General features: G+C 65.3%; 98 protein-coding genes, 1 tRNA gene and 2 pseudogenes (1 of these 101 running past the window's edge). 33 read left to right on the top strand and 68 right to left on the bottom strand.

What is annotated here, in order from left to right; genetic code table 11:
- From MTX23_RS00505 to MTX23_RS00480, 6 genes are all read right to left on the bottom strand, one after another.
- Positions 1-140 carry the 5' end (the start) of a sn-glycerol-3-phosphate import ATP-binding protein UgpC gene (locus tag MTX23_RS00505; protein ID WP_280974700.1) on the bottom strand. Its footprint begins 943 nt before the window's first position, so 140 of the gene's 1,083 nt are visible here — the first part of the coding sequence; the start codon lies at positions 138-140; the stop codon falls past the left edge of the window.
- Positions 141-144: 4 nt separating this feature from the next.
- On the bottom strand, positions 145-993 hold the full coding sequence (gene ugpE / locus MTX23_RS00500) for a sn-glycerol-3-phosphate ABC transporter permease UgpE (protein ID WP_280974699.1): 849 nt from the start codon (positions 991-993) through the stop codon (positions 145-147).
- 3 nt (positions 994-996) lie between these two features.
- Entirely contained in the window at positions 997-1,878 is an 882-nt protein-coding gene (gene ugpA, locus MTX23_RS00495; protein ID WP_280974698.1) for a sn-glycerol-3-phosphate ABC transporter permease UgpA, read from the bottom strand.
- Between the two features lie 69 nt (positions 1,879-1,947).
- On the bottom strand, positions 1,948-3,264 hold the full coding sequence (gene ugpB / locus MTX23_RS00490) for a sn-glycerol-3-phosphate ABC transporter substrate-binding protein UgpB (RefSeq protein WP_280974697.1): 1,317 nt from the start codon (positions 3,262-3,264) through the stop codon (positions 1,948-1,950).
- A 420-nt stretch (positions 3,265-3,684) separates the two neighbouring features.
- Complete coding sequence (locus tag MTX23_RS00485; RefSeq protein ID WP_280974696.1) at positions 3,685-4,890, bottom strand: CaiB/BaiF CoA-transferase family protein; 1,206 nt, start codon at positions 4,888-4,890, stop codon at positions 3,685-3,687.
- 196 nt (positions 4,891-5,086) lie between these two features.
- Positions 5,087-5,512: an organic hydroperoxide resistance protein gene (locus MTX23_RS00480; RefSeq protein ID WP_280974695.1), complete on the bottom strand. Its 426-nt coding sequence runs from the start codon at positions 5,510-5,512 to the stop codon at positions 5,087-5,089.
- 158 nt (positions 5,513-5,670) lie between these two features.
- Here MTX23_RS00480 and MTX23_RS00475 point away from each other — a divergent pair, with 158 nt between their 5' ends.
- The gene (locus tag MTX23_RS00475; RefSeq protein WP_280974694.1) at positions 5,671-6,141 is read left to right on the top strand and encodes a MarR family transcriptional regulator; all 471 of its coding nucleotides are present in this window, start codon (positions 5,671-5,673) and stop codon (positions 6,139-6,141) included.
- Here MTX23_RS00475 and MTX23_RS00470 read toward each other — a convergent pair.
- From MTX23_RS00470 to MTX23_RS00460, 3 genes are all read right to left on the bottom strand, one after another.
- Positions 6,138-6,377 (bottom strand): GIY-YIG nuclease family protein, encoded by a 240-nt coding sequence (locus tag MTX23_RS00470; protein WP_280974693.1) that lies wholly within the window; start codon positions 6,375-6,377, stop codon positions 6,138-6,140. The genes MTX23_RS00475 and MTX23_RS00470 overlap by 4 nt on opposite strands.
- A 133-nt stretch (positions 6,378-6,510) precedes the next feature.
- Positions 6,511-6,586, bottom strand: a tRNA-Ala gene (locus MTX23_RS00465).
- Between the two features lie 101 nt (positions 6,587-6,687).
- Positions 6,688-7,095: a TIGR02300 family protein gene (locus tag MTX23_RS00460; RefSeq protein WP_280974692.1), complete on the bottom strand. Its 408-nt coding sequence runs from the start codon at positions 7,093-7,095 to the stop codon at positions 6,688-6,690.
- A 146-nt stretch (positions 7,096-7,241) separates the two neighbouring features.
- Here MTX23_RS00460 and aroA point away from each other — a divergent pair, with 146 nt between their 5' ends.
- From aroA to MTX23_RS00405, 11 genes are all read left to right on the top strand, one after another.
- Positions 7,242-8,579 carry a 3-phosphoshikimate 1-carboxyvinyltransferase gene (aroA, locus tag MTX23_RS00455; protein WP_280974691.1) on the top strand — a complete coding sequence of 446 codons (1,338 nt, stop codon included), beginning with the start codon at positions 7,242-7,244 and terminating at the stop codon, positions 8,577-8,579.
- Entirely contained in the window at positions 8,576-9,205 is a 630-nt protein-coding gene (gene cmk, locus MTX23_RS00450; protein WP_280974690.1) for a (d)CMP kinase, read from the top strand. The genes aroA and cmk overlap by 4 nt, the downstream gene beginning before the upstream one ends.
- A gap of 377 nt (positions 9,206-9,582) precedes the next feature.
- Positions 9,583-11,292 (top strand): 30S ribosomal protein S1, encoded by a 1,710-nt coding sequence (gene rpsA, locus MTX23_RS00445; RefSeq protein WP_280974689.1) that lies wholly within the window; start codon positions 9,583-9,585, stop codon positions 11,290-11,292.
- A gap of 284 nt (positions 11,293-11,576) precedes the next feature.
- The gene (gene sppA / locus MTX23_RS00440) at positions 11,577-12,554 is read left to right on the top strand and encodes a signal peptide peptidase SppA (protein WP_280974688.1); all 978 of its coding nucleotides are present in this window, start codon (positions 11,577-11,579) and stop codon (positions 12,552-12,554) included.
- Positions 12,555-12,726: 172 nt separating this feature from the next.
- The gene (locus tag MTX23_RS00435; RefSeq protein ID WP_280974687.1) at positions 12,727-13,056 is read left to right on the top strand and encodes an integration host factor subunit beta; all 330 of its coding nucleotides are present in this window, start codon (positions 12,727-12,729) and stop codon (positions 13,054-13,056) included.
- Between the two features lie 69 nt (positions 13,057-13,125).
- The gene (locus MTX23_RS00430; RefSeq protein WP_280974686.1) at positions 13,126-13,512 is read left to right on the top strand and encodes a LapA family protein; all 387 of its coding nucleotides are present in this window, start codon (positions 13,126-13,128) and stop codon (positions 13,510-13,512) included.
- Positions 13,513-13,592: 80 nt separating this feature from the next.
- Complete coding sequence (locus MTX23_RS00425) at positions 13,593-14,252, top strand: phosphoribosylanthranilate isomerase (RefSeq protein ID WP_280978326.1); 660 nt, start codon at positions 13,593-13,595, stop codon at positions 14,250-14,252.
- A complete protein-coding gene (gene trpB / locus MTX23_RS00420; protein ID WP_280974685.1) occupies positions 14,249-15,466 on the top strand; it encodes a tryptophan synthase subunit beta in 1,218 nt (405 codons plus the stop codon). The genes MTX23_RS00425 and trpB overlap by 4 nt, the downstream gene beginning before the upstream one ends.
- Positions 15,463-16,299 carry a tryptophan synthase subunit alpha gene (trpA, locus tag MTX23_RS00415; RefSeq protein WP_280974684.1) on the top strand — a complete coding sequence of 279 codons (837 nt, stop codon included), beginning with the start codon at positions 15,463-15,465 and terminating at the stop codon, positions 16,297-16,299. The genes trpB and trpA overlap by 4 nt, the downstream gene beginning before the upstream one ends.
- A gap of 105 nt (positions 16,300-16,404) precedes the next feature.
- The gene (gene accD, locus MTX23_RS00410) at positions 16,405-17,346 is read left to right on the top strand and encodes an acetyl-CoA carboxylase, carboxyltransferase subunit beta (protein ID WP_280974683.1); all 942 of its coding nucleotides are present in this window, start codon (positions 16,405-16,407) and stop codon (positions 17,344-17,346) included.
- Between the two features lie 95 nt (positions 17,347-17,441).
- Positions 17,442-18,686, top strand: coding sequence for a folylpolyglutamate synthase/dihydrofolate synthase family protein (locus tag MTX23_RS00405; RefSeq protein ID WP_348637585.1), 1,245 nt, complete (start codon positions 17,442-17,444; stop codon positions 18,684-18,686).
- Positions 18,687-18,797: 111 nt separating this feature from the next.
- Here the strand turns inward: MTX23_RS00405 and trxA are convergent, their stop codons facing one another.
- The 3 genes from trxA to addB form a co-directional block, all read right to left on the bottom strand.
- Entirely contained in the window at positions 18,798-19,118 is a 321-nt protein-coding gene (gene trxA, locus MTX23_RS00400; RefSeq protein ID WP_171712798.1) for a thioredoxin, read from the bottom strand.
- A gap of 116 nt (positions 19,119-19,234) precedes the next feature.
- The gene (gene addA / locus MTX23_RS00395) at positions 19,235-22,714 is read right to left on the bottom strand and encodes a double-strand break repair helicase AddA (RefSeq protein WP_280974681.1); all 3,480 of its coding nucleotides are present in this window, start codon (positions 22,712-22,714) and stop codon (positions 19,235-19,237) included.
- On the bottom strand, positions 22,708-25,854 hold the full coding sequence (gene addB, locus MTX23_RS00390; protein WP_280974680.1) for a double-strand break repair protein AddB: 3,147 nt from the start codon (positions 25,852-25,854) through the stop codon (positions 22,708-22,710). Before addB ends, addA begins: the two co-directional genes overlap by 7 nt.
- 286 nt (positions 25,855-26,140) lie before the next feature.
- Between addB and MTX23_RS00385 the strand changes: the two genes are divergently transcribed.
- On the top strand, positions 26,141-27,166 hold the full coding sequence (locus MTX23_RS00385; protein WP_280974679.1) for a DUF2891 domain-containing protein: 1,026 nt from the start codon (positions 26,141-26,143) through the stop codon (positions 27,164-27,166).
- A gap of 64 nt (positions 27,167-27,230) precedes the next feature.
- On the opposite strand, the gene MTX23_RS00380 is transcribed toward MTX23_RS00385, so the two are convergent.
- The 8 genes from MTX23_RS00380 to ubiE form a co-directional block, all read right to left on the bottom strand.
- On the bottom strand, positions 27,231-27,953 hold the full coding sequence (locus tag MTX23_RS00380; RefSeq protein WP_280978325.1) for a nucleotidyltransferase family protein: 723 nt from the start codon (positions 27,951-27,953) through the stop codon (positions 27,231-27,233).
- A gap of 124 nt (positions 27,954-28,077) precedes the next feature.
- On the bottom strand, positions 28,078-28,398 hold the full coding sequence (locus MTX23_RS00375) for a PilZ domain-containing protein (protein ID WP_280974678.1): 321 nt from the start codon (positions 28,396-28,398) through the stop codon (positions 28,078-28,080).
- 88 nt (positions 28,399-28,486) lie between these two features.
- Complete coding sequence (gene tsaE / locus MTX23_RS00370; protein ID WP_280974677.1) at positions 28,487-30,010, bottom strand: tRNA (adenosine(37)-N6)-threonylcarbamoyltransferase complex ATPase subunit type 1 TsaE; 1,524 nt, start codon at positions 30,008-30,010, stop codon at positions 28,487-28,489.
- Positions 30,007-32,517 (bottom strand): PAS domain-containing sensor histidine kinase, encoded by a 2,511-nt coding sequence (locus MTX23_RS00365; RefSeq protein ID WP_280974676.1) that lies wholly within the window; start codon positions 32,515-32,517, stop codon positions 30,007-30,009. Before MTX23_RS00365 ends, tsaE begins: the two co-directional genes overlap by 4 nt.
- A 272-nt stretch (positions 32,518-32,789) precedes the next feature.
- The gene (dut, locus tag MTX23_RS00360) at positions 32,790-33,248 is read right to left on the bottom strand and encodes a dUTP diphosphatase (RefSeq protein ID WP_280974675.1); all 459 of its coding nucleotides are present in this window, start codon (positions 33,246-33,248) and stop codon (positions 32,790-32,792) included.
- Positions 33,245-34,672: a bifunctional phosphopantothenoylcysteine decarboxylase/phosphopantothenate--cysteine ligase CoaBC gene (coaBC, locus tag MTX23_RS00355; RefSeq protein WP_280974674.1), complete on the bottom strand. Its 1,428-nt coding sequence runs from the start codon at positions 34,670-34,672 to the stop codon at positions 33,245-33,247. Before coaBC ends, dut begins: the two co-directional genes overlap by 4 nt.
- A gap of 58 nt (positions 34,673-34,730) precedes the next feature.
- On the bottom strand, positions 34,731-36,299 hold the full coding sequence (gene ubiB, locus MTX23_RS00350) for a 2-polyprenylphenol 6-hydroxylase (RefSeq protein ID WP_280974673.1): 1,569 nt from the start codon (positions 36,297-36,299) through the stop codon (positions 34,731-34,733).
- Complete coding sequence (ubiE, locus tag MTX23_RS00345) at positions 36,296-37,057, bottom strand: bifunctional demethylmenaquinone methyltransferase/2-methoxy-6-polyprenyl-1,4-benzoquinol methylase UbiE (RefSeq protein WP_280974672.1); 762 nt, start codon at positions 37,055-37,057, stop codon at positions 36,296-36,298. The genes ubiB and ubiE overlap by 4 nt, the downstream gene beginning before the upstream one ends.
- Positions 37,058-37,138: 81 nt before the next feature.
- On the opposite strand from ubiE, the gene mutM reads away from it, so the two are divergent.
- Positions 37,139-38,020, top strand: a complete 882-nt coding sequence (mutM, locus tag MTX23_RS00340; protein WP_280974671.1) for a bifunctional DNA-formamidopyrimidine glycosylase/DNA-(apurinic or apyrimidinic site) lyase — start codon at positions 37,139-37,141, stop codon at positions 38,018-38,020.
- Positions 38,021-38,079: 59 nt separating this feature from the next.
- A complete protein-coding gene (ggt, locus tag MTX23_RS00335) occupies positions 38,080-39,759 on the top strand; it encodes a gamma-glutamyltransferase (protein ID WP_280974670.1) in 1,680 nt (559 codons plus the stop codon).
- Positions 39,760-40,038: 279 nt separating this feature from the next.
- Here ggt and MTX23_RS00330 read toward each other — a convergent pair.
- Positions 40,039-41,399 (bottom strand): annotated as a pseudogene (locus tag MTX23_RS00330) (serine protease).
- Between MTX23_RS00330 and MTX23_RS00325 the strand changes: the two are divergent.
- The gene (locus tag MTX23_RS00325) at positions 41,359-41,598 is read left to right on the top strand and encodes a hypothetical protein (protein WP_280978367.1); all 240 of its coding nucleotides are present in this window, start codon (positions 41,359-41,361) and stop codon (positions 41,596-41,598) included. The pseudogene MTX23_RS00330 and the gene MTX23_RS00325 sit on opposite strands and share 41 nt — an antisense overlap.
- Positions 41,599-41,629: 31 nt before the next feature.
- Positions 41,630-42,430: a molybdopterin-synthase adenylyltransferase MoeB gene (gene moeB, locus MTX23_RS00320; RefSeq protein WP_280974669.1), complete on the top strand. Its 801-nt coding sequence runs from the start codon at positions 41,630-41,632 to the stop codon at positions 42,428-42,430.
- A 3-nt stretch (positions 42,431-42,433) separates the two neighbouring features.
- On the opposite strand, the gene MTX23_RS00315 is transcribed toward moeB, so the two are convergent.
- Positions 42,434-43,441: an aldo/keto reductase gene (locus MTX23_RS00315; RefSeq protein ID WP_280974668.1), complete on the bottom strand. Its 1,008-nt coding sequence runs from the start codon at positions 43,439-43,441 to the stop codon at positions 42,434-42,436.
- Between the two features lie 122 nt (positions 43,442-43,563).
- Here MTX23_RS00315 and MTX23_RS00310 point away from each other — a divergent pair, with 122 nt between their 5' ends.
- Positions 43,564-44,475, top strand: coding sequence for a LysR family transcriptional regulator (locus tag MTX23_RS00310; RefSeq protein WP_280978324.1), 912 nt, complete (start codon positions 43,564-43,566; stop codon positions 44,473-44,475).
- A gap of 167 nt (positions 44,476-44,642) precedes the next feature.
- Positions 44,643-45,671, top strand: coding sequence for an IS110 family transposase (locus tag MTX23_RS00305; protein WP_280973967.1), 1,029 nt, complete (start codon positions 44,643-44,645; stop codon positions 45,669-45,671).
- Between the two features lie 11 nt (positions 45,672-45,682).
- On the opposite strand, the gene MTX23_RS00300 is transcribed toward MTX23_RS00305, so the two are convergent.
- Together MTX23_RS00300 and MTX23_RS00295 are read right to left on the bottom strand one after the other, a co-directional pair.
- Positions 45,683-46,749 (bottom strand): IS630 family transposase gene (locus MTX23_RS00300; RefSeq protein ID WP_280971795.1). Its coding sequence is split into 2 segments (ribosomal slippage): positions 45,683-46,263 and positions 46,263-46,749, totalling 1,068 coding nucleotides; the frame shifts between segments, so codons are not numbered across the junction.
- Positions 46,750-47,596: 847 nt separating this feature from the next.
- Positions 47,597-48,601, bottom strand: a complete 1,005-nt coding sequence (locus tag MTX23_RS00295; protein ID WP_280974667.1) for a D-glycerate dehydrogenase — start codon at positions 48,599-48,601, stop codon at positions 47,597-47,599.
- Positions 48,602-48,935: 334 nt separating this feature from the next.
- On the opposite strand from MTX23_RS00295, the gene MTX23_RS00290 reads away from it, so the two are divergent.
- On the top strand, positions 48,936-49,463 hold the full coding sequence (locus MTX23_RS00290; RefSeq protein WP_280974666.1) for an SH3 domain-containing protein: 528 nt from the start codon (positions 48,936-48,938) through the stop codon (positions 49,461-49,463).
- Between the two features lie 114 nt (positions 49,464-49,577).
- Here MTX23_RS00290 and irrA read toward each other — a convergent pair whose 3' ends face one another.
- Positions 49,578-50,069, bottom strand: a complete 492-nt coding sequence (irrA, locus tag MTX23_RS00285; RefSeq protein WP_280974665.1) for an iron response transcriptional regulator IrrA — start codon at positions 50,067-50,069, stop codon at positions 49,578-49,580.
- Positions 50,070-50,395: 326 nt separating this feature from the next.
- On the opposite strand from irrA, the gene fabA reads away from it, so the two are divergent.
- The 3 genes from fabA (at position 50,396) to fabV (ending at position 53,441) form a co-directional block, all read left to right on the top strand.
- Positions 50,396-50,917 carry a bifunctional 3-hydroxydecanoyl-ACP dehydratase/trans-2-decenoyl-ACP isomerase gene (gene fabA, locus MTX23_RS00280; RefSeq protein WP_280978323.1) on the top strand — a complete coding sequence of 174 codons (522 nt, stop codon included), beginning with the start codon at positions 50,396-50,398 and terminating at the stop codon, positions 50,915-50,917.
- Between the two features lie 43 nt (positions 50,918-50,960).
- Positions 50,961-52,184, top strand: a complete 1,224-nt coding sequence (gene fabB / locus MTX23_RS00275; RefSeq protein ID WP_280974664.1) for a beta-ketoacyl-ACP synthase I — start codon at positions 50,961-50,963, stop codon at positions 52,182-52,184.
- 84 nt (positions 52,185-52,268) lie between these two features.
- On the top strand, positions 52,269-53,441 hold the full coding sequence (gene fabV, locus MTX23_RS00270; RefSeq protein ID WP_280974663.1) for an enoyl-ACP reductase FabV: 1,173 nt from the start codon (positions 52,269-52,271) through the stop codon (positions 53,439-53,441).
- Between the two features lie 162 nt (positions 53,442-53,603).
- On the opposite strand, the gene MTX23_RS00265 is transcribed toward fabV, so the two are convergent.
- From MTX23_RS00265 to rimP, 11 genes are all read right to left on the bottom strand, one after another.
- Positions 53,604-54,200: a glutathione S-transferase family protein gene (locus tag MTX23_RS00265; RefSeq protein WP_280974662.1), complete on the bottom strand. Its 597-nt coding sequence runs from the start codon at positions 54,198-54,200 to the stop codon at positions 53,604-53,606.
- Between the two features lie 135 nt (positions 54,201-54,335).
- On the bottom strand, positions 54,336-54,794 hold the full coding sequence (locus MTX23_RS00260; protein ID WP_280974661.1) for a GNAT family N-acetyltransferase: 459 nt from the start codon (positions 54,792-54,794) through the stop codon (positions 54,336-54,338).
- A 95-nt stretch (positions 54,795-54,889) separates the two neighbouring features.
- On the bottom strand, positions 54,890-55,624 hold the full coding sequence (locus MTX23_RS00255; protein ID WP_280974660.1) for a superoxide dismutase: 735 nt from the start codon (positions 55,622-55,624) through the stop codon (positions 54,890-54,892).
- A 190-nt stretch (positions 55,625-55,814) separates the two neighbouring features.
- Positions 55,815-57,971: a polyribonucleotide nucleotidyltransferase gene (pnp, locus tag MTX23_RS00250; protein WP_280974659.1), complete on the bottom strand. Its 2,157-nt coding sequence runs from the start codon at positions 57,969-57,971 to the stop codon at positions 55,815-55,817.
- Between the two features lie 317 nt (positions 57,972-58,288).
- Positions 58,289-58,558, bottom strand: coding sequence for a 30S ribosomal protein S15 (rpsO, locus tag MTX23_RS00245; protein ID WP_280974658.1), 270 nt, complete (start codon positions 58,556-58,558; stop codon positions 58,289-58,291).
- A 2-nt stretch (positions 58,559-58,560) separates the two neighbouring features.
- On the bottom strand, positions 58,561-59,670 hold the full coding sequence (gene truB, locus MTX23_RS00240) for a tRNA pseudouridine(55) synthase TruB (RefSeq protein ID WP_280974657.1): 1,110 nt from the start codon (positions 59,668-59,670) through the stop codon (positions 58,561-58,563).
- Complete coding sequence (gene rbfA / locus MTX23_RS00235) at positions 59,670-60,080, bottom strand: 30S ribosome-binding factor RbfA (protein WP_280974655.1); 411 nt, start codon at positions 60,078-60,080, stop codon at positions 59,670-59,672. The genes truB and rbfA overlap by 1 nt, the downstream gene beginning before the upstream one ends.
- 154 nt (positions 60,081-60,234) lie before the next feature.
- Positions 60,235-62,907 carry a translation initiation factor IF-2 gene (gene infB, locus MTX23_RS00230; RefSeq protein WP_280974653.1) on the bottom strand — a complete coding sequence of 891 codons (2,673 nt, stop codon included), beginning with the start codon at positions 62,905-62,907 and terminating at the stop codon, positions 60,235-60,237.
- A 108-nt stretch (positions 62,908-63,015) separates the two neighbouring features.
- On the bottom strand, positions 63,016-63,702 hold the full coding sequence (locus MTX23_RS00225; RefSeq protein ID WP_280978322.1) for an RNA-binding protein: 687 nt from the start codon (positions 63,700-63,702) through the stop codon (positions 63,016-63,018).
- A gap of 15 nt (positions 63,703-63,717) precedes the next feature.
- Positions 63,718-65,328 (bottom strand): transcription termination factor NusA, encoded by a 1,611-nt coding sequence (gene nusA, locus MTX23_RS00220; protein ID WP_280974652.1) that lies wholly within the window; start codon positions 65,326-65,328, stop codon positions 63,718-63,720.
- 3 nt (positions 65,329-65,331) lie between these two features.
- Entirely contained in the window at positions 65,332-66,096 is a 765-nt protein-coding gene (rimP, locus tag MTX23_RS00215) for a ribosome maturation factor RimP (RefSeq protein WP_280974651.1), read from the bottom strand.
- Positions 66,097-66,415: 319 nt separating this feature from the next.
- Here rimP and MTX23_RS00210 point away from each other — a divergent pair, with 319 nt between their 5' ends.
- The gene (locus MTX23_RS00210; protein WP_280974650.1) at positions 66,416-67,489 is read left to right on the top strand and encodes a DUF2336 domain-containing protein; all 1,074 of its coding nucleotides are present in this window, start codon (positions 66,416-66,418) and stop codon (positions 67,487-67,489) included.
- 150 nt (positions 67,490-67,639) lie between these two features.
- Positions 67,640-68,479, top strand: a complete 840-nt coding sequence (locus tag MTX23_RS00205) for a phytanoyl-CoA dioxygenase family protein (protein ID WP_280974649.1) — start codon at positions 67,640-67,642, stop codon at positions 68,477-68,479.
- A 19-nt stretch (positions 68,480-68,498) separates the two neighbouring features.
- On the opposite strand, the gene trmB is transcribed toward MTX23_RS00205, so the two are convergent.
- The 16 genes from trmB to murJ all read right to left on the bottom strand — a co-directional run bounded on the left by trmB (position 68,499) and on the right by murJ (position 83,634).
- The gene (trmB, locus tag MTX23_RS00200) at positions 68,499-69,239 is read right to left on the bottom strand and encodes a tRNA (guanosine(46)-N7)-methyltransferase TrmB (RefSeq protein ID WP_280974648.1); all 741 of its coding nucleotides are present in this window, start codon (positions 69,237-69,239) and stop codon (positions 68,499-68,501) included.
- On the bottom strand, positions 69,236-70,360 hold the full coding sequence (locus MTX23_RS00195) for a M20 family metallopeptidase (protein WP_280974647.1): 1,125 nt from the start codon (positions 70,358-70,360) through the stop codon (positions 69,236-69,238). Before MTX23_RS00195 ends, trmB begins: the two co-directional genes overlap by 4 nt.
- A gap of 103 nt (positions 70,361-70,463) precedes the next feature.
- On the bottom strand, positions 70,464-70,880 hold the full coding sequence (locus tag MTX23_RS00190) for a helix-turn-helix transcriptional regulator (protein ID WP_280974646.1): 417 nt from the start codon (positions 70,878-70,880) through the stop codon (positions 70,464-70,466).
- 260 nt (positions 70,881-71,140) lie between these two features.
- On the bottom strand, positions 71,141-72,754 hold the full coding sequence (gene lnt / locus MTX23_RS00185) for an apolipoprotein N-acyltransferase (RefSeq protein WP_280974645.1): 1,614 nt from the start codon (positions 72,752-72,754) through the stop codon (positions 71,141-71,143).
- Entirely contained in the window at positions 72,751-73,863 is a 1,113-nt protein-coding gene (locus tag MTX23_RS00180) for a hemolysin family protein (protein WP_280974644.1), read from the bottom strand. The genes lnt and MTX23_RS00180 overlap by 4 nt, the downstream gene beginning before the upstream one ends.
- 1 nt (position 73,864) lies before the next feature.
- Positions 73,865-74,362 carry an rRNA maturation RNase YbeY gene (gene ybeY / locus MTX23_RS00175; protein WP_280974642.1) on the bottom strand — a complete coding sequence of 166 codons (498 nt, stop codon included), beginning with the start codon at positions 74,360-74,362 and terminating at the stop codon, positions 73,865-73,867.
- Positions 74,363-74,430: 68 nt separating this feature from the next.
- Complete coding sequence (locus tag MTX23_RS00170; RefSeq protein WP_280974641.1) at positions 74,431-75,486, bottom strand: PhoH family protein; 1,056 nt, start codon at positions 75,484-75,486, stop codon at positions 74,431-74,433.
- Between the two features lie 5 nt (positions 75,487-75,491).
- Entirely contained in the window at positions 75,492-76,886 is a 1,395-nt protein-coding gene (miaB, locus tag MTX23_RS00165) for a tRNA (N6-isopentenyl adenosine(37)-C2)-methylthiotransferase MiaB (protein WP_280974640.1), read from the bottom strand.
- Positions 76,887-76,944: 58 nt separating this feature from the next.
- The gene (locus MTX23_RS00160; RefSeq protein ID WP_280974638.1) at positions 76,945-77,643 is read right to left on the bottom strand and encodes an HAD family hydrolase; all 699 of its coding nucleotides are present in this window, start codon (positions 77,641-77,643) and stop codon (positions 76,945-76,947) included.
- Between the two features lie 4 nt (positions 77,644-77,647).
- Positions 77,648-78,100, bottom strand: coding sequence for a Fur family transcriptional regulator (locus MTX23_RS00155; RefSeq protein WP_280974637.1), 453 nt, complete (start codon positions 78,098-78,100; stop codon positions 77,648-77,650).
- Between the two features lie 54 nt (positions 78,101-78,154).
- Complete coding sequence (gene rimI, locus MTX23_RS00150) at positions 78,155-78,640, bottom strand: ribosomal protein S18-alanine N-acetyltransferase (protein WP_280974636.1); 486 nt, start codon at positions 78,638-78,640, stop codon at positions 78,155-78,157.
- Positions 78,637-79,335 carry a tRNA (adenosine(37)-N6)-threonylcarbamoyltransferase complex dimerization subunit type 1 TsaB gene (tsaB, locus tag MTX23_RS00145; protein WP_280974635.1) on the bottom strand — a complete coding sequence of 233 codons (699 nt, stop codon included), beginning with the start codon at positions 79,333-79,335 and terminating at the stop codon, positions 78,637-78,639. The genes rimI and tsaB overlap by 4 nt, the downstream gene beginning before the upstream one ends.
- Positions 79,336-79,494: 159 nt before the next feature.
- Entirely contained in the window at positions 79,495-80,064 is a 570-nt protein-coding gene (locus MTX23_RS00140; RefSeq protein ID WP_280974633.1) for a NifU family protein, read from the bottom strand.
- Positions 80,065-80,238: 174 nt separating this feature from the next.
- Positions 80,239-80,733 carry a universal stress protein gene (locus MTX23_RS00135; protein ID WP_280974632.1) on the bottom strand — a complete coding sequence of 165 codons (495 nt, stop codon included), beginning with the start codon at positions 80,731-80,733 and terminating at the stop codon, positions 80,239-80,241.
- Between the two features lie 144 nt (positions 80,734-80,877).
- On the bottom strand, positions 80,878-81,930 hold the full coding sequence (gene trpS, locus MTX23_RS00130) for a tryptophan--tRNA ligase (protein ID WP_280974631.1): 1,053 nt from the start codon (positions 81,928-81,930) through the stop codon (positions 80,878-80,880).
- 168 nt (positions 81,931-82,098) lie between these two features.
- Positions 82,099-83,634, bottom strand: a complete 1,536-nt coding sequence (gene murJ, locus MTX23_RS00125; protein ID WP_280974629.1) for a murein biosynthesis integral membrane protein MurJ — start codon at positions 83,632-83,634, stop codon at positions 82,099-82,101.
- A 261-nt stretch (positions 83,635-83,895) separates the two neighbouring features.
- Here murJ and MTX23_RS00120 point away from each other — a divergent pair, with 261 nt between their 5' ends.
- Positions 83,896-84,897 (top strand): adenosine kinase, encoded by a 1,002-nt coding sequence (locus MTX23_RS00120; RefSeq protein ID WP_280974627.1) that lies wholly within the window; start codon positions 83,896-83,898, stop codon positions 84,895-84,897.
- 146 nt (positions 84,898-85,043) lie between these two features.
- Here the strand turns inward: MTX23_RS00120 and MTX23_RS00115 are convergent, their stop codons facing one another.
- On the bottom strand, positions 85,044-86,738 hold the full coding sequence (locus tag MTX23_RS00115; protein ID WP_280974626.1) for an AMP-binding protein: 1,695 nt from the start codon (positions 86,736-86,738) through the stop codon (positions 85,044-85,046).
- Between the two features lie 355 nt (positions 86,739-87,093).
- Positions 87,094-88,287: a serine hydrolase domain-containing protein gene (locus tag MTX23_RS00110; RefSeq protein ID WP_280974624.1), complete on the bottom strand. Its 1,194-nt coding sequence runs from the start codon at positions 88,285-88,287 to the stop codon at positions 87,094-87,096.
- A 356-nt stretch (positions 88,288-88,643) separates the two neighbouring features.
- Here MTX23_RS00110 and MTX23_RS00105 point away from each other — a divergent pair, with 356 nt between their 5' ends.
- Positions 88,644-88,964 (top strand): hypothetical protein, encoded by a 321-nt coding sequence (locus MTX23_RS00105; RefSeq protein ID WP_280974623.1) that lies wholly within the window; start codon positions 88,644-88,646, stop codon positions 88,962-88,964.
- Between the two features lie 176 nt (positions 88,965-89,140).
- Entirely contained in the window at positions 89,141-90,634 is a 1,494-nt protein-coding gene (locus tag MTX23_RS00100) for an NAD-dependent succinate-semialdehyde dehydrogenase (RefSeq protein WP_280974622.1), read from the top strand.
- A gap of 239 nt (positions 90,635-90,873) precedes the next feature.
- Here the strand turns inward: MTX23_RS00100 and MTX23_RS00095 are convergent, their stop codons facing one another.
- The 4 genes from MTX23_RS00095 to MTX23_RS00080 form a co-directional block, all read right to left on the bottom strand.
- Entirely contained in the window at positions 90,874-93,072 is a 2,199-nt protein-coding gene (locus MTX23_RS00095; RefSeq protein ID WP_280974621.1) for a SulP family inorganic anion transporter, read from the bottom strand.
- A gap of 169 nt (positions 93,073-93,241) precedes the next feature.
- Positions 93,242-94,048, bottom strand: a complete 807-nt coding sequence (locus MTX23_RS00090; protein WP_280974620.1) for a crotonase/enoyl-CoA hydratase family protein — start codon at positions 94,046-94,048, stop codon at positions 93,242-93,244.
- A gap of 387 nt (positions 94,049-94,435) precedes the next feature.
- Positions 94,436-95,350, bottom strand: coding sequence for a phosphoribosylaminoimidazolesuccinocarboxamide synthase (locus tag MTX23_RS00085; protein ID WP_280974619.1), 915 nt, complete (start codon positions 95,348-95,350; stop codon positions 94,436-94,438).
- Between the two features lie 86 nt (positions 95,351-95,436).
- On the bottom strand, positions 95,437-96,354 hold the full coding sequence (locus MTX23_RS00080) for a pirin family protein (protein WP_280974618.1): 918 nt from the start codon (positions 96,352-96,354) through the stop codon (positions 95,437-95,439).
- A gap of 138 nt (positions 96,355-96,492) precedes the next feature.
- Between MTX23_RS00080 and MTX23_RS00075 the strand changes: the two genes are divergently transcribed.
- The 3 genes from MTX23_RS00075 to MTX23_RS00065 all read left to right on the top strand — a co-directional run bounded on the left by MTX23_RS00075 (position 96,493) and on the right by MTX23_RS00065 (position 99,819).
- Entirely contained in the window at positions 96,493-97,068 is a 576-nt protein-coding gene (locus MTX23_RS00075; RefSeq protein WP_280974617.1) for a GNAT family N-acetyltransferase, read from the top strand.
- A gap of 55 nt (positions 97,069-97,123) precedes the next feature.
- Complete coding sequence (locus MTX23_RS00070; protein WP_280974616.1) at positions 97,124-98,188, top strand: helix-turn-helix domain-containing protein; 1,065 nt, start codon at positions 97,124-97,126, stop codon at positions 98,186-98,188.
- Between the two features lie 203 nt (positions 98,189-98,391).
- Entirely contained in the window at positions 98,392-99,819 is a 1,428-nt protein-coding gene (locus MTX23_RS00065) for a serine hydrolase (protein ID WP_280974614.1), read from the top strand.
- A 203-nt stretch (positions 99,820-100,022) separates the two neighbouring features.
- Here the strand turns inward: MTX23_RS00065 and MTX23_RS00060 are convergent, their stop codons facing one another.
- Together MTX23_RS00060 and MTX23_RS00055 are read right to left on the bottom strand one after the other, a co-directional pair.
- Positions 100,023-100,991: an IS481 family transposase gene (locus tag MTX23_RS00060; protein WP_280972290.1), complete on the bottom strand. Its 969-nt coding sequence runs from the start codon at positions 100,989-100,991 to the stop codon at positions 100,023-100,025.
- A gap of 554 nt (positions 100,992-101,545) precedes the next feature.
- A complete protein-coding gene (locus MTX23_RS00055; RefSeq protein ID WP_280974613.1) occupies positions 101,546-102,916 on the bottom strand; it encodes an MmgE/PrpD family protein in 1,371 nt (456 codons plus the stop codon).
- 132 nt (positions 102,917-103,048) lie between these two features.
- Between MTX23_RS00055 and MTX23_RS00050 the strand changes: the two genes are divergently transcribed.
- Positions 103,049-104,164, top strand: a complete 1,116-nt coding sequence (locus MTX23_RS00050) for an FUSC family protein (RefSeq protein ID WP_280974612.1) — start codon at positions 103,049-103,051, stop codon at positions 104,162-104,164.
- A 14-nt stretch (positions 104,165-104,178) separates the two neighbouring features.
- Here MTX23_RS00050 and MTX23_RS00045 read toward each other — a convergent pair.
- The 6 genes and pseudogenes from MTX23_RS00045 to MTX23_RS00020 all read right to left on the bottom strand — a co-directional run.
- Positions 104,179-104,310, bottom strand: a pseudogene (locus MTX23_RS00045) (2-hydroxychromene-2-carboxylate isomerase); the annotation flags it as partial.
- Complete coding sequence (locus MTX23_RS00040; protein WP_280974611.1) at positions 104,307-105,716, bottom strand: MATE family efflux transporter; 1,410 nt, start codon at positions 105,714-105,716, stop codon at positions 104,307-104,309. The gene MTX23_RS00040 and the pseudogene MTX23_RS00045, both read right to left, overlap by 4 nt.
- A 57-nt stretch (positions 105,717-105,773) precedes the next feature.
- On the bottom strand, positions 105,774-107,066 hold the full coding sequence (gene murA, locus MTX23_RS00035; RefSeq protein ID WP_280974610.1) for a UDP-N-acetylglucosamine 1-carboxyvinyltransferase: 1,293 nt from the start codon (positions 107,064-107,066) through the stop codon (positions 105,774-105,776).
- Positions 107,067-107,081: 15 nt separating this feature from the next.
- Positions 107,082-109,517 carry a DNA topoisomerase (ATP-hydrolyzing) subunit B gene (gene gyrB, locus MTX23_RS00030; RefSeq protein ID WP_280974609.1) on the bottom strand — a complete coding sequence of 812 codons (2,436 nt, stop codon included), beginning with the start codon at positions 109,515-109,517 and terminating at the stop codon, positions 107,082-107,084.
- 229 nt (positions 109,518-109,746) lie between these two features.
- A complete protein-coding gene (recF, locus tag MTX23_RS00025; RefSeq protein WP_280974608.1) occupies positions 109,747-110,889 on the bottom strand; it encodes a DNA replication/repair protein RecF in 1,143 nt (380 codons plus the stop codon).
- Between the two features lie 46 nt (positions 110,890-110,935).
- Positions 110,936-111,223 carry a GIY-YIG nuclease family protein gene (locus MTX23_RS00020; protein WP_280974606.1) on the bottom strand — a complete coding sequence of 96 codons (288 nt, stop codon included), beginning with the start codon at positions 111,221-111,223 and terminating at the stop codon, positions 110,936-110,938.
- A gap of 132 nt (positions 111,224-111,355) precedes the next feature.
- On the opposite strand from MTX23_RS00020, the gene MTX23_RS00015 reads away from it, so the two are divergent.
- Positions 111,356-112,510 carry an IS4 family transposase gene (locus MTX23_RS00015; RefSeq protein ID WP_280972038.1) on the top strand — a complete coding sequence of 385 codons (1,155 nt, stop codon included), beginning with the start codon at positions 111,356-111,358 and terminating at the stop codon, positions 112,508-112,510.
- 43 nt (positions 112,511-112,553) lie between these two features.
- Here MTX23_RS00015 and dnaN read toward each other — a convergent pair whose 3' ends face one another.
- The gene (gene dnaN / locus MTX23_RS00010) at positions 112,554-113,672 is read right to left on the bottom strand and encodes a DNA polymerase III subunit beta (RefSeq protein ID WP_280974604.1); all 1,119 of its coding nucleotides are present in this window, start codon (positions 113,670-113,672) and stop codon (positions 112,554-112,556) included.
- 240 nt (positions 113,673-113,912) lie between these two features.
- On the bottom strand, positions 113,913-115,343 hold the full coding sequence (dnaA, locus tag MTX23_RS00005) for a chromosomal replication initiator protein DnaA (RefSeq protein WP_280974603.1): 1,431 nt from the start codon (positions 115,341-115,343) through the stop codon (positions 113,913-113,915).

Here is a 115,343-nt window from a genome sequence, read left to right as displayed (position 1 = left end):
AGCAGCGTCGATTTCCCACAGCCGGAGGGGCCGACCAGCACGCAGAACAGGCCGTCGGCAACGTCGACATTGACGCCTTTGATCGCCTCGAAGCCGTTGGGGTAGGCCTTGCGAACGTTGCGCAGCGTTACATTGGCCATCGGCCTACTTCTCCGTCTCGATCAGGCCTTTGACAAACAGACGCTGCATCAGCAGGACGACCGCCACCGGCGGCAGCATGGCGAGGACCGCGGTGGCCATCGCGACGGACCATTCGGTCAGGGCGTCGTGCACGTCGATGATCTTCTTGATGCCGATGACGATGGTCTGCATGTCGTCGCGCGTCGTGATCAGAAGCGGCCAGAGATACTGGTTCCAGCCGTAGATGAAGAGGATGACGAACAGCGCCGCAATGTTTGTCACCGACAGCGGCAACAGCGTGTCCCAGAAGAAGCGGATCGGACCGGCTCCATCTATCTTCGAGGCCTCCACCAATTCCTTCGGCACGGTCATGAAAAACTGGCGGAACAGCAGCGTTGCCGTCGCCGACGCGATCAAGGGCAGGATCAGGCCGGAATAGGAATCCAGCATGTGCAGGTCCGACGTGATCTTGTAGGTCGGAAAGATACGCACTTCGACCGGCAGCATCAGCGTGATGAAAATGGTCCAGAACGCCGCCATCCGGAACGGGAAATTGAAGAACACGATCGCGTAGGCCGAGATGATCGAGATGGCGATCTTCCCGGCGGCAATGCCCATCGCCATGATCAGGCTCGCCACCATCATGCTGCCGACTGGCTGGCGCGTGGTCCGTCCGGTGCCGGAGAAGATGGTGTTCCAATAGGTTTCCAGCGCATGAGTGCCGGGATAGAGCGGCATCTGTCCGTTGGCGATGATGGTGTTGTCGTGGGTGGATGCGATGATCGCGAGATAGACCGGGAAGGCGACGACGATCACGCCGGCCAGCAGCACGAGGTGGGGCAACAGATTTCCAAATCTCCGATGCTGGACCATTGGCTAGTAATGGACCTTCTTTTCGACATAACGAAACTGGATCGCGGTCAGCGCCACGACGATGATCATCAGGATGACCGATTGAGCCGCCGAGCCGCCGAGATCGGAGCCGACCTTGCCGTCTTGGAACACCTTGTAGACCAGCGTCTGCGTGGCGCCGTTCGGGCCGCCGCCGGTCGCCGTGTCGATGATGCCGAGCGTATTGAAGAACGCGTAGGTGATGTTGATGACGATCAGGAAGAAAGTCGTTGGCGACAGCAGCGGGAACACGATGGTCCAGAATCGCCGCGCGGGCCTCGCGCCGTCGATCGCGGCTGCCTCGATCACGCTTTTGGGGATCGACTGCAAGCCGGCAAGGAAGAACAGGAAATTGTAGCTGATCTGATTCCAGACCGCGACGATAACGATCAGGATCATCGCATGCGTGCCGTTCAGCACCGGATTCCAGTCAATTCCATAGCTCTGCAGGGCGCGCGCGATCATGCCGAGGCCTGGCTGGAACATGAAGATGAACAGAACGCTCGCCACTGCGGGCGCAACCGCATAGGGGATGATGAGGAATGTGCGATAGATCTGCACGCCCGCGATGTTGCGATTGGCCATGACCGCAAGCAGCAAACCGATGGCGAGCGAGAAGAACACCACCAGCAGCGAAAACACGAAGGTCGTACCGATCGCCTGGTAATATTCGGGCGTCTTCAGAAGGCTGGCGTAGTTCTCGAACCAGACGAACTCGGTCGAGAGTCCGAACGCGTCCTGCACGAGAAAGGATTGCCAGAGCGCCTGCGCTGCCGGCCAGTAGAAAAAGATCAGGGAGATCGCAAGCTGCGGCAAAACCAGGAGGCAGGCGAGCAGCTTGCCTGAGAAGATTGCCCGGTTCTCCATGAAGCTCCCGCCCCCTTTCGTGACATCGTGGCTGCGGTCGCTGATCCCGCAGCCACGATATGAGCGACCTTACTTGGCCGCGGTCCGCTCGAACTGGCGCAGCATCTGGTTGCCGCGCGAGACCGCAGCGTCAAGCGCCTCCTTGGCCGACTTCTTGCCGGCGAGCGCCGCTTCGATCTCTTCAGACCAGACGTCGCGCATCTGGACCATGCCGCCGAAGCGCAGGCCGCGGGAGTTTTCCGTCGGCGGCTTGTTGGTCAGCTCCTTCAGCGGCACTTCGAGGATCGGGTTCTTGTCGTAGAAGCCCGACGCCTTGGTCTTGTCGTAGGCCGCCTTCGTAATGGGCAGATAGCCGGAAACCTCGTGCAGGTAGACCTGGCGGTCGGTATCCGAGAGGAAGGTGAAGAATTTCGCAATTCCCTTGTACTCCTCGGCCGACTTGCCGGCCATCACCCACAGCGAAGCTCCGCCGATGATCGAGTTCTGCGGCGCTCCCTTCACCTCCGGGAAATACGGCATCGGCACCGCCGTATAGTTGAACTTCGCGTTCACCTTGACGTTCGGATAGAAGGCCGAGGACGTCATGTACAACGGACATTCGCCGGACGTGAATCGTCCCTCACCGGTATTGGTGCGGCCCGAATAGTCGTAGCTCTTGTCCTTCTGCAGCTCGACAAGGTTTTCGAGCAGCTTGATTTCCATCGGATTGTTGAATTCGAGCACCGTATCGAAGCCGTCGAGCCCGTTGGCCTTCGTGCCGATCGGCAGGTTGTGCCAGGCGGAGAACTGCTCGATCAGGCCCCACGTGATCCAGCTCGAGGAGAAGCCGCAGGTCGGGCTCGTCGCGTGCAGCTTCTTGGCGTCGGCGAAGACCTCAGGCCAGGTCGTCGGCGGCGCGTCGATGCCGGCCTTCTTCAGGGCGTCGAGATTGACCCACATCACCATGCTCGACGAGTTGAACGGGAACGACAGCATGTCGCCCTTGGAGGTCGAGTAATATCCCGTGATCGCCGGCAGGTAGGACTGCGGGTCGAACTTCTCGCCTTGCTCCTTCATCAGCTCGGAGACCGGCTTGATCGCGCCCTTCGCGGCCATCATGGTCGCGGTGCCGACCTCGAACACCTGCATGATGCCCGGTGCATTGCCGGCGCGAAACGCCGCGATGCCCGCGTTCAGCGTGTCGGCGTAGCTGCCCTTGAAGGTCGGGACGATCTTGTAGTCGTGCTGGGATGAATTGAAGTCGTTGGCAAGCTTGACCACGACGTCGTTGTTTGGGCCGGTCATAGCGTGCCACCACTGAATCTCGGTCACCGCAAGCGCAGGTGACGAGAACGCAAGCGTGGCAGTCGCCGCCACTGCAGCAGCACCGAATCGTCGAAAAAGCATCAAAACCCCTCCCGGTTGGACCGTCATCTTTCGTTACGCGCGTTAGCAGCGCCGGATGACGTTCAAATGACCGTATAAACGAAAGCCATCGTACGGGGGAAGCCAGCGCGAAGGGAAGCGGTAAAAAAGGCGGATGCCGCAGCCGTGCCCCTGCAGTGCAACGTCAGGCGTGACGTTGCACCGCATCCGGGGGGTTAGTGGTGTCTAGAACATGGTGAGATTTGGTTGAGTTGTCGCTGCAATGGCAGTGCAAACCTCTCCCATAGGGAGAGGTCGCGCCGAAGGCGCGGGTGAGGGGTTAAACTCTCTCGTGGGACCCGAACCCCTCACCCGATTTGCTACGCAAATCGACCCCTCCCCGCTGGGGAGAGGTGAAGAGCTCGCGGCTAGACCGATTCAAATCAGGGTCATCGGCGCTGGTTAGCGCTTGCGCTCGGGGCCGCAGACCACGCCCTTGTCGACCAGGGCGTTGATCTCGTCTTTTGAGTAGCCGAACTCACTCAGCACTTCCGCGGCGTGCTGGCTGAACTTCGGCGGCGTGCGCCGCAGGTTCGGCTTGGTGCGATCGAGCCGGATCGGAGAGCCGACGCCCTTGTACCAATCCTTCTCGATGATATCGCCGCGGTAGATCGTGTGCGGGTTGGTCAGTGCCTGGTCGATCTTCTGCACCGGCCCGGCCGGCAGGCCGGCGGCGAGCAGCCGGTTGCACAGCGGCTCGGCCTCGTGCTGGCTGAACACGGCGGCAAGCTCTTCGCGCAGCGCATCGCGGTTGGCGATGCGGTCCTTGTTGCGGGCAAAGCGCGGATCGGTGCCGAGCTCGGGCTTGCCGATCTCCCGGGCGAGCTTGCGGAACGTCCCGTCATTGCCGACGCCGATGAAGATGTTGTCGGTCTTGGTCGGGAAGATCGCGTAGGGCACGAGGTTTGGATGCTCGTTGCCGGTGAGCGACGGCGGCTTGCCATGCATGAAGTAGTTCGCGGTGTGCGGATGCATGATCGCAAGGCCGGTCTCGTACAGCGTGGTCTCGAGAAACTGGCCGAGGCCCGAGCGTTGCCGCTCCGACAGCGCCATCAGGATGCCGATCGCGGCATAGAGCCCGGTGGTGATGTCGACCAGCGGCACACCGATGCGCATCGGTCCGCTCTCGGGCGAGCCGGTGGCCGCGATCATGCCGGTCATCGCCTGGATGATCGCGTCATAGCCTGGATTGCCGCCGCGCGGGCCGTCGGCGCCGAAACCGCAGATCCGGCAATGCACGAGGCGCGGAAACTTCGCGCGCAGCACGTCGTTTCCGATGCCCCATTTGTCGAGCGTGCCCGGCTTGAAATTCTCGATCAGCACGTCGGCGGTCTCGAGCATCTTCATCAGCACCGCGCGCCCGCCCTCGGAGGCGAGGTCGAGGCCGATCGAGCGCTTGTTGCGGTTGATGCCGACAAAATAGGCCGCGTCCTCCTCGTGGAAGGGAGGGCCCCAGTCCCGGACTTCGTCGCCCGCCGGCGGCTCGACCTTGATCACGTCGGCGCCGTGGTCGGCAAGGATTTGCGTGCAATAGGGGCCGCCGAGCACGCGCGTCAGATCGATCACGCGCAGTCCGGTCATCGCGCCTGTTGGCGCAGGGGTATTCATGGAAGCAACCTTCGCTCAGGTGGGATCGGAAATAGGGTCCCAGAGCTAACGGTCTTCAGGCGAGGCAGCAATGCCCTCGCGCGCGCAGGCCCATGCAGCGGGCCGTTCTCATGTTCGCCAAGCGAACCGAAGCCTGCTTCGGGTAGGCGGGAAACGAATGGCCCGCCACGCGTGGCGGACCATTCGCGGAGACGAATTAGACGACCGTCAGCTTGACGTCGACATTGCCGCGGGTCGCGTTGGAATAGGGGCACACTTGATGCGCCTTCTCGACCAGCGCTTCGGCGTCCGCGCGCGGCACACCGGGCAGCGAGACCGCGAGGTCGACGGTGAGGCCGAAGCCGCCGGCCGAACGCGGGCCGATGCCAACCGTCGAGGTCACCGAGGCGTCGGCGGGAACCTTCGGGCCGCCCTGGGAGGCCACGAACTTCATGGCGCCGATGAAGCAGGCGGCATAGCCGGCCGCGAACAGCTGCTCAGGGTTGTTGCCGGCGCCACCGCCGCCACCGAGCTCTTTGGGGGTCGCGAGCTTGACGTCGAGCGCCCCGTCGAGGGTCGCCGCATGGCCGTCGCGGCCGCCGGTTGCCTTGGCGCTGGTCTTGTAGAGCACGTTCACAGACATCGTGGTCTCCCTTGGGTCTGAATTCGATCGTCAATAGGTTGCGTGAAATTAGATTGTGTGCAATATAAATTGTGCGGCCTCACATTTAATTGTTCGCAATTGAATCCCGGGTCACGTGGAGCCACAATGACCCCGGCATGACAAGTCTGACGGGATTCATGACCAGGAAACAGACGGCGGCCGATCAGGCGCTGCGGCTCGACAACCAGATCTGCTTTGCGGTCTATTCGACCGCGCACGCCTTCAACCGCGTCTACAAGCCGCTGCTCGACAAGCTTGGCCTGACCTATCCGCAATATCTCGTCATGCTGACCATGTGGGAGCGCGACGGCGTCCCGCTCAAGGATATCGGCCAGCGGCTGTTCCTGGACTCGGGCACGCTGACGCCGCTGCTCAAGCGGCTGGAGGCGGCGGAGCTGATCAAGCGGAGCCGCAGCACCGAAGACGAGCGCCAGGTGCTGATCGCGCTGACGCCCCAGGGGCACGCGCTGCGCGAAAAGGCCAAGTCGGTACCGCAATCGATCCTCGCGGCGTCGGCCTGCTCGGTCGGCGAATTGCTGGCGATGAAGGACCAGATTGTCGCGCTGCGCGACCGGCTGAATGCGGTGCTGGGGGAGAAGGGGAGCTAGAGGCGCTTCTTGGCGAAGGCACGGCCGGAGTGCAATTTGAGGTACTTCTCGAACGCGAGGGCTTTGTACTTGTCCGAAAATGCGCAGTACCAGACGAGCTGCCAGGGTCGGAATTTTGAGGTGTGTGCCGACTTGCCCGCGTTGTGCTCAGGGATACGGCGCTTCAGGTCTTCGGTGGCGCCAACGTATTCCTGATCGGGGAAATCGATGCTGCGGATGACGTAGACGTACCACATTGGCATCCACGGGCAGGCGCCACGAGCAGGGATTCCAGGCCGTCCGTCTACGCCCTTCGGGCTACGCCGGACACCACGCTTCGCCCTCTGGGCAACTCGTGGCTGCGCCACGCGTAGCCCGAAGGGCGAAGCGTGGTGGAGCCAGGCGGGATCGAACCGCCGACCTCTTGCATGCCATGCAAGCGCTCTCCCAGCTGAGCTATGGCCCCGTAAGTCTTCCAGTTTGGGCACGACCTTCCAGCCCTGCCCGGGCCCCCGAGTCCTAGGCGACTCGTGAGGCAGCACCCTTCACCACAGATTGGCGACGATCTCAAGTCTCTTCGTCACCTCCAACGTCACCAATGATGTCGGTGACGTCCTCATCGCCCTCTTCCTCGTCGGCGATGAAGGTCGAATCATCGTCGTCATCGTCCTCGAGGCTCTCATCAATCTCGATATCGTCCTCGGATTCGGGAACCTGAGCCTTGACCTTGCCGGTGTTCTCCTCGGCATCGGCCTCCTCGAGCGAGACCAACTCTTCGGTCTCGGCCGCCTCGGGCATTTCGGCTGCGGTGGTGGGCGAGCTCACATTGGCGCCGCGGCCCCGCGGCGGGGCCACCGGCGCGATCGGCACGACCTCGCCGGTGTAGGGCGAGATCACCGGATTCTTGTTGAGATCGTAGAACTTCTTGCCCGTGGTCGGGCAAATGCGCTTGGTTCCGAGATCGGACTTGGCCACTTGGTGATCCTGGGAATTTTCCTGAAAAACGGAGCTTCACTTGGCTAGTTGAGGGGCCGCTGTCAATAGCGGTTTGCGCGCATTTGACGGGCGCGTGACGTGGTGTTGCCTATGTGATACCTGCCGCGGCGCGAGAGGACACAATCTTGGCTCATTCCGACACCCCGACCCCGCTGGAAGCTCGTGCGAGCGGCCCCTTGGCCGGCAAAGTCCGCGTTCCCGGCGATAAATCGATTTCCCATCGCGCCCTGATCCTGGGGGCGCTTGCGGTCGGCGAAACCCGCATTTCCGGCCTCCTGGAAGGCGAGGACGTGCTCAATACCGCCAAATCCATGCGCGCGCTGGGCGCCAGGGTGGAACGGACCGGACCGTTTGCCTGGTCGGTCTCCGGCGTTGGGGTCGGAGGATTCGCCCAGCCCTCCGCAACGCTCGATTTTGGCAATTCCGGCACCGGCTGCCGGCTGGTGATGGGGGCGGTCGCCGGCTGTCCGATCGCGGCGGTATTCGACGGCGATGCCTCGCTGCGCTCGCGACCGATGCGCCGCATTCTCGATCCCCTGGAGCTGATGGGCGCCAGGACCAGCGATATCCGCGAAGGCGGCCGGCTGCCGCTGACGCTGCATGGGGCGCGCTATCCGGTGCCGATCGTCTACAAGACGCCGGTCGCCTCGGCCCAGATCAAGTCCGCGGTGCTGCTGGCGGGGCTGTCCGCCCCCGGCGTCACCACCGTGATCGAGCAGGAAGCGAGCCGCGACCATACCGAGCTGATGCTCAGGCATTTCGGCGCCGAGATCTCCTCGAAGAAGGAGGGCAGCCATGGCCGCAGGATCACGCTCGACGGCGAGCCCGAATTGCACGGCGCCGAGGTCGTGGTGCCGGCCGATCCGTCCTCGGCCGCGTTCCCGATCGTGGCGGCGCTGATCGTCGAAGGTTCCGATGTCATGTTCTCCGACGTGATGACCAATCCGCTGCGCACCGGCCTCCTCACCACGCTGCGCGAGATGGGCGCCTCCATCGAGGAGAGCGAGGTCCGCGGCGACGTCGGCGAACCAATGGCGCAGTTGCGCGTTCGTGCTTCGAAGCTGCGCGGCGTCGAGGTGCCGCCGGAACGTGCGCCGTCGATGATCGACGAATATCTGGTGCTGGCGGTCGCGGCGAGCTTTGCCGAGGGCACCACCATCATGCGCGGCCTGCAGGAGCTGCGGGTCAAGGAATCCGATCGGCTGGAAGCCACCGCCGACATGCTGCGCGTCAACGGCGTGAAGGTCGAGGTTTCCGGCGACGATCTGATCATCGAGGGCCGCGGCCATGTTCCCGGCGGGGGCCTTGTCGCGACCCATATGGATCATCGCATCGCAATGTCGGCGCTGGTGATGGGCTGCGCTTCCGACAAGCCGGTGAAGGTCGACGACATCACCTTCATCGCCACCAGCTTTCCGGATTTCATTCCAATGATGCGCTCGCTCGGAGCTGACTTCGCATGATCATCGCCATCGACGGTCCCGCCGCCTCAGGCAAGGGTACGCTCGGCAAGCGGCTCGCCCACCACTATGGCTATCGCCATCTCGACACCGGCGTGATCTACCGCGCGGTGGCCTATGAGATGATGGTGGTGGGCGCCGACCCCAACAATGAGGCGCTGGCAGTGGCCGCGGCGCTCGAGCTCGACCCCGAGAAATTCGGCAATCCGATCCTGAAGACGCAGAAGGTCGGTGAGGCCGCCTCCGTGGTCTCCGCCTTCCCCAAGGTGCGCGAGGTGCTGGTCAACTTCCAGCGCCAGTTCGCCGCCGATCCGCCCGGCGCGGTGCTCGACGGTCGCGACATCGGCACCGTGATCTGCCCTGACGCCGACGTGAAGATCTTCGTGGTCGCCGACCCGCGGGTGCGCGCGCGGCGGCGGACGCTGGAGGCCCGCGCCCGCGGCGAGGACGCCGACGAGGAAGCGGTGCTGGCCGACATCCTCAAGCGCGACGAGCGCGACAAGAATCGCGCCATTGCGCCGCTGCGTGCGGCCCCGGACGCGCATACCCTGGACAATTCCAATCTCGACATCGAAGCCGGCGTGCGCGCCGCCATCGCCATCGTCGAACAGGCGCGCGCCAAGCGCTGAACATAGGCCGGCAGCGACGCTCCGGGCCCGAAAACGCAGCAAAATGGGGCATTTCGCGCTTGCCGAGAGCACGCTGCGGGGCTATATCAGCGGCGTCCGGGCCACCATCGACCATGTCGAGGCTGTGTCTGAAGCGGGCCGGCGATGGGTTTGAGCCCTTGCCGCATCTGGAGGAACGCCCGCTCCCAGGTCTTGAAGTCGATATTCTCGTTTCGGGCTCCGGATCAATCAAACGTACCGAACGTGCAGTCCTGCTGCCGGCCCGCTGTTGTGCCTCCTGCAACGAGCGGTCGTCAGGGGTTGCGGAACCCCGACACTCCACGCGCGGTGCGCCCATCAACCCGAACGGCCGGCAATATTCCGCATCTGGAGAACAAATGGCTTCGAATACTGCGTCTTCCTATACTCCGACCCGCGACGATTTCGCGGCGATGCTTGATGAGTCCTTTGCCGGCGGCAATCTGCAGGAAAGCTCGGTCATCAAGGGCAAGGTGGTTGCAATTGAGAAGGACATGGCCGTCATCGACGTCGGCCTGAAGACCGAAGGCCGCGTCGCGCTGCGCGAATTCGCCGGCCCCGGTCGTGACAGCGATCTGAAGGTCGGCGACACCGTCGAGGTGTTCCTCGACCGTATCGAGAATGCGCTCGGCGAAGCCGTGCTGTCGCGCGACAAGGCGCGCCGCGAGGAGAGCTGGGGCAAGCTCGAGAAGGCGTTCCAGAACAACGAAAAGGTCAACGGCGTCATCTTCAATCAGGTCAAGGGCGGCTTCACCGTCGACCTCGACGGCGCGGTTGCCTTCCTGCCGCGCTCGCAGGTCGACATCCGTCCGATCCGCGACGTTGCGCCGCTGATGAACAACTCGCAGCCGTTCCAGATCCTCAAAATGGACCGTCGCCGCGGCAACATCGTGGTGTCGCGCCGCACGGTTCTCGAAGAGACCCGCGCCGAGCAGCGCCAGGAGCTGGTGCAGAACCTCGAGGAGGGTCAGGTGATCGACGGCGTGGTCAAGAACATCACCGACTATGGTGCGTTCGTTGACCTCGGCGGCATCGACGGCCTGCTGCACGTCACCGATATCGCCTGGCGCCGTGTCAACCATCCGACCGAGGTGCTGACCATCGGCCAGACGGTGAAGGTCAAGATCATCAAGATCAACCACGAGACGCACCGCATCTCGCTCGGCATGAAGCAGCTGCTGGACGATCCGTGGCAGGGCATCGAAGCGAAGTATCCGCTCGGCGCCCGCTTCACCGGCCGCGTCACCAACATCACCGACTACGGTGCGTTCGTCGAGCTCGAGCCGGGTATCGAAGGCCTGATCCACGTCTCCGAGATGTCGTGGACCAAGAAGAACATGCACCCCGGCAAGATCGTCTCGACCTCGCAGGAAGTCGAAGTGCAGGTGCTGGAAGTCGATTCGGTCAAGCGCCGTATCTCGCTCGGTCTCAAGCAGACCATGCGCAATCCCTGGGAGGTGTTCGTCGAGAAATTCCCGGTTGGTTCGGTGGTCGAGGGCGAGGTCAAGAACAAGACCGAATTCGGTCTGTTCCTCGGTCTCGAGGGCGACGTCGACGGCATGGTCCACCTCTCGGATCTCGACTGGAAGCTTCCGGGCGAGCAGGTCATCGACAACTTCAAGAAGGGCGACATGGTCAAGGCCGTGGTGCTCGATGTCGATGTCGAGAAGGAGCGCATCTCGCTCGGCGTCAAGCAGCTCGAAGGCGACCCCTTCGCCGAGCCGGGCGACGTCAAGAAGGGCGCGGTCGTGACCTGCGAAGTGCTCGAAGTAAAGGAGAGCGGCATCGAGGTGCGAATCTCGGGCACCGAGTTCACCACCTTCATCAAGCGGTCCGAGCTGGCCCGCGACCGCAACGACCAGCGCGCCGAACGCTTCGCCGTTGGCGAGAAGGTCGATGCCCGCGTTATCCAGTTCGACAAGAAGGCCCGCAAGGTGCAGGTCTCGATCAAGGCGCTGGAAGTCGCCGAGGAGAAGGAAGCCATCGCGCAGTATGGCTCCTCCGATTCGGGTGCGACGCTTGGCGACATCCTCGGCACCGCGCTCAAGAACCGCGGCACCGACAAGTAAGCGTTCGCTCAGTTTTGCGCGAACCAACCGGGCCCCGGCGAAAGCCGGGGCCTTTCTATTTGTCAAAGACAGGAAAAATCGTAGCTCGGATGGAGCGTAGCGAAATCCGGGGTTCGGCGCCCGCGGTGGGGTCTTCCCGGATTGCGCTTCGCTCCATCCGGCTACAGACGTTAGGAGTATAGCGAGCCTTGTTTTCTTCATATTGCGTCGCAATTGATGTATTTGGCTAAGGTCATAGTGACGCTGCGACTGCAAGAACGCGCGGACATTCCTGGAGCATTTCCATGTCGCTGGATTCAGACGTGATCGTCGATCGCCGCCGCATCAGGCGCAAGCTGACCTTCTGGCGCGTCACCGCCGCCGTCGTGGCGATTGCGGCGATCATCGGCGTCGGCCTGTTCGCGACTGGCGGGCGCGACCTGCTCGAGACGAAGGGGGCGATCGCACGCGTCAATATCGAGGGGTTGATCCGCAGCGACCAGCAGCGCGCCGAGGCGCTGGAGCGGCTCGAGAAATCGAGCTATGCGGCAGTGGTCGTGCACATCAATTCGCCCGGCGGCACCACCGCGGGCTCCGAGCAGCTCTACGACTCGCTGACGCAGCTGAAGGCGAAGAAGCCGCTCGTCGTCGTCGTCGAGGGGCTGGCCGCGTCGGGCGGCTACATCACCGCGATCGCGGCCGATCACATCGTCGCCCAGCAGACGTCGCTGGTCGGTTCGATCGGTGTGCTCTTCCAGTTTCCGAACGTTTCAGAACTTCTCAAGACCGTGGGCGTGAAGGTCGAGGAGATCAAGTCTTCGCCGTTGAAGGCGGCGCCGAACGGCCTTGAGCCGACCAGTCCCGAAGCGCGCGCCGCGATCGACGCGCTGGTGAAGGATTCTTATGCATGGTTCCGTGGATTGGTGAAGGAGCGGCGCGGCATGGACGACGCCCTGCTGGAGAAAGTCGCGGATGGACGCGTCTTCACCGGCAGGCAGGCGGTTGATCTCAAGCTGATCGATCAGCTCGGCGATGAGAGGACCGCGGTCGCATGGCTGGTCGCGGAAAAGAAGGTCAAAAGCGGCCTTCCAGTGCGTGACTACAAGCTCAATCCGCGCTTCGGGGACCTGACATTCCTGCGTACCGCAGCATCCATGACGCTCGACGCGCTCGGTCTGGGCGCCATCGCGCGGCGAATCGAGCAGGGCGGGATGGTGCAGGCGGTCGACCGGTTCGGGCTGTACGGCATGCTGGCGTTGTGGACCCCGGCCGGAACCAACTAATCGGCGCCGAGGCGTATCGCCGAGGCGATACCCGCTCTGCGGGAATCGCCAAATGGCCCAATTGGGCTATTTGTCACCCTAATTCGCGACATCAGGAATTGATTTAGCGTCTTGACAGTGCAGGGCATTTTCACGGAAATGGACTTCCGCGAGATCCCGGATCCCATTTTCGATGATTAAATCCGAACTTGTTCAGCGTATCGCCGAGCACAACCCGCACCTCTACCAGCGGGATGTCGAGAACATTGTGAATGCGATTCTCGATGAGATTGTCGCGGCGCTGGCGCGTGGCGACCGTGTCGAGCTGCGTGGTTTTGGCGCATTCTCCGTGAAGCATCGTCCGGCGCGTGCCGGCCGCAATCCGCGTACCGGCGAGCATGTGCCGGTCGATCAGAAGAGCGTGCCGTTCTTCAAGACCGGCAAGGAGATGCGCGAGCGTCTCAATCGCGAGAGCGTCGAAGCTGAAGCGTCGAAGGTCGACGCACCAAAGGCTGACGCGTAGCGCGCGAGCTCAGGCGTGCCGTGTTGCGGGCCCGCGCCCGCGCTTTCTCCATCGCTATGAGAGATGGTCATGCGAAAGTTCTTCACGGCATTGGTCGTCATCCCGCTGGGGCTGATCTTCATCATCTTCGCGGTCGCAAACCGTCACTGGGTGACGGTGTCGTTTGATCCCTTCAATTCCGTCACACCGACGATCGCGGTCACGCTGCCGCTGTTCGTCGTGATCATCGCGTCGGCAATCCTGGGCGTGATCGCGGGCGGCATCGCGACCTGGTTCCGGCAGGGGCGCTGGCGCCGCGCCGCCCGGCAGCACGAGGCCGATGCCCGCCGGGCCCGCGCCGAGCTCACCGATCTCAGGGCCGCCGCTGCCCGGGGCGATGCGCTGCGGCTGCCCGCACCGGGCCAAACCGGTTTTTACGGGTCGGCCGGGCGAGACAAGCAGGGCGCGACGTTGTAGAACCCGCCCCGTCGGACGTGGGTACGCCCCGGTTCCGGCTGCCCGAAAAACCGTTCCGGATGACGACCCGTTTCGAGACCATGTCCCTGCTTGTCAAAATCTGCGGCCTGTCCACGCGCGAGACGCTCGACGTCGCGCTTGACGCCGGCGCGGACATGGTCGGGTTCGTGTTCTTTCCGCCGTCGCCCCGCCATATCAGCCTGGAGGTCGCGCGCGACCTCGGCAGCCGCGCCAAGGGCCGCGCGGTGAAGGTCGCGCTGACTGTCGATGCCGACGACGCCACCCTGGAAAACATCGTCGAGACGTTGCGGCCGGATATCCTGCAATTGCACGGCAAGGAGACGACGGCGCGGCTGCGTGACATCAAGCAGAGGTTCGGCCTGCCCCTGATGAAGGCGCTGCCGGTCGAGACGGCGGCCGATCTCGCGCCGCTGCCGGGCTATGCCGGGGTCGCCGAGCGCATCCTGTTCGATGCCCGGGCGCCGAAGGACGCCACACGGCCGGGCGGTCTCGGCGCGCCGTTCGATTGGCGCGTGCTGGAAAATCTCGATCTCGCTCTGCCGTACATGGTCTCGGGCGGGCTTCGTGCCGATAACGTTGCCGAGGCCGTCACCGTAACACGTGCTGGCGGTGTCGACGTCTCGTCGGGCGTCGAGCGCACGCCCGGCGTCAAGGATCCCGAGCTGATCCGCGCCTTCATCCGCGCCGCGCGCGCAACCCAGGAACTGATGGTTCGATGAATCAAAAGCTGCCCAATTCCTTCCGCACCGGACCCGACGAGCGCGGACATTTCGGCATTTTCGGCGGACGCTTCGTGGCGGAAACGCTGATGCCGCTGATCCTCGACCTCGAGAAGGCCTATGCGGAGGCCAAGGCCGATCCGTCGTTCCAGGCCGAGATGAACGCCTATCTGAAGGACTATGTCGGCCGGCCCTCGCCGTTGTATTTCGCCGAGCGTCTCACCGATCATTTCGGCGGCGCCAAGATCTATCTGAAGCGCGAGGAGCTCAATCACACCGGCTCGCACAAGGTGAACAATGTGCTCGGCCAGATCATGGTCGCGCGCCGCATGGGCAAGAAGCGCATCATCGCCGAGACCGGTGCCGGCCAGCATGGCGTGGCGACGGCGACGCTGTGCGCCCGTTTCGGGCTCGAATGCGTGGTCTACATGGGCGCGGTCGACGTCGAGCGCCAGCAGCCGAACGTGATCCGCATGGAAATGCTCGGCGCCAAGGTTGTCCCGGTGCAGTCGGGCGCGCGCACGCTGAAGGACGCGATGAACGACGCGCTGCGCGACTGGGTGACCAACGTGCACAACACGTTCTACTGCATCGGCACCGTCGCAGGCCCGCATCCCTATCCGATGATGGTGCGCAACTTCCAGTCGGTCATCGGCCACGAGACGCGCAAGCAGATGCAGGAGGCCGAAGGCCGCCTGCCGGATTCGCTGATCGCCTGCATCGGCGGCGGCTCCAATGCGATGGGCCTGTTCCACCCGTTCCTCGACGACCCCTCGGTCGAGATCTTCGGCGTCGAGGCCGCCGGCCACGGGCTGACGCAATTGCATGCCGCCTCGCTGGCCGGCGGCCGCCCCGGCGTGCTGCACGGCAACCGCACCTATCTCCTGATGGACGAGGACGGCCAGATCCAGGAAGCGCATTCGATCTCGGCCGGGCTCGACTATCCCGGCATCGGGCCCGAGCATTCCTGGCTGCATGAGACCGGCCGCGTGAAGTATCTGTCGGCGACCGACGAGGAGGCGCTGGCCGCGTTCCAGTTGCTGTCGCGGCTCGAAGGCATCATCCCCGCGCTGGAATCGGCGCACGCCATCGCGAAACTGTCCGAACTCGCGCCTGCGCGTCCGAGGGATCACCTGATGGTGGTCAACCTCTCCGGCCGCGGCGACAAGGACGTGCCGCAGGTCGGCGACATCTTGAAGGGCAGGAAGAAGTGACCACCCGTATCGACGCCAAGTTCGCCGACCTCAGGAAGGAGGGCCGCTCTGCCTTCGTCACCTTCGTGATGGCCGGCGACCCCGACGCAAAAACTTCGCTCGACATCGTCAAAGCGCTGCCGAAGGCCGGCGCCGACATTATCGAAATCGGCATGCCCTTCACCGATCCGATGGCCGACGGCCCGTCGATCCAGGCTGCCGGCCTGCGCGCGCTCAAGGGCGGCATGACGCTGCGCAAGACGCTGGAGATGGTGCGCGGTTTCCGCAAGGACGACAACGCCACGCCGATCGTGCTGATGGGCTACTACAATCCGATCTACATCTATGGCGTCGACACCTTCCTGGCCGATGCCAAGGCCGCCGGTGTCGATGGCCTGATCATCGTCGACCTGCCGCCCGAGGAAGACACCGAGCTCTGCATCCCGGCAATGAAGGCCGGATTGAACTTCATCCGGCTGGCGACGCCGACCACTGACGACAAGCGCCTGCCGGCGGTGCTCGCCAACACCTCGGGCTTTGTCTATTACGTCTCGATCACCGGCATCACCGGCAGCGCGGCCGCGGATTCGAAGGCGGTTGCAGAAGCCGTCGCCCGCATCAAGCGGCACACCGAGCTGCCGGTCTGCGTCGGCTTCGGCATCCGTACCCCGGAGACGGCGCGCGCGATTGCCGAAAGCGCCAATGGCGCCGTGGTCGGCACCGCGATCGTCGATGCGGTGCGTGCGAGCCTCGATGCCGAGGGCCGCGCGACGCCGAAGACCGTCACCGCGGTGGCGGACCTCGTGTCGGCGCTGGCCCAGGGGGTCCGCGGCGCCCGGCAGGCCGCTGAATAAGCCATAATTTGCGGCGACAAGGCCGCGCTGGGCGGCTTGCCGGGTTTGCCCGGCCCCGCCATATAACCACATGATGCGGGACCGATCCGCATTTCGGAGCGAACCATGAATTGGCTCACCAACGTTGTCCGGCCGAAGATCCGCAACATCCTGCGCCGTGAGACGCCGGAAAATCTCTGGATCAAGTGCCCGGATTCCGGGCAGCTCGTGTTCTACAAGGACGTCGAGGCCAACCAGTTCGTGATCCCCGGCTCCAACTACCACATGCGCATGGGCGCGGTGGCGCGGCTGAAGTCGATCTTCGACAACGAGACCTGGTTCGACGTTGCGCTGCCCGAGGTCACCGCCGATCCGCTCAAGTTCCGCGACGAGCGCAAATATGTCGACCGCATCAAGGATGCCCGCACCAAGACCGGCCTGAACGACGCGATCAAGGTCGGCTACGGCAAGCTCGAGGGCGCCGGTGTCGTCGTCGCCGTGCAGGATTTCGATTTCATGGGCGGCTCGCTCGGCATGGCTGCCGGTGAGGCGATGGTGCGCGGGCTCGAGCTCGCGGTCGAGAAGAAGTCGCCCTTCATCGTGTTCGCCGCGAGCGGCGGCGCGCGGATGCAGGAAGGCATCCTGTCGCTGATGCAGATGCCGCGCACCACGGTCGGCGTGCAGATGCTGCGCGAGGCGCGGCAGCCCTACATCGTCGTGCTGACCAACCCGACCACCGGCGGCGTCACCGCCTCCTATGCGATGCTCGGCGACATCCACATCGCCGAGCCCGGCGCGCTGATCGGCTTTGCCGGCGCCCGCGTGATCGAGCAGACCATCCGCGAAAAACTCCCCGAGGGATTCCAGCGCGCCGAATATCTGCGCGAGCACGGCATGGTCGACATGGTCGTGCACCGCCACGACATGAAGGCGACGCTGGCGCGGTTGTGCCGCCTGCTGACGAAGTCGCCGGCGCTCGAAACCTCATCGAAACCCACGGCCGCCGTCACGACGCCGGCCCAGATCGTCACGGCTCCGGAGACGGTGCCGGCCGCGCCGCACGCGTGACCGGGAGAGCCACCTCATCACCGTCCTCGTTCGAGGCGTTGATCGCGCGGGTGTCGGCACTGCACCCCAAGCGCATCGATCTCAGCCTCGACCGCATGCTCGGCTTGATGGAGCGGCTCGATCATCCCGAGCGCAAGCTGCCGCTGGTGATCCATGTCGCCGGCACGAATGGCAAGGGATCCACGATCGCTTATCTGCGCGCGATCCTGGAAGCCGCCGGCCTGCGCGTGCACGTCTTCACCTCGCCCTATCTGGTACGGATCAACGAATGCTACCGGCTGGGCGCGGTCGGCGGCGGCAAGCTCGTCGATGACGACGAGCTGCATGCAACGTTCGAGCACTGTGAACGCGTCAACGCCGGCAATCCCGTCACCATCTTCGAGATGGAAACGGCGGTGGCGTTCTGCCTGTTTGCAAAGCATCCGGCCGACGTCGCGCTGCTTGAGGTCGGCCTCGGCGGCCGGCTGGATTCGACCAACGTGGTCGAGACGCCGCTCGCCTCTGTCATCGCGCCGGTCAGCATGGACCATATGGAATTCCTCGGCGACACACTGACCTCGATCGCCGGAGAGAAGGCTGCGATCATCAAGCGCAAGGTTCCGGTGGTCTGCGCCGAGCAGGCGCCCGAGGCGATGGCTGTGATCGAGGCGCAGGCGAACCGCATGCGCGCGCCGCTGCACGCGGCCGGGCAGCAATGGCATGTCAGCGTCGAGCGCGGCCGGCTGGTCTATCAGGACGAGCGCGGATTGATGGATCTGGCGGCGCCAAAGCTGTTCGGCCGTCATCAGTTCGACAATGCCGGCCTTGCGATCGCGACGCTGCGCGCGATCGGTGCGTTCAAGCTCAACATGGCCGCCTATGAAGCCGGCATCGTCAATGCCGAGTGGCCGGCGCGAATGCAGCGGCTGGTGTCCGGCACGCTCGTCAGCCAGGGACCGCAAGGCAGCGAGGTCTGGCTCGACGGCGGGCACAATGCCGAAGGCGGCCGCGTCGCGGCCGCAGCCCTCGGCGATCTTGAGGAGCGCGTGTCGCGGCCGCTCGTCGTCATCGCCGGCATGATGGGCAACAAGGACGCCGGCGCCTTCCTCGCCAATTTCGCCGGCTTGACGCGCCACATCATCGCCGTGCCGGTGCCCGGACGCGACAATGGTATGCCGCCCGAGCGACTGGCCGACGCGGCGCGCGCGCTCGGCATGCGGGTCGAAATCGCGCCCGGCGTCGACGCCGCGCTGCAGCGGCTCGCCATGCTGGCCTATGAGGTGCCGCCGCGCATCCTGATCACCGGCTCGCTCTATCTCGCCGGCCCCGTGCTTGCCGCCAACGGCACGCCGCCGGTCTGACGTTTGCCCAGAGCCCTGATGACCCATCGGGCGCGCATTCGCGCGACCCGGCACAAAAGAAAACGGCCGGCGATGCGCCGGCCGTTTCGCAATCGGCTAATTCGACGCGGATTAGACCGCAGCGGAAATCCACTGCTGCAACTTCGCCTTCGGCGCGGCACCGACCTGACGCGAGGCCATCTCGCCGCCCTTGAAGATCATCAGGGTCGGGATCGACATCACGCCATACTTCGACGCGGTCTTCGGGCTCTCGTCGACGTTGAGCTTCACGATCTTGACCTTGTCGCCCATCGCGCCGGAAATCTCGTCAAGGGCGGGCGCGATCATGCGGCAGGGGCCGCACCACTCGGCCCAGAAGTCGACGACCACCGGCCCGGTCGCCTTGAGCACTTCGGCTTCGAAATCGGCGTCAGAAACCTTGCCAACGGCCATCGGAGTACCTCGTTCGGTTGAGACAAAAGGCGCGACTGAGAATCGCGCCCGGGGAGCATGGAGGAAACCTATGAACGCCCCCTTGCCGGGTCAAGCTCGGTCACGCCGACATGACCTTATGCCAGCCCAGCGTCCAGCGCGGAGGCAGAAAGTTCCATGATTTCAGGTATTTCGGTCCAGAGCAGGGCGGCGCGGACAGGGAGCGGCGGATAAAGCTTGGCAAGCACCGCGCGGTACAGCGCGAGCTGCCTGACATAGCCCGTTGGTGCTTCAGCGGCGGTCTTGGGCGGGGCGTGGTTGGTCTTGAAATCGACGATCAGGACTTCCTTCGGGGTCACCACCAGCCGGTCAATCTGACCTGAGACCAGCGCCTTCAACTGACCCGGCCGGTCCAGCCGACCGACGATCGAGACCTCGGCGCGGCTGCCGGGGGCGAACACTGCCGCGAAGCGTGGATCCGCGATCAGGGCGAGCACCTGGCCTGCGAGCGTCGTGCGCTCCTCCTCGCTCCAGCCATCGGCATTGCGTGCGAGATAGGCCAGCGCGGCGTCACGGCGCCGCTCAGAGGCGACATCCGGCAGCGATTGCAGCAGGCGGTGCACCAGCGTGCCGCGCTGCAGGGCACGAGCGCGCGCTACGACCGACTCGGCGGTCCGCACGTGGTGGCCGTCGCCGTCGGCGGGATCGGAAGGGCGTAGCAGGCCGGCTGCAGAGGCTTCAGGAGCGGCGGGCGCGCGCAGCCATGGCGGCAGCACAATCGGCGCTGCCGTCGTCGACGTTGTCGCGCCAGTGACCGCCGCGCCGTCCTCCGCCCGCGAGTAGCGCTTGATCTTGCCAGCCGATGTCTCGAGTTCCTCGAGCTTGAGCCCGGAATTGGCCAGCCCCTTGGTGATCAGGTCATACCAGGAGGATTTGCGCACCGTGTTCATATTGCCGGGCATGCAGCCGCCGACGACCAAGCGATCCGCGGCGCGCGTCATCGCGACATAGAGCAGGCGGCGATATTCGTCTTCGGTGTCACCGAGCATCGCCTTGCGCGCGTCGGCGACCCCGGGCGGATCTTCCGCCTTCTTGCCCGCCCACACCACGACACCGGGCGCATGCGGCGCGGCGTTGCCCTGCGGCAGATGGATCAGCCGCAGGCGCTGCGTGTCGGACGGCGAGGTCGTGGTGTCCACGAGGAAGACGACTGATGATTCCAGGCCCTTGGCGCCGTGCACGGTCATCACGCGGACCTCGTCGCGCGAAATCTCCATGTCGCGCTTCACTTCGGTATCGGCCGCCCGCAGCCACGCCACGAAGCCCTGCAGCGAGGCCGGAGCCTTGCGCTCATAGCTCAGCGCGAGCTCAAGGAATTCGTCGAGCGCGTCGTTGGCCTCGTGGCCGAGCCGGCGCAGGATGCGGGCCCGCCCGCCGTCGCCGCCGAGCAGCCAGGCGTAGAAGGCGAACGGAGTTTCATTCGCGAAGCGGCGCTCGCATTGCTCGAGGCGCCGGAGCACGGCAGCAAATCGACCGTCGGTCGGGGCCTGCGCGGCGAGCGCTTCGCGCAGCGATCCACGGCGCTGCCATGCCAGCTTGAACAGATCGTCATCGGTGAGACCAAACAACGGGCTCTTCAACGCCACCGCGAGCGCAAGATCGTCCTGCGGCAGCAGGAGCGCGTCGGCAAGATTCATCAGGTCGATGATCGCGATGTGCTCGGTCAGCTTCAGCCGGTCGGCACCGGCGACCGGGATGCCGGCGTGCTTCAACGCCTGGATCACCGCATCGAAGGCGTTGCCGCGGCGGCGCACCAGGATCAGCATATCGCCGTAACGCAACGGACGGCGCGCGCCGGCGCTGCCTGTCATGGTGCCGCTGGCGACGAGACGCTTGATCTCGGCCTGGATTCGCCGCGCGAGCTTCACCTCGGGGCTGGTCACCGATACGCCGTCGAACGGCGCGCGCCAGCCTTCGATGTCCTGCCGGTCATCGGCTTGCGCGAGATCCCAGAGCTCGATCAGGCTCGGGCCGGCGTCGGCCATCGCGTTGTGGATCGGATAGCCGTTCTCGACCGCGTGGATGCTGCGATAGATCTCCTGCTCGCGAAACACGTGGTCGACCGAGTGCAGGATCGTCGGTCCCGAGCGGAACGAGTAGGTGAACGACACCGGATCGAACTTCAGCCCGGCATCCTCGAACCGCCGCTTCAGCTCGCGGCGGCGCAGGTCGAACTCGCGCGGTGCTGCGCCCTGGAAGGAGAAGATCGACTGTTTCTCGTCGCCGACCGCGAACACGGTGCGCACCAGGCCGTCGCGGGCGCCGGCGCCTGAGGTGAATTCCGAGATGATGTGGGCGACGATGTCCCATTGCCGCGGGCTGGTGTCCTGCGCCTCGTCGATCAGCACGTGATCGACGCCGCGGTCGAGCTTGTAGTGCACCCAGCCGGAGGAGACGCGGTCGAGCATCTCCAGCGTCTTGTCGATCAGGTCGTCATAGTCGAGCAGGCCGCGTTCCAGTTTTTCGCGGCGGTAGTGCGCCGCTGCTGCGGTCGCGATATGGATCAACGCCTCGGTGCGGTCGCGCGCGACCACGGCGCGGCGCCGTTCGACCAGTGGCAGCACGCGGCGGATCTCGGCCTCGAACAGCCGGCCGATCGCGGGATTGTTGTCGCAGAACTTCTTCGTCACCACCGATTTGCGCGGCGTGCGGTCGGCATCGGTCAGGAACACCGCAAGATACGCGTCGACCTGCGCGGCGCCGGTGAATACCAGCGCTTCGCGCAGCCGTGCCGCCTGGTCCTGGTCGGACTTGCTGCCGGTGTCGAGCGCGGCCGCGATCTCTTCCCATCCGGCGCGCCTGAGATAGGGCCCATCGACGATCTCGCGCTCGATATCCTCGATGCGGTCGTCAGGGGACACGCCGAGCGCGACGGACATCTGTGCGGCCGCCGCCGCGGCGCTGCCGGCGGTGTCGGTCCAGGCCATGAAGTGGTCGCGGCTGAGGCAGGCCTCGCGAACCACGTCCTTGAAGGTGACGTCGGCGGCGCTCGCCATCGCCGTCATCAGCGCGCGGCCGATCGGACTGTCGGGATTGCGCGAGGCGTCCAGGAACACCGCGAGATTGGCACGTTCCATCATCTCGTTCTGGTCGCGGTCGTCGAGCACGGCAAAGCGCGCCGGCACATTGGCCTCGAACGGAAACTGCTGCAGCAGCCGAGTGCACAGCGCGTGGATGGTCTGCACCTTCAAGCCGCCGGGCGTCTCCAGCGCGCAGGCAAAGAGCTTTCGCGCATCGCGCCGCAGCGTTGCATTCGGGTAGGCGATGCCAGCCTCGCGGATCGCGGCATCGAGCGCGGTGTCGTTCAGCGTCACCCAGTGGCCGAGCGTCGTGAACACCCGCTCGGCCATGTTGGCGGCGGCGGCCTTGGTGAAGGTGATGCAGAGGATCTTTTCCGGCGGCACGCCTGACAGCAGCAGGCGGATCACCCGCTGGACAAGAACGTGCGTCTTGCCCGAGCCGGCATTCGCCGACACGAAGGTCGATGCCTTCGGATCGGACGCGCGCGCCTGCGCGTCGCGGACCGCTGACGGGATAGGGCGGGGTGCCTTTACCATTCCTCGATCCCCAGGCCGCCGGCGGCGGACCATTCCTTGATCCGTGCGAGGTCGTCATAGGCGCCGTAGCGGTTCGCCCACATTGAGAGGTTCAGCGAGGTGTAGGCCTGCTGCTCGTCGTCGAAGGCGTGGATCAGCGCTTCCAGCTTGTGCCGCGCGCTGTCGGCGGCCTCATCGGGCGGCTGCGGTGTGTCGCTGGGCTTGATCTTCAATTCCAGCGAACGCTGCTCGCCCGGCGGGTTGTTGCCGCTCAGCCTGATATAGGCGAGCTCGCCGACCGAGGAGCCGGCGGGGATGTCGGCAAAGCCGCCTTCGCGCAGGATCGAGGCTTCCAAAGTGAGCTGCGGCGACAGGCCCATGCGTACCTGTTTCCCGGTCGGCGGCTGGCCGGTCTTGTAGTCGAGAATCGCAAAGCTGCCGTCGTGTCGCAGCTCGATGCGATCGGCCCGCGCGGAGAGGACGAAGGTCCGCGCGTTGTCGAGCGGAATGCCGATTTCGCCGCGGATCTCGGCCTTGATTGCGTCGATATTGCCGCGCCGGGCCTGCTCCCATTCGGCAAACCATGCGGCGATGCGCTGGAAGCGCGGCCACCACAGCGCACGGGCCTCGGGCCGCTCCATCAGCGGCGCGAAATACTTGCCGCCGATCTCGCGCAGGGTGCGCATCGTGTCGGCCGGCAGCGCGTCAGCATAGGTTTGCGTAAATTCGCCGAGTGCCTCGTGGATTGCCGAACCGCGATCGGCAGCGGACAATGGCATGTCGACCGGATCGAGCGGATCGAGCTTGAGGATATAGCGCGCATAGATCGTGTAGGGATCGCGCAGCCAGTCCTCGATCGCGGTGACGGACATTTTCAGCGGCCGTGCCTCGCGCGGCGGCCGCGGCTCCGGCTGGGCGATCGGCTCGACCTTGTCGGGCCGGTCGAGCTCGGCAGCATATTGCACGTAAGTTTCGCCGGCTGCTTTCGCAGCCTTCCAGCGTTCCTCGCCCGCAACCGCTTCCAGCCGATGCAGGAAGCGCGAGGCAACCGCCGGCGCGCCGCCGACCTTGGCAGCATGGGTGAGGATCACCTCGTCGTGGCCGAGCAGCTGCGCGAAGTCATGCGCGGAGAGGCCGATGCGCCGCTCGGGGAGGTCGAGTCCGAGCTGGTGCCGCATCGGCCGGCTCAGCCACGGATCGATCCGCGGCGCCGGCGGCCAGACACCCTCGACCAGCCCGCCGAGGATGACGCGATCGGATTCGGTCAAGCGCGCCTCGAGCTGGCCGAAGATGTTGAGCTGGGCGCGCGCGGATTCCGGCCGCCGCACCATGCGGTCGGCGAACGCAGTCTGGAACACCTCCGGATAGTCGGCAAGCGGCGTCATCAGGCCGCTCGGCTGCTGCTTGGCGAGCAAATCGTCGAATGCCGATGCCAGCACGCCGCCGGCGCGATCCTCGAACACGACCGCGACGCCGTGATGGTCGCAAGACAGCGCCATCAGCACATCGCGATGCCGCGAGGCCAGTTCGGCGAAATCGTAGGGCCTCGACGGCGCCATGCCCTCGAGCGGGGCCAGTGCGGCCTGCAGTTTCGCGATCAGGCCCTGCGCCTGGTTGAGATCGTGATCGCGCAGCCGCGCGCGCTGCTCCGCGACGTGCAGCGATGAGGTCTCGCCGTTGCGGAGCTTTGTCAGCTCGGCGCTGAAGCGCTCGAAATCGCGCGCCAAGCCGCCGGAGCCCGCTTGCGGCCGCGTGCCGCGCAATACGGCGAGTTCCAATACTTCGACCGCGCGCTTCAGCGCGCCCTGTGCGCCGCCGAGCCGAAACAGCGGATGCTTGAGCAGCGCGAGCAGCGTCGGCGGCTCCAGCCCCTTTGCCGCCGCTTCTGCGGTGAGTCGGGCGAACACGCCGGGCGAGGTCTCCATCAGCGCATCGCCGCCGGAATCGTCGAATTCCAGATTCCAGCGCGTCAGCGAAGCCATCACGCGGCGCGCCAGCGCGCGGTCCGGCGTCACCAGCGCGGCCGACTTGCCGAGATGGCGCGCCTCGCGCATCGCCACCGCGATCGCCAGCGCCTCCATCTCTGGATTGGGCGCCTCGACCACGGAAAGGTTGCTCATCCCGGCGGAGATGCGCGCGACGATCTCGGGGCGCTCCAGCCGGTCGTGCCATTGCGCGGTCGCGGTCGACGGGCGCATCGTCTCCGACACCAGCACCTCGCGGCCGAGCGGCGCCGGTGCCGCAAGGCTCTCGACGTCGCGACGCTTGATGCCGAAGCGGTCGAGCAGCGTATGCATCGCGAATTGCGGATGGTTCGACGAGGGCGGCGTGGTGAAACGGCCTTCGTCGTTGCGTTCGCCGCCGATCGTGTCCCAGGAGTCTTCGTCGAGATCGGTGTCGAGCCCGGGCAGCACGACCGCGCCGTTCGGAAGCTTCGCCACCGCGTGCAGGAATTTTGCCGTCGCCGGCATCGAGCCGGTCGAACCGGCCGCGATCACCGGGCCTGCGTGATGTGCCGTGAGCCGCGCCGCTTCAGCTTCGATCAGCAGGTCGCGCCGCGCAGCCGGCTCGATCCTGCCGATCTCCTTCAGGTAGTTCGGCCAGGCGTCGCGCGCGATGCGCAGGAATTCGAGCGAGTGCTGCCAGTATTTGTCGAGCTGGTCCGGCACCAGCCGGTCGAGCTCGCGCCAGTCGACGCCGCGCGTCACCATGTCGTCCATCAATCGCGCGAGGTCGCCCGCGAGCTGCAAGGTCGAGGCGGGGCCGCCGACCACGAGCGGCGAGGACACTGGCGTCTTCGCCCAGGCCGCGACCAGATGCGCCAGCGTCAGGCGGCGTTCGAGCTCGCCGAGCTTTGGCGGAATCTCGAGGGGGGCCGCGCCGCCGACAGCGTCCGATTGGTCCGTAAACGCGAGCTCGTCCTCATCGATATCGCCGAGTGCGATGATGCGCGGCAGCACCGCGGCGTCGGCGTCGAGCACGTCGAGAAAAACTTCGCGCGCCAGTCGCCCGGCGCGCCGGGTCGGCAGATAGAGTGTGGCGTTGGCGAGCTTCGCCGGATCGTTCCGCGCCTCGAATCCCGCGATCAGCCGGCCATCGACCAGGGCCGAGATGACGGTGCGCAGGAACGGTGCGGAGATGGGAACGCTGAAGACGCGCATGAGCTGCCTGATTCGGAATCAGGCGCTAATATAGGGAGCGGCAACCGCCTCCGCCGCACGGGTGACGCGGCGCTCGTCCATCAGTGCTTCGAAGGCGACCAGCAGGTTGAGATCGACGGCGGGCAAATTCATGGAAGCAATAATGCATGCATAGATGATCTACTTCAACAATGATCTACAGGCCGCACGGTTGCTCGGCGACCTTCGCAGCGACGCAGTGTCCTATCTACATGACACCGTGCCTGATCGAGGTCATTGGTTGGCGCAGGCGAAAGGAGAATGCTTCATGGGTGCCCCAATCCTCACCGAGGAACTCGCCGTCCGGTTTGCCCGCATCGCGCTCGGCCATATCAGGCGTGAATATCCAAACAAGCCGGATCATGTGCTGGCGGGGCCAGGGGACGCGCGCCCGCCGCGCGAGCTGCATCCGGTCTTCTACGGCAGCTACGACTGGCACTCCTGCGTGCACAGCTACTGGATGCTTGCCCGGCTGCTGCGCCGTCACCCGAAGTCAGAAGCTGCGGATGACATCCGCGCCCTGTTCGACGAGCAGTTCGTTGCGGAGAAGGTCGCGGCGGAATGCGCCTATCTCGCGGCCCCCACCGCACGCGGCTTCAAGCGGCCCTATGGCTGGGGCTGGCTGTTGAAGCTCGCGGCCGAACTCTCGCCGCTCGACGAAACCCGATGGCGCGAACGCATCGCGCCGCTCGCGGCGGTCTTTGCGCAGCGCTTTCGCGATTTCCTGCCGCTCGCCGCTTATCCGGTGCGGGTCGGCACGCATTTCAACACCGCGTTTGGCCTGCGCATGGCCGCCGATTACGCGACCGCGACGCAAGACCATGCGCTCAGCTTACTGCTGCGTGAGACGGCGCTGCGCTGGTACGGGGCCGATGAGGACTGTCCCGCCTGGGGCGAGCCGAGCGGTGATGACTTCCAGTCTTCCGCGCTGATCGAAGCCGAGTGCATGCGCCGCCTGTTGGCGCCGGACGCATTCCTGCCCTGGTTCGACCGCTTCCTGCCACGGCTTGCGCAGCACGAGCCCGCGACACTGTTTCGGCCAGCTACCGTCACGGATCGAACGGACGGCAAGATCGCCCATCTCGACGGGCTCAATCTCAGCCGCGCATGGTGCTGGCGTGCCCTTGCCGAAGCATTGCCCGAAGCCGATGCCCGCCGCCCGATCCTGCAGGATGTCGCACGACGCCATCTCGACGTCGGGCTGCCACATATCGCCGGCGACTATATGGGCGAACACTGGCTGGCGAGCTTCGCCGTTCTTGCCATCGATGATGACGGCCGCGCCTTCGGTTGACCCCTCCCCGTCGGGGAGAGGTGACCTCCGCCGCTGTTTCAGATCAAGCTGATCTCATCATGCTCTACGCCACGCTTTCCAGGAACGCCTCTTCCGCGGCCTGGATCGCATCGGGGGTCCCGACATGCATCCAGACGCCGTCGAGGCGGAGGCCGAACAGCCGTTCCTGCTCGTTGGCGCGGTCGAACATCTTGGGCAGCGAGAATTCGCCGGCGGGCGCGTCGGCAAACAGCGCCGGCGACATGATCGCCGCACCCGCATAGACGAACGGCACCACCTGATGCTCCCGTCGCTTGCGCAGCGCGCCGTCAGGTAGCATCGCGTAGTCACCGCGGCCGCTATAGCCGATGCTCGAGGCGGTCGGCGCCATCAAGAGCAGGATATCCATCCGCGCGGGGTCGAAGGTTTCCGCCAGCCGCGCCAGATTGGAGCGCACGCCGTCGATCCACATCGTGTCGGCGTTGACGTGGAAGAACGGAGCATCGCCGAGCAGCGGCAGCGCCTTGACGACCGCGCCGCCGGTGCCGAGCACCTGGTCGCGCTCGTCGGAGATGATGACGCGCGGGCGGCTGCGCGTCTTGACGTGATCGATGATCTGATCGGGCAGATAGTGCACGTTGACGACGGCTTCGCTGACGCCGGCGCCGGCAAGCTTGTCGAGCACATGGTCGAGCAGCGGCTGGCCCGCCACGCTCACCAGCGGCTTCGGCATCGTGTTGGTCAGCGGGCGCATGCGCACGCCGAGGCCTGCGGCGAGCACCATGGCTTTATGGGGGGTGACGGGCATCTTCCGGACGTTCTCGGTCATCATCTCTCTGCGCCGATCATATCACGGCGATTCGGCAGGCACATCGACCAAACGCCATAGTCATCGGACATGACGGCCGTAAGACGTCGATGACGACAGGAACCTAAGCGTCGGCAGCCTGCGTGCCGCGTCTGGTCATTTTTTTCTTCTTGTCGCCTTGTTTCAGAAAATTGACGCCGATCTGGTCGCCATTGACCCATCCCAGCTCGCAACGGCGATAGGCCAGCCCTGTGGATGACAGCAGCAGGAAGAATTCCTTCAGGTGCAGGCCCTCGATCGAGCCCTCGACGGTGAGCTTGGCACCCGTCTCGGACACGTCCTCCATGATGCAGTCGCGCCGCCAGGTGCCGTCGATGCCCATCATGAACGCGGCGATGCCGCGCTCGAATGTGACACGATCGCCACTGCGTCGTTCCGTCGCCATGGTGTGGTCCCGCTCCCGATCCAGCCGCGCCAGACACAGCGCACAGCCAGTGCAACCTTAGGCGGTCGATGGCTAACAACCGGTAAACCTACGGTACCGGGGGAGGGACATTGGCCGCGTACCAGTCGCGGAGCGGCGCGAGCGACGGATGAGCCAGTGACCGGTTGAGGTAGGTCCAGATCCGCGGCTGGTGCTTCAGATATTGCGGCTTGCCGTCGCGCCCGTTGAGCCGGGCGAAGGTGCCGAGCAGACGCGTGTTCCGCTGCGCCGACATGATCGCGTAGAGCGCGGCAAAATCAGCCGGATCGAAGCTCGCATCGATCGCGCGCCGCGCCTTGATGTAGCGGGTGAGCAGTGACAGCTCGAGTTGTTCGGGCACGTCGATCCGCGCATCCTGCAGCAGCGACACCACGTCATAGGCGGCGGGGCCGAGCAGTGCGTCCTGGAAGTCGATCAAGCCGACGCGGAGGATCCCGGTGCGTTCGGCGAGCCAGATGATGTTCGGCGAATGGAAGTCTCGGATCACCCAGGTCTTCGGCGCCGCGGCGGGCTTTTCCAGTAACGTGCGCCACATCTCGATGAATTCGGCGCGCAGCGCGTCGCTTGGCTGGACGCCCCGGCTGGGCATGTACCATTCGAGCATCAGGCCGATCTCGATCAGCCAGGCGTCAACATCGAACACCGGGATGTCGTAGTTCGTGTCGGCCGTCAGTGGCAGCGTCGTCGGCAACACCTCGCGATGCAGCGCCGCCAGCATGTCGGTCGCGGCCTCGTAGCGGTCGGCGATCGGCCGCGGCGGCTCGCCCTCGATGATGCCGGCATTGCCGAAATCCTCGGTGATCAGGAATCCGGATTCGAGATCGGTGTGCCGGATCGCGGGTGCGGAAAAGCCATGATTGCGCAGGCCGTTTCCGATCGCGACGAACGGCCTGACATCCTCGGCAAGATGCACCGCCGCACTGTAGGATTTGCCGTTGTAGATCGGCGGGCCGTCGGGGCGCCGCGGCGCGTTCATCAGGATGACGCTGCCGTCATTGGTGCGCAGCCGTGCGTAAGAGCGTGTCGAGGCGTCGCCGGGCATGCGCTTGCGCCTGGCGTCGAGATAGCCTGCCTTGTCAAGGAACTGGCGCAGCAGCTTGAGCCGCGTGACCTTGGCTGCGCCCTTGCCATGGCCGGTGATCTCGGCCGCGCGGGCGGTCGATCCCAATGCCGGGCGATGGCTGAACGCGATGTCGATGCGGTCGCCGGGCAATGCGTCGGGCGCGCGTTCCGGCCACTCGATCAGCGCAACGATGTCCTCGGGCAGCGGCGAAAGCCCGATCTCCTCGAGCTCGCTCGCATCGTTGATGCGGTAGAGGTCGGCATGGACGAGCGGGAACGAGGGCAGCTCGTAGCTTTGCGCCAGCGTGAAGGTTGGGCTCGGCACTTCCAGAGTCTCGTCGTCGGCGAGATAGCGGATCAGCGCGCGGGCGGCGGCGGTCTTGCCGGCGCCGAGGTCGCCGGACAGCGTGATCACGTCGCCCGCGCCGATCAGCAGCGCGAGGTCGGCCATCAGCTCGGCTGTCGCGGCTTCGTTCGCGAGTGCGACCGGGAATGTGGAGATCGCGATCATTCCGCGGCGTTGCGATGAGCGGTCTGGTCGATCGGGAAGTCGCAGATCACGGTCGTACCCTTGCCGACGGTCGAATCGACGCGCACCCGGCCGCCATGCAGTTCGACGAAGGAGCGCACCAGCGACAGGCCAAGCCCCGCGCCGCGGTGCCGCGAGCCATGGGAATGGCTCTCGAACCAGTTGAATACCTTGTCCTTCATTTCGGGCGGAATGCCGGGGCCGGAGTCGGTCACCGCGAATACCACGCTGTGCTCGTTCCGGTGCGCACTGATCGTGACGGTGGCGTCGTGCGGCGAGAAGCCGACGGCATTGGCGAGCAGGTTATAGAGCACCTGCACCACGCGCCGCTCGTCGCCGATGAAGCCGCCGATATGGGGCTCGACATCGATCCTGAGTGCGATCCGGTCGGTCGCAAGCCGGTCCTGGATGCCTTCGGCGGCGGCCTCGATTGCCTGGGCGATATTGACCGGGCCGAGCTCGAGCTTCATCGCGCCGGCGTCGATGGTGGCGAGATCGAGGATGTTGTTGGTCAGCGCCAGCAGTGCGTTGGTCGATTTGGTGACGTAGTCGAGATATTCGGCCTGCCTCGGCGTCAGCGGTCCGGTCGAGGGATCGCTGAGGAAATGCGCGAAGCCGATGATGGTCGTGAGCGGCGCGCGCAGCTCGTAGGAGACGTGGTGAACGAAGTCCACCTTCATCTGGTCGGCGGCTTCCAGTGCCTCGTTGCGCTCGCGCAGGGCGCGCTCGACATTCTCGGTGTCGGTGATGTCCTGGAAGGTGAGCAGCGTGGCGCCGTCGGGCAGCGGGATGGTCATGCAGTCCAGCACGCTGCCGTCCTTGCGCTCGAGCTTCAGCGCCACCTGTGCGCGGTTCTCGATCGCGGTGATGGATTCGCGCAGGGTACGCCAGGTCCGCGGATCGTCATAGAGCGGCTTGCAGAGCGCTTCCACCGCCTCGATATGCGGCTCGCCGTTCAGCGCGTCGGCTGACAACTTCCACATCCTGGCAAAGGCCGGATTGAATAGTTGCGCGCGGCCGTTGCTGCCGAACACCGCGACCGCCTCGGCCAGATTGTCGAGGGTTTCGCGCTGCACCCGCGTCAGGCCGTCGTAGCGGCGCGCCAGGTCGAGGCTTTCCGTGACGTTGTCGAATAGATAAGTGACGCCGCCCTCGAGGTTCGGCGTGGTGACGACGCTGACCGCGCGCCCGTCAGGCAGGAACCAGGTATAGGTCTCGGACTCGACCGCGCGATAGGCCTCGTGCAGCTTGGCCTTCCAGGCGCGGAAGTCCGGCTGCTCCGGCAGCTTGCGGTTGGCGCGGAGCCGGTCGAGGATGCTGGAGTCGTCGGGATTGCCGTCGAGGAAGGCCTGGTCGAGACCCCACAGCCGCCGGTAGGATTCGTTGTAGAAGGTGAGCCGCCGGTTGGCGTCGAACACGGCGACGCCCGAGGACAATTGGTCGAGGGTGCGCCGGTGCGCCTCGACCATCCGCGTCAGCGCCGCGCGCAGGGCTGCGGCCTCACTGGCGTCGATCGCGATGCCCGCGCTGCCGCTGCCGAGCTTGAGCGCCTGCACGTCGTAGATCCGCCGCTCGCCGCTGACGACGATCGGCAGCCGCGCGGCATAGCTCGCGTTGTCGTTCAGGGCGCGGGCGAGCTCAGTGCGCTGCTCGCTCTCGAGCAGTTCGAGATTGCGCTGAAGCGCATCGGCGACGCTCTTGCCTTCGGTGGCACGGACATAGGCTGCGTTGGCGTAGCGCAGATTGCCCTCGATGCTTTTGGCCCAGATCGGCCATGGTGCGGCGGCGGCGAAGTCGCGCAGCAGCTCGGTCTCCTCCTGCAGCGCCTTGTAGCGCAGGTTCGATTCGGCGAGCTCCCGGCGCAGGCCGCCGAGCTCGCGGATCCGCACGATGGCCTGGCCCCCGATCGCGCGGCCCATCGCCTCGATGCCGCGGCCGGCCGATGTCGAGAGGTTGAGCAGGAACGGCTCGCCCTTCTCGCGCAGCGCATCGACGGCATGGTCCATCTGCAGCGCCGGCTCGGGCGGCAGCCAGGTTCCGAAGGCGAGGATTCGCTGCGGCGATCCCTCCCGCGACATCACCAGCGAGATGTCGCCGCTGATCTGCGGGCGGTTGTCGCCCGCGGCCCAGGAAATCAGCACCTGCGGCTCGGCGAACAACAGCGCGCGCAGCCGGTCCGACTGCGACTGCAGGTCCGCGATCTCCGAACGCAGCTGCTCTTCGTTCCGGGTCGCGCGCAACCGCGTGCGCATCAGCAGGATCGCGGCGACTACGGAGAAGCCCACCAGCGCAAACGACGTCGCGAGAACCGCGACCTCCTGGTGGTTGAGGCCGAAATGATCGGACATCGCCTGGACCAGGTATGATTGGGAGGCGAAGGCCGAGCGAGCCGGCAGCAATGCCGTGGTGGCGAGCCCAATTATGCCGTCGCGCGCCAGTGAGGTGCATGACAGCAGGGTTCGACGCATTGCCGCGACTACGCCCGACATATGTTGCCCCAGAACGCACAACTCCCAGACATGATCCGGAAAAGCGGAGACCGGTATTCCCTCGCGACACACGCGCAGCGTTTGTGCGGGGATCATGCCCAAGCAGGACCAGAAAGCCCGACGAAGACCCCCCGTCGTGCTCGAATCAAGGCAGAATAGTCCCAACCGGACTCGGCGAGTAAGAGTCCAGACCGTGAACGCAAAACCCGCTGTGAAAAAATGCGCCGGATGGCGCGAATTTTGCGCGAAATGATTCGGAATCCGCGCGGGCGCTAGCGCCCGGTCGAGCCGAATCCGCCGCTGCCGCGCCCGGTTGCGGGCAGCACGTCGACTGGAACCAGTTCCGCTCGGGTGATGGGCGCGATCACCATCTGTGCGATGCGTTCGCCGCGCCGGATCGAAAATGCCGTCTGGCCGTGATTGATCAGGATCACGTTGATCTCGCCGCGGTAGTCGGCGTCGATCGTGCCGGGCGAATTCAGCACGGTGACGCCGTGCTTGGCGGCGAGGCCGGAGCGCGGGCGCACCTGCGCCTCGAAGCCCGGCGGCAGCGCAATCGTCAGCCCGGTCGGAACCATCTCGTATCGTCCGGGCAGCAGGATAAGGGGCGCTGACTGCGGCACGGCCGCCAGCAGATCGAGTCCGGCCGCGTCGGCCGTCTGATAGGCCGGCAGCAGGAGATCTGCGCCATGCGGAAGCCGGTGGACCTCAACCTTGATCACGGTGCTCACGATGTCGCTCCCACGGTTCTTGCAATACGCGACACCAGCGCGGCGGCGACCTCCTCCTTGGTCATGACAGGCCAGGAGTCCACGGTGACGTCCTTGCCCTCGTGCGACAGCAGGTGAACGGTATTGCGGTCGCCGCCCATCACGCCGGTTGCGGGGGAAACGTCGTTGGCGACGATCCAGTCGCAGCCCTTGCGCGCGAACTTCGCCTTGGCATTCTCGATCAGATGCTCGGTCTCGGCGGCAAAGCCGATCACCAGCGGCGGCCGCTTCTCGTTCAGCCCCGAGATTGTGGCGAGGATGTCGGGGTTCTCGACCAGCTGCAGCGGCGGCATGCCGGCGGCGGTCTTCTTCAGCTTCTGCGCACCCTCATTGGCGACCCGCCAGTCGGCGACCGCCGCGGCAAAGATCGCGACGTCGACCGGCAGCGCCGCCTCGACCCGGTGCAGCATGTCGCGCGCGGATTCCACGCGCATCACCGATACGCCCGCCGGATCCGGCAGCTCGACCGGACCGGAGACCAGCACGACGTCGGCGCCGGCCGCCCGCGCAGCGGCGGCGATGGCAAAGCCCTGTTTGCCGGAGGAGCGGTTGGCGATGTAGCGGACCGGATCGATTGCTTCATGCGTTGGACCTGCCGTGATCAGCACGCGCTTGCCGGCGAGCGGGCGCGGCTGCGGCGGCCGCAGCATGTGGTCGGCGGCGGCGGCGATCTCGGTCGGCTCGGCCATCCGCCCGACGCCGGCCTCGCCGGCTTCCGCCATCTCGCCGGCATTGGGGCCGACGGTATGAATGCCGTCGCGGCGGAGTTGCAGCAGGTTGCGGCGAGTGGCGGGATTGTTCCACATCAGCGGGTTCATCGCGGGCGCGAGCAGGGTCGGCCGGTTGGCCGCGAGCAGGATGGCGCTGGCGAGATCGTCGGCGTGGCCATGCGCCACCTTGGCCATCAGGTCGGCGGTCGCCGGCGCCACCACGATCAGATCGCACTCCCGCGCCAGCCGGATGTGGCCGGCGTCGAACTCGCTCTCGGCATCGAACAGGTCGGTATAGACGCGCTCATGCGACAGCGCGCTCGCCGCGAGCGGGGTGACGAATTGCTGGGCCGCCTTGGTCAGCACGCAGCGCACCTGGATACGCCGCTCCTTCAGCCGCCGGATCAGGTCCAGCCCCTTGTAGGCCGCGATCCCGCCGCCGATGATCAGGGTGACCTGGGGCTCGTCAGCCGCACTGGTGGCCCGCAGGGCAGGAGCGAGGCCTTCCTCGGCAAGGACTGGAACGGGCGCTTCAGCGGCCTCCGCACGGCCCTCCGCGAGCTCGCGGAGGATCACCCGGACCTCCTCCTCCACCGAGCGTCCGTTCTTGGCGGACCGCAGCCGCAGATAGGCTTTCAGCGTGTCGTCAAGTTTGCGGATGGTCAGGCTGGCCATGGCATGCCTCCGGGTTTGCTAGCAACGCTAGCACATCATGCATGCATTGCAATCAGGATCATCGGATGGCGAAAAAAATTCCGAGGAGGGCGAGGGCAATGAGCCATAGCCCGACGGTCTGCAACCGCGCTTTGCGGGCCTCGGCGCGGGCCATTTCGTCGATCGTGTCCGATGACAGCATATGGCCCTCCCGGGTCATGGTCTCCAGCTGCTCGAGCACCGTCATGGCGCGGCTGGCGATCGAAGGGAGGTTGGCTATGACGCGGCCGAGCTCGCCTGCGCCGGACATCGCGTTCTCGATCCGGCCGATCGGACCAAGATTCTGCGTGATCCATTCGCGCACCACGGGGTCGGCGATCTTCCAGATGTCGAGCTTCGGATCGAAGCCGCGCGCCACGCCCTCGACCACCACCATGGTTTTCTGCAGCAGGATCAGCTCGGGCCGCGTCTGCATGTCGAACAGGCCGGTGACCTCGAGCAGCAGCGTCAACAGCTTCGCCATCGAGATTTCCTCGGCGGTGCGATTGTGGATCGGTTCGCCGATCGCGCGAATCGCCTGCGCGAAATTTTCCACCGAATGGTGCCCGGGTACGTAGCCCGCCTCGAAATGCACCTCCGCCACGCGGCGATAGTCGCGGGTGATGAAGCCGAGCAGGATCTCGGCGAGGAAGCGCCGCTCCTTCAGCCCGAGCCGCCCCATGATGCCGAAATCCACCGCAACCAGGCGGCCGGTGTCGTCGAGGAACAGATTGCCGGGATGCATGTCGGCGTGGAAGAAGCCGTCGCGCAGCGCGTGGCGCAGGAAGCTCTGGATCACCTTGCGGCCGAGATCGGGCAGGTCGACCTTGGCCTGCTCGAGCCGCGCATGGTCGTTCAGCGCGATGCCGTCGATCCACTCCATCGTCAGAACGTTGTGGGTGGTGCGGTCCCAGTCGACCGCCGGCACGCGGAAATCCGGATCGTCGTTGGTGTTCTCCGCCATCTCGGACAGCGCGGCCGCTTCCAGCCGCAGGTCCATCTCTATCGCGACCGAGCGCGACATCGTGTTGATGACCTCGATCAGCCGCAGCCGCCGCGCTTCGGCGGAATGCGCCTCGGCATTGCGCGCGACGAAGAAGAAATCGCTCAAGTCACGGCGGAAGCGTGCGGCGACATTCGGCCGGAGCACCTTGACCGCTACCTGGCGCCGCGCGCCGTCGCGCTCGACCTCGCCACGATGCACCTGCGCGATCGAGGCGGCGGCAACCGCCGGGCCCAGGCTGGCAAACACCTGCGACAGCGGCCGTTCCAGCGATTGCGCTATCACGGCCTCGGCCTCCTCTTGCGAGAACGGCGGCAGCCGGTCTTGCAGGCTTTCGAGATCGCGCGCCATGGCCACGCCGACCACGTCGGGCCGCGTGGCCAGGAATTGCCCGAGCTTGAGGTAGGCGGGCCCGAGCCGCGTCAGCGCGCGGGACAACCGCGGGCCGGACTTGGCGGTGCGGCGTTCGATCAGCCGCGCCAGCTTCAGCGCAAGCTGTCCGGGCGGCGGCACCAGCGAGGGATCGACGACGCCGAACACGCCTTCGCGCGCAAACACGAAACCGGCGCGGGCGAGGCGCGTGATGTGAGTCAGTGCAGAGATCACAAACGCCAGCCCGAATGCAACGCCACGATGCCGCCGGAGAGACTCTGCCACTTCACGCGCGAAAAGCCTGCCGCTCCGATCATCTCGCCGAACGCGTTCGGTCGCGGGAATTTGCGGATCGACTCGACGAGATATTGATAGGATTCGGCGTCGCCGGTGACGGCGCGGCCGAGCGGTGGGATTACCTTGAAGGAAAACAGGTCATAAAGCCGGTCGAGACCCGGCACATCGACGGTGGAGAATTCCAGGCACAGGAAGCGGCTCCCGGGCCGGAGCACGCGATAGGCTTCGCGCAGGGCGAGGTCGATTCGCGGCACGTTGCGGATGCCGAACGCGATCGTGTAGGCATCGAACGAACGGTCGGCGAATGCCAGCGTTTCGGCATTGCCCTCGACGAACGACACGCGGTCGTCGAGATGTTGCTTGGCGGCGCGCTCGCGGCCCACGGCCAGCATGTCGCCATTGATGTCGCAGACGGTCGCACGGAAACCCGCGCCCGCCGCCTTGGCGGCACGGAATGCGATATCGCCGGTGCCGCCGGCGACGTCGAGCAGCGCGAACGGCCTGTCACCCTTCGGCGGATTGAGCGTCGTGATCATGATGTCCTTCCAGACCCGGTGCAGGCCTGCCGACATCAGATCGTTCATCAAGTCATAGCGCTGCGCGACACTGTGAAACACGTCGTTCACCAGCGTCTGCTTCTCGCCCAGGGGAACGTCCCTGAAGCCGAAATGGGTAGTTTGACCCGGCCGATCCATCAATTCGTCGCTCCTGGCCGGACCATAGCGCGGCGGCCGCAATGGCGCTATCACGTCACTTCCAAAAGGTGAATGCCTGCCATGCCGGAATTACCCGAAGTCGAGACCGTCCGCCGCGGCCTGCAACCGGCCATGGAAGGGGCAAAAATCATCAAGGCCGAAGCCCGCCGGAAGGATCTGCGCTTTCCCTTTCAAAAAGACTTCATCGCCCGGCTCGAAGGCCAGACCGTGACCGGGCTTGGCCGCCGCGCCAAATACCTCATGGCGGACCTGATCTCCGGCGATGTCCTGCTGATGCATCTCGGCATGTCGGGCTCGTTCCGGGTGCTGAAGGGGGAGGGCGCGGCCACGCTGGGGCAATTCCACCATCCGCGCAGCGAGGATCGTGCACACGATCACGTCGTGTTTCACATGTCGTCGGGTGCGGCTGTCGTCTTCAACGATCCGCGTCGCTTCGGCTACATGAAGATCATCGCCCGCAACGCGATCGAGGACGAGCCACTCCTGAAGGGGCTGGGGCCCGAGCCGCTCGGCAACGAGTTCGACGCAGCGATGCTGGCGCGATCCTGCCACAACAAGAAGACCAGCCTGAAGGCGGCGCTGCTCGACCAGCGCGTGGTGGCGGGACTGGGCAACATCTATGTCTGCGAGGCGCTGTTTCGCGCGCATTTGTCGCCGCGGCGCTTGGCCGCGACGCTCGCAACCAAGAAGGGCGAGCCCACCGACCACGCCGGGCGGCTGGTCGATGCGATCCATTCTGTGCTCAACCAGGCGATCAAGGCCGGCGGCTCCTCGATCAACGATCATCGGCTGACCAACGGCGAGCTCGGCTACTTCCAGCACTCATTCCAGGTCTACGATCGCGAAGGCGAGAAGTGTCGCAGCCCGGGCTGCGACGGCATCGTCAGGCGCTTCACCCAGAACGGCCGTTCGACGTTCTGGTGCCCGAAGTGTCAGAAATAGGCTTGGGTTCGCGTTCATCATTCCGAGGCACATCGGAAGCATAACAAGGGAGCAGGATCATGAGCGGCAACTGGCGGGATCGCGCGGCAACAAGTTTCGAGTGCCAGAAGCAGCCGGCGACCGGCGGCCGCGGCATGGTGGTGAGCAATCATCCGCTGGCTTCAGCCGCCGGCGCCGAGATGCTCGCCGCCGGCGGCAACGCCATCGATGCCGCGATCGCGACCCTGTTCACGCTCACCGTGGTCGAGCCGATGATGGTCGGCATCATCGGCGGCGGCATGGCCCATATTCGGCTGGCCGACGGCAGCCACCGCTTCATCGACGGGCAGAGCACGGTGCCGAAGGCAGTGCGGCCGGACACCTACACCTCGAAGCCCGGTTCGGCGCATGACGTGTTCGACACCGTCGGCAACGAGAACCTCCACGGGCCGAAAGCGGTCGCCGTGCCGGGCTCGCTTAAGGCCTGGTGCGAAACGCTGCGCCGCTTCGGTACCATGAGCCTCGCTGACGTGATGCAGCCGGCGATCAAGCAAGCCGCGCGCGGCTATGCGGCGACGCCTTATCTGCATGAATGCATCAGCGATGGCGCCGAGGAGATGCTGAAGGACAAGCCGATCTCGGCGATCTACCTGCCCAACGGCACGCCCCTGAAGCCGGGCGAGCGTGTGGTACAGGCGGAATATGCCGAGACGCTTAAATACATCGCCGACCATGGCGACAACGCGCTGTATCAAGGGCCGCTCGGCGACATCCTTGTCGACTACATGACGAAAAACGGCGGCTTCATCGCGCGCGAGGATCTTGCGACCTACAAGACGGTCGAGCGCGCGCCGATCCGCTGCGATTACCGCGGCTGGGAAATTTTGGGCCCGCCGCCGCCGGCCGCTTCCGGCGTGCACATCACGCAGATGCTCAATATCCTCGAAGGCTACGACGTCGCCCGTCTCGGCTTCGGCACGGCGGAGACCATTCATTATCTCGCCGAGGTGTTGAAGATCGCCTTTGCCGATCGCGAGGCAGCAAGCGGCGATCCCGCCTACATCAACGTGCCCGTGGAGCGGCTGACCTCCAAGGCCTATGCCGAGGAGCGGCGCCATGCGATCGATCCCGATCGCGCGCAGGCCTGGGGCGCCGGCGTCTCGCAGCTCGAAAGCGCGCACACCACGCCCATGACCGCGGCAGACGCGATGGGCAATGTGGTTGCGACCACCCAGACCATCAACAATCTGTTCGGCGCGAAGATCCTGATCCCGGGTCTCGGCACTGTGCCGAACAACTACATGAATCTGTTCGACCCGCGGCCGGGACATGCACTGTCATTGGCAGCGGGCAAGCGCGTCACCACCTCGATGTCGCCGATGATGGCGCTGCGCGACGGCAGGCTCGTCTATGCACTCGGCCTGCCCGGTGGAAAGCGCATCTTCCCGAGCGCGATGCAGGCGCTGATCAACCTGATCGACCACGGCATGAGCCTGCAGGAGGCGGTCGAGGCGCCGCGGGTCTGGACCGAAGGCAACGCGCTCGAGGTCGAGCAGGCGGTGCCGGAAGCCGTGCGCGCCGCGCTGGCCGCGAAGGGCCACAATGTGCAGGTGGTGTCGACGGTCGCCGGGGGCATGAACGCGATCCAGTTCCACGGCGATGGCACGATGTCGGGCGCGGCTTGCTGGCGCGCCGATGGCACGCCGATTGGCATTGCGGGCGGTCTCGCCCGCGCAGGTGTCAGATTCGCATTGAGGTGACGAGGAAGCTCACTTCGGTCTGGTCGTCATACCCGCGAAAGCGGGTATCCAGTACGCCGCGGCTTCTCGGCTCTATCGCGCGATGAGATTGGGTCGAATCGACTCGCGGCGGCTTTTGTCCGACCTCTCCCAAGGGAGCGGTGACCTCCGACGCTGTTTCAGGTCAACCTAATCCCCTCATGCTCTATCGCAACTGTCTCTGGAATACTGGATCGTCCGCCGGAGCCTGTCATCGGGCGCGCGTTCGCGCGACCCGGTGGCGGACGATGACGGCTGGAGTCATTTCCTGACGCAGATCACGCGGACCACGGCGGCCTTGGCATCGGTCGATCCGCCTGACGCCGCCACGTCATGGGCCTTCAGGAAGTCGCGCACCGTGTCTGCCGGCACCAGTGCGGCTTGTGCCGGAGGTGTCGCGTTGGCGGGACCCGCGACGATGACGGGCTTCAGGAGAGCGATGCCGGCAAATTTGCCGTCGTCATCGAGTGCCGCTGCGCCCGAGAAGCCGACCGCGGGCGCCGGTGACAGGGCCGCATCTCCCGCGCTGCCGAGCTGTGCCACCGACGCCTTCGCACCGGTGACTGCCGCACCGCCGCCCTGGTTCTGCGGATCGGCGATGCCCGTGATGTCGAGCGCCGTCTTCGTCGCGTTGCCAGCGACATTGAGCGGCTTCAACCCACGCGCGCCATAGATGCGCAGCAGGGCGAGATCGTGCTCCTTGTCCTCGGCGACCCGATCGGCATTGCCGTAGCCCGGGATCGTCAGCGCGATGCATTCATCGGTCGCCACGCGGTCCGCGACGATTGCACCGTCGTCGCTGACCACGACGCCGGTGCTGTATTCCACGGTCTTGCGCGGCGGTGGTCCGATCTGCACGCCGGCAGGAAACGCGTTGAACGCGCTCGACATCGCGATCACCACCGGCTCCACGGTATTTTCGGTCGCCTGGTCGTAGAGGTGGTGAGGATGCGGACCTCGTCACCCCTGAAGGTGCCGCGCAGATAGAACTTCTTCAGCCCCTGCATGCCCGACAGCACGAAGAAGTCGGGCTTCACCACGGTGTAGTCGACGGTGCGGCCGGCGGGCTCCCGCTTTTCCCGCTCGGCGAGCTTTGCAGTGGTCGGGTTGGCCTCCTTGCGCCGCGTCAGGAGCACCTGGATCGTGCCGGTCGGCGAGGTCCATTTGGCGCCCGAGGCATCGCTGGTCAGTTGCGGCACCAGCTTGGTGGGAATGCCGAGCCGCGCGCCGGTGGCAGGCTCAGTGACGATCTTCCAGCCGACATTCTCCTGTCGCCTCCGCGCGGTGTCGGCGAGCATGCCGCGCTCCTGCGGGTTCAGCACACCGGTGGGCTTGCCGCCGCGGTTTTTCTGGAATTCCTTGATCGCGTTGACCATGCGCTCGCTGACGTCGCCGGTGATGGCGCCGTTATATTGGCCGACCCAGGCGAGGTCCGATTGCAGCGCCAGCCGTTCGGCCTGCGTCATTGCATTCGCGGTGTCTTCCGGCTTCTGCAGCGGGGGCCGGATCGGCACCGTCGTCACGGGCTTGGGCTTGGTGCCGACCGTCGAGGGCGGCGTCATCTGGGCGTGTGCCATGCCCATGGCCACGACCATCAATGTTGCCGAAAGCACCGATCTCATGACAAATCCGGACGGAATGACTGACACCATTGACGTCCAGGCAATTAAGCACATCTGCTTGGTCGGCAACAATCGCGCCCCGGTTCAGGGCAGGCTTCCATCCCTCATCCTGAGGAGCGGCGTTAGCCGCGTCTCGAAGGATGAGGGCACAGGCGGGGCCTCATGGTTCGAGAAGGCGCTGCGCGCCTCCTCACCATGAGGGTCGAGATGATGAGGGATTTGTTCGAACGATGCTGAGTGCCGAAGAACTCGAACGCTATGCCCGCCACATCGTGTTGCGCGAGGTGGGCGGCCCCGGCCAGAACGCGCTGAAGCAAGCCTCCGTGCTCGTGATCGGCGCGGGCGGTCTCGGGGCACCAGCGCTGATGTATCTGGCGGCGGCGGGAGTCGGCAGGCTCGGCGTGGTCGATGACGACATCGTGTCGCTCTCCAACCTGCAGCGCCAGATCATCCATGCGACGCCGGACGTCGGCAAGCGCAAAGTCGACAGCGCGGCGGCACAGATCCACGCGCTCAATCCGCATGTTACGTTCGAGGCGCATGCCGCGCGCCTCGACGCAGGAAATGCGATGGCGCTGCTTGCGAATTACGACCTCGTGCTCGATGGCTCCGACAATTTCGAAACCCGTTATCTGGTCTCCGATGCCTGCTTTCTCGCGCGCAGGCCGCTGATCACGGCGGCGCTGGGCCAATTCGACGGCTCGCTGACCACGATCCGCGCGCATGAGAAGAACGCGGACGGCGAAATGAACCCGACCTATCGCTGCCTGTTTCCGGAGCCGCCGCCGCCAGGCACCGTGCCGGCCTGCGCCGAGGCCGGCGTGATGGGCGCACTCGCCGGTATCCTGGGTTCGATGATGGCGCTGGAGGCGATCCGCGAGATCGTGGGCTTCGGCGAAGGCCTGGTCGGACGGCTCCTGATGGTGGATGCACGCGCGATGCGGTTCGAAACCCTGCGCTACGCGCGTGATCCGCAGAACCCGCTCAATGGTGATGCGCCCACCATCACCGATTTGAGCGGTCATCTCTGAGTTTTACGAAACTTTCGCAGGCTTCTCGCTGTCCATGTGCCTGAGGTGCTCTTCCGGATAGCGTCCGCCGGCGGCGACGCCGGGCGGAAATGCGTCCGCCAGCGCGGCAAGATGTGCATCAGTCAACTTCACACCGAGCGCGCCGAGCGCTTCGGTCAGGCGATCGCGCCGCCGCGCGCCGACCAGCGGCACGATGTCCTTGCCTTGCGCCGCGACCCAGGCGATTGCGACCTGCGCCGGCGATGCGCCGATGTCGGCCGCGATCAGGCGCAGGCGATCCGCAAGCGCCAGATTGGCGTCGATGTTGCCGGCCTGGAAGCGCGGGCTGAGCAAACGAAAATCCTTCGCTTGCGCGCGCTCCTTCGACCAGTGCCCGCTGATCAACCCGCGCGCCAGCACTCCATAGGCGGTGATGCCGATGCCGAGCTCGCGGCAGGTCTTGAGGATGTCGCTCTCGATGCCGCGCGAGATCAGCGAATACTCGATCTGCAGGTCGGCGATCGGATGCACCTTGTGGGCGCGGCGGATGGTCTCCGAGCCGACCTCGGAGAGGCCGATATGCCTGATCCAGCCGGCCTTGATCATGTCGGCCATGGCGCCGATCGTCTCCTCGATCGGCACGGCGGGATCGAGCCGTGCGGGACGGTAGATATCGATGTGGTCGACGCCGAGCCGCTGCAGCGAATAGGCGACGAAAGTCTTCACGGCGGCGGGGCGGCTGTCGTAGCCGAGGAAACCGTGGTTGGGATCGCGCAGCGCACCGAATTTGACGCTGATCAGCAGATTGTCGCGGTTCCTGCCCTTCAGCGCCTCGCCGATCAGCATCTCGTTGTGACCCATGCCGTAGAAATCGCCGGTGTCGAGCAGCGTGATGCCGGCGTCGAGCGCGGCGTGGATGGTGGCGATGCTCTCGCTGCGATCGGTGGGGCCGTAGAAATCAGACATGCCCATGCAGCCGAGGCCGATCAGCGAGACGGCAGGGCCGGTGGAACCGAGTTGGCGCGTGTCCATGGTGGTGCTCCTCGAAAGTCGCGGACGACGGTCCGCCATCAAAGTGGTGCGGTCGATATGCGTCCGCCATGTTCTGCCGATAAGCTGGACAATCCTGAATGGCTTGTTCACTATATCGAACAATGGACGCCTTCGACCTCCGCGATCTCGACGCCTTCGTGGCGGTGGCGCGCACGCGCAACTTCCGCCGTGCCGCGCTCGAGCAGCGCGTCTCGGTCTCGAGCCTGAGCCAGCGGCTGCGCGACATGGAGGAGCGGCTCGGCGTTCGCCTGATGAACCGCACCACCCGCAGCGTCGCGCTCACCGAAGCCGGCGAGCTCTTGCTCGCCCGGGTCGGACCGGCGATGGCCGAGGTCGGCGATGCGCTGAACCAGGTGCGGGGCCTGCGGGCCGAGCCGTCCGGCCGCTTGCGCATCAACGCGCCGCCGCCTGCGCTCGATCTGGTGCTGGCGCCGATGGTCGCACCGTTTCTCGCGAAATATCCGCGGATCGATCTCGACATCGTCGCCGACAGCGCGTTCGTCGATATCGTTGCGCAGGGCTTTGACGCCGGCGTGCGCTACGGCGAGCACCTCGCGCAGGACATGGTCGCGATTCCGCTGGGCGCGTCGCAGCGCTACGCGGTCGTGGCTTCGAGCGGCTATGTCGCAAAGCACGGCCGGCCGATGCACCCGAAGGATTTGCTGGAGCACGCCTGTATCCGCACCCGCTTCGGCAGTGGTGCAATCTTCGATTGGGAGTTCGAGAGGAACGGCCGCGTGGTCAAGATCTCGCCGCCGGCCAAGCTGATCGCGACCTATCTCGGTCTCGCTCTGCGCGCGGTCCATGATGGCGTCGGCTACTGGGCGACGTTCGAAGGCTATGTCCGCTACGGCGTCAAATCCGGTGCGCTGGTCAGCGTGCTCGACGATTGGTGCCCGCCGTTTCCGGGGCCGTACCTCTACTATCCGAGCCGTCGTCAGCCGCCGCCGGCACTCGCTGCCTTCGTGTCGTTCGTCGCCGAGTGGCGCAAGCAGGCGCGGCAGAAGAAATAGGCGGCCGTAGATGGGGTAACGGGCCGACGGATATAGCCGCCCGGTCGCGACGGCGCGATGTGGAAGCGCGCTCGCGTGCGGCTTTTCGGGCAGGCGGTCGTCCCTCAAACTGATGGTGTTCAAACGGAGTCGGGCGAGCCCGCTCCAAGCATCATTAAGGGACGACCATGTACCACTATGCAGGAATCGACGTGTCTTTGGAAAGCTCGAGCGTTTGCGTTGTCGATGGCGCGGGCAAGATTTTGCGGGAGGCGAAGGTTGCCAGCGAGCCGGAAGCGCTGATCGCCTGGTTCCGATCGCTGGGCCAGGCGATGGAGCGGATCGGACTGGAGGCCGGTCCGTTGTCGCAATGGCTGTCCACGGCGCTGCGCGCGGCCGGGCTTGCCGTCGAGCTGCTGGAGACCCGGCACGTCCGCGATGCCTTCAAGGCGATGCCGGTGAAGTCGGACCGCAACGATGCCCGCGGCATCGCCCAACTGATGCGGCTCGGCTGGTTCCGGCCGGTCCACTGCAAGTCGATTGAAGCGCAGGAGACGCGGGCGGTTCTGACGGCCCGCAAGCTGCTGCAGTCGAAGCTGCGCGACATCGAGAACAGCGTACGTGGCGTGCTGCGGGGCTTTGGCCTGAAGGTCGGCAAGACCACCGAGCGCACGTTCGCCAACCGGATCCGGGAGCTCGTCGCCGGCCACCCCGGACTTGAGCTGGTGGCGCAGGCCCTGCTCGAAGCCCATGCCGTGTTGCTGCGCGAGTTCAATGGCCTGGACAGACACACCCAGAAGCTCGCCAGATCGCATCCCCCGGCCCGGCTTCTGATGACAACGCCGGCCGTCGGCCCGATCGTGGCGCTCACCTATGCCGCCGCGATCGACGATCCGATCAGGTTCCGTTCCTCGAAGGCGACCGGCGCGCATTTTGGGCTCACCCCGAAGAAGTATCAGTCGGGGCAAACCGACTACACTGCCCGCATCAGCAAGATCGGCGACGCGTCGGTGCGGGAGGCGCTGTACCAGGCCGCCCACGTCATGCTGACCAAGCCGGTCAGGAACTGCTCGGCGCTGAAGAGCTGGGCCATGCGGCTTGCCAAACGTGCGGGCATGCGCAAGGCCAAGGTGGCGCTGGCGCGCAAGCTCGCAGTCATCCTGCATCGGATGCTGGCTGATGCGAAACCCTTCAATCCGATGGCCCACGCAACCTAATACCAATGGCCCTAAGGATTGACTGTTGCCCAAGTGCGGCTTGTGATTGAGGCGATGCGACCTGGATCATTTGCGAAGAAGTTCCAGGCTTCGCAGGTCTTGGCGACGATATCGTCGTAGTCGTCGAAGACGGTGATGGCGAGCTTGTTGGCGCGCAGGTACTGCCAGACGTTTTCAATCGGATTGAGCTCGGGCGCATAAGGCGGCAGCTGTAACAGAGTGATATTTTCCGGAGCTCGGACGGTGCCGGCACTGTGATAGCCGGCGCCGTCGAAGACGAGAACGGCATGTGCGTCGGGTGCAACTTTGCGGCTGATTGCCTCCAAATGCAGTGACGTCGCCTCTGCATTTGCCGTCGGCATGACAAGACCCGCGGCGACGCCCCGTTGAGGACAGGCGGCACCGAAGAGATAAGCCCAATCGTAACGTCGATCGCGCGGCGCGCGAGGCCGTGAGCCACGCTTGGCCCACACGCGTGTCAGCGTGCCCTGCTGGCCGATCCGCGCCTCGTCCTGGAACCAGATTTCGATCGGCTTGCCTTGGGCGTGAGCGGGGAGCGTTGTCGTGAGGGTCGTAGCAAAGTTTTTTTGAACGCTTCCTGAGCCGCTTCATCGGCTTGCGGATGGCGCGGCCGCACCGAGAGCCGGCGGTACCCGAGCTTGGCCAGAACCTTGCCGACCGAACGTTCGTGCAGTTTGACGCCAAACCGCCGCTCAAGCTCGTCGCGCAAATCCACCCGCCGCCAACGTACGACCCCATGCTGCTCAGGATCGGGACCGGCCTCGACCAACGCGGCCAATTCGGCCTGCTGCTCTGTCGTCAGCCGCGACCGCGGTCCCGTCGGTTTGCGCGACCGCAGTCCCGCCAAGCCTTCGGCGTTATAACGATGCACCCAGTCCCGCAGGGTCTGACGATCCATCCCGCAACTTTCGGCTGCCTTCTTGCGGTCCGCGCCCTCCAGCACAAGCGCAAGCGCCAATATCCGCCGCGCTACCGTACTATTCTTCTCTCTGCGCGCCGCCTTCCGAAGCTCGCCCGCGGTCAAATCAAGCCGCGTAATCGCTACCGCTGCCCCCATCGATATTGCTCCTGTCTACGCAGCAACATCGATTCAGAAACTCACTGATTTGGAAATCCCAAATGTGAGTCAAATCCGGGGGCCGTTGGTATAAGGAAGGAGCCTCAACCGATCTGGGCAGGCCACGACACCAGGCCTTCCCCGAGCGAAGTCCCTTTGCCGGGACGACGGATCCGGTCAGGCCGCCATCCGGGAAGTCGGTTCACAACCACGCTTCCGTAGATTGGCCGGCCGGCTCCTCAATGCACCCCATCAGGCGACGGCCACTGCGCCGATCCCGTACAGAAGCAAGTGCCCGGCAAGTGGACCACGCAAAAAGGGATTGACTAACCAAGGCCCGTTACAGAAGCCCGGATGGAGCGAGGCGTAATCCGGGGCCCTGAGTCCGCGGTCGAAGCTCTCCCGGATTTCGCTTTGCTCCATCCGGGCTACAATCTAGCTGCCTCAAATTCATGCTGGAGCCACAGCCTTCGCGACAACAAAGCCATGTGGTTATAGGTCCCGGCCTGCGCCGGGACGACAGCGAATATGGATCTTACGGTGCCGTAGCCCGGATAAAGCGAAGCGCAATCCGGGCGATTTTATCCGCGGAAAGAGCTGCCTCGGATTTCGCTGCGCTCCATCCCACCCGGCTACTTTGCATGGGGTTGTTTTCGATATTTTGGCAGCGAGCCCTGCTCCTAAATGAGGGAAGGTCGGGATAGAGGTCAGCCGCGGGCGATGCTGCGCGTGGAGAGAGCAGATCCCCACTCGCTTTGCTCTGGCGAGCAAAGCGACCTCCCCCTTTTCAAGGGGAGGTTTGAGCTGCGTACTCGGATCGAGCGCAGAGCACCTCAGGATATGTGAGCTACAGCATGCTCGGCAGCACGCGGTCCGGCGGCTTGTGGTTGTCGAGGAAGGTTCTGATGTTGATGATGACCTTCTCGCCCATCTCGACGCGGCCTTCGATGGTGGCCGAGCCCATATGGGGCAGCAGCGTCACCTTGCCGGCCTTGGCCAGCCGCACCAGCTTCGGGTTCACCGCGGGCTCGTGCTCGTAGACGTCGAGGCCGGCGCCGCGGACCTCGCCGGCTTCGATCAGCTTGATCAGCGTGTCCTCGTCGATCACCTCGCCGCGCGCGGTATTGACGATGTAGGCCTCCTTGCGGATCAGCTTGAGCCGGCGTGCCGAGAGCAGATGGTAGGTGGCCGGTGTATGCGGACAGTTCACCGAGATGATGTCCATCCGCGCCAGCATCTGGTCGAGGCTCTCCCAATACGTCGCGCCGAGCTCGTCGGCGATGACGGGCGCCACCGGGCGGCGGTTGTGGTAATGGATCTGTAGTCCGAACGCCCGGGCGCGGCGCGCCACGGCCTGGCCGATGCGGCCCATGCCGATGATGCCGAGCCGCTTGCCGCCGATGCGGTTGCCGAGCATCCAGGTCGGCGACCAGCCCGCCCAGTGCTGCCTGCCTTCGGTCAGGATCGAGGCGCCCTCGATCATGCGCCGCGGCACCGCGAGGATCAGCGCCATCGTCATGTCGGCGGTATCCTCGGTCAGTACTTTCGGCGTGTTGGTCACGGTGATGCCGCGCGCATGGGCGGCCGCCACGTCGATATTGTCGACGCCGTTGCCGAAATTGGCGATCATCCTCAGCTTGCAGTCGGGCTGGTTGATCACGTCCTCACGGATCAGGTCCGTCACCGTCGGCACCAGTACGTCGGCGGTTCGCATCGCCTCGGCAATCTGTTCCGGCGTCATCGGCGTGTCGTCCAGATTTAATCTGGCATCGAACAGTTCGCGCATCCGGGTCTCGATCGAGTCCGGCAGCTTGCGGGTGACGACGACGAGAGGCTTTTTCTTTACCGACATGTCCTGCTCTCATGAGGGCCGCGGCGCGCCAAAATTCGCGCCGTTCAGACCTCATTAACCCGGTTGTTCGACACTGCTGATAGCCGCGCTGTCCCGGCGTTTCCTTCGCGTTTCCTAGGGTTCCCCGATACTTACCCGGCCTTTGCCGGCGCAAATTCGGGCGTTCTGGTTCTTCAGCCGTTCCGTCCTCTCTAGCAGAAGGCTGGGACAAGACAAGAACCCTCGGAATCACGGGTCGGGGGTGAGCAGCGGCGGCACAGGGGGCCTGAGATTCAGGCGTGGGTTTGGGTTGCAACTCGCCGAATGCGAGTTGGTCATCTCGACAGGAGACGAGTTGATGTTTTGGCGTTTCGGTTCATTGGCGGCGCTGGTCGGAAGCATGCTGAGCGCGTCGATCATGCCGGGACATACGGCCAAGGACATGAGCCCCACCACCAGCGGACTGCCGATCCCGCGCTATGTCAGCCTGAAATCCGATCACGTGAACGTCCGCGCCGGCCCGACCAAGGACAACGACGTCGCTTGGGTCTACACGCGGGCCGGCCTGCCGGTCGAAATCACCGCCGAATTCGAGAATTGGCGCAGGGTGCGCGATTCCGAAGGCGCCGAAGGCTGGGTCTATCACTCCCTGCTGTCCGGGCGCCGCACCGCCGTTGTCACCATGAAGAAAAAGGACGATCTCGCCGCGCTCTACGATCGTCCGGACACCACGAGCGCGGTCGCGGCGCGACTGCAGGTCGGCGTCGTTGCGCAGGTCAAGAAGTGCGCCAACAGCTGGTGCCGGATCACCGGCAACGGGTTCGATGGCTGGATCGAGCAGCAGCGCCTGTGGGGCGTCTACGCTGACGAGAAGGTGGACTGACGAAATAATCCGCTCGTCATCGTCGGGCTTGACCCGGCGATCCATCGAAGAAGGTCTTGATCGGAAACGATGGACGCGCGGGTCAAGCCCGCGCATGGTAAGCTTTGATTGGGATCAGCGCTTCTTGCGCAGCCGCACGACCATGTCGACGCGGGCGATTTCGTACCCCTCAGGCACATCCGGCATCTTCGTCAGCACGAGGTTCGGGTCGGGAATATCGACCAGCTCGTGATTGTGCTCGAGATAGAAGTGGTGGTGCGCCGAGACGTTGGTATCGAAGTAGGTCTTGGTGCCGTCGACGCTGACCTGGCGCAGCAGGCCGGCATCAGTGAGCTGGTTGAGGGTGTTGTAGACAGTCGCCAGCGACACCGGAACCTTGGCCAGCGTGGCTTCCTCATACAGCATTTCAGCGGTCAGATGGCGGGCGCCCTTGCCGAACAGCAACCAACCCAGCGCCATGCGCTGACGGGTCGGCCGAAGGCTTGCAGCCTGCAGCATCTCGTTGACGTCATGCCACGGGCAGCCGGTCAGAGTCGGGTGATGCCCAGCGCCCCGTGCAGCCGGATGCACGGCGTCATCGTTCGAAACCGTTACTTCGTCGCTCATATCCACTCTATGCACCTAACCCAGGCGATATTCTTAGGAAATATAAAAAGGATGACCGTCAGATGCAAGTTTTTCGCAACTAGAACGGATCCAAGGTGAACGGGGAACCCTATGGAGAAGCGGCGATTTATCCCCGGAATGCGGCTTTGCCGCCCCGTTGGCCCTATGTTAGAGAGCGCGCGGACCACATATGCGCTTTCGGCAGAGACCCAAGGCTGATCGCGTACCCTGGTAGCGCCAACAGGCGGGATACTCAAACCCCGCGGGAAGACCGGTCCGGCTCAAGCAAAAAGCGCTTCATCGGGACATTTGAGAGGCTGAAGAGGATGCTGGATCGGCGCGGCGGTTACGAATATGAGGATTTGCTGGCTTGTGGCCGGGGAGAACTTTTCGGTCCCGGCAACGCCCAGTTGCCATTGCCGCCGATGCTGATGTTCGATCGCATCAGCGAGATTTCCGAAACCGGCGGCGAGTTCGGCAAGGGGCTGGTGCGCGCCGAGCTCGAGGTGAAGTCGGACCTCTGGTTCTTCGGCTGTCATTTCAAGAACGATCCGGTGATGCCGGGCTGTCTCGGCCTCGATGCCATGTGGCAAATGGTCGGCTTTTATCTCGGCTGGATCGGCGGTGAAGGTCGCGGCCGCGCGCTCGGCCTCGGCGAGCTGAAGTTCTCCGGCCAAGTGCTGCCGCATGCGCGCAAGGTTGTGTACAACGTCGATATCAAGCGCGTGATGCGGTCAAAGCTCGTGCTTGGAATCGCCGACGGGTGGCTTTCCATGGATGACGAGATTATCTATCGCGCCAAGGATTTGAAGGTCGGGTTGTTCAAGCAGGGCACGGCGCCGTCTTGAGCAGGATCATCATGCGACAACATAAAGGCAAGGCGAGGCGAACATGAGGCGGGTTGTCATCACGGGGATGGGTATTGTCTCGTCCATCGGTAACAACACCCAGGAAGTGCTTGCGAGCCTCTATGAGGCGAAATCGGGCATCACACGCGCGGAGAAGCACGCCGAACTGGGCTTCCGTTCGCAGGTGCAAGGTGCGCCGACGCTCAATCCTGCCGAAGTGATCGATCGACGTGCGATGCGGTTCCTCGCCGAGGGCGCGGCCTGGAACCACGTCGCGATGGAGCAGGCGATCCGCGACTCCGGGCTCCAGGACAACGAAGTTTCCAACGTGCGCACCGGCATCATCATGGGATCCGGCGGGCCCTCGACGCGGACGCTGGTGGAGGCCGCCGACATCGCGCGCGCAAAGGGTCCGAAACGCGTCGGCCCGTTCGCGGTGCCGAAGGGAATGTCGTCGACGGCCTCGGCGACGCTCGCGACCTGGTTCAAGATCAAGGGCGTGAACTACTCGATCTCCTCGGCCTGCGCGACCTCAAACCATTGCATCGGCAATGCCTATGAGACGATCCAGATCGGCAAGCAGGACATCATCTTCGCCGGCGGCTGCGAGGAACTCGACTGGACGCTGTCGGTGCTGTTCGACGCCATGGGCGCGATGTCCTCGAAGTACAACGACACGCCGGCCACCGCCTCGCGTCCTTATGACATCAGCCGCGACGGCTTCGTGATCGCGGGCGGTGCGGGCGTCGTGGTGCTCGAAGAGCTCGAGCACGCCAAGGCGCGCGGCGCAAAGATCTACGCCGAGGTGGTCGGCTACGGTGCGACGTCCGACGGCTACGACATGGTGGCGCCGTCGGGCGAGGGCGCCGAGCGCTGCATGCGCATGGCGCTGTCGACCGTGGACACGCCGATCGACTACATCAATCCGCACGCAACCTCGACCCCGGCCGGCGATCCGCCGGAGATCGAGGCGATTCGCAAGGTGTTCGGCACCGGCGAGAATTGTCCGCCGATCTCGGCGACCAAGGCGCTGACCGGCCACTCGCTGGGCGCCACCGGCGTGCAGGAGGCGATCTACTCGATCCTGATGCTGAACAACGGCTTCATCTGCGAGAGCGCGCATATCACCGAGCTCGATCCGGTGTTCGCTGACATGCCGATCGTGCGCAAGCGCATCGACAACGCCAAGCTCGGCACCGTGCTGTCGAACTCGTTCGGCTTCGGCGGCACCAACGCCACGCTGGTGTTCAAGCGGCTGGATGCGTGATTTGATCTTTACCTCTCATCTCTGGCAGACGGAGGCCGGCAGGCAGCGAATGGTGACATTGCAACGATCCGAAATGGGGTGGACATGATTATCGAACCGCGCGTGCGAGGCTTCATCTGCACCACGGCACATCCCGTCGGCTGCGCCAGCAATGTCCGCGACCAGATCGCTTATGTTCTCCGGCACGGCCCGATTGCGGAGTGCCCCAAGCGTGTCGCCGTGCTCGGATGTTCGACCGGCTACGGCCTCGCGAGCCGCATCGTTGCGACCTTCGCCGGCGGAGCAGACACCATCGGCGTGTCGCTGGAGCGCGAGCCGACGGCGACCAGGACGGGCAGCGCCGGCTGGTACAACAATCGCGCATTCGAGATCGAGGCCGAGAGGATCGGACGGTCGCCCCTCACGCTGGAGGGCGATGCGTTCTCCGACGAGATGAAGAAGACCTTCATCGACCAGGTGCGTGAGAAGTTCGGACAGCTCGACCTGCTGGTCTACAGCATGGCCGCACCGGTCCGGACCGATCCCGTCACGGGCAAAACCTATCGCTCGGCGATCAAGCCGCTCGGCGCCCCCGTCGAAATCAAGACCCTCAACACCGAGACCGGCGAGGTCTTCGAGACGACCCTTGCGCCGGCGAGCGAGGATGAAGCGACCGCCACGGTCGCGGTGATGGGCGGCGACGACTGGAAGCGCTGGATTGACCAGCTCGCGGACGCCGGCGTTTTGGCGCCGGGTTTCCGGACCCTCAACTACACCTATATCGGCAGCGAACTGACCTGGCCGATCTATTGGAAAGGCACGCTGGGTCGCGCCAAGGTCGATCTCGACCGCAAGGCGGAAGAGATCCGAAACCGGCTCGGCCAGGACGCTGCTCGCGTCGTGGCGCTGAAGGCCGTGGTCACGCAGGCGAGCTCGGCGATTCCGGTGGTGCCGCTCTACGGAACGGTGCTGTTCAAGGTCATGAAGCAGCTCGGGCTCCACGAGGGGTGCATCGAACAGATCGATCGCCTGTTCCGGACCCGCCTCGGCAAAGACACCGAACTCGATGAGGCGCAGCGTATCAGGGTCGACGATTGGGAGCTTTCGCCCGAAGTTCAGGCGGAGGTGGCGCGGCGATGGCCGCTGCTCTCCACCGAAACGCTCGGCGAATTGGCGGACCTCCAGGAATACAAGACCCAGTTCCTTCGCCTATTCGGATTTGGCATCGACGGCATCGACTATTCGCAGGACGTCGATCCTCGCGTCGTCCCGGGCTAGACGAGGCCAAGCTTTCACGTCTTGCGGCTTGTAGCCCGGATGGAGCGAAGCGAAATCCGGGAGTCCTTTCCACGTCTGCGACTGCCCCAGATTGCGCGGAGCCTGTCATCGGGCGCGCGTTCGCGCGACCCGTTGGCTCCATCCGGCTGCGCGACTACAAGCTCACCCCGCGGTGATCTTCTCCGCGTGCTGGAACGCAGGCCGCGCCACGCAGCGATCGATATAGGCGTCGAATGACGGCCGTGGCTGCACCATCTTGAACACCCGCACCGCGTAATTCAGTCCCGAGCCGATCGTGATATCGGCGGCGGAGAACTGGTCGCCGAGGATCCATGGCCCCTTCTGCAGCTCGGTGTCGAGCACGTCGAACACCTGTGCCGCGCTGCCCCACGCCGCGGTGCTCGCGGGCACTTCGAGCTTGGTGAACAGCTGGATCAGCGCCGGCTCGATGCAGCTCGGTGCGAAGAACAGCCATTGCAGATAACGGGCGCGCTTCGGATCGGTCGTGGCCGGAGCCAGCCTGGTCTCGGGATAGCGGTCGGCGATGTAGGCGCAGATCGCAGCCGCCTCGCCAAGCTGGGCGTCGCCGTCGGTCAGCGCCGGCACCTTGCCCATCGGGTTGATCTTCAGATAGTCCGGTGCCTTCTGTGCCCCTGTGGTGATGTCTGTCAGCACCCGTTCATACGGCAGGCCGGATTCCTCCATCAGCCAGATCGTGGTGAACGAGCGCGAGCGCGGCGACCAGTAGAGTTTGATCATGTGCTGAACCTTTCATCGGCAAGGGACGGCAGCGCCCGTTCATCGCGCGTCTGCCGCGACTTGGCAACGCACTACGGTTAGACGGGCGTGCCGGGTTCGGATCGATATGCGGGTCAATTTCGCGGGTTAGGCAAATCAGCCGGGAACTCTCTTCCAGCGGTAGTACTTCATCATCAGTCCGTTCAGCGGGTTGATCTTCTCCTGCTCGAACAGGAAGCCCTCGCGCTCGTACCAGCGCCAGGCCTTTTCGTTCTCGCGCGCGCAGCGCAGCCAGATCTCGTCCGGCATCTGCCGGCGTGTGAAGGCAAGCAGTTGTCGTCCTACGCTCCTGCCATGATAGTCGGGCGCGACGAAGAGCTGATCCAGATAGTTGTCGGAAAGATGCAGGGCCAGCATGCCGGCGAGGGTGCCCTGGTCGTCGGCAACGAACAGGCTCCAGCCGCGCTCGACCTCGTGGCGAAGGCGCACGCGCAGATCGGCGAGCAGGACGTCGCTGGCCTGGGCCAGGCCGGTCGTGACCCAGCTCTCCATCCAGAGGCGGGCGATCTCATCATATTCGTCCGGGCGGGCAGGACGGATGGTCGGCAGCATCATCGTCGATCTCTCAGCGCGCGACAGGCCCCGCGATCTCCCGCGAGGCCTTCAGCTTAACCGGGCATGTCGCAGCCGGCGAGCCTCGACAGCCGGGCTCACACGCCGAGCGTCCCGGCCTTGGCTGCTGCGTAGCGTTCGGCCACCGCCTTCCAGTTCACCGTATTCCACCACGCCTTCAGGTAATCGGGCCGGCGGTTCTGATAAGTCAGATAATAGGCGTGCTCCCAGACGTCGTTGCCGAGCAGGGCGCGCTTGCCGTCCATGATCGGATTGTCCTGGTTCGGCCGCGTCTCGATCGCGAGCTTGCCGTCCCGGGTCACTGTGACGAACACCCACCCCGAGCCGAACACGCGTCCGCCGGCGGTATTGAAGTCGGCCTGGAATTTTTCCATGCCGCCGAGGTCGCGGTCGATCGCGGCAAGCACCTCGCCGTCCGGCTTGCCGCCGTTCGGTCCCATGATCTGCCAGAACATCGAATGGTTGGCGTGGCCGCCCATGTTGTTGCGCACGCCGGTGCGGATCGCGTCCGGCACGTTGCCGAGATTGGCGAGCACGTCGACGATCGGCTTCGCGGCGATCTCTGGATGATCCTTGGCGAACGTGTTCAGGTTGCTGACATAGGCCTGGTGGTGCTTGTCGTGATGGATCTCCATCGTCCTGGCGTCGATGTGCGGCTCCAGCGCGTTGGTCCGATAGGGCAGCGGGTCGACCTTGAACGGTCCGCTCGGGGCCTGCGTGGTTGCCTGGGCGAACGCTGTACGCGACGAGGCGGCGGCCGCGGCGATGCCGGTTGCTGCGATCATCAGGTGGCGTCGGGACATCAATGACATCGTGGTTCTCCGTGCTGGGAAGGACTCCCGATGTTAGGCGCGAGTTGTGAACGGGTTCCAACAATGCCGCTCACAATGCCGGGTCAAAACCGCGCATGCCGATCAGCGGAGATTGATTTGCTTTGTGTGTCCGCAAACAAAAAGGGCGGCCGTGGGGCCGCCCTTTCCATAACAGTCGAATTGCCTCGGCTTACTCGCCGGCGGCTTCGCGCGGGGCCGGAGCCTCGGGCTTCTGCTTGGCTTCCAGATCCTCGCCGGTCTGCTGGTCGACCGCCTTCATCGACAGGCGGGTCTTGCCGCGGTCGTCGAAGCCGAGCAGCTTGACCTTGACCTTGTCGCCTTCCTTGACGACGTCGGAGGTCTTCTGCACGCGGTTGGCCGCGAGCTGGCTGATGTGGACAAGACCGTCCTTGGCGCCGAAGAAGTTCACGAAGGCGCCGAACTCCATCACCTTGACCACGGTGCCGTCGTAGATCTGGCCGACTTCCGGATCGGACGCGATCGACTTGATCCACTTGATCGCGGCCTTCATCGCCTCGCCGTCGTTGGAGGCGACCTTCACGGTGCCGTCGTCCTCGATGTTGACCTTGGCACCGGTCTTCTCGACGATCTCGCGGATCACCTTGCCGCCGGTGCCGATCACTTCGCGGATCTTGTCGGTGGCGATCTTGAAGGTCTCGATGCGCGGCGCGTATTCGCCGAGCTCGGCGCGGGCTGCGGTCAGGGCCTTGGCCATCTCGCCGAGGATATGGACGCGCCCTTCCTTGGCCTGGCCAAGCGCGACGCGCATGATCTCCTCGGTGATGCCCTCGATCTTGATGTCCATCTGCAGCGAGGTGATGCCCTGGTCGGTGCCGGCGACCTTGAAGTCCATGTCGCCGAGATGATCCTCGTCACCGAGGATGTCCGACAGCACCGCGAAACGCTGGCCTTCCAGGATCAGGCCCATGGCGATACCCGCGGTCGGCCGCTTCAGCGGCACGCCGGCATCCATCAGCGACAGCGAGGCGCCGCAGACCGAGGCCATCGAGGACGAGCCGTTCGATTCGGTGATCTCGGAGACCACCCGGATCGTGTACGGGAACTCGTGGTGCGGCGGCAGCACCGGGTGGATCGCGCGCCAGGCGAGCTTGCCGTGGCCGATCTCGCGGCGCTTGGTGCCGCCGAGGCGACCGGTTTCACCGACCGAATAGGGCGGGAAGTTGTAGTGCAGCAGGAACGTCTCCTTGTACGTCCCCGACAGCGCGTCGATGTACTGCTCGTCCTCGCCGGTGCCGAGCGTGGTCACGACCATCGCCTGGGTCTCGCCGCGGGTGAACAGCGCCGAGCCGTGAGCGCGCGGCAGCACGCCGACTTCGGCGACGATGTTGCGCACGGTCTTGACGTCACGGCCGTCGATGCGCTTGCCGGTATCGAGGATGTTCCAGCGGACGATCTTGGCTTCCAGCTCCTTGAACACGTCGGCGACGCGCAGCTTGTCGTATTTCGGCTCCTGCCCTTCGGGGAAGAAGTGCGCCATCACCTTTTCCTTGACGGCGCCGACCGCGGCATAGCGGTCCTGCTTCACTGCGATCGCATAGGCCTGGCGGAGCTCCTGCTCGGCGATGCCGAGCACCTCCTTCTCGATCTCCGAATTGTCGATCGGGGTGACTTCGCGCGGCTCCTTGGCGGCCTTCTCGGCGAGCTCGATGATCGCGTTGATGACCGGCTGGAAGTGGCGGTGGCCGAACATGACCGCGCCGAGCATCACGTCTTCGTTGAGCTCCTTGGCTTCCGACTCGACCATCAGCACGGCGTCCGCGGTGCCGGCGACGACGAGGTCGAGCTGGGTCTCGGTCATCTCGTCCAGCGTCGGGTTGAGGACGTATTCGTCATTGGCGAAGCCGACGCGCGCAGCGCCGATCGGGCCCTTGAACGGCACGCCGGACAGCGTCAGCGCGGCGGAGGCTGCGACCATCGACAGCACGTCGGGATCGTTCTCCATGTCGTGCGACAGCGTCGTCACGATCACCTGGGTCTCGTTGCGCCAGCCGTCGACGAACAGCGGACGGATCGGGCGGTCGATCAGGCGGGAGACCAGCGTCTCCTTCTCGGTCGGACGGCCCTCGCGCTTGAAATAGCCGCCGGGAATGCGGCCCGCGGCGTAGGCCTTCTCCTGGTAATCGACCGTGAGCGGCAGGAAGTCGACGCCCTCGCGCGGCGCCTTGGCCGCAACGACGGTGGCGAGCACCACGGTCTCGCCATAGGTGGCCATCACGGCGCCGTCGGCCTGGCGGGCGATCTTGCCGGTTTCAAGCTTGAGGGGACGTCCACCCCAGTCGATCTCGACGGAATGCGTTTTGAACATTTCGGTCTTCTTTCATGGTTTCGCGAAAGCACGGCGCTCCAAAACACAAAGACCATGCGCAAGACGGCGAGACACTGATGCGCTGCTGCGACCAGCGTCCGGCGATCCTGCCATGGTCCTTGGGTTCCGGATGGCGTCCATCCTTTCGGTCATCTGGGCATCTTGCCCCGTCCAGCGGCCGGATTGCTGCTGGACGCTAGTGTGCATGGCGTGAAGGCCATGCTGTGCGCATGATCGTCTTTCGACAATTCGAAAGTCCGTCTCCCCGGAAGATCATACGAAAACGCGCGCGAACCGCGCGCGCGTGCTTCTCAATATCAACGACGGATGTTGTGCTTCTCGAGCAGTGCCTTGTAACGCGCCTCGTCCTTGCGCTTGATATAGTCAAGCAGGGAGCGACGCGTCGACACGAGCTTCAGGAGGCCGCGGCGCGAATGGTTGTCCTTCGCGTGGGTCTTGAAGTGCTCGGTAAGGTTGTTGATGCGTTCCGACAGGATCGCGACCTGAACCTCGGGCGAGCCGGTGTCGCCGGCTTTGGTGGCATTCGTCTTGATGACTTCCGCTTTGCGTTGCGCGGTAATCGACATCGTCAATTGCTTCCATGGTTGCGAGCCGAACTGGCAGTCAGTCCGCTCAGGTTGAACACGCGCTTGGGGATGAGTTCGCCATTGCCAAGTTCGGCAAGCGCCAGAAGACGGCCTGCCACCGTGACATAGACTGTGCCGCTACTATTGGGCGCATCCCGTCCGCGCAACAAAACGGCCTGGCCCCTGTGGAGCCTTGCCGCATCAGCCCGTGTGACGGCCAGTGCCGGGATGTCGTCCAGCGCGGTCTCAACGGGCAAAAGCGCGTCGGCGAGGCTGCCCTCGCCAGACGCGGCTCTATTGCATAAAGCCTCCAACTGTTCCAGCGGAATCATGTCCTGCTCGGTAAATGGACCGACAATGGTCCGCCGCAGGGCGCAGATATGGCCGAAACAGCCCAGAATCCGGCCCATATCGCGGGCCAGCGCCCGGACATAGGTTCCCTTGCCGCACTCGGCCTCGAACACGGACTGGTCGTTATCTCCATGTTCTACAAGGATTAATTCGTGAATCTCGACCGGACGGGGCTTCAGTTCCACAGTTTCGCCGTCGCGCGCCAGGTCATAGGCGCGCTCGCCCTGCACCTTGATGGCCGAATATTGCGGCGGGATCTGCTCGATCGTCCCGGTGAAGCGGGGCAGCAGGTCGCGGATTGAATCGGCCGTCGGCCGGTTGTCGCTGGTCCTGACGACGCGTCCCTCGGTGTCATCGGTGTCGCGCTCCTCGCCCCAGCACACCGTGAAGCGGTAGCGCTTGCGGCCGTCCATCACGAACGGCACCGTCTTGGTGGCCTCGCCCAGCGCGATCGGCAAGCCTCCGGAGGCGAGCGGATCGAGCGTGCCGGCATGGCCCGCGCGCTTCGCCTGGAACAGACGCTTGAGCACCGCGACCGCGTGCGTCGAGGTCATGCCGATCGGTTTGTCGAGCACGACCCAGCCGTGCACGTCACGCTTGTCGCGGCGCGGCTGGTGGTTCTGCTTGCCCTGCTTCTGGCGCGGATCGTTGTTCACCCGACGCGGACCGTCACTGCGCTGTTCGGAAAAAATATCTCTGTCGGCGTCGCGCGCGTCGGCATCTTTCGCGTCGATCGCGCTGTTGGTCGTCGTCACAGTCATCACTCGTCGTCCGAATCGGGTGCAAGATCTCGTTGCACCGCAGGTGTTCGCAGTAATTTCTCGATACGTTCCGCTTCGTCGAATCGCTCGTCGACGCGGAAGCGGATGTCAGGTGCAAATTTCAGGTTAATGCGATGCGCGATCTCGCCGCGGAGGAATTTCTTGTTGCGCTCGAGCGCTACGATCACGGCGTCGGTGTCGCGTCCGCCGAGCGGCATCACGTAGATCGTTGCGAGCTTCAGGTCCGGCGACATACGCACCTCGGGAACGGTGATGATGTGGCCTTCAAGATCCGGATCGTGGACGTCACCATGGGACAGAATCTCGGCAACCGCATGGCGAACGGTTTCGCCGACGCGTAGCTGACGTTGTGATCCTCCGGGCGTGGAGCTTTTCTTCTGACGGGACATGACCTTCTTCCAAAACCGTCACGCCCGCAGGCTTCGCCCCGGGCATCAATGTCCTAGCTTTTCAATTTCAGGCAATGCGGGGTGGCCGGACTTGGTCCGGCCACGCCGACGCATTTTCAGTTAAATGGACCCAGGCGCTTCGTAAGACTTGGACTTACAGAGAGCGCTGGATCGTCTCGATGCGGTAACACTCGATCACGTCGCCGACACGCATGTCGCCGTAGTTCTCGAACGCCATGCCACACTCCTGGCCGGCGACCACTTCCTTCACTTCATCCTTGAAGCGCTTCAGCGTCGAGAGCTTGCCCTCGTGCACCACCACGTTGTCGCGGATCAGGCGAACATTGGCGCCGCGCTCCACGGTCCCGTCGGTGACGCGGCAACCCGCGACCTTGCCGACCTTGGAAATGTTGAACACTTCCAGGATCTGCGCGTTGCCCAGCATGGTTTCGCGCAGCGTGGGCGCGAGCAGGCCGGACATCGCCTTTTTGATGTCATCCACGAGATCGTAGATGATGTTGTAGTAGCGGATCTCGATGCCGTTGCGCTTGGCGGCGGCTGCCGCTTCCTTGTTGGCGCGGACGGAGAAGCCGATGATCGCGGCGTTGAAGCCTTCCGCCAGCGTGACATCGGACTCCGAGATGCCGCCGACGCCTGCATGCAGGATGCGGGCTGCGACCTCGTCGGTGCCGAGCTTCTCCAGCGAGCCAAGGATCGCTTCCAGCGAGCCCTGCACGTCGGCCTTGACGATCAGCGGGAATTCCTTGCGGCCCGCGGTCTTGAGCTGCGACATCATCTGCTCGAGCGAGCCGCGCATGCCGGAGATCGAGGCCGCCGCGTTCTCGCGCTTCTGGTGCGCGCGGTAGCTCGTGACCTGGCGGGCGCGGGCTTCGCTCTCGACCACGGCGAGGCGGTCGCCGGCTTCCGGCGGACCGTTGAAGCCGAGCACCTCGACCGGCACGGACGGGCCGGCCTCGTCGAGATTCTCGCCCTGATCGGAGATCAGCGCGCGGACGCGGCCCATCTCGGCGCCGGCCACGATGATGTCGCCGACGTGCAGCGTGCCGCGTTGCACCAGCACGGTCGCGACCGGACCGCGACCGCGGTCGAGCTTGGCTTCGATCACGGTGCCTTCCGCCGGGCGATGCGAATTGGTCTTCAGGTCGAGGATTTCGGCCTGCAGCGCGATCATTTCCAGCAGCTTGTCGAGGTTGGTCTTGTTTTTCGCCGACACCTCGACGTCGACCACGTCGCCGCCGAGCGATTCGACCTGCACCTCGTGCTGCAGCAGTTCGGTGCGCACGCGCTCGGGCCTCGCATCGGGCTTGTCGATCTTGTTGATCGCCACGATGATCGGCACCTTCGCCGCCTTGGCGTGATTGATCGCTTCCACCGTCTGCGGCATCACGCCGTCGTCGGCCGCGACCACCAGCACGACGATGTCGGTGACCTTGGCGCCGCGGGCGCGCATCGCGGTGAACGCGGCGTGGCCGGGCGTGTCGATGAAGGTGATCTTGGTGCCGCTCTCGGGCGAGAGCACCTGATAGGCGCCGATATGCTGGGTAATGCCGCCGGCTTCGCCCGACACCACGTTGGCGTGGCGCAGCGCGTCGAGCAGCGAGGTCTTGCCGTGGTCGACGTGACCCATCACCGTGACCACGGGCGAGCGCGGCTCGGTGTCGGTCGAGTCGTCAACGACGTCGAACAGGCCTTCTTCCACGTCGGAAGCGGCAACGCGCTTGACGGTGTGGCCGAGCTCTTCCGCGATCAGTTGCGCGGTGTCGGCATCGATCACGTCGGTGATCTTGTGCATCGCGCCCTGCTTCATCAGCAGGCGGATGACGTCGACCGCGCGCTCCGACATGCGGTTGGCGAGTTCCTGGATCGTGATCGCTTCAGGAATCGTGACCTCGCGGACCAGCTTCTCCTTCGGCTCGTTCGACGAATGCCCCTTCAGGCGCTGGGTGCGACGACGGAACGAGGCGATCGAACGCTCGCGCACGTCGTCCACGTCGAGCGCCGTGGTCACGGTGAGGCGTCCGCGCTGCTTCTGCGGACCGGGCTTGTGGGTCGTCTTCGGCGCTGTCGCCGGGCGCACGGCGCCGCCGGGGCGGCGCACCAGGCGCGGACCTTCGTCATCGTCGGCCTCGGCGGCGACCGGGGTCCTCGGCGCGGCGGCTGGGGTGCGCGCGGGTGTAGCTGGCGTGCGGGCTGCCGGTGCCGAGGCGGGTGCGGCCGGCTTGGCCGTGGCCGGAGCGGCCGGCGCCGCGGGCTTGGCTTCGGCCTCGCCGAAGCGGCGCTTGGCCTCGACTTCGGCCTTGCGCTTGGCCTCTTCTTCCTGGCGATGGCGCTCCTCTTCCGCCTTGCGGCGGGCTTCGGCGGCCTCGCGCTCGGCCTTCTCGATGGCCTCGCGGGCGGCGCGGCGCTTGGCCTCCTCTTCGGCCTGACGACGCTCCTCGATGTCGCGCTGCCGGGCGTCCGCGAGCGCGTTGGCGCGCGCAGAGCGCTCGTCCTCGGTCAGGGTCGGCAGTACGACGCCCGAGCGGGTGTTGCGCTGCGCCTGGCCGGGAGGCGGGCCTGACGGGCGGTCGAGCGGCGGCTTGGCGGCTGGCGCCGCAGGCTTTGCGACCACCGGTTCCGGCGCGTGCGTCTCGGCCGCGCCATCGCCACCGATGCGGCGCTTGCCGCGCTTTTCGACCACGACCTGCTTGGTCCGGCCATGGCTGAAGCTCTGGCGCACGGTGCCCGTCTCGACGCGCGGTTTCAGCGTCAAGGTCTTGCTCGGGACACTCAAAGTCTTGTCGCCAGGGGTTTTGGTATCAACCATTCAGCAGTCCTAATCTCGTTTCTCTGTGCGTTTGCCGCACAAGTCCTTCAACGCGTCGTCTATTGTTGAGCATGATCCCGTTGGAAAGGCGGTCTCCACCCTCCCGGATCATGCTCTGGAATTTCTGGCCGCTTCGGCGGTCTTGTCGTCGTCGGCCATCCGGTATCGGACCAGCATCTGGCAGCGCGACAGGAACGTCTTGCTCGCCGGGCCCGCGAGCAGCGCAGCATGTATCACATTTGCGCGCCCAAGTGCCAAATCCAATTCTGCCGACGTCAAAACATTGACGGTGGCGATTACCGGCGATTCACCACGTTTTTCGCTCCTTTGCCGGAGGATCGCGTCCAATTTCCGGATTCCGTCGGCAGCGCCGTCAGAAGCGTGGATCAGGGCTGCGGTTTCGCCCCGGTTGAGCGCGTCCTCGACCTTGCCGAAGCCGGACACAACCCCGCCGGCCTTGGCGGCCATCGCCAGGGCGTCGATGGCGCTGCGCACCAAAAGTGCCTCGGTGTCGGCGGGAAGGGTCGGCGCGACACGGACATCGCGCTTGAATCCCCTGTTAAATTGGTGACGGCGGACGGCTTCTGCAACGCTTCGCCGCGATGCGGAAACCCACAATCCCCGGCCCGGGAGCTTGCGCTTGAGATCCGGGATCACCTCGCCCGTGGGCGCGACGACGAACCGGATCAGCTCGTCGATCGGGCGCACCTCGCGGCTGACCGCGCACATCCGCGTGGTCGCAGACTTCGGTGTCCGCGGGCCATCGTCGAGATCGAGGTCAGCCTGAGCGAGCATCCGCAAGCCATCTCCTTACGCCGCCGGTTCTTCGGCGGCCTCGGCTTCCGCGGCCGGCTTGGCGAGGTCGGCCTCGGTGATCCAACCGGCCTTGAGGCGGGCCTGCATGATCAGCGCCTCGGCGTCGTCGCGCGAAATCTCGATGCCGTCGAGGAACCCGGCGTGCTTAGTCGGCTCGCCACCGTCCTTGCGCTCGGTCCAGCCGACCAGGTCGTCGGTGGCGCAGCCGGCGAGGTCCTCGACGGTCTTCACGTCGTTCTCGCCGAGCTTCACCAGCATCTTCGAGGTGATGCCGGGCACATCTTTCATGGCGTCCTCGACGCCGAGTTCCTTGCGCTTGGCTTCCAGCTCGGCCTCGAGCCGTTCCAGATATTCGCGGGCGCGGGTCTGCAGCTCGGTGGCGGTCTCCTCGTCGAAACCTTCGATGCCGGCGAGTTCCTTGACATCGACCAGCGCGAGTTCCTCGACCGAGGTGAAGCCTTCGGAGGCCAGCAGCTGGCCGACCACCTCGTCGACATTGAGCGCTTCCATGAACACGCGCGTCGAATTCTCGAAGTCGGCCTGACGGCGCTCCGACTCTTCCTGCTCGGTCAGGATGTCGATGTCCCAGCCGGTGAGCTGCGAGGCGAGACGCACGTTCTGGCCGCGGCGGCCGATCGCCAGCGAGAGCTGGTTGTTGGTGTCGGGCACCACGACCTCGATGCGCTCGCGGTCCTCGTCGATCACGACCTTGGCGACTTCAGCCGGCGCCAGCGCGTTGACGACGAAGGTCGCGATGTCGGGCGACCACGGAATGATGTCGATCTTCTCGCCCTGCAATTCGTTCACCACGGCCTGCACGCGCGAGCCGCGCATACCGACGCAGGCGCCGACCGGATCGACCGAGGAGTCGCGCGAGATCACGCCGATCTTGGCGCGCGAGCCCGGATCGCGGGCGACCGCCTTGATCTCGACGATGCCGTCGTAGATCTCCGGCACTTCCTGCGCGAACAGCTTCGCCATGAATTGCGGATGGGTGCGGGACAGGAAGATCTGCGGGCCGCGAGTCTCGCGGCGAACGTCGAAGATATAGGCGCGGACGCGGTCGCCGTTGCGGAACACCTCGCGCGGCAGCATCTCGTCGCGGCGCACGATGGCTTCGCCGCGGCCGAGGTCGACGATCACGCTGCCATATTCGACGCGCTTGACGACGCCGTTGACGATATCGCCGATGCGGTCCTTGAACTCCTGGTACTGCCGGTCGCGCTCGGCCTCGCGCACCTTCTGCACGATCACCTGCTTGGCGGATTGCGCGGCGATGCGGCCATATTCCAGCGGCGGCAGGGTGTCCGCGATGGTGTCGCCGACCTGGGCGCCCGGATTGGCGCGCTGCGCGTCGGCCAGCGAGATCTGGTTCGAGGCGTTCTCGACGACGTCGACCACGAGCATGTGGCGCGTCAGCCGCAGCTCGCCCTTCTTGGCGTCGATTTCGGCATGGATGTCGGTCTCGCTGCCGTAACGGGCGCGCGCCGCCTTGGCGATGGCATCCTCCATCGCCGCGATCACGATGGAGCGGTCGATCGACTTTTCGCGCGCAACTGCGTCTGCGATCTGCAGCAGTTCGAGTTTGTTGGCGCTGACTGCCATGGCTTAGTCTCCTTCGGATGGATCGATCTCGTTTCGGCGCGCACGCTCGGCGGCCAGGCGGTGTTGTTTGGTGTTGGTCGGAGCCGGCTTCTTGCCGGGCTTCGGCTTCGGTTTATGGCTTTTCGCCGGATCGCTCTTCTTTGCGTGCTCCGGTTGCGGCGGCGCCAGCCCGAGCTCGCGGCGCAGCTCGCGCTCGGCGGCCTTGCCGCGGCGCATCGATTCCGCGATCAGCTCGTCGGTCAGCACCAGCCGTGCATCCGCAATATCCTCCATCACCAGGAGGACCTCGGCATCCTCGTCCGGGCGCGGATCGTCGCGCTTGACGCACACCGCATTGCCCTCGACGCCCGCGAGCGTGCCGCGGAACCGCTTGCGGCCCTGATGCGCCACCGCCATCTCGATCTTCACGAGATGGCCATTATAGCGCTCGAAGTCGGAGCGGCGTACCAGCGGACGGTCGATTCCCGGCGACGAGATCTCGAGCCGGTAGGCGCGATCGATCGGGTCGGCGACATCGAGCACCGGCGACAGCGCGCGCGAGATCGCCTCGCAGTCCTCGAGCTGCATCGAGCCGTCGGGCCGTTCCGCCATGATCTGCACGGTGCAGCCGGCCTCGCCCGAGACCTTGATGCGCACCAGGCGATAGCCCATGCCCTGCAGGACCGGCACGGCGACTGCGGCCACCCGCGCGGCCACGCCGGGCTCGACGACGAGCCGCGGCTCGTTGAGCAGTTCGGCGTCGATGGACGTTACGGTCGGATCGGTCATATCGAGTGTCAAAGGCGGTCTGAGGTCTGTCGTGTTGTTTTCCGCGGCCTTAAGGGGCCGGTAACGCTACCCAAACGGGACCCGGGCTCGCTGGGTCCCGTCAGGTAATAAAAAAGAGCGGGTCCCCGGGGGCCCACTCTCCTACGCGATCGTATGAGATACCATAAGTTGCTGTCGATATAGCGCTTTTGCTCCGACCCGGCAAGGCCTCCGGCTTCCGGGGGCGGGTGATTTTGCGGCTCCCCCTGCGAGGCTCGATCTAACCCTCCGTTTACAAACGGGACCTAAACCGGCAGAAGCCGCTGGTTTGGATAGGCTTATGACGACAGCCCCCGCGCTGATCCCGGAACTCGATGACATCGTTCGCCGCGGTGACCCCAAGCGCCGTGCTGAGGCCGCACGGCGGGTCAGCGAGCTGTTCCTGCAGGGCGCTGCGACCTTCCGCCCCGACCATATCGATCTTTTTGACGGCGTGCTGACCAGCCTGGTTCCACATGCCGAGCTGGACGCGCGGATCGATCTGGCCGAGAGGCTCGCGCTGCTTGCCAACGCACCGCGGCGCCTCGTCGGCCAACTCGCCCATGAAGACAATATCGCGATCGCAGGCCCGCTGCTGCGCCGCTCGCCTGTGATCGACGAGCATGTGCTGGTCGAAATCGCCAACGCGAAGGGGCAAGGCCATCTGCTCGCGATAGCCGAGCGGCCGAAGCTTTCGACCAAACTGACCGACGTCATCGTCCGCCGTGGCGATCGCGACGTGATCAGATGCGCGGCCGGCAACGCCGGTGCTGCATTTTCGGACGACGCCTTCGCCACGATGATCCGCCGTGCCGGACAGGACGGCGTGCTGACGCTGAAGATCGGCCGGCGCGACGATCTTCCGCCCGAGCATCTGAAGAACCTGCTCGCCGGGTCGATCGACGTGATCCGCCGGCGCCTGTTCGATGTCGTCAAGCCGGAGCGGCAGGCCGAGATCAAGCTCGCGATGAGCGAGATCGAAGGCGTGATCGTTCCTGTCGAGGGCCGTCGCGATTTCGCGCTGGCACAGCGCGCGATCCTCGCGCTGCATCACGCCGGCAAACTGAACGAGGCGGCGCTGCTCGATTTCGCAAAGTCCTTCAAGTACGAAGAGTCGGTCGCGGCGCTGGCCGCGATGACCGGCGTGAAGATCGTGACGCTCGACCGCCTGATCTCCGGCGATCGTTACGATCCGATCCTGATCGCCAGCAAGACCATCGGCCTCGAATGGCCGACGGTGCGGGCGCTGATCATGATGCGGCTCGGGCGGAACCGCGTGCCGTCACCGGCCGATATCGAAGGCGCGCGGGTGAATTTCGTCCGCCTGATGCCGTCCACCGCGCAGCGCGTCGTCGATTTCTGGAAGTCGCGGTAGGAGCCGAGCGCGGCGCGATCGTCGGTGGTAAACTCTCTCCCCGTCACAGCTGTGACGAGGCAAGGTAGCAGCGTCAAAATACCTCCCAAAGGTGTCGTCTGCCCGCTATGCTTCCTGCAAGGTGCGACACAGCGCCAACAGGGAGATGCCATGCTGACGGACGCCGACATTCAATCGCACGCCGAACGGATCCGCGAGGACGGATACACCGTGATCGCGCGTGCCGCCTCGCCCGAGCTGGTCGAGGGATTGAAGGCGGCGGTGCTGCGGATCGAGCGCGAGCATGATCTCGGCCTGGCGAGGACCTCGTTCGAAGGCTTCAAGACGCTGCGCATCAACAACCTCCTGACCTATGACGACCTGTTCTGGGAAGTGCCGTTGCATGAGAACGTGCTGCCGGTTGTCGAACGCGTGCTGGACAAGGAATGTCTGCTGTCGTCGTTCTGCTCGCTGGTGCTTGGTCCCGGCCAGGAGGCGCAGCCGATCCACGAGGACACGCAATTGATTCCGTTGCCGCGGCCGCACATTCCGATCACGATCAACGCAATCTGGGCGCTGTCGGATTTCCGCGAGGACAATGGTGCGACGCGGATCATCCCGGGCAGCCACAAATACGATTCGTCACCGGAATACGGCAAGGAGTACGACGCTGTGACCGCGATCATGCCGGCGGGCAGCGTGATGCTGTTCGACAGCGCACTGTGGCACGGCGGCGGCGCCAACACCAGCGACGCCAGGCGCTTTGCCTTCTCCTGCGCCTATTGCTGGGGCTGGATGCGGCAGCAGGAAAACCTGCAGCTTGGCATTCCCCGTGACATCGCCGTGCGCTTTCCGCGTCGGCTGCAGGAATTGTGCGGCTATGGCGTCTACAAGGGACAGTTCGGCCACATCGACAATCGCGATCCCATCGAGCTGCTGGGCCGCGAGCGGGGAAAACGCATGGTGTGGGAAGCGACCGACGTCAAGAAGGCGCGGATGGCCAACCAGTAGCCCGTGTCATGGCCGGGTGTCAGAGCCGCCGAAACCGCAGATACGCGGCCTTGCGGCCCTCGCGCTCGGCTTTCGCGCCGTAGCGCGTCATCGTGTAGTCGGGCCACGGCTGCAGCCAGTCGATTGCGCGTTCGGCGAGCCAGGCGAAGTCCGGCGAGCGCATCAGATGCGCCAGCGTCCAGGCGCAGTAGTCGTCGATGTCACTGACGAAGCGGAATTCGCCGCCCGGCGTCAGGATCCGCGCCATCGCGGCGACCGTCGCATCCTGCACGAAGCGCCGTTTCCAGTGCCGCCGCTTCGGCCACGGATCGGGATGGATCAGGTCGATGCGCGCAAGCGAGCGCGCCGGCGCCCAGGCCAGCAGCTCGGCGGCGTCGCCGGCGAACAGCCGGATATTGCCGATATTGTGCGCCTCGATCTGGGTCAGGATCTTCGCCATCCCGTTGACGTAGGGCTCGCAGCCGATGAAGCCCGTCTTGGGAAACGCCTGCGCTTCCGCGACCAGATGCTCTCCGCCGCCGAAGCCGATTTCGAGCCTGACGCTCTCGATGCCGTCGTCGAACCGCTCGGTCAGGCTTGCGGGCGGGGGAGCGCCGATGTCGAGCGCCAGATGCGGCAGCAGATGGTCGATCAGGTCGGCCTGATGCGCCCGCAGCTTGTGGCCCTTGCGCCGGCCGAAGAACGATCCGCGCGAATGGGCAGCCGCGCCATCGTCGGGGGGCACGTCATGGTCGCCGGCGTCGCGCGGTGCAGCGATCATCGCAGCGTCTGGTAGAGCCGGTGCAGGAGCCGCGCACGCGGCTCGAGCGAGGAGACATAGAGCTGCTCGTAATGGGTATGCGCGCCCTTGCCGTCGACGCCGAGGCCGTCGAGGGTCGCGGTGTGCGGCGCGGTGAAATTGCCGTCGGAGCCGCCACCGGTGAAGACATCGAGCAGATCGAAGCCGAGTTCGGCGGCAAGCATCCTGGCGTGCTCGTAGAGCGCGGTGCCGGAACTGCTCTTTTCATAGGGCGGACGGTTCAGCTCGCCTGTTACCGTCACGGTAACGCCCTCGGTGCGCGATGTGATCCCGAGGATCTTCGGCACCAACTCGTCGGCATCGGCCATGGTCGGCACGCGCAGGTCGACTTCGGCATAGGCCTCTTCGGCGATCACGTTCGGCTTGGTGCCGCCGCGGACGACGCCGACATTGACGGTGACGCCGCGCTCGAGGTCGTTCATCGCCTCCAGCGTCTGGATCACGTTGCCCAGTTCGCGGATCGCGCTGCGGCCGTCCTCGGGACGCGTGCCGGCATGCGCGGGCACGCCCTTGATGGCCACGTCGAACCGCGCGACGCCCTTGCGCCCGGTGACGATCTTGCCGCCGTCGCGCGCCGGCTCGGTGACCAGCACGTATTTGGCCTTGCGGCCCTCGGCCTCGATCAGCGACCGTGACGTCGGGCTGCCGACCTCCTCGTCGGATACGTAGAGCTGGGTGATGCCGAGCGGCGCGCGCGCGTCCTCGGTGCAGATCCGCCGGAAGGCGTGATAGGCAAGATAGGCGCCGCCCTTCATGTCGTAGATGCCGGGACCGAACGCGCTGTCGCCATCGATCCTGAACGGCAGGCGTTCGATGAATCCCATCGGGTGCACGGTGTCGAGATGGCTCAGCACCAGAATGCCCGGCGCCTCCTGGCCCCAGGACGAGCGCGCGATCAGGTGATCGCCGCGGCCGTCGCGTCCCGCGACACGCTCCACGGTTGCCGGCAGATCACGATAGCCCGATGTGACGAGGTCGACGAGCTTGTTGACCTGGTCCGGCCGTTCGGTCGGTGACTCGATCTCGACCCAGCGGCGGATGCCGTCGAGGATCGCTCCTGCTTCAAACGGATTGCTGGACATGGACGGTGTCGACGCCTGTGAATTCACGTGTCGGGGCGCGCGGGTCCGCGCGCCGGAATGACATATTCCAGATTTGGCGATCCCTCAAACGGATACGGCTGGGTCAGGCCTGGTCGGACGCCTCGCGTGCAGCGATCTGTTCGACCAGTTCGACAATGCTGCGGCGGAGCTTGGCATCGGCGATTCGGGTGAAGGCACGGGTCAGCGCCAGGCCTTCGGCGGTCGCGAGGAAATCCGACACGTAAGCAGGCGAGGCACCCTCGCCGAAGCCGTCGGCCGTCCTGACGCCGCTCGGGCCGCCATCGAACAGGAACGAGACCGGGACCTGCAGGATTTCGGAGATCTGTTGCAGCCGGCTGGCGCCGACGCGGTTGGTCCCCTTCTCGTATTTCTGCACCTGCTGGAACGTCAGGCCCAGCGCCTCGCCCAGCTTTTCCTGGCTCATGCCCAGCATGATGCGTCGCATGCGGACGCGGCTGCCGACATATTTGTCAACAGGGTTGGGCGCTTTGGTAGACATCTCCAACTCTCCTAGGGAATTGCGCGCCCGTGGATGAGGCAAGTTGGAAGCGAATATGCCTCAGGCGCCGGTGCCGTCAAATCCTGCAAGGAGGATCGGGACGAAATGCGGACAATTTGCGCAAAGGGGCTGACTGGACTTAGGATTTCGCTCGGACCGTACAATGCGAAGCGTACGGTCAATCTGTCAACTGGTGGAATCGCGTTCAGGCGAATTTCGACGTTTTTTCGGGTTCGGCGACAACCGGCGATATGTAATCGTCAGGCCTTTCGCCTGAGAAGACGCCGCCGCAGTACGATTGCCAGCGCAACGATCACAATTGCGGCGGCCGGGATATTCCCGATCCGCGCATAGATCGTCGGCGCGATCGCCGCCGGCAGGCCGGCATCGAGCACGCCTTCGATACCCAGTCCGAGTTGTGCGACAATCCGCCCCAACGGATCGATCACGGCGGAAATGCCCGTATTTGCGGCGCGCACCAGGGGCAGCCCTTCCTCGATCGAGCGGAGCCGTGCCTGCTGCAGATGCTGGTAGGGACCGGTCGAGATTCCGAACCAGCCGTCATTGGTGACGTTGATGATCCAGCCCGGACGTTCGTCGCGGTTGACGATGCTGCCGGGGAAGATCGCCTCATAGCAGATCAGGGGCAGCGCGGGCGGCGCGTTCGGCACGTCGAGCGGCCGGCGGATCGTGCCCGGGATGAAGCCGCCCACGACCTTGGTGAGCTGCTGGAAGCCGAGCTTCTCCATCCACGACTGGAACGGCAGATATTCGCCGAACGGCACCAGATGCAGCTTGTCGTAGACCGACAGCACGCTGCCGTCATGATCGATGACGTAGATGGAATTATAGGCGCGCGTGATGCGGACGCCGGGCGGCAGATCGGGCGCGCGCACCGAGCCGGTGATCAGCACGGTTCCCTTCTGCAGCAGATCGGCGATCTGCGCCATCGCGTCGGCTTCCCGAGTCAGGAAGAAGGGAAACGCGGATTCCGGCCAGATCAGGATGCTGGCATCGCGCACGCCGGTGGATTGCGGCCCCGACGCCCGATCCGACAATGCGAGATATTTCTGCATCACCGCAGCCTTGGCGGAGTAGTTGAACTTGGCGTCCTGCTGCAGGTCGGGCTGCATGATGCGCAGCTTGACGCCCGCGACCATCGCAGTCGGGTGCTGCGACAGCCGCACTGCGCCGAACGCCAGCATCGCCGCCAGCACCAGCACCGCCGCGACCGGCGTGCGCCAGGGCTTGCGGCTGCGCGAAGAACCGTCGATCAGCACGGCCGGGCTTGCGAAGATCGCAACCGCCAGGAACGTCATGCCCCACAGCCCGATCAATGATGCAGTTTGTGCCAGCGCCAGCGGCTCGCTCAGCGCATAGCCGAACGCGTTCCACGGAAAGCCGGTCAGGACGTGGCCGCGGAGCCATTCCGAAATCGTCAAACTGGCCGCGAGCGCGAGCACGCGCGAGGCGTCGCGCGGCCAGATCAGCCGTGCCAGGGCGAAGCCGAAGGCGGTGAACAGCGAGAGATAGGCCGGCAGGCCGAGCACCGCGAACGGCGTCAGCCAGGCGAAAGTCTGCGCATCGACGAAGAAGGCGTAACCGATCCAGTACAGCCCCGGCACGAAATAGCCGAGGCCGAACCAGAAGCCGGACAGCGCCGCCGCGGGCACGCCGTGCCAGCGCCCGGCCGCGGCGCCGTCGATCAGCCAGACCGCGATCGAAAACGTCAGGAACAGAATCGGCCAGGCGTTGAACGGCGCCATTGCCAGCGCCGACAAGGCGCCGGCGGCAAGCGCGATGACCGCACGCTTCCATCCCCAGGTCAGGATGATCGCAAGCCCGGTGGCGCGGAGTTTGTCTGACAGCCTCACTGCTGACCGGCTCCATCGCCGGACGGCGGGGTGTTGTCATTGGCCTGCGGCGTTCCGGCTTCCGGGGATGGCTCGCGGCGCCGCTCGCGCTCCTTGCGCGGCGTCGGCCGCTCCTTGCGCGTGCTGATCCGCAGGCGTTTCACCCGCCGCGGATCGGCGTCGAGCACCTCGACCTCGAAATTGCCCGGTCCGGAGATCACCTCGCCGCGCACCGGCAGGCGGCCGACGAAGGAGACCAGATATCCGCCCAGCGTCTCGACCTCCTCGCCGGCCTCGCCGGTGACGAAATCCTCGCCGATCACCGAGCGCACGTCGTCGAGGCTGGCGCGCGCGTCGGCGATGAAGGAATTGTCGGCCTGGCGGACGATCGAGGGCGGCTCGTCGGAATCGTGCTCGTCGTCGATCTCGCCAACGATCTCCTCGACGATGTCTTCGATCGACACCAGCCCGTCGGTGCCGCCATATTCGTCCACGACAAGCGCCAGGTGGATCCGCGAGGCCTGCATCTGCGCCAGCAGGTCGATCGCCCGCATCGACGGCGGGATGTAGAGCAGCTTGCGGATGATGTGGGCTTCCGACAGCGGCATCGCGAGATCGACCGCGCGCAGGTCGAGCCCCGCCGGGAACGGCTTCTTGCGCCGCGTCTTGGTCGCGTCGGTGACGCGCGCCCTCGCGGTCATGAAGGCCAAGAGGTCGCGGATATGCACCATGCCTTCGGGGTCGTCGAGGGTTTCGTTGTAGACCACGAGCCGCGAATGCGCCGCGCTTTCGAACAGGCTCATCAACTCGCCGAGCGGAATGTCGCGCTTGACCGCGACGATGTCGGCGCGGTGCACCATGACGTCGGCGATCCGCCGCTCGTTGAGCGACAGGATATTGCGCAGCATGGTGCGCTCGATCGCCGAGAAGCCGACATCGTCGGGCGTCGAGGCGTCGAGCACCACCTGCAGGTCGTCGCGCACCGAGCCGGCCCTCCAGCCGAACAGCGTGCGGATCGCACGCACCAGCCAGCCTTCGGCGGCGGGGCGGTGCGCCTCGCCGGCGTGCACCACGACCGGCAGGTTGCTCACGTTGCGCGGATTGTCATGGGTCGGTTCGGAATCCGCCATGTCAGTCCATCCGATCCGCATAGGGGTCGGGAATGCCGAGGGAGCCGAGAATCTCGCGCTCGAGACTTTCCATGTCCTCGGCATCTTCGTCGTTCTCGTGGTCGTAGCCGATCAGGTGCAGGAAGCCGTGCACCGCAAGATGGCTCAAATGGTGGTCGAACGGCTTCTGTTCCTCGTCGGCTTCCCGCCGCGTCGTCTCGTAGGCGATGGCGATGTCGCCCAGCATGCGCGGAGCATCATCGGGAGCACCACCACCGGTGGGCTGCAGCGCCGGAAACGACAGCACGTTGGTCGGCTTGTCGATGCTGCGCCAATTGTTGTTCAGGGTGCGGATGCCGGCATCGTCGGTCAGCATGATCGCAAGCTCGGCGTCCCCGACATCGGCGTCGGCTACTTCCGCGGCCGCCTCGATCGCACGATGGATCACCGCTTCGGCGTTGGGTTCGGTCCGCCAGCATTCGGCTGTGACGAGAACCTCGGTTGCGGGAAAGGAGGACACGGTGGTTCCAAAATCTGCGTTATGGCCGGCCCCCGCATCGCGCGGGCTGTCGGCCGAAGCTGTTGATCTCAAGATCTGTCGTTTGCCGGCCGCTGCGGCAATCCCTCATAGGCGGCCACGATGCGCGCCACCAGTTCATGGCGAATGACGTCCTCGGCGGTGAACCGGACCTGCGCGATGCCCTCGACGCCGTCGAGCAGCTTCACCGCCTCGGCAAGTCCCGAGGCCTGACCGTGCGGCAGGTCGACCTGCGAGGGGTCGCCGGTCACGATCATCCGGCTGTTTTCGCCGAGGCGCGTCAGGAACATCTTCATCTGCATCGATGTGGTGTTCTGCGCTTCGTCGAGAATGATGGCCGCATTGGTCAGCGTGCGGCCGCGCATGAAGGCGAGCGGCGCGATCTCGATCTCGTTACCCTGCAGCGCGCGTTCGACCACACGCGCGTCCATCAAATCGTACAGCGCGTCATAGATCGGGCGCAGATAGGGATCGACCTTCTCCCTGAGGTCGCCGGGCAGGAAGCCGAGCCGCTCGCCGGCCTCGACCGCAGGCCGCGTCAGGATGATGCGGTCGACCTCCTTGCGTTCGAACAGTTGCGCGGCATGGGCGACGGCGAGCCAGGTCTTGCCGGTGCCGGCCGGGCCGATGCCGAACACCAGCTCATGCCGCTTCAGCGCACGGATGTAGGAGTCCTGCGCGGCGGTGCGCGCACGTACCGGCCGCTTGCGCAGATTGATCGTCTCGAATGTCGGCTTGGCCGCCTTGTTGTCGAACTCGAACAGCGAGCCCTGCGCGATCACGGCGCGGATCGCGCCCTCGACTTCGCCCTGATCGAGGTCATGTCCATCGACGGCCTGCGCGTAGAGCGTCTCGAGCACGCGCCGTGCCGCGTCGCAGCCGTCGCGCGATCCGGCGATGGTGACGTGGTTGCCGCGGGAGTCGACGACGACGCCAAGCCGGCGCTCGACCAGTGCGAGGTTCTGGCCGTAGGGGCCGACCAGCGCGGAAGCGGCGCGGTTATCGTCGAAATCGATGACGACCTGGGTCTCGGGTGGAATTTGCATGTCGCGATCAGGTTTGCGGCTGGGAGCGAGCGAAGGCGAATCCGATGCGCTTTTGGGCAAGGATTTCAGGCTCCAATGGTCGTCTGCGAAACCGGGTTCGGCGCGGACGGCGCTGCGAGCTCGCCGATCAGGCTGTAGCGCTCGAGGCTGTCGATCCGCACGGGGAGAACCCTGCCGATGATGTCAGGCGAAGCCATCACATGGGCGGGCTGCAGATAGGCGGTGCGGCCGACGATCTGGCCTTCCCTGCGCGGAGCCGCGCGCTCAAACAGCACGTCGACCGTTGTGCCGATCACAGCCCGATTGAAGGCCGATTGCTGGCTGTCGATCAATTCCTGAAGCCGCCCCAAGCGCTCGTCCATCTCAGCTGCTGACACTGTCTCCCGCATCTCCGCCGCCGGCGTGCCCGGCCGTGGCGAATATTTGAATGAATACGCCGCAGCGTACCCGATTTGCGTGACAAGCGCGAGGGTGGCGGAAAATTCTTCCTCGGTCTCCCCGGGGAAGCCGACGATAAAATCCGATGAAAAAGCAATATCTTGCCGCGCAGCACGGAACCGGTCGATGACGCGCCTGTAATCATCGGCGGTATGTTTGCGGTTCATGGCTGCAAGAATCCGGTCCGCGCCGGATTGCACCGGCAGGTGCACGAACGGCATCAGCTCGGGCAGATCGCGATGCGCCGCGATCAGCGAGTCGTCGACGTCCCGCGGATGGCTGGTCGAGTAGCGCAGCCGTGCCACGCCGGGGATCTCGGCGAGCCGCTGCAACAGTCTGCCGAGCGGCCAGGTGCGGCCGTCGGGGCCATGGCCATGGTAGGCGTTGACGTTCTGTCCGATCAGCGTGATCTCGCGCACGCCGTTCTCGGTGAGCTGTGTGACGTCGTCGACGATCTTGGCAACCGGACGCGAGACCTCGGCGCCGCGCGTATAGGGCACCACGCAAAAGGTGCAGAACTTGTCGCAACCCTCCTGCACGGTGACGAAGGCGGAGATGCCGCGCGCGCGGATCGCGTCCGGCTTCGGCTGCGGCAGGAAGCCGAACTTGTCCTCGACCGGGAATTCCGTGTCCAGCGCGCGGCCGTTGGCCTTGGCGCGTTTCAGGAGTTGCGGCAGGTGGTGATAGCTCTGCGGCCCGACGACGATGTCGACGGTCGGTGCGCGATGGATGATCTCCTCGCCCTCGGCCTGGGCGACGCAGCCGGCGACCGCGATCTTCATGTCGCGGCCGTCGCGCGCGGCCTCTTCCTTGGCGACCCGGAGACGCCCGAGCTCGGAATAGACCTTCTCCGACGCCTTCTCGCGAATGTGGCAGGTGTTGAGGATCACGAGATCCGCGTCCTCCGCGCTCGCCGTCTCGACGAAGCCCTCACCAACCAGCGTGTCCACCATGCGTTGCGCATCGTAGACGTTCATCTGGCAGCCATAGGACTTGATGTGCAGCTTGCGCGGCGTCGTCATGGAACCTTGATCGCGGATTGGAAGCGGCGCCATCAGGGCGCCGAGGCTGAAATATAGCTTAGACCGGCGAAAATCCAGCGATCGAGCCGTATTTTTGGCCCGCTCGGGCGATCAAACCTGGCAATTGGCGCATATCGGCGAATGTCGCGGCTGTTCCGGCCTTGCGCAGCATGTCCTCGTGTTCCGCCGTGCAATGGCTGCCGCCGTGGAAGCCGAGCACCGTCATGCCGGCGGCGCGCGCGCCGGTGACGCCGTGCACGCTGTCCTCGATCACGACGCAGCGCTCCGGCCGTGCTCCCATCTGCTCGGCCGCAAACAGGAAGATGTCGGGCGCAGGCTTGCCGCGCTTGACTTGCGTTGCGGAGAAAATATGCGGCGCAAGCTGGTCGTAGAGCCCGGCGCAGCTCAGGCCGTGGCGGATCTTTTCCGGCGTACCGCTGGAGGCCACGCATTTCGGCAAGTTGAGCGCCGATATCGCGTCGCCGACATGGGCGATCGCGTTGAGGTCGTCGGCATAGAAGCCGAGCGTCGCCTGCTTGACCTCCGCCTCGAAGCTATCCGGCAGTCTGCGGCCGATCTCGGTCTCCACGATCTGCCGGGCCTCGCGGTCGGACACGCCGAGGAAGCGCTTCAGCACGCCGTCCGGCGTGATCGGATAGCCGTGACGCGTCAGCGTCTCCGCGTGCGCCCGACAGGAGATCACCTCGCTGTCAACGAGCACGCCGTCGCAATCGAAAATGACGAGGTCGAAGCTCACTCGACTAGGACTTATTTTCTTCGTCGAGCGGAACGCAATAGAGCTCGAGGCGATGATCGACCAGCTTGTAGCCGAGCTTGCGCGCGATCTCGGCCTGCAGCTTCTCGATCTCCTCGGAGGTGAACTCGATCACCTTGCCGTCGCGCAGATTGATCAGGTGATCGTGGTGGCTCTCCGGCATCTGCTCGTAGCGCGCGCGGCCCTCGCGGAAGTCGTGCCGCTCGATGATGCCGGCGTCCTCGAACAGCTTGACGGTGCGGTACACCGTTGAGATCGAGATCTTGTCGTCGACGGCCACGCAGCGCCGGTACAGTTCCTCGACGTCGGGATGATCCATGGCTTCCGCCAGCACGCGCGCGATCACGCGGCGCTGTTCGGTCATGCGCATGCCGGTCGCGGCGCAGCGCGCCTCGATGCCGGTGTTCCTTTGCGCAGGCGGGGGTTTCACCGTGGTCATGGGGTTCAAGGCCTTGGGTCGAATGGCAGGCGCTGTTCTGCCATCGCGCGGATGTTACGACAAGTCACGCCGCATCAGAAGCGCGTTCAAATGTTCCCCACCGGGCTGCTTGTAATAGCGCTCGCGCCGGCCAATCACGCCGAATCCGGCCTTTTCATAGAGCCGTCGCGCCGGCTCATTATTTTCTTCCACCTCGAGGAAGATGGTGCGGACGCCGCGGCCGGCAAGATGACCGAGATGGGTCAGCAGCAGAATGCGTGACAGCCCGCGGCCCCGCTGGCCGGCATCGATCGCGATCGAGAGGATTTCCGCTTCGTCCGCCGCCACGCGCGAGACGGCGAAGCCGATGATCTTGCGTCCCTGCCGCAGGCGGTGCACCAGGGTGTTGCGCTCGGTCAGCATCGTCTCGAACTCGCCTTCGCCCCAGCCGCGGTGAAACGAGGCGCCGTGCAATTGCGCCAACCGCGCCGCGTCGCTCAATGTCGCGGGCTCGACCGTGGGCGTAGCACCGCCCCACCATCGCGAAAGCCAGGAGGTCATGTGGCCGACGGTTGCGCGTTGACTGGAAGCTGATCCCGCGGCGGCTTTGCGTCGGGCGCGCGCAGATAGAACGGCCGCGGCGGCGCGCTCTCCGGATCGATGGCGGCGCCGACCCAGGCGACCCAGGTGATGTCGGGCGCGGATTGCGGGTCGACCCTGAACGGCGGCACAGCGTCGGCCGGCCAGCGCTCGGCGAGGATCTTTGCCGCGTTGCCGACCAGATGCAGCGCGCCGAGGCTGGCGGCCTCGAGCGCCTCCGCGATCGGCGCCACCTTCGGCTTGATCAGCGGACTGCCGTCGCCGCCCACCACCTGGAAATAGACGTGATCGTGCCGCGCATCGATCGCCGACAGGATCGGATGCTCGCCATTCTCGGCGACCACGGGTGCGGCGTAAGCGGCGAGTGTGGTCAGCCCGACAATCGGCTTCTCCGCGGCGAGCGCGATGCCGCGCGCAGCCGAGAGGCCGACGCGCAGGCCGGTGAAGCTGCCGGGACCGGTGGTGACGGCGATGCGGTCGAGAGCGGTGAAGGCGATGCCGCTGTCCTTCATCACGCGCGCGATCAGCGGCATCAGCGCCTCGGCGTGGCCGCGCTGCATCGCCTGCGATTCGATGGCGATGGTTGTGCCGGCGGCAGTGTCGAGCACGGCCGCGGAGCAGGCGTCGAGCGCGGTGTCGATGGCGAGGATCAGCATGGGGCGAACGTCACAGCGAATGGAATGTCAGGCTCAATTCCGGTTCGCCGGCTCACTGTTCTTTCCCCCTCGTAGGGTGGGCAAAGGCGCACCGCCCCCTGCCCACCATCGTCTTTGCAATGTCGGAGGTGGGCGCGCTTCGTTTTGCCCACCCCCAGATTACATCGGCCGAACTTCCTGCACGTCGGGCACGAAGTGCCGGAGCAGGTTCTGGATGCCGTGCTGCAGCGTGGCGGTCGATGACGGGCAGCCCGAGCAAGAGCCCTTCATGTTGAGATAGACGATGCCATCCTTGAAACCGCGGAAGGTGATGTCGCCGCCGTCATTGGCGACCGCGGGCCGCACGCGGGTTTCGATCAGGTCCTTGATCTGCGCGACGGTCTCGGCGTCTTCCTCGTTGAAGAACTCGCCTTGCTCATCGCTGATGTCGTCGCCGCCGGCGGTGCCATCGGCGAGTAGCGGCGCACCCGACATATAGTGCTCCATGATCGCGCCCAGGATCGCGGGCTTGAGGTGCTGCCAGTCGCCGTCCGCCTTTGTCACGGTGACGAAGTCGGAGCCATAGAACACGCCGGTGACGCCTGCTACGGCGAACAGCCGTTCGGCCAGCGGCGAGCGCGCGGCTGATTCGGGCGAGGAAAATTCCATGGTGCCGCTTTCGAGCACCATGCGACCCGGAATGAACTTCAAGGTGGCGGGATTGGGTGTGGCTTCGGTCTGAATGAACATCTGCTGTCTCCGGCGTCGCCGGTTCAAGGCCGGCGCGTTGGGTTCCATTATAGCGTTTTCGCGCGAAGTGGTACCGGTTCGCCAAAGAAAACGCGTCAAATCAAGGATTAAGATGGCAACCCGGCAGGCGCCGATCAAGACGCACGGCTGCGGTTCCAGCCCTGCGCCAATGGCCTAGGACAGGGCGTCGATGTCGGGATCGGACAGGCCGCCGGGCACGATGGTGACTGGAATTGGGAACGCGCCCATGGTCTTGGCCATGGTGGTGATGATCGGCCCGGGTCCCTCCGGGCCCGGATTGGCGGCCAGCACCAGCATCGCGATATCGACGTCCTTATCGATCACGTCGATGATCTGCTCGATCGGGTCGCCCTCGCGAATCACCCGCTCCGGGGTGATTGCGGCAATCCCGTTGGCGCGGCCGGCGGCGCGGTCGAGCGCCTCGTTGGCGGCCTCCGTGGCTTCCGCGCGCATGATATCGGCGACACCGAGCCATTGCTGGTTCTGGTCCTCGGTCTCGATCACCCGCAGCATCACCACGCCGCCGCCGCCGCGCTTTGCCCATCGGCTGGCATAATAGACGGCGCGGTCCCATTCCGCGGTGTCGTCGACGATGACCAGGCATTTCGGCTGGTGGCCCGTCTCATAGCTTCGTCGCTGGGTGGTCATGCATTTCCCGGTGCTGGCCAACGAGCATGATCCGGAAAAGTGTGGAGCGGTTTTCCGAGCAGATCATGCTCAAACAAGGCACATGCTGCCACACTCCCTCTCCGTTTGGGAGAGGGCGCCGCGGTTCCTGTTCGCCGCGTCGCGTCAGCGCTGGCGGATGAAGCCGACGATGTCCTTGGTCAAGCGCATGGTCTCGTCGGCGATGACGCGGGCGCGGTTGGCGCCGTCGGCCAGCACCGCGTCGACATGGCCGGGATCGGCAACCAGCTTCTTCATCTCGGCCGCGATTGGCGCCAGTTTGGTGACGCAAACCTCGACGAGTGCGTTCTTGAAGCTCGAGAACTGCCCGCCGCCGAACTGCTTCAGCACGTCCTGCTTCGTAATGTCGGCCAGCGCCGCGTAGATGCCGACGAGGTTGTCGGCTTCGGGGCGTGTCTCCAGGCCCTTCTCCTCGGTGGGCAGCGGTTCCGGATCGGTCTTCGCCTTGCGGATCTTCTGTGCGATGGTGTCGGCATCGTCGGTGAGGTTGATGCGCGAATTGTCCGACGCATCAGACTTCGACATCTTCTTGGTGCCGTCGCGCAAGGACATCACCCGCGTCGCGGGCCCCGTGATCAGCGGCTCGGGCTGCGGAAAGAACAGGCCATCGGCAAACCCATGACCACGAATTGAATCGCCGAAGTCGTTGTTGAACTTCTGCGCGATGTCGCGGGACAGCTCCAGATGCTGCTTCTGGTCCTCGCCGACCGGCACGTGGGTCGCGCGGTAGAGCAGAATGTCGGCGGCCATCAGCACCGGATAGTCGTAGAGGCCGACGGACGCGTTCTCGCGGTCCTTGCCGGCCTTCTCCTTGAACTGGGTCATGCGGTTCAGCCAGCCGATCCGCGCGACGCAGTTGAAGATCCAGGTCAGCTCGGCGTGGCCGGCGATCTGGCTCTGGTTGAACACGATGTGTTTCTTCGCGTCGATCCCTGCGGCGATGAAGGCCGCGGTCACCTCGCGCGTGTTGCGCGCGAGTTCGGTAGGGCCGCCCCACACGTCGACGCCTTGCGTGATCGCGTGCATGTCGACGACGCAATAGATGCAGTTGTGCGTCTGCTGCATCTTCACGAAGTTGACGATCGCGCCGAGGTAGTTGCCGAGGTGCAGATTGCCCGTCGGCTGGACGCCTGAGAAAACCCGTTCAACGAACGCCATGGTCTCAATTCCCGGAAATGGCTGCTTTGGAGCGCTTTCGAGCGAAGTGGGCACCGGTTCGCGTCAAGAAAACGCATCGAACCAAGAGTCTAGAGCCCCGTTCCGATTCCATCGGAACGGAACAGGCTCCAGCGGCGTCGTTTGCCATTTAAGCCTCGCGCGCGCAAGTCAGGCGGGGCGCTTTTGCCTGATGGCATTAACCACCTCGCGCCAGCCGGTCACGCCGAAAAGCCGCAAAAACAGCCCGTAACTCGCCATGCCGACGGCGATCAGCAGCAGGAGGGACGCGGCCTGCACGAAACCGTGTGCGCCGGTGGTCGGCACGGCGCGTTGCGCAAGCCACAGCACCGCGCCCATCGCGAGCGCCGCGGCGAGGATGCGCGGCAGGCGGCGGCGCGCATCGGCATCGATCGAGAAGCCGAAGCTTGCCGCACCGTTCCGGATCAGCGTCAGCGCGTTGCTCCAGGCGCCGAGCGCGATGCCGGCGGCGATCCCGTTGGCGCCGAATAAATGCCCGAGCAGGAAGGCGGCGGCGATCGCGACCACGATCGCCCTCAGCGTCGCGACGAGCGGCGTCACCGTGTCCTCGCGGGCAAAAAACGCCGGCGACAACGCCTTCACCAGCACATGCGCCGGCAAGGCGAGCGCGAGCCAGATCAGGGCCTGCGCAGTCGCCGCGGTGTCGTCGGCCGTGAATGCGCCGCGCTCGAACAGGATGCGGGCGATCGGCTGGCTCAGCACCATCAGGCCGAGCGTGGCTGGGAAGGCCAGCCCGACCGCAAGCGCGAGGCCGCGCGATTCCGCATGCGCGATTGCTGTGTGCTCGCCGCTTCGCACCGCGCGGGTCATTTCCGGCACCAGCACGGTGCCCATCGCGACGCCGACAATGCCGAGCGGCAACTCGAGCAGGCGGTTGGCGAAATACAGCCATGACACCGCCGACGGCGATGTCGAGGCGATCACCGCGCCTGCCACGACAAGCCATTGCGGCGCGCTGCTCGCGACCATGCCGGGCACCGCGCGCCCGAGGAAGCCGCGCATCTCATTGTCGAAGGAGACGCGGAGCGGCGAGGCGGCCTGGCCGCCGCGCAAGACCAGCATCGAGAGTTGCAGGAAGCCGGCGACGCCGACCGTCGCTGCCATGACCTGCGCGGCCTGAACCGGATCCTGTTGCCGCACCAGCAACACGGCCATCACCGCGATCAGCGCGATGTTGAACAGCAGCGGCGAGAACGCCGTCAGCGCGAAGCGGCCCTGCGCGTTGAGCAGCGCCATCATGACGGTGACGGGTCCGGCGAAGGCGAGATAGGGCAGCATCAGCCGCGCGTCGTCGACGGCGAATTGCAGCGCGCCGCGGCCGACAAAGCCCGGCGCGATCACCGTGATCACCAGCGGCATCAGCACGCCGAGCACGAGTGCGGCCGCGATCACCGCGGCGCTCACGGTGCCGAGCACGCGGCCGGCAAAGGCGGCCGCCGCCGTGCCATCGCGCTCGCGAATCTTGAGCCAGGCCGGCACCAGCGCGGCGTTCAGGCCGCCCTCGGACAACAGGCGCCGCACCACGTTGACGAGTTGGAACGCGGCCAGAAAGGCGTCCGCCACGGGGCCTGCGCCGAGCAGCGCCGCGATCACGGAATCGCGCACGAAACCGAGCAGCCGCGACGCCAGCGTTCCCGAGGAGACCGTGAGGAAGGAGCGGATCATGCGGCCTCTATAGCAGCCGCGCGTGCCGCTGCCAGCGGCAGTCTACCAAACCCGTACCCTGAGGAGCGCGCCCTTGGGCGCGTCTCGAGGGATCGACGGCCACCAACGGGGCCGTTCATCCTTCGAGGCTCGCCCAGCGGCGCAACTGCGCCGCAAGGCTCGCACCTTCAGGATGACGGTGCAATGGCGTGGCTTGCTGCCGTCGGGCGTAACGTGATAGGCCGCAGCCTTTCGTGGGTACCCGTCAAACAGGGCAGGTCAATGGCTGACGCAAAATATGACGTTCTCGGGATCGGCAACGCGATCTTTGACGTGCTGGTGCAGACCGACGAGGCATTCCTCGCCCGTCACGGCATGACCAAGGGCTCGATGCAGCTGATCGACGAAGCCCGTGCCACCGCGATCTACAGCGACATGGGCCAGGCGACCGAGATGTCGGGCGGCTCCGCTGCCAACACCATCGTCGGCGTCGGCAATCTCGGCGCGCGCGCGGCCTATGTCGGCAAGGTCAAGGACGACCAGATCGGAAAGCTCTACATCCACGACATCCGCGCCGCAGGCGTGACCTTCGACACCAGACCTGCCACGGACGGGCCTGCCACCGGCTGCTCCTACATTCTGGTCACGCCGGATGGCGAGCGCACCATGAACACCTATCTCGGCGCGGCGCAGGACCTGACGCCCGACGACATCGATCCGGCGCAGATCGCAGCGGCGAGCATCATCTATCTCGAGGGCTATCTCTGGGACCCGAAGAACGCCAAGGATGCCTTCGTCAAGGCGGCGACCATCGCGCATGGCGCGGGCCGCCAGGTCGCGCTGACGCTGTCTGATTCGTTCTGCGTCGATCGCTACCGCGACGAATTCCTCGAGCTGATGCGCAAGGGCACGGTGGACCTGGTGTTCTCCAACGAGGCGGAGCTGCACTCGCTGTACCAGACCTCGGATTTCGACACGGCGCTGCAGCAGTTCGGCAAGGACACCAAGCTCGGCGTCGTCACCCGCAGCGAGAAGGGCTGTGTCGTGGTCTCAAAGGACGGCGTGACGGCGGCGCCGGCCTATCCGATCGACAGGCTCGTCGACACCACCGGCGCCGGCGATCTGTTCGCCGCCGGCTTCCTGGTCGGCCTCGTGCGCAACGCCGGATATGAGAATGCCGGCCGCCTCGGCTCGCTCGCGGCCGCCGAAGTGATCCAGCACATCGGGGCGCGGCCGCTGGTGTCGCTGAAGGAGCTCGCGAAGCAGAAGGGCTTGCCGGTGTAAGGCGAGATCTTCCTTCACCTTTCCCGCTTGCGGGGGAGGTCGATGCGCGAAGCGCGGCGGGTTGGGGCTCTCTCCGCAAAGTGACTCGTGGTGACACCCCCACCCCGGCCCTCCCCCGCAAGCGGGAGAGGGGGAAGAGGACTACATCACGCCGTCTTCGCCGCCTTCAGCCCGAGCCGCTTCTCGACCGACTCGCGCATCACGAACTTCTGGATCTTGCCGGTCACCGTCATCGGGAATTCGTCGACGAACTCGACGTAGCGCGGGATCTTGTTGTGCGCGATCTGGCCCTGGCAGAACGCGCGCACCTCGTCCGCGGTGAGCGTCTCGCCCTGCCGGATCCTGATCCAGGCGCACAGCTCCTCGCCATAGCGGTCGTCGGCGACGCCGAAGATCTGCACGTCCTGGATCTTCGGATGGCGATAAAGGAATTCCTCGATCTCCCTCGGATAGAGGTTCTCGCCGCCGCGGATCACCATGTCCTTGATGCGGCCGACGATGTTGCAATAGCCCTCGTCGTCGATCACGGCGAGGTCGCCGGTGTGCATCCAGCCGTTGGCGTCGAGCACGTCTGATGTCTTCTCCTTCTCGTCCCAATAGCCAAGCATCACGCTGTAACCGCGGGTGCAGAGCTCGCCGCGTTCGCCGCGCGACACCACCTTGCCGTCGAGATCGACGATCTTGACCTCGACATGCGGAAGGATGCGTCCGACGGTTGAGACGCGGCGCTCCAGGGGATCGTCGGTCGCGCTCTGGAAGCTCACCGGGCTGGTCTCGGTCATGCCGTAGGCGATCGTCACCTCGCGCATGTTCATCTCGGTGTTGACGCGCTTCATCACCTCGATCGGGCAGGGCGCGCCGGCCATGATACCGGTACGCAGCGACGACAAATCGAAGCGCGAGAACTCGGGATGGTCGAGTTCGGCGATGAACATGGTCGGCACGCCGTACACCGCCGTGCACTTCTCCTGCGCGAGGGTCGTCAGCGTCGCCAGCGGATCGAATCCCTCGCCGGGATAGACCATGGTGGTGCCGAGCGTGACGGAGGCGAGGTTGCCCATCACCATGCCGAAGCAGTGGTAGAGCGGCACGGGAATGCAAAGGCGGTCCTTCTCGGTGAGGCGCATCGCGCGGCCGACGAAGTAGCCGTTGTTGAGGATGTTGTGGTGAGTCAGCGTCACGCCCTTGGGCGAGCCCGTGGTGCCGCTGGTGAACTGGATGTTGACAGGATCGTCGAACTGCAGGCTCTCGGCCAGCGCCGCGAGCTGCTCGCGATGGCGCGGGCCGCCCATCCGGGTCACCTCGTCGAATGGAATCGCGCCCGGCGCCGCCGGGCCTCCGATCTGGATCACCGCGCGCAATTGCGGCAGCCGTGCCGATTGCAGGCGGCCGGGCTCGGAGCGCGCAAGCTCGGGCAGCAGCGTGTTCAGCATCTCGATATAGGCCGAGGTCTTGAACGCGGTTGCCGTCACGATGGCGGCGCATCCGACCTTGCCAAGCGCAAATTCGAGCTCGCTCAGGCGATAGGCCGGATTGATGGTGACAAGGATCAGCCCTGCCTTCGCCGCGGCGAATTGCGTCAGCGCCCATTCCGGCCGGTTCAGCGACCAGATGCCGATCCGCTCGCCGCGCTCCAGCCCGAGGGCGAGGAAGCCCGCGGCCAATGCCTCGACGCGCTCGGCGAATTCGTTCCAGGTCCAGCGCACATTGTGGCTGGGCGAGACCAGCGCCTCGCGATTGCCCCAGCGCTCGCGTGCACGGTCGAGGCTGCGACCGATGGTTTCGCCGAGCAGCGGCGTATCGGAAATGCCGCAAACATAACTGTCTGCCCTGGGTGCCAAGACTTGTCCTCCTCCTGATCGCGTTTCACGTCGCGTTTTGCGCGATCTTAGTCTGTTGGCGCCGGCCGGACACGCCCGACCTATGGCGGGTATTGCAAGGCCCTCCGACTGAGGAGGACTTTAGAGCAGCGGGCTCCGATTCACCTCGCCCCGCTTGCGGGGAGAGGCATCGGCCGCCTTCGGCGGCCGTTTCTTGAGAACGCCGAAGTCAAGCCTCGGCTATGACGATCACGAGATGCGTTCCGGGTGAGGGGGTGCAGGTCCCTCAATCGTCAGCGCTCGCGGAGAGAGCCCCTCACCCCAACCCTCTCCCCGTAAGGACGGGGAGAGGGAGCTTGGTCCCGTCGCGGTCGCCTCAAGCCGCCTTCTGCCCGCTGCCGGCATCGAGCCCGGCATAGATGCCGCGCTCGAAGCCCGCGAAGGCTTCCAGGCTTTGCTTGTCAGCGAAGGGCAACAGCTGCATCAGGATCACGCCGCAGACGTCGCGCGACGGATCGATCCAGAAATAGGTGTTGGCGAGGCCCGCCCAGGCGAGGCTCCCGGCGCTGCGGCCTTCCGGCGTCTTGGCGGTGTTGATGAGGAAGCTCAAGCCCCACTTCTTCACCATGTCGGGATAGAGGTCGACGTCGTTGGTGAACATCGGCGCTGCCGTCGTCATCTTGCCAACGGTAAGCTCGCCGATGTGGTTCTGCCCCATCATCGCGACGGTCTCGGGCTTCAGCAGCTGGTTGCCGTTGCCTTTGCCCTGATTGAGGATCATCTGGCAGAACTTGATGTAGTCGCCGGCGGTCGAATAGAGCCCGCCGCCGCCCATGTGGAATTCAGGATTCTGCTCGAGCTCGAACGGAATCGCGGTTAGCGTGCCGTCCTCGCCGCGGGCATGCATGCCGACCAGCCGCTTGCGCATGTCGTCTGATATCTTGAAGGCGGTGTCGTTCATGCCGAGCGGAACGAACATGTGGTCGCGCAAGTAAGCATCGAGCTTCTTGCCGCTCACGGCCTCCACCGCCTTGCCGACGAAATCGATATTGGTGCCGTATTCCCAGCGCGTACCGGGATCGCTTGCGATCGGCGTCTTCAGCGCGGCGTTCTGGCAGGTGGTGATTCCGGGAGTGCCGGTCTTTTCCAGATACCTCGCCTTGTCACCGTTCCACAGCTCGTAGCAGAAGCCGGCGGTGTGGGTCATGAGCTGGCGCAGCGTGATCGGCCCCTTCGCCGGCCGCAGCTTCGGCTCGCCGTTGGCGTCGAAGCCTTCGAGCACCTGCGGTGCGGCGAGGTCGGGCAACAGCTTGCCGATCGGCTCGTCGAGCGACAGCTTACCCTGCTCGACGAGCTGCATCGCGCCCGCTGTTGTCACCGCCTTGGTCATCGAAGCGATCCAGAACACGCTGTCCGTGGTCATGGCATCGCTCTTGGACAAATCGCGTTTGCCGAACGCATCTTGATAGATCACGTCCTTGCCGGTTGCCGCGACCGCGACAACACCGGGTATCTCCTTTGCGTCGCTCTTCTCGCGCAGAAGCTGATCGATCTGAGCCTTGCCTTGCATTGGGATGTTCCTCCGGTGGGTTATTGTTTTGGAGTGCGGCGATCATCCACCCGCTTTTGGAGCCCTGCAAGGAGGGCGCAGGGCCATGACGTCGCGATCTCGTGATGGCAGCGCGGCGGGGCGGCCTTGCACAGGGCCTGCGCGCAACCGGTGTCCACCACACGCGGAGATCTTGCGGAAGCCGTTGCCTCAACCCTGATGATCCATCGGGAACACCCCCGTGAACGTGATGGCGTGGTCGATTTTCATCGATGAAGTTTTGCACTAACGCATTCAGGTCGCTGCACAAACGGTGCGGCAAATCGGGATGATTTGACGAAAAATGGTCGTCGTTTTTGAGGTCGCGGGACGTTGCAATGATTTCGACGTGGAGTGAGTGGAAACGTTATCCGCGGCCCGGACGTGGCGAGAATATCGAGGCGCCGATCAGCCCCGGCCTCTATGAAGTCCGCTACGCTGGTACCGGTGCACTGCACTCGTTCGCGGCGGTCGAGAATGTCGCGCAGGCGTTGGCGCTGTTGCAGACCGGCTCGAAATCCTGGTTCGGCCGCCGCGACACGAAGGCGCAGGCCGATCTCGAATATCGCACCTGCGCAACCTCGACCAAGGCGGATGCCAAGGCCGCAGCCCAGCGCATGATCGGCCGCCGCGAAACCTATATGAGTGGCGCGGCCTGACACAGAACTGTCATTCCGGGCGGAGCAGGACATCGCGCCCGGAACGGCCATCAATCTGGCTAAACGATCCGGTCCAGCATCGCATTTGCGCGCACGCAGAGCCGCGCCGCGGACAATGCATCGCGGTGCGTTTCGGCCTATATAGGGCGGCGAATCCCCTTCAGAGGAGTAACGTCATGACCCCGCCCGTTGCCGCACGCGCTTCGCAATCCGCAGCATCCCTCCTTGATCGGTTGAAGGATCCGTCGCTGCTGCGCGACCGCTGCTATATCGACGGCGCCTGGGTCGGCACGCCGGAATTCGCCATCAACAATCCAGCCACCGGAGCGGAACTCATCAAGATCCCGCAGCTCAGCGCGGCCGATGCGACCAAGGCCGTCGAAGCCGCTGAGCGCGCATTTCCGGCCTGGGCCAAGCTGACCGCCAAGCAGCGGTCGAACATCCTGCGCAAATGGTTCGACCTGATTATCGCCAATCGCGAGGACCTCGCGCTGATCCTCACCTCCGAACAGGGCAAGCCGCTGGCCGAAGCGCTCGGCGAGGTCGATATCGGCGCGGCCTATGTCGAATTCTTCGCCGAGGAGGCGCGCCGCGTCTATGGCGAGACCATCCCGACCCAGCGGCCGGATGCCCGCTTGCTGGCGATCAAGCAGCCGATCGGCGTTTGCGGCGCGATCACGCCGTGGAATTTCCCGAACTCGATGATCACCCGCAAGGTGTCGCCGGCGCTGGCGGCCGGCTGCACGGTCGTGCTGAAGCCCGCCAACGAGACGCCGCTGTCCGCGCTCGCGCTCGCCGCGCTGGCCGAGAAGGCCGGCGTGCCGAAGGGCGTGTTCAATATCATCACCGGCGACGCGCCGCCGATCGGCAAGGTGCTGTGCGAGCATCCGGCGGTGCGCTTCGTCGGCTTCACCGGTTCGACCGAGGTCGGCAAGATCCTGTACCGGCAGGCGTCGGTCGGCGTGAAGAAGCTTGGCCTCGAGCTCGGCGGCAACGCGCCCTTCGTGGTGTTCGACGATGCCGATATCGACGCCGCCGTCGAGGGCGCCATCGTCTCCAAGTACCGCAACATGGGCCAGACCTGCGTCTGCGCCAACCGCCTCTACGCGCAGGACAAGATCTACGACGAGTTCGTGCAGAAGCTGTCGAAGAAGGTCGCCGCGATGAAGATCGGCGACGGCACCGAGCAAGGCGTGGTGCAGGGACCGCTGATCAACATGGAGGCGGTCGACAAGGTCGAGCGGCATATTGCGGACGCGGTGAAGGGCGGCGCCAAGATCGTGACCGGCGGCAAGCGCGCCGCGCTCGGCCGCAGCTTCTTCGAGCCGACCGTGCTGTCCGACGTGAAGCCGGACGCGCTGGTGGCGCGTGAGGAAACTTTCGGACCGCTCGCGCCGGTGATCCGCTTCAAGGACGAAGCCGACGTGATCGCGATGTGCAACGCCTCGCCGTTCGGCCTCGCCTCCTACTTCTATTCGCGTGACATCGGCCGCGTCTGGCGTGTCGCCGAGGCGCTGGAGTCGGGCATGGTCGGCGTCAACTCCGGCCTGATCACCACCGAAGTCGCCCCCTTCGGCGGCGTGAAGGAAAGCGGCCTCGGCCGCGAAGGCTCGCGTCACGGCATGGAGGAATATGTCGAGATCAAATATGTGATGATGGCGGGGGTCTGATCGCCAGCATTATCTGTCGACCAGCGCCTTGAACTCCGGATCGCCCTTGCGAATGATCAGCCCATAAGGTTCGGTGCTCAGGCTGTCGTTGATGATGCGCCAGACGGATTGGCGCTGCCTGCGATCAGGCTGGCGAGCAGGATGTCGTCCATGATGAAGGCTTCGCTGCCTCCTCCCCCGCAAGCGGGAGAGGGAGCCGAAACCCCGTGCGCCCGTCCATTGCGGCGCTCTCATCATTTTTACCGCCGCAGCACTGCGATGGTGCGGTTGGCGAAGGACAGCCGCTCCGCCATTACGGAGACGAAATAGGTCAACAGCTTGTGGCTGAGCTCGGGGTCCTCGTCCCTGATCGCCGCGAACTGGCGGGTATTCAGCACGTAAAGCACGCTGGCCACCTCGGCTTGGATGGTCGCGCTGCGCGGGGCCTGCGAGACCAGGCCCATCTCGCCGATCGTGGTGTAGCGGCCGAGGCTGCGCACCCGCGTGGTGCGGCTGTCCTCGGCGGGGACCACGACGCCGACGCGGCCGTCGAGGATGAAATGCATCGAATCCGCAGGCTCGCCGGCGCGCACGATGACCTCGCCGGCGTCCACCTCGATGCGCTGGCATCTGCGGATCAATTCATCGGCGTCACGCTCCTCGTCGAGGATCCGCGTGAACCAGCCGCGCAGGTCGGCCTCCTCCTGCGCCAGTCCCTGATGCTGCCCGATGATCTCGTTCTCGCACCATTCCAGCGCACGATCGAGCTCGTCGATCACTCTGACGCCTTCGGTGATGAAGTCGCTGGAGCGCAGGACCTTCTCCGCCACCGCCGACAGATGCACCAGCACCAGCTCGACGCCGACGTCATGCGCGCAGCGCTTGATCTGCGCGAAGCTGTAGGCCGCCGATGAATCGATGCCGGTGACGAGCTTGAAGTCGAACAGCAGATAGCGGCACTCCGGATGCTCGCGCAGCAGCACCTTGACGTGCTGGTAGAGCCGGTTGGCAGAACCGAAGAACAAATAGCTCTGCAGGTTCAGGCCTCTGATCTTGCCGCCATGCGCCAGCAGCACCTCCTGGTCGTCGCGCGACCGGTCAAGCGAGCTGCGATACTCCGAGCCGTCGAAACTGTACTTGATCGCCTCGATCCGCGACGCGCTGAACGCGAACGTCGCGCAGCCGATGATGATACCGATCAGGATGCCGGGGACGAATCCCCAGGTGACGATGATGGCGATAATCGCGAGCAGCGAGACGTACTCGGTCTTCGATAGCCGCTTGCGCGACTCGATGATCCATTTGTGGAGCTGGTCCGCGCCGAGATAGAGCAACAGCCCGCCGAGCACGAATTTCGGGATGTAGCCGAGCAAGTCGGGCGCGACCGCGAGCATCAACAGCGACACCGCAGCGACGGTGAGGCCGGACAGGCGGCCGCGTCCGCCGCTCGAGAGATTGAGAATCGAGCGGCTGATCGAGACGCAGCCGGCATAGCCGGCCAGCGCGCCGGTCAGGATGTTGGCGAAGCCCGTAATGTTGAGCTCGCGCTCCAGATTGGCCTCGCGATGGGCGGCGACCTCGATGCCGGTGGTGTTGAACAGTGTCGAGGCGGCGGTGACGAACACCACGGCGACCAGGTTGCCGAGCAGGTCCGGAACCGTCGACCATGGGTAGTGCGCGAATTCCGCGATGTGCCACGGCAGCATGAAGGTCGACGGCGGCGGCGGCTCGAAGGTCCAGCCGGTGGCGCGGGCCTCGTCGGGCAAGATGCCGATGATCCAAAACACCAGGTGCGCGACGATCACGCCGCCGATCAGGATCACCGGCAGGCCGAACGGGCTGCGCGAGCGATGCCAGGTCAGATACAGCACCAGCGCCGTTGTGGCGGCCGCGCCGAGTTGCGCGATCGTGACTGTTTTTGTGAAGTGGAAGAGGGTGCCGACTTCCACGGGATAACCGGTGATGACCCTGATCGCGCCGAGCAGGATCAAGAGCCCGGTCGCGCCGAGGAAGCCGCCGACCACGGGATAAGGCACGTAGCGGATCGCGCGGCCCATCCGCGTGAGCCCGAGTCCGCACATCACGAGACCGGTGACGATGGTCGAGAGGCCTAGCGTGATCAGCACCGGTCCGAGCAACGGCGCCGACGGGTTTGCGCCGGCGATGCGCTCGACCAGCGACGCCATCAGGATGCCAGTCACGGCGGCGGTGGAACTGTCGGGACCGGCAATCGCGAATGGCAGCGAGCTGCCAAGCGCGACGACGGTTGCAAGCACCGCCGAGCTGATGAAGGTCGCGGCGACGCCATAGGACAGATAGGGCGAGAGCGGACCGGCGAAGATCAGCAACGCATAGGACAGCCCGAACGTGATGGCGAGGATGCTGGCGGCGCCGCCGCCGAGAATGTCACTGACGGCCCGCCGTGCCCGCGAGCCGAAGTAAAGCGATCGACCAATCACGAAAAATAAGCCCCGAAATTCCGCGGTCAGTCGTAGACGACCGCGGCGCGGGCCGACAACAGGATTTTTGTGACAAGGTTTCTCAACATGTGCTCGAGCCTTTGCCCTTCCTTGTAAGGCCTCTTGCAAGAGGAGAGGCGAGGTTGGGTGTGCGGGAGCGATCTCGGGCTCAGCCGGTCCCGCCGTCATTGCCGAACGCGCCGTGACGTCCGACGCCCGACGCAAAGCGCGTCGCGCCGGACAGCGTTTCGCCCGAGGCGATCACCTCGAGCCCGCCGCGCATCTCGTTCCTGATCGCGTCCTCTTCCTCGAGGTCCCACTGCCGCAGCGCCGACAGCCGGTCGGCGCGCAGGCATGTCTGCGGGAACCGGGCGATGTCCTTGGCGAGCGCGATCGCGTGTGCGCGGGCCTCGCCCTTCGGCACCAGCCGGTTCGCCAGCCCCATGCGATGGGCCTCGGGACCTGCGACCGGGCGTCCGGTGAGGATCAGGTCGATCGCCTGCGAATGTCCTATCAGCCGCGGCAGGCGGATGGTGCCGAGGTCGATCAGGGGCACGCCGAAGCGGCGGCAGAAGATGCCGAAGGTCGCGTCCTCGGCGACCACGCGCAGGTCGGCCCATAGCGCGAGCTCCATGCCGCCGGCGACTGCGAAGCCCTCGACCGCCGCGATCACGGGCTTCGAGAGCCGCAGCCGGCTCGGCCCCATCGGCGCGATCGTGTTGTGGCCGCCGATCTCGCGCTTCTTGTTGGGATCGCCTGATGCCACCGCCTTGAGGTCCGCGCCGGCGCAAAAGTAGCCGCCGGCGCCGGTGAACACCGCGACCGATGCGCTCGTATCGGCGTCGAACGCCAGGAATGCATCATAGAGCTTGCGCGCGGTGGCGCCGTCGACGGCGTTGCGGCAATGCGGACGGTTGATGGAGACGATGGTCACGGCGCCATCGCGCTCGGTGAGCACGGTATCGGCATCAGACATGGGGCGCTCCCTGGGTATTCTTGTTGTTCCCGGAGAGTGACATCAGTAGCGATGCTTGCGCAATCCCACGACGCGAACGCGCAGTTCCGTAGGTAGGCGAAACGAGGCGCGCGCCTCTTCCCGTCACCCTGAGAGCCCGACTCAAAAACGATCAATAAAATCAGGCTCTTTCATCTAGCTCCGTCATGCCCGGCCATAACGAAGAAAGCGACTGAAAATGCTGCTCGCTTTCCGGTCAGGCTCTGAGGAGCCGCGAAGCAGCGTCTCGAAGTATGCACGGCCGCCAGCCGGCGGTGTCACTTCGAGACGCGCCGCGCGCTCCCCGGGCGACAACGGCGGAGCCGTTGCGCGGGCGTGACGGCTATAAGCCGAACACGATGACGGTAGCTAAACCTTCAGCTCGGTCCCAGTGACGCGGCGATAGGCTTCCAGATACCGCTTGCTGGTGGCATCCACCACGCTTGCAGGCAGCGGCGGTGCGGGCGCATCGCCGTTCCAGCGGCCGGCCTTGCGCTCGGCGTCGAGATAGTCGCGCAACGGCTGCTTGTCGAAGCTCGGTTGCGGCTGGCCGGGCTTGTAGGCGTCGACCGCCCAGAAACGCGAAGAATCCGGCGTCATCACCTCGTCGATCAGGATGATGCGGCCGTCCTTGTCGCGGCCGAACTCGAATTTTGTATCCGCGATGATGATGCCGCGGGCGCGGCTGGTCGTCTCGCCATAGGAGTAGACGTCGCGCGCCATCTTCTCCAGTGTCGCCGCGACGTCGGCGCCGACGATCTCGCGCACCTTCGCCACCGTGATGTTCTCGTCATGGCCGGCCTCGGCCTTGGTCGCCGGGCTGAAGATCGCGGGCTCGAGCCTCTCACTCTCCACCAAGCCCGCGGGCAGCTTCTCGCCCGCGAGCGTGCCGTGCGCGGCGTATTCCTTCCAGGCCGAGCCGGAGATGTAGCCGCGGATCACGCATTCGACCGGAAACACCGTCGTGCGCTTGCACAGCATCGCGCGGCCGAGGATGTCGGCGCGATGGTTCTTCAGCGCGGGCACCTCGCGGATGATCTCGTCGGCATCGGCGCTGATCATGTGGTGAGGCGCCGTGCCTTCGAGCTGCCGGAACCACCAGGCGCTGATCTGGGTCAGCACCGCGCCCTTCATCGGGATGGTCTCCACCATCACCACGTCGAACGCCGAGATGCGGTCGGTGGTCAGCAGCAGAACGCGGTCATCGCCGATGGCATAGATATCGCGCACCTTGCCGCGGCCGATCCGGGGCAGGGGCAAGTCGCTGGAGAGCATCGCGGTCATGGGCCAGGTCTTTCTGGGCGTTGTCTTTCAAGAAGCCGCACGCCCGCGCATCGCGCGGGCGGCACGGGATGAGGCCAGGAGATAGCTCACTCCGGCAGCGGAATGAACTCGTGTTCCTGCGGAACCGGCGCGAAACGGCCGGTTTTCCAGTCCTGTTTGGCCTGCTCGATCCGCTCCTTCGAGGACGAAACGAAATTCCACCAGATGTGGCGCGGGCCTTCGAGCGCATCGCCGCCCAGGAACATCATGCGGGTCGGCTGCACCGTCTTCACGGTGATGCGGTCGCCGGGTCGGAAGATCAGCAGCCGCGGGCCCTCGTAGCGCTCGTTTGCGATCTCGACCTCGCCGTCGACGAGGTAGATCGCGCGTTCCTCATGGTCGGGGTCGAGCGGCATGGAGGTGCCGGCCTTCGCCGTCACCTCGGTGTAGAACCACGGCGAGACCATGCTGACCGGCGAGGCGATGCCGAATGCCGAGCCGGCGATCACGCGCGCGGTAAAGTCGCGCTCCGAGATCATCGGCAAATCGCCGGCCGCATAATGCTGGAACGACGGCGCGATCTCCTCCTTGCCCGCCGGCAGCGCGATCCAGCTCTGCAGGCCCAGCATCTTCTGGCCGTCGCGGCGCTGCACGTCGGGGGTGCGCTCGGAATGCGCGATGCCGCGGCCCGCCGTCATCAGGTTCATCGCGCCGGGCTGGATCTCCTGGACATTGCCCTCGCTGTCGCGATGCATGATGCTGCCGTCGAACAGATAGGTGACGGTGGCGAGCCCGATATGCGGATGCGGCCGCACGTCCATGCCTTTGCCGGCGAGGTACTGCACCGGCCCGAAATGATCGAAGAAGATGAAGGGGCCGACCATTTGCCGCTTGCCGTGCGGCAACGCGCGGCGCACGGCGAAGCCGTCGCCGAGATCGCGCGTGCGCGGCACGATGACGAGATCCAGCGCGTCGCAGGTCTTGGGATCGCCGAGCACAGGGTCGAGATCGGGAAGCCAGCTCATGGAAAAACTCCTTCTCTGGTACGGCGATCGTAACAGGATTTGATCGCCGCGTCGCGCCGATCGCGGCGCGGTCACGATGGTCTATTTGCTGATCTCGTGCGATATCGGCGAGAGCAATCTTGGAAACTGGGGTGAGCGATGGTTTCTCTGTTCAAGCCCGGTGCGAAGCTGCTGCAGGTCGATGGTCCCATGATCGAGACCGCGCGCCTGATCCTGCGGCCGTGGCGTGCGTCCGACATCGCGGCGAATACGCGGATGCTCTACGATCCCGAAACGGCGCGCTTCATCACGCCGAACCACAAGCCGGTGACGTCGGAAACCAATGGCTGGCGTAACGCGGCCGTGATTGCCGGGCACTGGGCGCTGCATGGTTTCGGCATGTTCGCGGTCGAGGAAAAGTCCTCCGCCCGCTACATCGGCCGCGTCGGCCCTTACTATCCACCGGGCTGGCCGGGCTTCGAGGTCGGCTGGGGCATCGCCAAGGAGTATCGGGGCCAGGGCTATGCCGTGGAAGCGGCGCGCGCCGCGATCGACTGGGTGTTCGCCAGTTTCACGATCGACCGCATCATCCATTGCATCGATCCGGTCAACGCCGCCTCGCAGGCCGTGGCGCGGCGGCTCGGCGCCGTGGGCGAGGGGCCGGGCGAGCTCGAAGGGGATGTCGTCGACATCTGGGTGACGACGCGCGGACGGTGGCGCCGCGGTCCGGCTTGAAAAACCCCGCCTGAGCGACGATTGTTCGGCTCATCCCTGGAGATCGCCTCGACCAATGACGTTGGCCGCATTTGAACTCTGCCTGCGCAGCGCCACCGTGGCGCTGCTCCTGGTGCTTGCGGCCTTGCTATTCTCGGATTTCCGAAAAGTCCTTGCCGGGCGGCTCGCCATCGGCTTTGCGCTCGGCTCGGCGGCGCATGCGGTCACCGCTTCGATCGGTGCCGCGCCATCGCAGATCTCGGCCTGGCATGCCCCGCTGATCGCGCTGTCGACCGGCAATATCGTGGTGTTCTGGCTGCTCACGCGGGCGCTGTTCGATGACGCGTTCACCCTGCGCCCCTGGCACGGCCTGATCTGGGCGGCGGTGTCGGCGTTCAGTCTGGTCAACTGCCTCTGGATCGCGCCCGGCGGTCATGCGCCGGCCGCGATCGTTACGATCAATCTCATCGTGCTCGGCTTCATTGCGCTGGCGGTGGTGCAGACGTTTGCGTCGTGGTCGGCAGACCTCGTCGAGCGTCGGCGCCGCGTGCGTGTCTTCATCGTCGCGGCCGCGGCGCTTTATGGTGGGCTGAACGCGCTGTTGCAGATCGCGATCGCCGGCAGCGGTGTCGCCGCGGACTGGGCCAACGCGATCAACGCCGCCGTGCTGGCGGGTATCGTGGCGGCGATCGCTTACGCAATGATGCGCGTCGATGCTGCCGATCTGTTTGCCGCAGCGGTGGAGGCGGTCACAGCCAACGCGCCGCCGGCTGCGGTGGAGGACGCGGCCGACCAGAAGCTGGTCGACGCCCTGATGCGGCTGATGGCGGACGAGCGCATCTACCGCCAGGACAACATCACCATCGGCACGTTGGCGAGCCGGCTGAAGATCCCGGAGTATCGCCTGCGGCGTCTGATCAACCAGCGGCTCGGCTATCGCAACTTCAACGTCTTCCTCAACAACCACCGGATCGAGGAAGCCAAGGCCGCGCTCGCCGATCCGGCGCAGGCCGAAGTCCCCGTCATCACCATCGCCATGGACGCCGGCTTCAAGTCGCTCGGCCCCTTCAACCGCGCCTTCAAGGCGACCACCGGTGTGACGCCGACGGAGTACCGGCGGCTGAAGTTGAATGCGGTGTGACCGGGACCTCTTCTCCCTCCCCCGCAAGCGGGAGAGGTGAAGCGAGTACGCGGCGAAATCCGTTGTAATCACTGAATAATTTCAGAATCAGCCAGCCGCCTCCAACTTCCGGCCAGCCTGATTTCCAAATCCGGCGAGCGCGTCCGCGACCACTGCTGCCTGATCCCGGCCACGCGCCCATTGCGCCATGCCATAGGATCACCGTGACCCGTCGAAAGCTCGTTCTCATCCTTGCCGCCACCACCGCGCTCGGTGCGCTGGTCTTCTCCGCCGCGCGCGCCCGCGACGTGCCCGATGTCGCGACCGGATTTGTCGCCAACGTCCTCTGTTCCGAAACCTTCGTGACCGGGCTCGAGCCGGCGCGGATTTTCTCCGAGACCACGGAGGCGATTCCGGGGTCGAGCCTGATCACCTGGGCGATGGACCACCAGGTCGACCGCGTCAGCAAGGATGTCACCGTGACGCTGTTCGGCCTCGGCCGCAGCCATGCAGTCTATCGCGAAGGGCTCGGCTGCACCCTCGATCATGGCCATGCGTTCGCCGACGGCCCGCTGTCGCGGGAGACGCCGCTGGCCGCATCGCTGCCCGAGATCGCCGGGCCTGCGGTCGTCGCGCCGCAGAGCCCGCAGCTTGCGGCCGCGCTGGACCGTGCCTTCGTTGAGCCCACCGAGCCGCCGTTCCGCCACACCCGCGCGATCGTCGTGATGAAGGACGGCCGCATCGTCGCCGAGCGCTACGCTGACGGCATCGGCATCGATACGCCGCTGCTCGGCTTCTCCGCAACCAAGTCGGTGATCTCGGCGCTAACAGGAATCCTGGTGCGCGACGGCAAGCTGGCGCTCGATCAGCCGGGGCCGATCGCGGCCTGGCGAAATCCGGATGATCCCCGGCATGCGATCACGGTTGATCAGCTTTTGCGCCACACCGCGGGGCTCGCGCTCGGCAGCTCGTTGCAGGCCTCGCTGGCATCGGCGCTCGAGCCGGTCAACCGGATGAAGTTCATGGAATCGGACATGGCCCGTTATGCCGAGAGCATTCCACTGGAGAGCGCGCCGGGGCAAGTCTGGAATTATCACGACGGCAATTTCATTATTCTCTCGCATCTGATCCGCAACGCGGCCGGCGGCCATGCTGCCGATGTCATGCGCTTTGCGCGCCGCGAGCTGTTCGGCCCGCTCGGCATGCGCAACGTGGTTCTCGAGTTCGACAGTGCGGGGACGCCGGAAGGATCGAGCCAGATGCTCGCCAGCGCGCGCGACTGGGCGCGCTTCGGCCAGCTCTATCTCAACGACGGGATGGCCGGCGGCAAGCGCATCCTGCCCGAAGGCTGGGCGAAATACTCCGCGTCGCCGACGCCGAATGCATGGGTCGGCTATGGCGCCGGCTTCTGGACCGATCGCGGCGACAGCTTCGGCGCCTCCTATCGCGTCGCGCACGGCTGGCCGCGCGACGCCTTCTTCGCGAAGGGCACGATTGGGCAGTATGTGATCATCGTGCCGTCCGAGCGCCTCGTCATCGTTCGTCTCGGCCGCTCGCCGAATGCACCGCCAGAGGCGGACGGCGTGTTCGACCTCGTTTGCGACGTCATCGCCGCGACGTCCGGCAAGGCGAAGCTCGCGGGACAGGATTGAACGCACCGCCTGCGACAAATTAACTCGACGGGCAAATTTCCGCTTCGCGATTCACCCAACTCAGCGGTCTAATGCGCGCCATCTCACCCGCCTGAGGGGCGCTTCGCGATCGTCACGAGTGTTGGGTGGGATGCGGTGGACGCCGAGCGTGTGACTGACGAGCATACGCAAGGCGGACGGTGAAGTCGTGCAGGCCTGACGCCCTAGTTGTGGAGCCTCAAGAGGTTGTTCCCGGTTAATCCGAGCCTGCTGATCGGCGGCTTTGAGCCGATACTGCCATGAGGACGATGCCAGTTGTAGCGGTGAAGCCATCGTGGCAGCTCCGCGGCTCTTTCTGTTGAGGTGTTGTAGGCCTGCGCGTAGGCCCATTCTCGCAGGCTGGTCTGAATGAAGCGTTCGGCCTTGCCATTGGTTTTGGGCGTATAGGGCTTGGTGCGGATGTGCTTGAGGCCGAGGCGCTGACATGCCTTTCGGAAGGCGGCGGATTTGTAGCACGCGCCGTTGTCGGTCATGACGCGCTCGACCTTCACGCCCAGGCTCACGTAGTAGGCCACCGCCGCCTTGAGGAAGGCGACGGCACAGCCCTTTCGCGCGTTCTTCATGACCTGGCTGAAGGCGATCCGCGACGCATCGTCGATGCAAACATGGACGTATTCCCAACCTGGTCCTTGACGGCGAGAACGCAGGTTGCTCGCCCCACGTCGATCGCCGGTGATCCGATGGCCGATCCGATTGAACTTGCCGAGCTTTTTGATGTCGATGTGGATCAGCTCACCAGGATGCTGGCGCTCATAGCGCCGGATCGGCTCAGCCGGCTCCAGCGCAGCCAGCCGGTTCAAACCGAGCCGGCGCAGGATCCGGCTGACGGTTGCTGCTGAGACCCCGACCTCGCGCGCGATCTGCTTGCCGGTGTGGCGCTGCCGGCGGAACGTCTCGACAGCGGCGCATGTGGCGGCCGGGGTTTGGCTTGGCAAGGAATGCGGCCGTGAGGACCGATCCTGCAAACCATCGACGCCTTCTGCGCGGAAGCGCTTGACCCATTTGGCGACTGTCTTCGCCGTAACATTGAATTGGCGCGCGGCGGCGGCCTTCGTCAGGCCGCTCTCGATCACGCTCCGCGCCATCGCCGCTCGACCTTTTGGCGTCAAAGGCGCATTCTTGTGGATGTTCATCTGGTCTCTCCGGGGAACCCTGAAGCGTCGCAGCCTCAGCTTCCTCGGTTCAGACCAGATGGACAACCTCCTGAAAGCTCACACCTAGTGGCAGGTGTCTCTTCGCAAGATGCGATGCGTCTTGCTGATGACGGTGACAAAAAAGCCCAGTCTCGCCGGGGAGAGCACGTATAAGCTGTAAGGCCATCGCGCAGGGAAAGCCGGGATTGCTCCGGTTTCACCTGTGGTCCTACCGCCGGTGCTTTTTTTGTTGCACCGGACCCATGGGTGCGATCGGCACCCGGCTTTCCCTGCGCCCTCTGTTTGAGGAGAGGGCGAAGATTGACGAAAACCTCGGACGCAACGCGCCGCGAGAACACGAACGCACATCTTGTCCGTTGTCATGCCCCGCGCAGGCGGGGCATCCGGTGCACCGCGGCCTCTCGGCTCAAGCAGCGGCGTCTCTGGAATACCGGATCACCCGCATTCGCGGGTGATGACGCCGCGCTGTTTGACATCTTCAACCAAGGGCCTGCTCCGGTGTCGTTCCGACCTTCGCCCTGGCAGCGGATGTGTTACTGCCGCCCGAGCTGCGTCGCCTCCTCCACGCGGTCGAACCGCTCCAGCGTCAGGATCGCATCGGCGAGTTGCTCGGCGCGCTTGTCGAGCACCGGGCGGGCCAGCGTCAAAAACTTCTGCTGCATCGCCTGCGCGTCGGGGAACGAGGTCGGCTCACCGGACGGATCGGCGTAGAGGCGCTCATGGGTGCCGTCGTCGGTGGTGATCGAGACGCGGGCGCCGAACGGGTGGGTGCGGCCGATCTCGAGGCGGTCGTCCTGCACAACGTCGAACTTGTCGGCGAGCGCGTCGATCGCCTTGTCGCCGAGCCGGTCGTAGTCGTCCCAGCCGAAGCTGCCTTGGTCGAGCGCGATGGCGCCGGTGAAGAACATCGAGAACTGGCCGCCGACGATCGAGGTCGGGTGCCGCTTGGTGGCGGCGTCGCCGGTCAGCGTGATGCCGTTGCGGTGCAGGCCGATCTCGACCTTCCTGATCTGGTCCGGCGTCAGATTGTGCTCGCGCCGCATCGCGATCAGCGCGTCGATCGCGGCATGGGTGTAGCGGCAGCTCGGATAGGGTTTCACGCCGATCTTCATGGTCTCGTAGCTGCTGCCGAGGCCGGCGACCGCCTTGTCCGGATGCGCGTCGTCGCTGTAGCCGACCAGGAGGCCATGCTTGCCCTCGACCGAGTCGGTCGAGCCGACGAAGTCGTTACGGGCGAGCGTGGCAGCGATCACGCCGTTCATCGCGGCGGCCCCGACCTGGTAGCGCTTGTTCCAGGCGCCGTTGACCAGGAACTGGAGCGAGCCCGCGGCCTGGCTGCCGGACACGCCGAATGCCGAGACGATCTGCGCCTTCGACAGGCCGAACAGTTTTGCGGCGGCCGCGGCGGCGCCATAGGTGCCGGCGGTCGCGGTCGGGTGGAAGCCGCGGGCGTAATGCGAGGTCGGGTCGAGTGCGTTGCCAAGCCGGCAGCACACCTCATAGCCCGCGACGATCGCGGTCAGCACGTCGCGGCCGGAGGCGCCGACCATCTCGCCGACCGCAAACGCGGCAGGCACCACGGGCGCGCTCGGATGCAGCGAGGAATCGGCATGGGTGTCGTCGAAGTCGAGCGAATGGCCGAGCGCGCCGTTGAGCAAAGCCGCGACCGCCGGGGTCCAGGTCTTGGTGTCGCCGAACACGGTGGCCTCGCCCTTGCCGTCCAGCGCCAGCGCTTCCAGCATCTTCATCAGCGACGGCGTCGATTCCGCATCGCGGCGGGCGCGGATGGTGCTGCCCAGGAAATCCAGCGTCAGCACCTTGGCGCGCTCGAGCACCTCCGGGGGGATGTCGGAATATTTCAGGTCGGCGACATAGGCGGCGAGCGTTGCGGTTTCGTGGGCCATCGTGTTTCCTCAATCTTGCGGTGCAGGGTAGGCGGGGCTGACAGGCCTTTCAAGCCGCCGTGCCGCCGTGGGCGGCAGCCATGCTGGAAGTCACTTAACACGACCATTGGCATTGATTCCGGATCGCGGTGCATGAGGGCCTTCGCAAAACGCATGTTCGACCGGCTTTGGGCCGGCAAGACGCAGTTGGCGCTGGCGGTCCGGATCGCGGCCTCAGGAGTGGCGGCCTATGCCATCGCGGTGGCGCTGCATCTGATGCTGCCGTTATGGGCGGTGCTGACCTCGCTGATCGTCACCCAGATGAGCGTCGGCCGCTCGCTGAAGGCAACCCGCGACTACATGCTCGGCACCATCGGCGGCGCCATCTATGGCGGCGCGATCGCGGTGCTGATCCCGCATTCCGGTGAAGGCGGCCTGCTGGCGCTGCTGGTGCTGGCGATCGTGCCGCTCGCCTTCATCGCCTCGCTCAATCCCAGCCTGAACTCGGCGACGGTGACGGCCGTGATCGTGCTGCTGCTGCCGACGATGCATCAGTCCAATCCGCTGGACTCCGCGATCGACCGCGTCCTGGAGGTCACGGTCGGGGCGCTCACCGGGCTTGCGATCTCGTTCCTGGTGCTGCCGTCGCGCGCGGTCAGCCAGATCCGGGTCAATGCGTCGAAGCTGCTGGAGCTGCTCTCGGCGGCGTTCGCCGAGCTGCTCGCCGGCCTGACGCGCGGTCTCGACAATGACGCCTTGCACCGGATCCAGGACGGTATCGGTATCGCGGTGACCAATCTGCAGGCGACCGGCCTGGAGGCCGAGCGCGAGCGCTCCATGCATCTGTCGTCGGGGCCGGACACCGGGCCGCTGCTGCGGACGATCCAGCGGCTGCGGCATGACGTCGTGATGATCGGGCGCGCCAGCGTCGTGCCGCTGCCGGCGGAAATCCAGGCGCGGCTGGCGCGGCCATTGTCGGATGTGAGCAACGCGATCGTCACCTACATGAAGGCGGTCGCGACCTCCTTACGCGCCGGCCGCGGCTCTGCCGACATGGCGCCGGTCGAGGCGGCGCTTCAGGCCTACAGTGCCGAGGTCGCCGCGCTGCGCAAGGATGGCATGATCCGCGGCCTGCCGGTCGACGCCGCGGAGCGGTTTTTTGCGCTCGGCTTCTCGCTCGAACAGATGCGGCAGAACCTGACCGACCTCAAACGCTGTCATGGCAATTGGTGCGCAAGCGAGGACACCCAGGAGAAAATCGCGCAATGACCTCGGGTCATGCTTTGCACCGCGAGCGGATAGACCGGCCACAGGTTCACCGCGACGTCGTAGTCGGCGACCATCTTCAGCGTCTTCGGCAGCGCCAGATAGCTGTAAGGGCTGCGGAACGAGAAGAGATCGACCGACAAGGTCACGCGCTAGTCTCTTTGGCCAGTCTGTGTGCCAGCAGGCGGAAGCGCAAGATGAGGAGGGTCGCATAAACAGCGGTCCCGAGCGACAGCCCGATCCAGACACCAGCTGCGCCGAGCGTTGTCCAGAACGCGAGGGCGTAGGCCGACGCGAATCCGACCAGCCAATAGCTGATGGTGGCGAACAGGAGCGGCAGCTGGGTGTCGTTCATGCCGCGCAGCGCGCCGGCGGTGGTGGTCTGGACCCCGTCGGCGATGAAGAAGGTCGCGCCGATCAGGAGCAGCATCGCGGTGAGCTGGGCTGTGGTATCGGTGGCCTCGCCGAGGAAAATCGTCGCGATCTCGAAGCGCGCCAGGATCACCGCCAGCGTCATGATGCTCATGAAGGTGCCGCTGAGCGCGACCGCGACATAGCCGGCGCGCCGCAATCCGTCCGGGTCACGGCGGCCGACCGCGTGGCCGACCCGCACCGTTGCCGCCATGCCGACGCCGAACGGCACCATGAACAGGATCGCGGCGATCTGCAACGCGATCTGGTGCGCCGCAAGCGCGGTGGTGCTGATCAGGCCCATCAAGAGGCCGGCGGCGCCGAACATGCCGTATTCCAGCAGGAACGCCAGCGAGATCGGCGTGCCGATCGCCACCAGCTTGCCCATCAGCGGCCAGTCGATCCGCCAGATGCGGCTGAAGACGTAATATTTTCGGAACGGGCGGCGACGCGCGGCAAACCAGACGCCGGCGAGGAACATGCCCAGGTTGACGGTGGTCGTGGCCAGTCCAGCGCCGAACAGGCCGAATTCGGGCATGCCCCATTTGCCGTAGAGCAGCAGATAGACCAGCAGCGCGTTGGCCGGGATCGCGGCCAGCGTGATCCACAGCACCGGCTCCGGCCGGTTCACCGCGCTCATGAAGCCGCGGAGTGCGATGAACCACAGCGCCGGCAGGATGCCCCAGGCGAGCCCGAACAGATATTGCTGGGCCAGATGCGCGGCCGCCGGTGCCTGGCCGAGCGCGAGCAGGATGCTTTCGCCGTGGAACGGCAGGGCCATCAGCGGCAGCGCCGTGAACAGCGCCGCCCACAGGCCGACGCGCAGCGCGCGCCGCATCACATGCGGGTCGCGGGCCCCGAACGCCTGCGCCGCCAATGGGGAGACGGCCGAGACCAGCCCCATGCCGAAGGTGAAGCTGACGAAGAACACCGTGTGCGCCAGCGCGGCGGCCGCCACGGCCTCGCTGCCCAGACGTCCGATGAAGGCGAGATCGGTCGACATCATCGCGATCTGGCCAAGCTGCGTCAGCGCAAGCGGCACCGCCAGCTTCAGCGTTTCCGAGAGCTCGGCCGCAAGCTGATTGCGAGAGATGGCAACGGCCGCGTGCGGCGCGGCCGGTTCGATTTTCTCGATGCAGGTCATGGCGGAACGCTTAGCACGGCAAGCGGGCCAAAAGGATGGCCAGGCTGCCGCAGGAGGTCACGTTCGCGCTGGAATCCGCTTGATCCTGGCGCCGAGCGCGTTCAGCCGCTCCTCGATCCGCTCGTAGCCGCGCTCGATCTGTACGGCGTTGTTGATGGTCGATGTCCCTTCGGCGCAGACAGCGGCGAGCAGCATGGCCATGCCGGCGCGGATGTCGGGCGAGGTGATCGGCGCGCCGCGCAGCCGGCTCGGGCCGGCGACAATCGCGCGATGCGGGTCGCACAGCACGATCCGCCCACCCATCGCGATCAGCATGTCGATGAAGAACATCCGGGATTCGAACATCTTCTCGTGCATCAGGACGACGCCGTCGCACTGCGTCGCGGTGACGATCGCGATCGACATCAGGTCCGCCGGGAAGGCCGGCCAGGGCTGGTCCTCGAGCTTCGGCACATGGCCGCCGAAATCGTCCTTGATCTTCATGGTCTGGCCGGACGGCACGATGAGGTCGTCGCCTTCGACGCCGCAGACGATGCCGAGCCGCTCGAAGCCCATCCGGATCGAGCGCAGGTGCTCGACGCCGGCGCGCGCGATGCGCAGCGGCGATCGCGTCACTGCGGCGAGCCCGATCAGCGATCCCACCTCGATGTGGTCGGGCTGGATCGCATAGGTCGCGCCGCCCAGCGTCGCCGGCCCGTGCACGATGATGGTGTTGGTGCCGATGCCCTCGATCTTGGCGCCAAGCGCGACCAGGAAGTGCGCGAGGTCCTGCACATGAGGCTCGGAGGCCGCGTTGCGCAGATAGGTGGTGCCGCGGGCAGCCACGGCGGCCACCAGCGCGTTTTCCGTGGCGGTGACGCTGGGCTCGTCGAGGAACACATCGGCGCCCTTCAGGCGCGAGGCGCGGAACTCGAGCCGGTGCGTCGCGGTGACGGTGGCGCCGAGCTGTTCGAAGGCGAGGAAATGCGTGTCGAGGCGGCGGCGGCCGATCACGTCGCCGCCAGGCGGCGGCAGCGCCACCTCGCCGCAGCGGGCGAGCAGGGGGCCCGCGAGCAGGATCGAGGCGCGAATCCGCGCGCACAGCCCCGGATCGAGGTCGGCCGCGCGGATCTCCCTGGCGTGAATCTGGAGCGTATTGCGCTCGGTCCATTCGGCGGCGGCGCCGACCGAGCGGCACAGCTCGACCAGCGTTTCGGTGTCGCGGATGCGCGGGACGTTGGTCAGCGTGACCGGGTGCTCGGTGAGCAGTGCCGCGGCGATGATCGGCAGTGCGGAATTCTTGTTCCCGGACGGCTCGATGGTGCCGGAGAGCCGGCGGCCGCCCTCTACAATGTATTGAATCGGCGGCACGCGGAAACAGGCCCCTCAGATGTCGATGTTGGCGCTCAGCGAGTTGTCCTGGATGAACTCGCGGCGCGGTTCTACCACGTCGCCCATCAGTTTGGTGAAGATATCGTCGGCCTCGTCGACCTCCTTGACCTTCACCTGCAGCAGCGAGCGCGCCTCGGTGTCGAGCGTGGTTTCCCAGAGCTGCTCCGGGTTCATTTCGCCAAGACCTTTGTAACGCTGCAGCGTCACGCCCTTGCGGGCGGCATCGGTCACGGCCTCGAACAGGCCGACCGGGCCGTGGATGGCCTGCTCTGCATCCTTGCGTCGGAGCTTGCCCGCCCGCACATAAACCTCTTGCAGCTTCGTGGCGTATTCGTCGAGCTTCCGTGCATCTGCCGAACCGAGAAACGCGTCGTCGATGATCGCCACTTCCTTGACGCCGCGTATGGTGCGCTCGAATTGGAAACCCTGGCCTTCGATGAAGTCGCCGATCCAGCCGCGCTCGACTTCCTCAGCCAATGCGTCCAGCCGCTTGGCAATGTAGTCAGCGGCCGATTTGGCGGTCGCGATGTCGCTGGTGATCCTGGGATTCAGCACGCCTGCAATTGCGGCCTGCTCGATCACCGCGCGATTGTACCGGCTGTGCAGATTGCGCAGCACGGAGCGGATGATGCGGGCGTCTTCAATCAGCGACAACAGGTCGCGGCCAGAGCGGTCGTCACCGGAGGCCGGCTTGAACACGCATTCGTCGAGCCCGGTCGAGATCAGATAATCCTCAAGCGCACGCTCGTCCTTCAGGTACTGCTCGGACTTGCCGCGCGTCACCTTGTAGAGCGGCGGCTGGGCGATATAGAGGTAGCCGCCGTCGATGATGTCGCGCATCTGCCGGTAGAAGAAGGTCAACAGCAATGTGCGGATATGGGCGCCGTCGACGTCGGCGTCGGTCATCACGATGATCTTGTGATAGCGCAGCTTGTCGAGCGAGAAATCGTCGCTGATGCCGGTGCCGAGCGCGGTGATCAGCGTGCCGATCTGCTCGGAGGACAGCATCTTGTCGGGCCGGACGCGCTCCACATTGAGGATCTTGCCGCGCAGCGGCAGCACCGCCTGGAACTCGCGATTGCGGCCCTGCTTGGCGCTGCCGCCGGCCGAGTCGCCCTCGACGATGAACAGTTCGGATTTCGCCGGATCCTTCTCCTGGCAGTCGGCGAGCTTGCCGGGCAGCGAGGAGACGCTGAGCGGGCTCTTGCGGGTCAATTCGCGCGCCTTGCGCGCGGCCTCACGGGCCGCGGCGGCCTGGATCACCTTGCCGACGATCACCTTGGCCTCGGTCGGATGTTCCTCGAACCAGGCGGCGAGCGCCTCGTTCAGGACGTTCTCGACCACCGGCCGCACCTCCGAGGACACCAGCTTGTCCTTGGTCTGCGACGAGAATTTCGGGTCGGGCACTTTCACCGACAGCACGGCGGTGAGGCCTTCGCGGCAATCGTCGCCGGTCAGTGCGATCTTTTCCTTCTTCGCGTTGGCGTCGGCATAGCCGTTGACCTGGCGCGTCAGCGCGCCGCGGAAGCCGGCCAGATGGGTGCCGCCGTCGCGCTGCGGGATGTTGTTGGTGAAGCACAGCACGTTCTCGTGGTAGCTGTCGTTCCACCACAGCGCGGCTTCGACGCCGATGCCGTTGGCTTCCGAACGCACCATGATCGGCGCCGGGACGATCGCCTTCTTGTTGCGGTCGAGATATTTGACGAATTCCTCGACACCGCCGGAATAGTGCATCTCCTCGCGCTTCTCGACCGCATGGCGCATGTCGGAGAGCACGATGTTGACGCCGGAATTGAGGAAGGCGAGCTCGCGCAGGCGGTGCTCGAGCGTCGCGAAATCATATTCGATGTTCTTGAAGGTCTCGACCGAGGCGAGGAAGGTGACCTCGGTGCCGCGCTTGCCCGGGCTGTCGCCGACCACGCGCAGCGGCGCGACGGCATCGCCGTGCGCGAATTCGATGTAGTGCTCCTTGTCGTCGCGCCAGATGCGCAGCCCCAGCTTGCTGGACAGCGCGTTGACGACGGAGACGCCGACGCCATGCAGACCTCCGGAAACCTTGTAGGAGTTCTGGTCGAATTTGCCGCCGGCATGGAGCTGGGTCATGATGACCTCGGCCGCCGAGACGCCTTCGCCTTTGTGGATGTCGACCGGAATGCCGCGGCCGTCGTCACGCACGGTGACGGAGTTGTCGGCATTGAGGACGACCTCGACGCGGCTCGCATAGCCCGCCAGCGCCTCGTCGATCGCGTTGTCGACGACTTCGTAGACCATGTGATGCAGGCCGGAACCGTCGTCGGTGTCGCCGATATACATGCCGGGCCGCTTGCGCACGGCGTCGAGCCCCTTCAGCACCCGGATCGATTCCGCGCCGTATTCGACCGGAATGGGATGCTCAGATTCGGCAGGGGTCTGCCGGGCAGGTTCTGTCATGTGAGGCCTTCGAGGAATGTCCCGAATCAGCGCGCAATATGGGGCGCTGATTACGCTATTTGTGCCATGAAAGAAGCATTGCGCCTAGCGCAAAGTCTCTAGCCGCAAGTTACTGAATAGATGGGATTTTTTGACCCTGTTTCAAGCCTATCCAAAGCCGATTCCGAAGGCTCTGAAAAGCCCGATTCGGAGGCAGATTTCGGCACGTTACGGAGAGCGATTCCGGACCTCAGCCACGGCGGGTGGCGCGGCCGGACTCGACGTCGAAGATCTCGCCGGTCGGGCCGACGATGTCGACGAAGGCGGCGGGATCGGCGCCGGTCATCCAGGCCTGCGCGCCAAGCTTGGCGAGCTCGTCGAACAGCGCCTTGCGCCGGTTGGGATCGAGATGTGCGACGACCTCGTCGAGCAGGAGCAGCGGCACGATGCCGGTCATCTCCGCGACCATCGTCGCGTGCGCCAGCACCAGTCCGATCAGGAGCGCCTTCTGCTCTCCGGTCGAGGCGTCGCGCGCCGGCATGTTCTTGGGTGCGTAGACCACCTGCAGGTCGGTCCGATGCGGGCCGTCAAGCGTGCGTCCGGCGGCGGCATCGCGCGGACGGCTGGCGCGCAGCATCTCGCGGTAGCGGTCCTCCACGGCGGTCGCAGGCTCCTGCAGCAGCGCATTCTCCATCCAACCGTCGAGCGCGATCTCGGCGGAGGGAAAGGCCGACGCCGCCCCGCGCTCGCGCAGCATCACGGCGAGCTTCGCCGCGGCCTGGCCGCGCGATGCGGCAACCGCGACCGCAAGTTCGGCGGTCTCCCGTTCGATCGCATCACACCAATGGTCGTCATAGTTGCGCACCTCGAGCAGCCGGTTGCGCGAGCGCAGCGACCGCTCCAGCGCCGAGACGCGGCCGGAGTGCTCGGAATCGATTGCGAGCACCAGGCGGTCGAAAAAGCGCCGCCGTTCGGACGCCGCGCCCATGAAGAGGCCGTCCATCGCCGGTGTCAGCCACACGATGCGCAGATGATCGCCGAAAGCGGTCGCGGAACTCACCGGCTCGCGGTCGATCCGGCAGCGCCGGCTGGTGGAGCTGGCGTCGCCACCAGGCGCATCGATGCCGGTGCCGAGCGTCGCGAGCCCCAGCGCGCCTTCGACTTCCGCCGACACCGCCCAGGAGCCGTCGCCCTGGTTGTCGGCGATGTCGTCCAGCGTGGCGCGGCGCAGGCCGCGGCCCGGCGACAGGAACGAGATCGCCTCCAGGCAATTGGTCTTGCCGGCGCCGTTCGGCCCGACCAGCACGACCATGTCGCCCCGCGCGGACAGCGTCGCCGCCCGATAATTGCGGAATTGCGTCAGCGACAGGCGATGAATGCGGGACGGGGTCATGGTTCCTTGTCATTGCCGGGCTTGACCCGGCAATCCATCGTCCGCGTCAGCGGACAATTTCATCATATAGATCGCGCCACTCGGGATTGCTTGCGACGATCAGATCAATCTTCCACTCGCGGGACCAATGCTTGATGTTCTTCTCGCGCTGAAGCGCTGCGGCGATCGTCTCGTGCGCTTCGAAGTAGACGAGTGTTTTGACGCCGTACTTCCTGGTAAAGCCCTCTGCTAGACCTTCGCGATGTTCGTAGACGTGCCGGATCAGATCGTTGGTCACGCCGACATAAAGGGTTCCACCGGGCTTGCTCGCGAGGATGTACACCCAATAGGTCATCTTGTGTGATGGATGGCCGGGTCAAGCCCACGGCTGTCCGGTTTAAATTTGGTGGACAGGGCGCATGGCGTGGATTCTTCTGCGGTCTTGAGCATCGCCAAATGTTCGAGACACGCCAGGAAGGTCCCCGCCATGCGCCACCACAATACAGTATTTCACGGCATTCTGAACTTGGTGCCGTGGAGTGTTTTGGATCGGCTTGTGGACAGATATCGCGCCAACAAGCGGGTACGCCGTCTCAGCACGCAGAACCAGTTCGTCGCGATGCTGTATGCGCAGCTGTCTGATGCCCAGAGCTTGCGCGCGATCGAAGCATCTTTCGAGAGCCATGCCACGCGGCTCTATCATCTCGGAGCGCGAGAGCTGTCGCGCTCGACCCTGGCTGACGCCAACGCCAAGCGTTCCAGCGCGGTCTTTACCGCGCTGTTGTCAGAGCTGATGGGCCGCTGCGAGCGTGACCTCGCTGGCAAGCTGGCGGGCGCAGTGTATCTGGTTGATTCCACGGGCTTTCGGCTGACCTCCCTGAGCGCCGAGTGGGCGCGGTTTTGTTCCGGTGTGCACGGGGTCAAGCTGCATATCGTCTATAATCCAGACCGCGAGCGGCCGAGTTTCGCCGAGCTGACGCCCGCCAACGTCAACGACATCACCGTCGCCAAGGCCATGCCGATCCGCCCCGGGGCCACCTATGTCTTCGATCTCGGCTACTATGACTATGGCTGGTGGGCCCAGCTCGACAACGCGGGATGCCGCTTGGTCACACGGCTGAAGGTCAACACACCGTTGGTGGTGACGGCCGAGAACAAGGTGCCTGAAGGCTCCTGCGTGCTCTCCGATCGCATCGGTCTGTTGCCCGCAAGGCAGGCAAAGTCCCGCAAAAACCCGTTCAAGGATCCGGTGCGCGAGATCACGGTCCGCACCGAGACAGGCAAGATCCTGCGTATCGTGACCAACGACCTCGATGCCCCGGCCGACGAGATCGCCGAACTCTACAAGCGCCGCTGGCAGATCGAGCTGTTCTTCCGCTGGATCAAGCACACGCTCAAAATCCGGCACTTCTTCGGCACGTCGGAGAATGCCGTCCGCATTCAGATCGCCATCGCATTGATCGCCTTCTTGCTCTTGCGCATGGCCCATACCGCCCAAAGCAGCGTCGAGAATCTCCTGACCTTCACACGTCTGGTGGCTCAGAACCTCATGCACCGGCGGCGGATTGATCGTCTCCTCGATCCGCCGCCCCCGATCATCAAAGACGACCGCCAGATGAGCCTCAGCCTAGGCCAAATTTAAACCGGACAGCCGTGGGTCAAGCCCGGCCATGACGAGAGAGGAATCACACCCGCATCGGCATCAGCACGTAGAGCGCGCCCTTGTTGTCGCGGTCCTGCACCAGGGTGGGCGAGCCGGGGTCGGCGAGCTTCAGCACCGCCACCTCGCCCTCGATCTGGGCGGCGATGTCGAGCAGATAGCGCGAGTTGAAGCCGATATCGAGCGCGTCGGAGGCGTATTCGACCTCGAGCTCTTCAGTGGCGCTGCCGGAATCCGGGTTGGTGACGGAGAGCACCAGCTTGCCGGAGGAGAGCGAGAGCTTCACCGCGCGGCCGCGCTCGCTGGAGATGGTCGAGACGCGGTCGACGGCGGCCTCGAAATCCTTCTTGTCGACGACCAGTTCCTTGTCGTTGTTCTGCGGAATGACGCGGCCGTAATCCGGAAAGGTGCCGTCGATCAGCTTCGAGGTCAGCACCACATTGCCGAGCGTGAAGCGGATCTTGCCCTGCGACAGCTCGATCGAGATCTCGGCCTCGCCGTCCTCGATCAGCCGCTGCACTTCGCCGACGGTCTTGCGCGGCACGATCACGCCGGGCATGCCGGCGGCGCCCTTGGGCTGCGGCAGGTCGATCTGCGCCAGACGGTGGCCGTCGGTCGCGACGCCGCGCAAGGTCGCGGCCTTGGCGCTGCCGGCCGAGTGCAGATAGATGCCGTTGAGGTAGTAGCGGGTCTCCTCGGTCGAGATCGCAAACTGCGTGCGGTCGATCAGGCGCTTGACGTCGGAGGCCGGCAGCGAGAACGAATGCGTCATGTCGCCGGCGGCGAGATCGGGGAAATCGCTCTCGGGCAGCGTCTGCAGCGTGAAGCGCGAGCGGCCGGCGCGCACCGCCAGCACCGAGCGGTCGCCGTCGGCTTCCAGCACGATCTGCGAGCCATCGGGCAGCTTGCGGACGATGTCGTAGAACATGTGCGCCGGCACCGTGGTCGAGCCGGCGGTTCCGGTCTCGGCGGCCAGCGTCTCCGTCACTTCGAGGTCGAGGTCGGTCGCCTTCAGCGACAATTTGGCGCCCTCGGCGCGGATCAGCACGTTGCCGAGGATCGGGATGGTGTTGCGGCGCTCGACCACGCGATGAACGTGACCCAGCGATTTCAGGAGTTGCGCGCGCTCGACGGTGACCTTCATTGCAATACCCGCCAGATCCCTCAGATGGAAAAGCCGGGCGGCCGTTCACGGCAGCACCACGGCGTTGGAAACCCGAAAAGCCGGATCAATGTCGGATTTGATCAAACCCACGGGGGGACCGCAAGGTGGCGCGGATGGCGGGCCGACGCAAGGGAAACGGCGCCCGTTCCCCACGTTTTGGGCCAGAAAAAGCCTCGCCCGCCCGTCGTGAGACGGGAGGGCGAGGCTCGGGAAGCAGCGTTATTCCTGCAGCTGGCGCTTCAGCGATTCGACCTCTTCGGAGAGCGCCGTATCCTTGGCGACCAGTGCCTCAATCTTGCGCACGGCGTGCAGCACCGTAGTGTGGTCGCGGCCGCCGAAGCGCCGGCCGATCTCGGGCAGCGAGCGCAGCGTCAGCGTCTTCGCCAGATACATCGCGACCTGCCGCGGACGCACCACATTGGCGGTGCGGCGGGACGACAGAAGGTCGGACCGGCTCACGTTGTACTGCCGGGCGACCACGCGCTGGATGTCCTCGATCTTGATCCGCTTCGGTTCCTGCGGGCGGATCAGGTCGCGCACCTCCCGCTCGGCCATCTCCAGCGTCACCGGCTGGTTGTTGAGCTTGGAGTGCGCCAGCAGGCGGTTGATCGCGCCTTCGAGATCGCGACCGTTATGGGTGATGGTGCGCGCCAGATAGTCGAGCACCTCGTCCGGCACGTCGAAGCTCGCATGGTGCACGCGGGCCGCGGCGACGCGCGACTTGAGGATGCCGAGGCGCAACTCCTCGCCAAGCGAAGCCATCTCGACCACCAGGCCACCGGCAAGCCGCGAGCGCACGCGGTCGTCAAGGCTTTCCAGATCCGACGGCGGACGGTCGGCCGCGATCACGACCTGGCGGCCGGCATCGATCAGCGCGTTCAGCGTGTGGCAGAACTCGGCCTGGGTCGACTTGCCCTGGAGGAACTGCAGGTCGTCGATCACGAGCACGTCGATGCCGCGCAGCGCCTCCTTGAAGGCCAGCGCCGTCTGCGTCTTCAGCGCGGCGACGAAGCCGTACATGAATTTCTCGGCGGTGAGGTACAGCACCTTGCGCTCGCTGCCGGCGTTGCCGGCCCAGGTCACCGCCTGCAGGAGATGGGTTTTGCCGAGGCCGACGCCCGCGTGGATGTAGAGCGGGTTGAACATCACGGGATCGCCGCGGCGTCCTTCCGCGACCTGGCGCGCGGCGGCGTGCGCCAGCGTGTTGGAGCGGCCGACGACGAAGCTCGCGAAGGTGAGGCGCGGATCGAGCGGCGAGCCGCCAAGCGCATCATGGCTTGCGGACACCGGCGCGGTCGCAACCGAGCGCAGTTCGGGCGCGGGGCGGCCGTCGGTACGTTCGACGCGGCGCACTTCGACCGGCGCGACGGTTTCCTTCACCGGCGCCACCGCGCGGATCGCGGAACGCACGGTGAGGTCGATGCGATGTACCTCGGGCATCTCAGCCTGCCAGCAGGTGAGCACGCGATCGGCGTAGTGCGCCTGGATCCAGCTCTTCAGGAACCGGGTCGGAACCGACAGGTGCACGCTCTCGTCCTGCACGCCTTCCAGATCCATCCGGGCGAACCAGCTCGTATAGACGTCCTCGCCGACGCTCGTCCGCAACCGCCCCTTCACCCGCGACCAGCGCTCCTGTTCCGTATTCGTCAT

It is taken from the genome of Bradyrhizobium sp. ISRA436, from assembly GCF_029910015.1.
Lineage (GTDB): Bacteria > Pseudomonadota > Alphaproteobacteria > Rhizobiales > Xanthobacteraceae > Bradyrhizobium.
The sequence above is the reverse complement of the archived record's forward strand: the minus strand, read 5'-3'. Positions and strand labels throughout refer to the sequence as shown.

Bases quoted from the DNA above. Each gene is read 5' to 3' on its own strand.
- MTX23_RS00255 (WP_280974660.1), bottom strand. From the start codon at position 55,624: ATGTCATTGATGTCCCGACGCCACCTGATGATCGCAGCAACCGGCATC.
- MTX23_RS00295 (WP_280974667.1), bottom strand. From the start codon at position 48,601: ATGTCGGTAAAGAAAAAGCCTCTCGTCGTCGTCACCCGCAAGCTGCCG.
- MTX23_RS00090 (WP_280974620.1), bottom strand. From the start codon at position 94,048: ATGTCTGATGCCGATACCGTGCTCACCGAGCGCGATGGCGCCGTGACC.
- MTX23_RS00430 (WP_280974686.1), top strand. From the start codon at position 13,126: ATGCGAAAGTTCTTCACGGCATTGGTCGTCATCCCGCTGGGGCTGATC.
- rpsA (WP_280974689.1), top strand. From the start codon at position 9,583: ATGGCTTCGAATACTGCGTCTTCCTATACTCCGACCCGCGACGATTTC.
- trxA (WP_171712798.1), bottom strand. From the start codon at position 19,118: ATGGCCGTTGGCAAGGTTTCTGACGCCGATTTCGAAGCCGAAGTGCTC.
- MTX23_RS00210 (WP_280974650.1), top strand. From the start codon at position 66,416: ATGACGACAGCCCCCGCGCTGATCCCGGAACTCGATGACATCGTTCGC.
- rbfA (WP_280974655.1), bottom strand. From the start codon at position 60,080: ATGTCCCGTCAGAAGAAAAGCTCCACGCCCGGAGGATCACAACGTCAG.
- trmB (WP_280974648.1), bottom strand. From the start codon at position 69,239: ATGATCGCTGCACCGCGCGACGCCGGCGACCATGACGTGCCCCCCGAC.
- MTX23_RS00305 (WP_280973967.1), top strand. From the start codon at position 44,643: ATGTACCACTATGCAGGAATCGACGTGTCTTTGGAAAGCTCGAGCGTT.
- trpS (WP_280974631.1), bottom strand. From the start codon at position 81,930: ATGGCGTTCGTTGAACGGGTTTTCTCAGGCGTCCAGCCGACGGGCAAT.
- MTX23_RS00470 (WP_280974693.1), bottom strand. From the start codon at position 6,377: ATGTGGTACGTCTACGTCATCCGCAGCATCGATTTCCCCGATCAGGAA.
- nusA (WP_280974652.1), bottom strand. From the start codon at position 65,328: ATGGCAGTCAGCGCCAACAAACTCGAACTGCTGCAGATCGCAGACGCA.
- ggt (WP_280974670.1), top strand. From the start codon at position 38,080: ATGAGCGGCAACTGGCGGGATCGCGCGGCAACAAGTTTCGAGTGCCAG.
- MTX23_RS00080 (WP_280974618.1), bottom strand. From the start codon at position 96,354: ATGAGCTGGCTTCCCGATCTCGACCCTGTGCTCGGCGATCCCAAGACC.
- MTX23_RS00425 (WP_280978326.1), top strand. From the start codon at position 13,593: ATGTCCCTGCTTGTCAAAATCTGCGGCCTGTCCACGCGCGAGACGCTC.
- MTX23_RS00190 (WP_280974646.1), bottom strand. From the start codon at position 70,880: ATGTCTACCAAAGCGCCCAACCCTGTTGACAAATATGTCGGCAGCCGC.
- MTX23_RS00475 (WP_280974694.1), top strand. From the start codon at position 5,671: ATGACCAGGAAACAGACGGCGGCCGATCAGGCGCTGCGGCTCGACAAC.
- MTX23_RS00375 (WP_280974678.1), bottom strand. From the start codon at position 28,398: ATGGCGACGGAACGACGCAGTGGCGATCGTGTCACATTCGAGCGCGGC.
- MTX23_RS00435 (WP_280974687.1), top strand. From the start codon at position 12,727: ATGATTAAATCCGAACTTGTTCAGCGTATCGCCGAGCACAACCCGCAC.
- MTX23_RS00385 (WP_280974679.1), top strand. From the start codon at position 26,141: ATGGGTGCCCCAATCCTCACCGAGGAACTCGCCGTCCGGTTTGCCCGC.
- fabV (WP_280974663.1), top strand. From the start codon at position 52,269: ATGATTATCGAACCGCGCGTGCGAGGCTTCATCTGCACCACGGCACAT.
- infB (WP_280974653.1), bottom strand. From the start codon at position 62,907: ATGGTTGATACCAAAACCCCTGGCGACAAGACTTTGAGTGTCCCGAGC.
- MTX23_RS00075 (WP_280974617.1), top strand. From the start codon at position 96,493: ATGGTTTCTCTGTTCAAGCCCGGTGCGAAGCTGCTGCAGGTCGATGGT.
- trpB (WP_280974685.1), top strand. From the start codon at position 14,249: ATGAATCAAAAGCTGCCCAATTCCTTCCGCACCGGACCCGACGAGCGC.
- truB (WP_280974657.1), bottom strand. From the start codon at position 59,670: ATGACTGTGACGACGACCAACAGCGCGATCGACGCGAAAGATGCCGAC.
- ugpA (WP_280974698.1), bottom strand. From the start codon at position 1,878: ATGGAGAACCGGGCAATCTTCTCAGGCAAGCTGCTCGCCTGCCTCCTG.
- MTX23_RS00040 (WP_280974611.1), bottom strand. From the start codon at position 105,716: ATGACCTGCATCGAGAAAATCGAACCGGCCGCGCCGCACGCGGCCGTT.
- addB (WP_280974680.1), bottom strand. From the start codon at position 25,854: ATGCGCGTCTTCAGCGTTCCCATCTCCGCACCGTTCCTGCGCACCGTC.
- MTX23_RS00155 (WP_280974637.1), bottom strand. From the start codon at position 78,100: ATGACCACGGTGAAACCCCCGCCTGCGCAAAGGAACACCGGCATCGAG.
- MTX23_RS00315 (WP_280974668.1), bottom strand. From the start codon at position 43,441: ATGGACACGCGCCAACTCGGTTCCACCGGCCCTGCCGTCTCGCTGATC.
- MTX23_RS00265 (WP_280974662.1), bottom strand. From the start codon at position 54,200: ATGATCAAACTCTACTGGTCGCCGCGCTCGCGCTCGTTCACCACGATC.
- tsaE (WP_280974677.1), bottom strand. From the start codon at position 30,010: ATGATCGCGATCTCCACATTCCCGGTCGCACTCGCGAACGAAGCCGCG.
- ugpB (WP_280974697.1), bottom strand. From the start codon at position 3,264: ATGCTTTTTCGACGATTCGGTGCTGCTGCAGTGGCGGCGACTGCCACG.
- murJ (WP_280974629.1), bottom strand. From the start codon at position 83,634: ATGATCCGCTCCTTCCTCACGGTCTCCTCGGGAACGCTGGCGTCGCGG.
- MTX23_RS00225 (WP_280978322.1), bottom strand. From the start codon at position 63,702: ATGCTCGCTCAGGCTGACCTCGATCTCGACGATGGCCCGCGGACACCG.
- MTX23_RS00260 (WP_280974661.1), bottom strand. From the start codon at position 54,794: ATGATGCTGCCGACCATCCGTCCTGCCCGCCCGGACGAATATGATGAG.
- MTX23_RS00050 (WP_280974612.1), top strand. From the start codon at position 103,049: ATGAGGGCCTTCGCAAAACGCATGTTCGACCGGCTTTGGGCCGGCAAG.
- rimP (WP_280974651.1), bottom strand. From the start codon at position 66,096: ATGACCGATCCGACCGTAACGTCCATCGACGCCGAACTGCTCAACGAG.
- dnaN (WP_280974604.1), bottom strand. From the start codon at position 113,672: ATGAAGGTCACCGTCGAGCGCGCGCAACTCCTGAAATCGCTGGGTCAC.
- MTX23_RS00205 (WP_280974649.1), top strand. From the start codon at position 67,640: ATGCTGACGGACGCCGACATTCAATCGCACGCCGAACGGATCCGCGAG.
- MTX23_RS00405 (WP_348637585.1), top strand. From the start codon at position 17,442: ATGCTCGGCTTGATGGAGCGGCTCGATCATCCCGAGCGCAAGCTGCCG.
- recF (WP_280974608.1), bottom strand. From the start codon at position 110,889: ATGACCCCGTCCCGCATTCATCGCCTGTCGCTGACGCAATTCCGCAAT.
- sppA (WP_280974688.1), top strand. From the start codon at position 11,577: ATGTCGCTGGATTCAGACGTGATCGTCGATCGCCGCCGCATCAGGCGC.
- MTX23_RS00180 (WP_280974644.1), bottom strand. From the start codon at position 73,863: ATGGCGGATTCCGAACCGACCCATGACAATCCGCGCAACGTGAGCAAC.
- MTX23_RS00195 (WP_280974647.1), bottom strand. From the start codon at position 70,360: ATGTCCAGCAATCCGTTTGAAGCAGGAGCGATCCTCGACGGCATCCGC.
- gyrB (WP_280974609.1), bottom strand. From the start codon at position 109,517: ATGACAGAACCTGCCCGGCAGACCCCTGCCGAATCTGAGCATCCCATT.
- MTX23_RS00060 (WP_280972290.1), bottom strand. From the start codon at position 100,991: ATGAACATCCACAAGAATGCGCCTTTGACGCCAAAAGGTCGAGCGGCG.
- MTX23_RS00085 (WP_280974619.1), bottom strand. From the start codon at position 95,350: ATGACCGCGATGCTCTCCAGCGACTTGCCCCTGCCCCGGATCGGCCGC.
- MTX23_RS00485 (WP_280974696.1), bottom strand. From the start codon at position 4,890: ATGAATACCCCTGCGCCAACAGGCGCGATGACCGGACTGCGCGTGATC.
- tsaB (WP_280974635.1), bottom strand. From the start codon at position 79,335: ATGCTGATCCTCGCCATCGACACCGCGCTCGACGCCTGCTCCGCGGCC.
- MTX23_RS00020 (WP_280974606.1), bottom strand. From the start codon at position 111,223: ATGACCTATTGGGTGTACATCCTCGCGAGCAAGCCCGGTGGAACCCTT.
- ugpE (WP_280974699.1), bottom strand. From the start codon at position 993: ATGGTCCAGCATCGGAGATTTGGAAATCTGTTGCCCCACCTCGTGCTG.
- accD (WP_280974683.1), top strand. From the start codon at position 16,405: ATGAATTGGCTCACCAACGTTGTCCGGCCGAAGATCCGCAACATCCTG.
- MTX23_RS00480 (WP_280974695.1), bottom strand. From the start codon at position 5,512: ATGTCTGTGAACGTGCTCTACAAGACCAGCGCCAAGGCAACCGGCGGC.
- MTX23_RS00135 (WP_280974632.1), bottom strand. From the start codon at position 80,733: ATGACCACCCAGCGACGAAGCTATGAGACGGGCCACCAGCCGAAATGC.
- mutM (WP_280974671.1), top strand. From the start codon at position 37,139: ATGCCGGAATTACCCGAAGTCGAGACCGTCCGCCGCGGCCTGCAACCG.
- cmk (WP_280974690.1), top strand. From the start codon at position 8,576: ATGATCATCGCCATCGACGGTCCCGCCGCCTCAGGCAAGGGTACGCTC.
- MTX23_RS00105 (WP_280974623.1), top strand. From the start codon at position 88,644: ATGATTTCGACGTGGAGTGAGTGGAAACGTTATCCGCGGCCCGGACGT.
- MTX23_RS00110 (WP_280974624.1), bottom strand. From the start codon at position 88,287: ATGCAAGGCAAGGCTCAGATCGATCAGCTTCTGCGCGAGAAGAGCGAC.
- MTX23_RS00310 (WP_280978324.1), top strand. From the start codon at position 43,564: ATGGACGCCTTCGACCTCCGCGATCTCGACGCCTTCGTGGCGGTGGCG.
- irrA (WP_280974665.1), bottom strand. From the start codon at position 50,069: ATGAGCGACGAAGTAACGGTTTCGAACGATGACGCCGTGCATCCGGCT.
- MTX23_RS00120 (WP_280974627.1), top strand. From the start codon at position 83,896: ATGGCTGACGCAAAATATGACGTTCTCGGGATCGGCAACGCGATCTTT.
- MTX23_RS00140 (WP_280974633.1), bottom strand. From the start codon at position 80,064: ATGTTCATTCAGACCGAAGCCACACCCAATCCCGCCACCTTGAAGTTC.
- ubiE (WP_280974672.1), bottom strand. From the start codon at position 37,057: ATGGATCGGCCGGGTCAAACTACCCATTTCGGCTTCAGGGACGTTCCC.
- MTX23_RS00015 (WP_280972038.1), top strand. From the start codon at position 111,356: ATGCGCCACCACAATACAGTATTTCACGGCATTCTGAACTTGGTGCCG.
- MTX23_RS00055 (WP_280974613.1), bottom strand. From the start codon at position 102,916: ATGGCCCACGAAACCGCAACGCTCGCCGCCTATGTCGCCGACCTGAAA.
- MTX23_RS00325 (WP_280978367.1), top strand. From the start codon at position 41,359: ATGGCCACGACCATCAATGTTGCCGAAAGCACCGATCTCATGACAAAT.
- dnaA (WP_280974603.1), bottom strand. From the start codon at position 115,343: ATGACGAATACGGAACAGGAGCGCTGGTCGCGGGTGAAGGGGCGGTTG.
- fabB (WP_280974664.1), top strand. From the start codon at position 50,961: ATGAGGCGGGTTGTCATCACGGGGATGGGTATTGTCTCGTCCATCGGT.
- MTX23_RS00100 (WP_280974622.1), top strand. From the start codon at position 89,141: ATGACCCCGCCCGTTGCCGCACGCGCTTCGCAATCCGCAGCATCCCTC.
- moeB (WP_280974669.1), top strand. From the start codon at position 41,630: ATGCTGAGTGCCGAAGAACTCGAACGCTATGCCCGCCACATCGTGTTG.
- MTX23_RS00365 (WP_280974676.1), bottom strand. From the start codon at position 32,517: ATGTCGGGCGTAGTCGCGGCAATGCGTCGAACCCTGCTGTCATGCACC.
- rimI (WP_280974636.1), bottom strand. From the start codon at position 78,640: ATGACCTCCTGGCTTTCGCGATGGTGGGGCGGTGCTACGCCCACGGTC.
- MTX23_RS00070 (WP_280974616.1), top strand. From the start codon at position 97,124: ATGACGTTGGCCGCATTTGAACTCTGCCTGCGCAGCGCCACCGTGGCG.
- addA (WP_280974681.1), bottom strand. From the start codon at position 22,714: ATGGTAAAGGCACCCCGCCCTATCCCGTCAGCGGTCCGCGACGCGCAG.
- miaB (WP_280974640.1), bottom strand. From the start codon at position 76,886: ATGACGACGCCGCGCAAGCTGCACATCAAGTCCTATGGCTGCCAGATG.
- coaBC (WP_280974674.1), bottom strand. From the start codon at position 34,672: ATGGCCAGCCTGACCATCCGCAAACTTGACGACACGCTGAAAGCCTAT.
- rpsO (WP_280974658.1), bottom strand. From the start codon at position 58,558: ATGTCGATTACCGCGCAACGCAAAGCGGAAGTCATCAAGACGAATGCC.
- fabA (WP_280978323.1), top strand. From the start codon at position 50,396: ATGCTGGATCGGCGCGGCGGTTACGAATATGAGGATTTGCTGGCTTGT.
- MTX23_RS00380 (WP_280978325.1), bottom strand. From the start codon at position 27,953: ATGCCCGTCACCCCCCATAAAGCCATGGTGCTCGCCGCAGGCCTCGGC.
- pnp (WP_280974659.1), bottom strand. From the start codon at position 57,971: ATGTTCAAAACGCATTCCGTCGAGATCGACTGGGGTGGACGTCCCCTC.